Raw genomic sequence first — 111,930 nt, 5'->3', positions numbered from 1 at the left:
GCAGCTCGTGGCGGAGAAGCTCAAGCAAGGGCCGGTGGCGCTGTGATCGCTCCCGGCACTGACTGTCGACACACGAGGAGGTCTGCATGCTGACCCAACTCTCGCTCAGCAATTTCAAGAGCTATCGGGATGCCCGGCTACCCCTGGCGCCGTTGACCTTCCTGATCGGTGCCAACGCTTCTGGCAAGAGCAACATGCTCGAGGCTATGCGACTGCTCAGCTGGCTGGCCAAGGGCAGCCGACTGGAAGACATCGCCAGGGCGATTCAGGGCGGCGATGCCATCGTGCGTGGACAGTCGCGCGACCTGTTCCGCGATACGGCTCAGCCCCTCACGCTGGGCCTACACCTCGCAGGTGCGCCCCACGGTTGGGAAGACTTTGAAGTCAGCATTGGATTGCAGGCGGATCAACTGGTGATCACCGGCGAAAGGGTGACACAGCGGACAGAGAAGGTTCCGCTCTACATCGTCGATTCACAGCCCAATCCGCACACCGACGAGATCAGCGTTGCGTACAACAACTTCAAGCAAGGCCGCAACAAGCCCCATATCCCGTGCTCGAATCGGCAGGCGATCTTTTTCCAGCTCGAAACGCCGGGGCGCTTTGAAGCCAAGCACACCGACTCGCAGCAAATCATTCCCGCAGTGACAAAGGCGCTGCGCGAGGCTCTCCGGCAAATCGTCTTCCTGGACCCCCGCCCCGCCTTGATGCGCGACTACGTCTATGCCAAGGACGACGCCATCAAGGAAGACGGAAGCAACCTCTCGGCGGTTCTCTACAGCGTGGCGCAGACGGGATCAGGCAGGCAACAACTGCTCGGGTTCATCCGTTCGTTGCCCGAGCAGGACATCACAGCCATTCAGTTCATCAAGACCGAGCGACAGGACGTGATGGTCCGCTTGGTCGAGTCCTTCGGCGAGCAAAAGCGCACTGTGGACGCCCCGCTGCTGTCGGACGGCACTCTGCGCGTGCTGGCAGTCGGCGCCACGCTGCTGACTGCCCCCGAAGGGGCTTTGGTCGTAATCGAAGAGATCGACAACGGCGTGCACCCCAGCCGCGCCGAGCTTTTGGTGCAGCAGATCCGCAAGATCGCCACCGGTCGCAAGCTGAGGGTGCTGCTGACCTCGCACAACCCCGCCTTGCTCGACGCACTGCCCGATGAATCACTGGCCGACGTGGTGTGCTGCTACCGCGCCCCGCAGCAAGGCGACAGCCGGCTGGTCAGATTGGGAGACATGGACCGCTACCCCGAGTTGGTGGCGCAAGGCCCGCTGGGCCAGTTGATGACGCGGCGGGTGCTGGACCGGTACGTGAAGGACACCAGCACACCGCAGGAGCGGCAGGCCAAGGCCATGCAGTGGTTGGCGACCTTGCAAGCACCAGCGGACGACCCGGAAGAGCTATGACCGCAGTTTGCCTCCTCGACACGACGATCTTCGTGGAAGTGCTGAACGTGCCCGTCAAGGCCACCCAGCACACAGCCATCGTCGCTGCACTCTCGCAGCGTGTGCAGGCGAGGGAATCGCTGTTCCTGCCGATGGCCACGATTCTTGAGACTGGCAACCACATCGGACAAAACGGCGATGGGACGGAACGTCGGGCCTGTGCCCAGCGCTTCGTACAGATGGTGTCCGAAGCGCTGGACGGCAAGTTGCCTCTGATGCCGGTGAACTTTCTTGAAACGCACGATCTGCGCGCCTGGCTCAGCGAGTTTCCCGACCATGCCGGGCGCGGCAGCGGTCTGGGAGACTTGTCCATCGTCCATGACTGGCAGCGCTTGTGCCATCAGAACCGGGCGCGCCGCGTCTACATCTGGTCACTCGACGAGCATTTGGCCGCTTACGACCGCGAACCCGAACTCTGATCAACCCCCAGCCGTGACATCGACCAACACCCCCCTGCCCAAACCCCTGCGCAGCCAGCTGGAGGCCACCGTCAAGGCCGCCCGCGACGTGGCCGAGAAGGCGGCCGGCGCGGCGCTGGCGCAACTGGCCGTGGCCGACGCCAAGCTGCCCGACTACCTGACGGACGAGACCCTGCGCTCGCTGCGCCGCCGCCTGCGCGCGCACGCCAAGGCACTGGGCGACGAACGCAAGGGCAACGGCCAGCAAGACACGCAGCGCCTGGTGTGGGAAGTGGCTTACGAGCACTGGCACCGCATGCTGTTCGCGCGCTTCCTGGCCGAGAACGGGCTGCTGCTGTGGGAGCCCGGCGCGCCGGTGTCGCTGGAAGACTGCCGCAACATCGTCGACCACCACCCCGAGATGCTGCAGGGGGCGCTGCATGCCAAGACGCACTGGGAGCTTGCGGCCAAGCTGGCCGCCCGCATGCTGCCCCAGGTGTTCAAGCCGCAGAGCCCCGTGTTTGAGCTCGTCTTCGCGCCCGAACACCAGCGCGAGCTGGAACGCCTGCTCGCCGGGCTGCCAACCGAGGTGTTCCTGGCCAGCGACAGCCTGGGCTGGGTTTACCAGTTCTGGCAGGCCAAGCGCAAGGACGAGGTCAACGCCTCGGAGGTGAAGATTGGCGCCGACGAACTGCCCGCCGTCACCCAGCTCTTCACCGAGCCCTACATGGTGGACTTCCTGCTGCACAACTCGCTGGGCGCCTGGTGGGTGACACGCCAGCCGGGCAAGGCCTGCCCCGTGCCGCTGACTTATCTGCGCATGGTGGACGATGGCCTCCCCGCACCCTCGGGGGGCGGGGCCGGGGGTGGGGGCCAAGTTCCCGCCGCAGGCCGCTTCGAAGGCTGGCCCGACCGCTTGAGCGACTTCAAGCTGCTGGACCCCTGCTGCGGCTCGGGCCACTTCCTGGTGGCGGCCTTCCTGCTGCTGGTGCCCATGCGCATGCAGGCCGAGGGACTGAGTGCGATGGACGCGGTGGACGCCGTGATGGCCGACAACCTGCACGGGCTGGAGATCGACGCGCGCTGCGTGGAGATTGCGGTGTTTGCGCTGGCCCTGGCGGCCTGGCGCTTTCCGGACGAGAACGGCGACCCGCTGGGTGTGCGCGCCGACATGCCGGCGCCGCAGATCGCCTGCTGTGGTCTGAAAGTGGCGGCCAAGCCGGGCGACTGGGCGGCACTGGTGCCCGACACCGCTGCCAACGCCGGCCATCTGCGCGAAGGGCTGCGCCGTCTGCACGCAGACTTTGCCCAGGCTCCGCTGCTGGGCAGCCTGCTGGACCCGAGCAAGGCCAGCGAAGACCTGTTTGCGGCCGACTACTCGCTGCTGCGTGGTTTGTTGCAGCAGGCGCTGGCCGCCGAGCATCAGCCCGAGCTTTGGGACGACACCAGCGCCACATGGGACAACGCGCTCACGGCGTTGGGCCTGCTGGATGCCGCCCGGCTGCTGGATGGGCGCTACCACCTCGTGGTGACCAATGTGCCCTACCTGGCGCGTGGTAAGCAGCTCGACACGCTCAAGGACTACTGCGAAGCCCACTACCCCGAGGCCAAGAACGACCTGGCCAACGTCTTCCTGGAGCGTTGTCTGGAACTCAGCCTTGACCAGGGTGCGGGTGTGGTGCAAATCGTGATGCCGCAGAACTGGCTGTTCCTCACCAGCTACAAGAAACAGCGTGAGTCATTGCTGAAGGCGGTGCAGTGGAACCTTTTGGCGCGGCTGGGACCGGGGGCTTTCGAAACCATCAGTGGCGAGGTGGTGCAGGCGGTACTCCTGACACAGACTCGAACTAAGAAGTTGGACGGCGTTCAGCTGCGCGGGGTAGATGCCAGCGCGCCCAGGACGGCCACCGAGAAGTCTGCGCTTCTACTGACGGGCGCAATTGTGAGCGTGAGCCAGGCAGGTCAACTAGCGAATCCAGACGCACGGGTAGCGCTTGAGACGGCGTCAAGTAGCGGATTGCTGGAGGCTTATGCCACTGGTTTGCAAGGCGTTTCGACAAGCGACAACCCAAGATTCCGTTTTTGCTTCTGGGAAATGACTTCGTTCTTAGATGGCTGGCGTTGGTTTCAAGGTGGCGTCGAGTCGTCGCAGCACTTTGGTGGTTCCGAATCTGTCGTGTGGCTCGGGAAGCTTATTGAGCTCTATGAAGAAGCAAGAGACGCAACGTACGGTGAGAACGAGTTTCAAGAAAGACGGGCTGCATCAAATGCTTCGGGTGTCTACCTGAGGGGGCAGGCCGCTTGGTCTCAAAAGGGCGTAGCTGTTCGCCAAATGAGCGAGTTGCCCGTTTGCCTCACCCAAGGGTCGCCTTTCGATACGAACACGGCTGTAGTACTACCGCGCAAAGAGGAACATCTGCCTGCAATCTGGTGCTTCTGTTCCTCGCCCGAGTACAAACAATTGGTTCGTCGAATCGACCAAAAGTTGAATGTCACGAACGCAACGCTGGTCAAGGTCCCCTTCGACCTCGCGCATTGGCAGCAAGTCGCGGCCGAGCGCTACCCCAACGCCCTGCCCAAACCGTACTCCGACGACCCCACCCAATGGCTGTTCCACGGCCACCCACAGCCCGCCACCGACCCGCTGCAAGTCGCCGTCGCCCGCCTGGCCGGCTACCGCTGGCCGGCCGAGACCGACACGGCGATGGAACTCGCCGACGAGGCCCGCAGCTGGATTGCCCGCTGCGAGCAGCTGGCCGAGCACACCGACGACGACGGCATCCTCTGCCTGCCCTCGGTGCGCGGCGAGGCGCCCGCGCACGAGCGCCTGCTCAAGCTGCTGATTGCCGCCTGGGAAACCGTGCAGCCCGGCACTTGGAAGCCCGCCGTGCTCGACAAACTGCTGCTTGAGGCCGACTGCGCCGGCAAGGGCCTGGACGTGTGGCTGCGCGACAAGTTCTTCGAGCAACACGCCAAGCGCTTCCACCACCGCCCCTTCATCTGGCATGTGTGGGACGGCCTGAAGGACGGCTTCGCCGCGCTGGTGAACGTCCACCAGCTCGACCACAAGAAGCTGGAGCGCCTCATCCACACCTACCTGGGCGACTGGATTCGCCAGCAGGAGGTTGGTGTTCGCTCAGGCGTGGACGGTGCCCCCACCCGCCTGGCCGCCGCGCAGGACCTGAAGCGCCGGCTGGAGCTGATTCTGGAAGGCGAGCCGCCCTACGACATCTTCGTGCGCTGGAAGCCGCTGGCCGAGCAGCCCATCGGCTGGAACCCCGACCTCAACGACGGCGTGCGGCTCAACATCCGCCCCTTCATGACCGCCGAAGTCCTGCGCCACAACAAGAAGCCCAAGCTCAACATCACCTGGGACAAGGACCGCGGCAAGGACGTGGAGAGCGCACCCTGGTTCAAGGTCTTCAAGGGCGACCGCATCAATGACCACCATCTGACTTTGGCTGAGAAGTTCGCTGCCCGGAGCCATCAATGACCGAATCCTACCCGTTCGCCAAGTTCTGGCGCTGCGCGCTGCAAGTCAACCCCGCTGGCTATCACGCCACCTACCGGGGCGCTGACCATGGGCTTACCGAAGCGGCCTACAACCAAGCCTTGCTTCAGCAATGCCAGGCCTTCGATATTCGCGTCGTCGGCATGGCCGACCATGGCAGCGTCTCCAGCATCGACGCTGCACGTCGGGTGCTGGCACCGGCCGGCATCGTGGTGTTTCCGGGGTTCGAGATCGCATCGAACGACAAGACGCATTTCGTCTGTCTTTTCGGCGAGGAGACCTCGAGCCAGTCCTTGGAGCGGTATCTGGGAAGGCTACAACTGCTGGACCCCGAGGACGGCGTACGGCCTTCACGCCTGAGCGCAGAGCAACTGATCGACATCGTCGTCGACGAGCTGGAGGGCTTCATCTACGCAGCCCACTGCACCGAGGACAAGGGCCTGCTGAAGCTGCGTCAGAACCATGTGTGGCAGTTGCCGAAGCTGCGCGCCGCCCAAATTCCGAAGGGTATCGAGGATTTGAAGGGCATCGACGACGACTTCTACCGCAAGGTTTTCCTGAACACAAATCAGGCCTACCGGCGAGAACACTCCATGGTCGCCATCAACGCTAAAGACGTGGCCAGGCCTGAGGATTTGGCGCACCCGGGCGCCACGTGCTGGATCAAGATGACCCGACCGACGTTCACCGCGTTCAAGGTCGCATTTCTTGACCCGGAGTCGCGCGTGCGCCTGAACTCCGGGCAACCCGAAGAAAAGCCCAGCGCGATCCACAGCGTCAAGGTCAGCGGTGGCTACCTCGACGGCCTGGAAGCGGTGCTCTCCGGCCACCTGGACACGGTGATCGGCGGGCGCGGAACCGGCAAGTCGACCTTGATCGAGTGCCTGCGGTTCGCTCTGGATGTGCTGCCCAAGGGCACGCAAGCCCGCAAGCAGCACCACGAAATCATCAAGGAGAACCTGGGCAAGGACTTGGGCCGGGTAGAGGTGCAGCTCACCTCGTTCGCGCAGCACGGCAAGCGCTACACGGTCACGCGCAAGGTTGGCGAAGCCCCGATCGTGCGCGATGCAGAAGGCCAGGTCTCCACGTTGCTGCCACGCGATCTACTGCCCGATCTGGACATCTACGGCCAGAACGAGATCTACGAACTGGCCCAGGACGAAGGCAGCCGCCTGCGGCTGCTGGAGAAGTTCCTGCCGCAAGACCAGGACGGCAAGGCTCAATTGGACCAGGTGCAAAAGCGCCTGCGAGACAACGCCGAAAAGCTCACCAAGGCTTTCGACGATGCCGACACGCTGCACGAGCAAGTGAACCGGTTGCCGAAACTGCAAGAACATCTGCAGCGTTACGAAGCGCTGGGCCTCAAGGCCAAGCTCGCGCGCGTTCCGCTACTGGAACGCGAACGCCAGATCGATGTCCGTGCTCAGGAGGAGCTAAAGGCGCTTGAGACCGCGCTGGCTACCTTTGAGGATGCCTTGCCCGACACCACCTTCATCAGCGACAAGGCCCTGGAAGGGCTTCCCCACGCCACGCAACTGGTGGCGATGCGCGAGGTGCTCGAGGGACTCCGCCAGTCCATGGCCGCCTTGATCGCGCAGGGACAAGGGCTGCTCAACCAGGGTGCGACCGACATGCAAGCCGCCCGCCAGGCGTGGCAGGCGGCGCAGGCGGCGGCGCAGGCCGAGATCGATGGCGCTCTGCGCAGCCTGCCCTCAGCGGCGGGGCGCACCGGTCAGCAGATCGGCGTGGAGTACCAGAAGCTGCAACAGGAGATCGAACGCATCCGCCCACTGCAGTCGAGGATGGCGACTTACAAGCAGCTCACCGACAGCTTGGAACAGGAGCGGAGGAATCTTCTGGCCGAACTGTCTGATCGGCGACACGTGCGGCTTCAGGCCCTGCAGTCTGCTGCAAAGACGCTGAATCATCGGCTGCAAGGGCGGTTGCGCGTCGAGATTCAGCCTGAGGGCGACCGTCGCCCGCTCAAAGACTTCCTGTTGAAGTGTGAATTGGAGGGAGTTGGAGAACGGCGCTTGGCATGGATCGACGAGGATAGCCACATGTCGACGATCAAATTGGCGCAAAGCATACGGGAAGGCAAAGCAGGGTTGAGCGTCGATTGGAAGCTAACACCGGTTGTGGCCGAAGCGTTGAGCAAGCTGCCGCGCACGAAGCTGATGGCGCTGGAGTCGCTGGAGCTCAGCCATGGCGTGAAGATCGAGCTGAACGTGAACGCGGATGAAGGAGCGCCCGTCTACCGGTCACTGGAGCGGCTCTCCACGGGTCAACAGTGCACCGCCATCCTGCACCTGCTGCTGTTGGATAACCGCGACCCGCTGGTGATGGACCAGCCCGAAGACAACCTCGACAACGCCTTCATCGCCGAGCGCATCGTGCGTGAGCTTCGACAGGCCAAGACGCGGCGCCAGTTCATCTTTGCTACGCACAACGCCAACATTCCCGTGTTCGGCGATGCCGAGTGGATCGGTGTGTTCTCCGCAACGGATGCCCACGGCAGCCTGGCAGCGGATGCGCAGGGCTCGATCGACGTTGCGGCGATCCGAGACAGTGTCGCCACCATCCTGGAGGGTGGCCGCGCTGCGTTCATGCAGCGCAAGGCGAAGTATGAGTTTTGATAACTGCGCGAAAGCGCACTTGGAGTGTCCATGCTCAAAAGCGACCTGCTGCAACTGATCGCAAACGGCGAGAACTCCGGTGTCGAGTTCAAGCGCGATGACCTGCGCCCCGAGCAGTTGGCCAAGGAGATCGTTGCCCTGGCCAACCTGAAAGGTGGCAAGGTACTTCTGGGCGTGGAGGACGACGGCAGCATCAGCGGCATCCAGCGGAACGATCTGGAGCACTGGGTGATGGACACCGTCTTCGGCCGGTATGTACACCCGATGATCCTGCCGTACTTCGAAGTCGTGACCCTGGACGATGGCAAGCGAGTCGGGGTGGTCACGCTCACCGAAGGCAGCGCGAAGCCTTATGCGGTTCGTCACAACGACCGCGAGGAGGTCTACGTGCGCGTGGGCAGCACATCCCGCCGCGCGACACGAGAGCAGCTCGCGCGGCTGTTCGAGAGCGGCGGGATGCTTCATGCCGAGCTGATGCCGGTGTCAGGCACGGCCTTGGCCGACTTGGATCGCAGCCGCCTGGAGGACTACCTCCTGCGCGTGGTGGGCGATCCCAAAGCACCTGCGGACGATGGCGCTTGGCAACAGCGCCTCATTGGGCTGGGGTTCATGGTGGCGCGTGACGATGGGGAGCCCGTTTGCTCGATCGCCGGGCTGGTGCTATTTGGCCACAGCCCGCGGCAAAAGATGCGATATGCCGGGGTGCGGTGGATGTCGTTCAGCGGCATCGACATGAGCTACCAGGCTCAGGACGACAGCGTGATCGATGGCCCGTTGGTCGCACTGTGGACGGGAGATCACAACCAGCCGCCCATTGCTGACGGACTGATCGAAAGCCTGTCCAGTCGCATGAAGCCCTGCATCGAACAGCACTCAGATACCTTGCAGGAGGGGCTGCGGCGTAAGACTGGTCTGCGCTTTGCTGCTGAAGCCGTGCGCGAGGCCATGGTCAACGCCTTGGTTCACCGCGACTGGACGCGCCCGGTGGAGGTGGAGATCGTCAACTACGCCGACCGGCTGGAAGTCACGAGCCCGGGAGCGCTGCAGAACTCGATGACGATCGAGAAGATGCTGGCTGGGCAACGCTCGGCACGCAACCCGGTCATCATGGAAGTGATGCGCGACTATGGCTACGTCGAGCAGCGCGGTATGGGCGTGCGCCGCAAGATCGTGCCGCTTACGCGCGACTTCACGGGCCAGGATGCCGTTTTTGAGGCTACTGAGGACTTTGTCCGCGTTGTGCTGCCGGCTGCTCTCCAGAACTTTGCAAGATGAAGAACGCCATTTCGGGAACCGGACAATCTAACATGACGGTTTCGGCTGCAGTCGTGGAGGCCCTGGGGCTTGCCGCCGCAGGCAATACGCAAACTTCGGCACCGGCAGCAGCCGTGCTCTGGCCCGACAAAGAGCGCCAGTGGGCGGCGGCCCTTGCGGCCCTGAAGCAGATGCTGCCTGGGCTGCTTGAGCTCGGCGCTTATGACCCCGCAGCGCGAAGCGGCCCGGCCGTCTGGCTCAAGTGCGCGATTGCCGGCGTGTTGTCCGAAGTCCAGTTCAAGGGCGTGCCGGTGGTCTACCTGCCTGGGGTAAGCCGCGCCGAGTTGCGTGCCATCGAGAGCTGCCCGCGGGAGCTGCAGCCGCTGGCCGAGCTGCAGTACCGGGGCGTGTTCTGGAGCCAGTCCAACGGCAAGGACTGGACGGTCAGCGCCTTCCTGTCGTCAAAAAACGGCGGCCTGGGGCTGGACCTGGCGCAGGACCATGCCACACAGGAGGCCTTGGCCCAGGCGCTGTCTGCTGGTGTGTTGCTCGAGCGGCCGCTGGACGAGCTGCAGGGCCGGCAAATCAACGCCGAGTGGCTGCTGAGCCTGCTGGCACCGAACCCGCTGCGGGATGTGCTGCTGTGGATGAACGCGCCCCAGGCCACGCAGAAGGACTGGGCCGGCGTGAGGTGGGACGTGTTCTGCAAGCGCGCCAAGTCGGACTTCGGCTTCGACCCGGTCAGCGACGGGCCCCTGGTGGCTGCCGAGAAGCTGGCTCGGCGTGAGGGCAAGTGGGCGGCTGTGGCTGAGCTGTACCAGGATTCGTACCCGAGCTTTCCCGATGTGCTGACGCTGCTGCGCAACGTGCCTGCGCCGCAGATGGGGCTGTTCCCGGACATGGGGCAGCTTTGCGGCTACCCGCAAGCCAATGAGCAAGGCGAGGCGAGCCTGCGTTACGCGCTGTCTGCCTGTGCGGCCCTGGAGGCCGCCCAGGCTCGCACCGCCATCGGCAGCGCCGAGGAGGAGCACGGCGTGCGCCGGGGGTGGTTGTGGTCGCGCATGGGGCAGTCGCCCTTGGCTCAAGCGCTGGAGCAACTGGCTCGGTTAGCCGAGCTCAGCGCAGCGGCACCCATCGGCGCCACGCCTGCGGAGCTGGCTGCAAGCTACCAGCAGTCCGGCTGGCGTGTGGACGAGGCGGCGACGCTGGCCATGGGTGCCGTGCAGTCCAAGGCAGACACCGACGCCGTGGGTGCGGCAGTGCGCGCCGTTTACCTGCCTTGGCTGGAAGAAGCGGCCAAGCGACTGCAGGACGCGGTGATGAAAGTCGGGGGCATGCCAGCGCTGCATGCGGCTTCGGACGCAGCAGCTGATTCGGGCACCTGCACGGTGTTCGTGGATGGCCTGCGGTACGACGTCGCCCAGCGGCTGCGTGCCAAGCTGGAAGGGTTGGGCACCACGACGTTGGCCGCCCGTTGGACCAGCATGCCGTCGGTAACCGCATCCGGTAAGGCTTGGTGCTCGCCAGTGGCGGGGCTGGTGTCTGGCACGGCGGAAGACGTGGAGTTCGAGCCCCGTGTTGCGGCTGACGGCAAGCCACTCTCCGGCCACAACTTCAGGAAGCTGCTGACCGATAACGGCGTGCAGCCACTGGACCAGCACGAGACCGGTGACCCGAGCGGACGCGCCTGGACGGAGTCGGGCGACTTGGACCACTACGGCCACGCGCACGGCGTTCGTCTTGCGCGAGACGTGGATGCACAGTTGGCTGCGGTGGTCGAACGGGTGCAGGCACTGCGCGCTGCGGGGTGGCGCCGGGTGCGCATCGTTACCGACCACGGCTGGCTGCTGGTTCCCGGTAGCTTGCCGAAGACGGAACTGCCCAAACACCAGGCCGAGACCCGCTGGGGACGCTGCGCCGTCCTCAAGGACACGGCACACGGCACCCCGCTAACCTTCGGCTGGGATTGGTGTAAAGATGTCCAGGTGGCGTATGCGCCAGGCGTGTCATCCTTCATTGCTGGAGCCGACTACGCGCACGGTGGCCTGAGCCTGCAAGAGTGCCTGGTGCCGGTGCTGGAACTGGTGGTGGCTGCGCCTGCGGCAGCGGCACAGGTCACCATCAAGGCGGTGACATGGAAGGGCCTGCGCTGCGTGGTCGAGGTGGACAGCTCGACGGCCGGCCTGACGGTGGACGTGCGAACCAAGCCCGCGCTGGCGACGTCCAGCCTGGTGGCCAGCGTGAAGCCCGTCGAGGGCGGCAAGGCCAGCGTGGCGGTGGCCGACGATGACAACCTGGGCGGAGCGGCCGTGGTCGTCGTCCTGGCGGCCGATGGTCAGGTGCTGCAAAAGCAGGCGACGACGGTGGGAGGAAGCTGAGATGCAGCTCGACGACTTGGACAGGAAGGCAAGCGCTGCCTTCGAAGGCTACGTGGTACGCAAGGACTTGGTGCGGACGTTCAGCCGCCAGTTCCCGGTGCCGACCTACGTGGTCGAGTTCCTGCTGGGCCGCTACTGCGCCACCACCGACGAGGCAGAAATCCAGGAGGGTCTGGATATCGTCCAGCGTCAGTTGGCGTCGCGGACGGTGAAAGCCGGTGAAGAGGAGCTCTTCAAGGCCCGTGCGCGCGAGGCCGGCTCCGTGAAGGTTATCGATATCGTCACGGCGCGCCTGGACTCCAAGACCGACTCCTACATCGCCACCTTGCCCAGCCTGCGCCTGACGGACGTGCGGCTCACGCCCGAAATGGTCAAGGACAACGAGCGAATGCTCACCGGCGGCTTCTACGCCGAGGTAACCCTGGGCTACGACGCGTCCATCGCACAAGAAAAGGGCGGGCGGCCATTCGGTGTCGAGGCGCTGCGGGCCATCCAGCTCTCAAAGCGCGAGACGCTGGACGTTCTGACCAAGGGGCGGGAGCAGTTCTCCAGCGCCGAGTGGCGCGACCTGCTGCTGCGCAGCGTCGGCTTCGAGCCCGAGACCCTGTCGGAGCGCGCCAAGGACGCGCTGCTGCTGCGCATGGTGCCGTTCGTGGAGCGCAACTACAACCTGGTGGAGCTAGGGCCCAGGGGCACGGGTAAGTCGCACCTGTTTCAGCAGGTGTCACCGTACGCCCACCTCATCTCCGGTGGCAAGGCGACCGTGGCGCGCATGTTCGTCAACAACGCCAGCGGCCAGCGCGGTCTGGTCTGCCAGTACGACGTGGTGTGCTTTGACGAGGTGTCTGGCGTGTCCTTCGACCAGAAGGACGGCGTCAACATCATGAAGGGCTACATGGAAAGCGGCGAGTTCTCCCGGGGCAAAGAAAGCATCCGGGCGGACGGATCCATCGTGCTGGTGGGCAACTTCGACGTCGACGTGGAGCATCAGCAGCGCATCGGCCACCTCTTCGGGCCGCTGCCTCCCGAGATGCGCGACGACACCGCTTTCATGGACCGCATCCACTGTTTTTTGCCAGGCTGGGATGTGCCGAAGCTGAACCCCACGCTGTTCACCGCGCATTTCGGCCTGGTGAGCGACTTCCTCTCGGAGTGCTTCACCCAGCTGCGCAATCAGAGCCGGGTCTCGACCCTGCAAGGTCGTGTGCGTTGGGGCGGTGCGCTGTCGGGTCGAGACCTCAACGGCGTCAACAAGACCGTGAGCGGGTTGCTGAAGCTGTTGCATCCCGGCTCGGACGCAGCGGTCGGCGAGGAAGACCTCGAGTGGGCCGTGCGCCTGGCGCTGGAAGTGCGCCGCCGGGTCAAGGAGCAGCAGAAGCGCATCGGCGCCGCCGAGTTCCGCAACACCCACTTCAGCTACACCCTGGGCGCCGAGGGCGTCGAGAAGTTCGTCAGCACGCCGGAGCTGCAGAGCCAGGGCGGCATTGTCGACGAGCCGCTGGAGTGCGGCCAGGTCTGGGTGTTGAGCCCCGGCGGCGATGAAGAGCATCCGGGCCTGTTCCGGCTCGAGGTCAACGAGGGGCCTGGGAGCGGCGTGCGGGTGCTGAACAACCCGGTACCGGCGGCGTTCAAGGAATCCATCCGCTGTGCGGAGCAAAACCTGTACGCCCGGGCCCAGCAATTGGTTGGTGACCGGGACCCGCGCTGCCACGAGTTCTCGGTGCAGTTGCGGGGTTTTGATGCCGCCAAGGCTGGTGCCAAGACCGGCATCGGGGCGCTGATTGCGCTGTCCAGCGCGCTGTTGAAGCAGTCAGTCCGCGGAGGCCTGGTGGTCGTAGGCGAGGTGACGCTGGGCGGCTCCATCGAGCCGATTCACAACGCGGTGACGCTGGCCGAAATCGCCGTGGAGAAGGGCGCCAAAGCGCTGCTGTTGCCTGTGTCCTGCAGGCGCCAGTTGTTCGACCTGTCGGACGAGATGGCGACAAAGCTGGACATCGAGTTCTATCAGGACGGGCGTGATGCGCTGTTGAAGGCGTTGGCGGACTGAAGAAGGCGTAATGACACCTCGGGTGGCTCTTATGCAATCGGCTCAGCCACGTGCACCACAAACCCCCTATTGACGTTTACGTAAACGTCAATTAAAGTGCGCGCATCGACAATCGCCTGTCACAGCCCACCAGAGCCCAGCCGCCCCGTGTCGCCCTGCCCGCACGGCCATGCGGCCACACACCGGAGACCGCCGCCCATGACCGACCTGCACGCCGATTTCAAAGCCCTGGCCGAGTACCGCCCGCGCCACAAGGTGCGTTTCGTCACCGCCGCCAGCCTGTTCGACGGCCACGACGCGGCCATCAACATCATGCGCCGCCTGCTGCAGAGCATGGGGGCCGAGGTCATCCACCTGGGGCACAACCGTTCGGTCGAAGAAGTGGTGACGGCCGCCCTGCAAGAGGACGTGCAGGGCATCGCCATCAGCTCGTATCAGGGCGGGCACGTGGAGTATTTTCAGTACATGGTCGATCTGTTGCGCCAGCGCGGCGGCGCGCACGTGCAGGTGTTTGGCGGCGGCGGCGGCGTGATCGTGCCGGGTGAAATCCGCACCCTGATGGACTACGGCGTGGCGCGCATCTTCAGCCCCGAAGACGGCCAGCGCATGGGCCTGGCCGGCATGATCGGCGAGATGCTGATGCGCTGCGACCTGGACCTGACGCCCTATGCGCCGCAGACGCCGGCAGCGATCGAGGGCCACACCGACGCCGCCTGGCGCGCGCTGGCGCAGCTGATCACGGCGCTGGAAAACGGCGCCGCCCCGGCCGCGCTGGTGCAGCAGTTGCACGCGGGCGCCCAGGGCCGCCGGGTGCCGGTGCTGGGCATCACCGGCACCGGCGGCGCGGGCAAATCGTCGCTCACCGACGAGCTCATCCGCCGCCTGCGCCTGGACCAGGACGACGCGCTGCGCGTGGCCCTGATCAGCATCGACCCCTCGCGGCGCAAGAGCGGCGGCGCGCTGCTGGGCGATCGCATTCGCATGAATGCCATCGGACCGTGGCAAACGGCTCCGGCTGCTGCGCCCGAGCCAGCGCCGGGCCGCCCCAAGCTGGCGAGCGCCCCCTCGGGAGGCAGCGCCGACAAGGTGTTCATGCGCTCGCTCGCCACGCGCGACTTCGGCAGCGAAATCAGCGCCGCCCTGCCCGATGTGCTGGCGGCGTGCAAGGTGGCGGGCTTTGATCTGATCATCGTCGAGACCTCGGGCATCGGGCAGGGCGACGCGGCCATCGTGCCGCACGTGGACGTGCCGCTGTATGTGATGACGCCCGAGTTTGGCGCTTCCAGCCAGCTCGAAAAAATCGACATGCTCGACTTCGCCGAGTTTGTCGCCATCAACAAGTTCGACCGCAAGGGCGCGCTCGACGCGCTGCGCGACGTCTGCAAACAGGTGCAGCGCAACCGCCAAGCCTGGAACCAGAGCCCGGAGCAGATGCCGGTCTTTGGCACCACCGCCAGCCGCTTCAACGACGACGGCGTGAGCGCCCTCTACCAGGCGCTCAAACCGCGGCTGGCAGCGCTGGGCCTGGCACTCGCCACCCAAGACGGCCGCCTGCCCCCGGTGGCGGTGCGCCACAGCTCCAATCAAAGCCCGGTGCTGCCGCCGGCGCGCAACCGCTACCTGGCCGAAATCGCCGCCACGGTGCGCGGCTACAAGCAGCAGGCGCGCGCGCAGGCGCGGCTGGCGCGCGAGATCCAGCAACTGCGCGCCGCCAGCGCCATGCTGCGCGCCGACGGCACCCACCGCCCCAAAGCCGCCGCGGCCGCGCTCGCCCTGGCCGAGCAGCGCGAGCAGCGGCTGGACCCGGCGGCGCGCAAGCTGCTGGCGCAGTGGCCGGCGATGCAGCAGGCCTACGCCGGCGACGAGTATGTGGTGAAAATCCGCGACCGCGAAATCCGCACCGCGCTGGTGCACACCACGCTCTCGGGCAGCAAGATCCGCAAAGTGGCGCTGCCGCGCTACGAGGACGAGGGCGAAATCCTGCAATGGTTGCTGCTCGACAACGTGCCCGGCAGCTTTCCCTACACCGCCGGCGTGTTCGCCTTCAAGCGCGAAAACGAAGACCCGACGCGCATGTTCGCCGGCGAGGGCGACGCCTTTCGCACCAACCGGCGCTTCAAGTTGCTGTCGTCTGGCATGGCGGCCAAACGGCTGTCCACGGCTTTCGATTCGGTCACGCTCTACGGCGCCAACCCCGATCCGCGGCCCGACATCTACGGCAAAGTGGGCAACAGTGGCGTGAGCATCGCCACGCTCGACGACCTGAAAGTGCTCTACGACGGCTTTGAGCTGTGCCACCCCAGCACCAGCGTGTCGATGACCATCAACGGCCCGGCGCCCACCATTCTGGCGATGTTCATGAACACCGCCATCGACCAGCAGCTCGACAGGTTCAAAGCCGACAACGGCCGCGAGCCCACCGACACCGAGGCCGCCAAGATCCGCGCCTGGGTGCTGGCCAACGTGCGCGGCACGGTGCAGGCCGACATCCTCAAAGAGGACCAGGGCCAGAACACCTGCATCTTCAGCACCGAGTTCAGCCTGAAAGTGATGGGCGACATCGCCGCATGGTTCGTGCACCACGACGTGCGCAACTTTTATTCGGTGAGCATCAGCGGCTACCACATCGCCGAGGCCGGCGCCAACCCCATCAGCCAACTGGCGTTCACGCTGAGCAACGGCTTTACCTTCGTCGAGGCCTACCTGGCGCGTGGCATGCACATCGACGACTTTGCGCCCAACCTGTCGTTCTTTTTCAGCAACGGCATGGACCCGGAATACACCGTGCTCGGTCGGGTGGCGCGGCGCATCTGGGCCGTGGCCATGCGCGACAAATACGGCGCCAACGAGCGCAGCCAAAAGCTCAAGTACCACGTGCAGACCAGCGGCCGCAGCCTGCACGCGCAAGAGATCGCCTTCAACGACATCCGCACCACGCTGCAGGCGCTGATCGCCGTCTACGACAACTGCAACAGCCTGCACACCAACGCCTACGACGAGGCCATCACCACGCCGACCGAAGAATCGGTGCGCCGCGCCATGGCGATCCAACTGGTGATCAACCGCGAGTGGGGCCTGGCGAAAAACGAAAACCCGAACCAGGGCGCGTTCATCATCGACGAACTGACCGAACTGGTGGAAGAAGCGGTGCTGGCCGAATTTGAGCGCATCAGCGAGCGCGGCGGCGTGCTGGGCGCGATGGAAACCGGCTACCAGCGCGGGCGCATCCAGGACGAGTCGATGCACTACGAGCAGCTCAAGCACAGCGGCGCGTACCCAATCATCGGCGTCAACACCTTTCGTAACCCGCACGGCGACCCGGTGCCGGCGCAGATCGAGCTGGCGCGCTCATCCGAGGCCGAAAAACAGTCGCAACTGCAGCGCCTGCAGGCCTTTCACGAGCGCCACGCGGCTGCGGCCCCGGCCATGCTCAAGCGCTTGCAGCAGGCCGTGATCGAAGAGCGCAACGTCTTCGAGGTGCTGATGGAGGCCGTGCGCTGCTGCTCGCTGGGGCAGATCACGCAGGCGCTGTTCGAGGTCGGGGGGCAGTACCGGCGCAGCATGTAGCTCAGAGCGGCCAGACCACGCCGTTGTCGTTCAGGATCGCGTCCAGCGGCCAGTCGTGCGGTTCGGGTTCGAGCTCGGGCAAGAACCCGTGCGTATAAGCCAGCCCGACGGTGTAGGGGCGGGGCTGCAGCTGCGCCAGCGTGCGGTCGTAAAAGCCGCCGCCGTAGCCCAACCGGTAGCCGCCCGGCCCGTAGCCCACGCAGGGCACGAACAGCAGCGTGGGCGCGATGCGCTCGGTGCCGCTGGGCTTGGGGATGTCGTAGGCGTCGGGCTCCATCGGGCAGCCCGGATACCAGCGGTGAAAGCTCAGCGTTTTGCTGGCCTTGTCGATCACCGGCAGGCCGAGCTTGCGCTCGCGGCTGGCCCCCAGCGCGTCGGCCTCGCGCCCGGCCTCCTGCCAGCGAAACAGCGCCGGCAGCGGGTCGAACTCGCCCTTGATCGGCCAGTAGGCGCCGATGGCGCTGTCGGGCCGGTCCACCAGCCAGACCCGCAGCACGCGCTGCAGCGCTTCGTTGCGCGCCAGCCGGTCGCCCAGGCGCAGGCGCTGCTCGATCAGGCGCTGGCGCCACTGGGCTTTGCGCGCCATTTGGTCAGGCGGGCGGTTGTTGTTCATAATCGGCCTATGTTCAGATTGTTTGTTGCTCAACCCAAGGCGTCACTGCGTCCGTGCGCACCCACCCAGCCTGGGCGGCGGCTGCGCTGGATGCCCGCACTGCTGGCGTGCATCTTACTGCCTGCCGCAGCGGCCAACCCCAGCGCATCGGCCTTGAACGCGCCAGCCGCAGCCACAGCCCCCGCGCCGCCCCTGAGCCGGGCCGAGCAGGCGCTGCTCGAGATGGAGCAGGCCTTCGAGCGCCGCCACCAGGCGCGCCTGGCCGCCCTGCTGCCGCAAGTGGCCGGGCACCCGCTCGAGCCGCTGGCCCAGTACTGGGCGCTGGCGGCGCGCCTCGAGAGCGCCAGCGCCGACGAAATCCGCGCCTTTCTGCGCCGCTGGAGCGGCACGTTTTACGAAAACCGCCTGCGCGCCGACTGGCTGCTGCTGCTCGGGCGGGCGCGCGATTGGGACACCTTCAACCAGGAGTTTGCCCAGTTCCGCCTCACCGCCGACCGCGAAATCCGCTGCTACGCCTTGGTTGCCCAGCGCGAGCGCCCAGCAGCCGAGCGCGCCGCCGCCCTGCCCGCGCTCTGGCTGGCACAAAACCGCGCCGACGACGGCTGCGCCCACGCCGCGCAGAGCCTGCTGGCCAGTGGCGACCTGCCGGCGGCCGTGGTCTGGCAGCGCGCGCGCCTGGCCACCGAGGGCAATCTGCCCGGCACGGCGGCGCAGGCCGTGGGGCTGATCAACCCGCAGTGGGCGCAGCAAGTGGCGGGCCTCGTCAGCCAGCCGCAGCGCTTCATCGACGCCGCCGCCCGCGCCGAGCGCCTGCCGGCGCCCGAGCTGGCCACGCTGGCTCTGATCCGGCTGGCCATGCAAGACCCCCAAGCCGCCACCGACGCCATGAACCAGGCGCGCTGGCGCCTGCACCTGAGCGCCGAAGCGCAGAGCTGGGTCTGGGCCGTGATCGGGCGCCGCCAAGCCCAGCGCCTGCAGCCCGAGGCCCACGCCGCCTTTGGCCACGCCCAACTCGACCTGTTGCACGACTCGCACCTGATCTGGGCCACGCGCGCCGCCTTGCGTGCCGGCGACTGGAACCGGGTGCACGACGCCATCATGGCCATGGGCAGCGCGCAGCGCGACGAAGCGGTCTGGAGCTACTGGTTGGCGCGCGCACTGACCGAGCGCGCCGCCAGCCTGCCGGCCCGTCAGGCGGCACAGGCACAGCAATGGCGCGAACAGGCGCAACAGATCCAGCGCCGCATCGCCGGCGTGGGCGGTTTTTACGAGCAGTTGGCGCTCGAAGCGCTGGGCCAGCGCATCACCACCCCGCCGGCCCCCGCGCCCCTGACGGCGGCCGAGATCGCCGCTGCGCGCCAGCACCCAGGTCTGCAGCGTGCCCTGCACGCCATTGCCATCGGGCTGCGCAACGACGGCGTGCGCGAGTGGAACTACCACATCATCGTGCACCGCAGCGGTGGCCTGAGCGAGCGCGAGCTGCTGGCCGCCGCCGACTTCGCCTGCAGCCGCCAGGTCTGGGACCGCTGCATCAACACCAGCGAGCGCACCCGCACCGAGATCGACCACCTGCAGCGCTTCCCGATGCCGTTTCGCGACCAGGTGCTGGCCCAGTCGCGCTCCATTGGGCTCGACCCGGCCTACGTCTTTGGCCTGATCCGCCAGGAAAGCCGCTTCGTCATGGACGCGCGCTCGCACGTCGGTGCCTCGGGGCTGATGCAGCTCATGCCCGCCACCGCGCGTCTGGTGGCGCGGCGCATCGGGCTGCAAGATTTCCGGCCCGATCAGGTCAACCAGCTCGACGTCAACATCGCCTTGGGCACCGCCTACCTGCAGTGGCGCCTGGAGCAGCTCGACGGCTCGCGCGTGCTCGCCGCCGCCGCCTACAACGCCGGCATCGGGCGCCCGCAGCAGTGGCGCAACGGCCCGGTGCTCGAAGCCGCAATCTGGATCGAGAACATCCCCTTTGCCGAAACGCGCGACTACGTGCAGCGCGTGCTGGCCAATGCCACCAACTACGCCGCCCTGATCAGCGGCCAGCCACAGAGCTTGCGCGCGCATTTGCAGCCCATCGGACCGCGCGCCAACCCCGCCACAGCCGCCAGCGCCGCCAGCGGCTCGATACCCATCGCCCAGCGGCCCTGATAAACCAAACTCCTCTTTACACACCCCCCACCTTCACTGCACCTGTACCCCATGAAAAATGTCTTGGTTCTGGGCGGCACCGGCTTTGTCGGCCGCCACCTGTGCGAACACCTCAACCGCGCCGGCATCCGCGCCACCGTGCCCACGCGCCGCCTGCACAACGCCCAAGCGGTGCAACTGCTGCCCCTGGTGCAACCGCTGCAGGCCGATGTGCACGATGCGGCCACGCTGGCGCGGCTGCTGCCCGGCCACGACGCCGTGGTCAACCTGATCGCGGTGCTGCACGGCAGCCGGGCGCGCTTCGAGCAGGTGCACGTGGAATTGCCGCGCCGGCTCGCCGCCGCCATGCAAGCCAGCGGCGTGCGCCGCTTGGTGCACGTGAGCGCGCTCGGGGCCAGCGCCAGCGGGCCGTCGGACTATCAGCGCAGCAAAGCCGCTGGCGAGGCCGTGCTGCAAGCCGCCGGGCTCGAGCTCACCATCCTGCGCCCGAGCGTGATCTTCGGCGCCGAAGACCGCTTCCTCAACCTGTTTGCCTCGCTGCAAAAGGTGTTTGCGCTCATGCCGCTGGCCGGATCGCAGGCGCGGCTGCAGCCGGTCTGGGTGGGTGACGTGGCGCAGGCGCTGCTGCACTGCCTGCTGCACCCCGCCACCAGCGGCCAGATCATCGAGTGCGCCGGCCCCGAGACCTTTAGCCTGGCCGACCTGGTGCGACTGGCGGGCCGCCTGTCGGGCCACCCACGGCCCGTGCTGCCCTTGCCGCGCGCGCTGGGCTACGCGCAGGCGCTGCTGATGCAGTTGCTCCCCGGTGAGCCGCTGCTCAGCGCCGACAACCTGCGCTCGCTCGAAGTGGACAATGTGGCCAGCGGCCAACTGCCGGGCCTGCGCGCACTGGGCATCGAACCCCAGGCGCTGGAGCCGCTGGCGGCGCGCTACCTCGATCAAACCGGCCGCGCCGACCCGCTGCTGGCCCTGCGCAAACACGCCGTCCATCGCAACTAACCGGCCACAAGCCACCATCCCCCCAACCACCATGAGCAAGAGCACACCCAAGCCGTCCGCCCAAGCTGCCCCACCCGCGTGCGCCACTCCCCCCCTGGAGCACACCGCGCAGGCACCGGCTGTCGCGGCCGCGCCCGAGCCGATCTCGGCCCACCGCGCCCAGCACCAGCGCGACGTCAGCAACCGGCTGCGCCGCATCGAAGGCCAAGTGCGCGCCTTGGTGCAGATGATCGAAGACGGCCGCCCCTGTGAAGATATCGCCCAGCAGATGGCCGCTGCCCGCAAGGCGCTCGACAAGGCCTTCTACCGCATGATGGCCTGCTCGATGATGGAAGCCGCCGGCAGCCCCGACGCCACCCACGACCTCGAGCGCTCCACCCGCATCCTCGAAAAATACGCCTGAGCCCCTGAGCACGCGAGTGCCGCCCATTTGATGCAGATCTACCTCGTCGGCGGCGCCGTGCGCGACGGCCTGCTCGGCCACTACCACCTGGCCCACCGCCGCCCCGACGGCAGCGTGCACGCCGACCGCGACTGGGTCGTGGTCGGGGCGACGCCTGAGCAGATGCGAGCGCAGGGCTTTGTGCCCGTGGGGCGCGACTTTCCGGTGTTCTTGCACCCGCACACCCACGAGGAATACGCGCTGGCGCGCACCGAGCGCAAGACCGCGCGCGGCTACCATGGCTTCGATTTTTACGCCGACCCCACGGTCACCATCGAACAAGACCTGGGGCGGCGCGACCTGAGCATCAACGCCATGGCGCTGCCGGCAGCGGCGCTCGACGCCGACGGGCGCTTCGACCCGCACAGCCCGGCCTTGATCGACCCCTACGGCGGCCGCGCCGACTTGCAGGCCAAGGTGCTGCGCCACGTCACACACGCCTTTGCCGAAGACCCGGTGCGCCTGTTGCGCATGGCGCGCTTCGCGGCGCGCTGGAGCGACTTTGGCATTGCCCCCGAAACCCTGAGCCTGATGCAGCAGATGGTGGCGCACGGCGAGGCCGACCACCTGGTGCCCGAGCGCGTCTGGCAGGAGCTGGCGCGCGGCTTGCAGGAGCCCCGGCCCTCGCGCATGCTGGCGGTGCTGCGCCAATGCGGCGCGCTGCGCGTGCTGCTGCCCGAAGTCGATGCGCTCTGGGGCGTGCCGCAGCGCGCCGAATACCACCCCGAAATCGACACCGGCACGCACCTCGAAATGGTGCTCGACATGGCGGCGCGGCTCGGCGCCGGGCTGGAGGTTCGCTACGCCTGCCTGTGCCACGACCTGGGCAAAGGCACGACCCCGGCCGCGCTGCTGCCACGCCACCATGGGCACGAACAACGCAGCGCCCGGATGGCGCAGGCCATCGGGCAGCGCTGGCGCGTGCCGCGCGACTGCCGCGAACTGGCCGACGTGGTCGCGCGCGAGCACGGCCACATCCACGCCAGCCTGGGCCTGGGCGCCGCCGCCACGCTGCGCTTGCTGCAGCGCTGCGACGCGCTGCGCCGGCCAGAGCGCTTCGAGCAGGTGCTGCTGGCCTGCGAGGCCGACGCTCGCGGCCGGCTGGGCCACCACGACGCGCCCTACCCGCAAGCGCAGCGGCTGCGACTGGCGCTGCAGGCGGCGCTGGCCGCCGACACCGCCGGCGTGGCCGCGGCCGTGCAGGCGCAGCCCGGAGCCCACCCGCGCACCAGCGGCCTGCAGATCGGGCGCGCCATCGAGGCGCTGCGCGAGGCCGCCATCGCGGCGGCCCTGCCGGCAGGCCGGCCAGCCGATTCCTAGGCTTGATCGGCTCGGGCCAGCGCTCAAAGCCTGTGCGTGCGGTCCCCGGTCAGCAGCCCCGTGGGCAGCCACCCCGCGGGCAGCGTTGCCGGCGCCAGCACCATGACCTTGAACAACTCGCCCATCTCGTGCTCATTCACCAGCCGGGCGGCGGCGGCGCGCTCGGCCAGCGGCCAGCCGTCGGCGCCGTCCAGCAGCCCGGCGTTGAGCAAAAACCGGCCCTGGCTGGTGTAACCCAGCACCTGCAGGCCGGCCTGCTGCGCCGCCACGGCGATGCCGGTGAAGTTGACGTGCGCCGTGAGGTCTTTGCGGCCCACATCGGCCAACGGGTCGGCGTCGGCGCGGTGCGCGCGGTGGCACATCAGGGTGCCGCTGCTGCGCTGCGGGTGGTAGTACTCGGCCTCGGGGAAGCCGTAATCGATGAAAAACGCCACCCCGCGCTGCCAGCGCTCGGCCAAGGTAGCGATGAAGGCCTCGGCCTGCGGGTGGATTTCGCACAGGTAGTCGTGTGTGCCGGCGATTTCCAATGGGGGGCGCAGGTCGGTGGCGCGATCGGCCCAGGCAAACGCCGGGGCCGCCTCTTCCGCTCCCTGATCCACCGCCCCCGCCCGCGCCAGCTCCACCCCACGCTCGTACCAGACGCCGCTGCGGCGCAACAGCAGCTGCACCGGCATGGCGTCGAGCACCTCGTTGCCCAAAATCACCCCCTGCATCTGCGGCGGCAAGGCCTCGGCCCAGAGCACGCGCGGGGCAAAGGCCGCCAGCCGCTGCTGCTGGCGCCAGCGCAGCTCGGCCGACAACTCGACCAGGGTGTAGCGCGCCAGCGCCACCCCGTCAGCCTGCAATTGCTGCAGCACCTGCTGCGCCAGCGCCCCGCTGCCGCCACCAAACTCCCACACCTCCTGCGTGCCGCTGGCCGCCAGCGCCTGCGCGACCTGGCGCGCCAGGGTGCGGCCAAAGGCCGGACAGAGCTCGGGCGCGGTGACGAAATCGCTGCCGCTGGCGGGCATGGCGCCAAACTTCGGGCCAGAGCTGGCGTAGTAACCCCAGCCCGGGCTGTACAGCGCCAGCGCCATGAAACGGTCAAAGGGCAACCAGCCGCCGGCCTCGGCCAGCGCGGCCACGATGCGCTGGTGCAATGGCCAAGCCGCCCGGTTGGGGGCCGGCGCCAACCCGGGGGGCATCGATAAAATGGGCCTTTGTCTGCTGTCCACGGATCGGATTGTCCCCCATGTCGCTCTCCACCCCCACCGCTGGCCAAGCGCGCTGCGTGCTCGTCACCGGCGCTGCCAAACGGCTTGGGCGCAACATCGCGCTCGACCTGGCCGCCGCCGGCTGGAACCTGGCACTGCACTACCGCCAATCGGCGCTCGAGGCCGAACAATGCGCCGCCGACTGCCGCCTGCTGGGCGTGCAGGCCGCTGTTTTTGGCGCCGATCTGGCCGACGAGGCGGCCTGCCGCGCCCTGGTGCCGCAGGTGCTGCAGCGGTTCGGCCGCCTCGACGCCGTGATCAACAACGCCTCCACCTTTGAATACGACAGCGCCGCCAGCTTCAGCTACGCCAGCCTGGAGCAGCACCTGCGCAGCAACACGGCGCCGGCGGTGCTGCTGGCGCAGGCCCTGCACCAGCACCTGAGCTCGCGCACGCCCGCCACCAGCGCCGCGGGTGTGGTGGTCAACCTGCTCGATCAGAAGCTGTGGAACTTGAACCCGGATTTTTTCAGCTACACCCTGTCCAAGGCCGCGCTGCACTGCGCCACCACCATGCTGGCGCTGGCGCTGGCGCCCTTGGTGCGCGTGGTCGGCGTGGCCCCGGGCCTGACACTCACCAGCCACCTGCTCGACGAGGCCAGGTTTGCGCAACTGCACCGCCAGTCGCCACTGGGCCGTTCCTCCAGCCCCGAAGACGTGGCCGCCGCAGTGCGCTTTGCGCTCGACAACCGCTCGGTCACCGGCAGCACCTTGCTGGTCGATGGCGGCCAGCATCTGCAGCGCTTCGAGCGCGACTTTTCGCTCATGTAGAAAGCACGCTCCGCGCACAGCGGGCCAGTCAGCACCCCTCCGCCCCTTGTTCCCAGCCTCTCTGGCGGCGCCCTTCAAGTCGCATTTTCACACCCCCCATGAGCCTACCCCCGCCCGCCAGCGCCCCCACCCACGGCACCCAAGTCCTGACGCTGACCGGCCTGCGCTTTGCCGCCAACCTCGGCATCCTCGATCACGAGCGCAACGCGCCGCAGCCGATCCAGGTCGATGCCGAGCTCAACCAAGGGCCGCAGCCGCTGCAGCCGCACGACGACGACATCAGCCACGTGCTCGATTACCGCAAGGTGCGCCAGATCATCATCGACGAGTGCACGGCCGAACACGTGAACCTGCTCGAGAGCCTGATCGGCAAGCTGGCGCAGCGGCTGCTGCGGCTGCCGGGCGTGGTCGGGGTGCGGGTGCGCATCGCCAAGCTCGAGATCTTCGACGACTGCGAGGTCGCCATCCGCATCGAGAGCGGGCAGTGGTGAAGTGCGGTCAGGCCAACCCCGCCTGGCCCTTGGCCCAAGCCCTGCCGCCGCGCTTGCGTACCCGCCGGCGCGCCAGCGGTGGCGGCATAGAATGCAGCCCGGCCTTGGCGCCGGGCCAACCCGGTTGAGCTGCCCCATGAACCCCGACAAAATCGAACGCGAAAACCACAAGCTCGAAAAACGCCTCTGCCGCCTGGTCGGCCAGGCCATAGGCGACTACCGCATGATCGAGGGCGGGGACCGGGTCATGGTCTGCCTCTCGGGCGGCAAAGACAGCTACACGCTGCTCGACATCTTGCTCAGGCTGCGTCAGCGCGCGCCGATCGGGTTCGAGCTCATCGCCGTCAATCTGGACCAAAAACAGCCCGGCTTCCCGGCCGAGGTGCTGCCGGCTTACCTGACGCAGCTCGGGGTGCCGTTTCACATCGAGACCCAAGACACCTACAGCGTGGTGAAAAAAATCATCCCCGAAGGCAAGACCACCTGCAGCCTGTGCAGCCGCTTGCGCCGCGGCATTCTGTACCGCGTGGCGCGCGAACTGGGCTGCAACAAGATCGCGCTCGGGCACCACCGCGACGACATCCTGCAAACGCTGCTGCTCAACATGTTTTTTGGCGCCAGGCTCAAGGGCATGCCGGCCAAGCTGGTGAGCGACAACGGCGAATTCATGGTGCTGCGGCCGCTGGCCTACGTGGCCGAGCCCGACCTGGTGCGCTGGGCCCAGGTGCGCCAGTTCCCGATCATTCCCTGCAACCTGTGTGGCAGTCAGGACAACCTGCAACGGGTGCAGGTCGGCCAGATGCTGCGCGATTGGGAACGCCAGTACCCCGGGCGGCTTGACAACATGCTCAAGGCGCTGCAAAGCGTGGTGCCCAGCCACCTGATGGACCGCGAGCTGTTCCCGTTCCAGACCTTGCAGACCACGGGCCAGCCCGTTGGCGACGGCGACACCGTTTTTGACGCCCCCGAGCCCCCTGTGGGGCCGGCAACCCACATGCTGCAACCGGTGGCGCGGCCCGCGCACACACCGACTGGCCCAGGGGCCAGCGCCGCAGGAAGCTGCCACCAGCCGACCTGACAGGCCGCTCTCAGGCCACCACGGCTTCGTAGCGCGCCAGCGCGTCGCGCAGCGCCACGTCGAGCTCGCGCGCGGCAAACTTGGCCACGTAGGCGTCGGCCCCAGCGGTGCGCACGTGCTGCTCGTTGGTGTCGCCGGTGAGCGAAGAGTGGATCACCACCGGCAGGCCGCGCATGGCCGGGTCTTTCTTGATGTTGCGCGTGAGCGTGAAGCCATCCATCTCGGGCATTTCGAGGTCGGTCAACACCAGCGCCACGCGCTCGCGCAGCTCCACCCCCTGGGCTTGGCATTCGGCGGCAATGGCCTGCAGCCGGTTCCAGGCTTCTTGGCCGGTCTTGGTCATCTCGTAGGGCAGCTTGAGCGCCTTGAGCTCTTGCTCGATCATGGCGCGCGCCACAAAGGAATCGTCAGCGGCCAGAATGATCGCACCGGGGCGCAGCTTGAGCGCCGGGCCGTTGGAGTTGGCCTTCAGGTCGGCTTGGTCGGCAGGCAAAATGCGCTGCAGTATCGATTCCACATCGAGGATTTGCGCCAGTCGGGTGCTGTTCTGGTCGCCGTCCAGGCGTGCGATGCTGGTGACATAGCCGCGCGCCATGGCTTCGTCGGCCGACAGGATCTGCTGCCAATCCAGGCGCACGATGTCTTCGACCGCCTCGGCCGCAAAAGCCTGCGTGGTGCGCGCGTACTCGGTCACCAGCATGATGTTCAGGCCGCTCTTGGGCACGCAACCCACCACCGCCGGCAGGTCGATCACCGGAATCACCTGGCCGCGCAGGTTCACCACCCCGAGCACGTGCTGCGGCGCGCCGGCCATGGCGGTGACCGCCGGCATGGCGACGATCTCGCGGATCTTGAAGACGTTGATGCCAAACAGCTCGGAGCGCTCGGTGCCGGCGGCGTTGCCGAGGCGAAACAGCAACATCTCGAACTTGTTGGAGCCGGTCAGGCTGGTGCGCTCGTCGATCTCTTTTTGGGCTGCAGTGGGCATAAATGTTCCTCGAAGCGACGGCGCCGTGCCATCCTCGTTACCATTCTAGGGCTTGCCGATGAACCATCGGTTGTTTTTTAGGGGACAAGAGCGTGCATTGCACCCGCATTTTGGCGATCCGACACGGCGAGACCGCCTGGAACCGCGACAACCGCATCCAAGGCCAGCTCGACATCGAGCTCAACATGACCGGTCGCTGGCAGGCCGAACGCACCGCCGAGGCGCTGCGCGGCGAGGCGCTGGGCGCGGTCTACAGCAGCGACCTGTCGCGCGCTGCCGACACCGCCGCAGCCATCGCCCGCGCCCAGGGCCTGAGCACGCAGCTGCACCTGGGCTTGCGCGAGCGCCACTTTGGCGTCTGCCAAGGCAGCCGCTGGAGCGAGCTCGAAACCACGCAGCCCGAACTCACCGCGCTCTGGCGCCGTCGCGTGCCCGACTTTGCCCCGCCGGGCGGCGAATCGCTGCTCATGCTGCGCCAGCGCGTGCTGCTGGCGTTGGAAGAAGTGGCGGCCGCGCACCTGGGGCAGCAGATCGTGATTGTCACCCACGGCGGCGTGCTCGACACCCTGTACCGCCTGGCCACCGGGGTCGATCTGCAGGCACCGCGCACCTGGCAGTTGGGCAACGCCGCCATCAACCGCCTGCTCTGGAGCCCGCAGGGGCTGCGGCTGGTGGGCTGGTCCGACACCCTGCACCTCGACACCGCGCCCAGCGACGAACCGCTGAGCTAAGGGGGCAGAGGGGCCGCCACGCCTGCTGGGGGGATGCGCAGCGGGCCTTTTTACTCGGCGGCAAACAGGTCGTGGGCGGCGCTGGGCGCGGCCAGCCCCAGGTGCCGGTAGGCGGCCTGGGTGGCGATGCGCCCGCGCGGCGTGCGCTGCAGGTAGCCTTGCTGGATCAGGTAGGGTTCGATCACGTCTTCGATCGTGCCCGGCTCCTCGCCGATGCTGGCGGCGATGTTGTCCAGCCCCACCGGGCCGCCGTCGAACTTGTGGATCAGCGCCTCGAGCAGCTTGCGGTCCATCAGGTCAAAACCGAGCGCATCGACGTCGAGCATGGCCAGCGCGCGTTGCGCCGCCTCCTCGGTGATGCGGCCACTGCCCTTGACTTCGGCGTAGTCGCGCACGCGGCGCAGCAACCGGTTGGCGATGCGCGGCGTGCCGCGCGAGCGGCGCGCGATCTCAAAGCCCCCGGCGGCATCCAGCGGCACCTGCAACAAGCTGGCGCTGCGGCGCACGATCAGCTCCAGCTCTTGCGCGCTGTAGAACTCCAGCCGCGCCACGATGCCAAAGCGGTCGCGCAGCGGGTTGGTGAGCATGCCGGCGCGCGTGGTCGCGCCCACCAGCGTGAAGGGCTGCAGATCGAGCTTGATCGAACGCGCCGCCGGCCCTTCGCCGATCATGATGTCGATCTGGTAGTCCTCGAGCGCCGGGTAGAGGATTTCTTCCACCACCGGCGACAGGCGGTGGATTTCGTCGATGAACAGCACATCGTTGGGCTCGAGGTTGGTCAGCAGGGCCGCCAGGTCTTTGGGTTTTTCCAGCACCGGGCCGCTGGTTTGGCGCAAGTTGACCCCAAGTTCGTGCGCGATGATGTGCGACAGCGTGGTTTTGCCCAACCCCGGCGGGCCAAACAGCAGCACGTGGTCGAGCGCCTCGCGCCGTTTCCTGGCCGCACCGATGAAGATCTCCAGCTGCTCGCGCGCCTTGGCCTGCCCCACGTACTCGGCCAGGCCCTTGGGGCGCAGCGCGCGCTCGAGCGCTTCCTCGCGCGGGCTCTCGGGCTGCGCCGACACGGAACGCCGGGGCGCGGCGGGGGCGAAATCGTCGGTCTGGATGCTCATGCCGGGTCTTTCCTAGCGCGCCAGCGCCTTGAGCGCCAGCCGGATGCCCTCGCTCACCCCCACCGCCGGCGGCAGCGCCTTGAGGGCGGCAGCGGCTTCGCGCTCGCTGTAACCCAGCGCCAGCAAGGCCTGTTCGATGTCGGCCTGCTCGGCGTTGGCCGGCGGCGCTGCCGCACCGGCTTGCGCGCTGGACAGACCGAGCTCGGGCCCGAGCTTGCCGCGCAGCTCGAGCAGCAAGCGCTCGGCGGTTTTGCTGCCGATGCCCGGCACCTTGAGCAGCCGGCGCGCTTCCTGCGCCACCACGGCCTGCGCCAGCTCGGTCACGCTCAGGCCCGACAGCAGCGCCAGGGCGGTGCGCGGCCCGACGCCGCTGATCTTGATCAGGTGCCTGAAGGCGCTGCGCTCGGCCGCCGTGGCAAAGCCGTACAGCAGCTGCGCGTCTTCGCGCACCACGTGCTGCGTCAGCAAGGCCACGGGCGCGCCCAGGGCCGGCAGGCCGTAGTAGGTGCTCATCGGCACCTCGACTTCGTAGCCGACGCCGTGGCAGTCGATCACGATCTGCGGTGGCGCTTTTTCCAGCAGGGTGCCGCTCAATTTGCCTATCATTGGGGTATTCCTTTTTTGCGGATTATCGGTTTGATTCTGCGCCACACCTTCACCCCGCCCGACAACCTGCGCATGGCGCACCTGTGCGGCCCGCTCGATGCCCATCTGCGCCAGATCGAGGCCGCGCTCCAGGTCAAGCTGGCGCACCGCTTCGAGCAGTTCCGCATCGAAGGCCCCAAGGCGCGGGCGCAGCAGGCGCTCGAGGTCCTGCAGGCGCTGTACGAGCAGGCGCGCGCGCCCATCCCCGCCGAAAAAGTCCAGCTCATGCTCAGCGGCGACACCGCCCTGGCCGCTGCCGCCGGCACCGACGAGGCCCCGGCGCTGCAGACGCGGCGTGGCGAACTGCGCGGCCGCAGCCCCAACCAGCGCCGCTACCTCACACACATGGCCACGCACGACATCACCTTCGGCATCGGGCCGGCCGGCACCGGCAAGACCTACCTTGCGGTCGCCTGCGCCGTCGATGCGCTCGAGCGCAGCGCGGTGCAGCGCATCGTGCTCACGCGGCCGGCGGTCGAGGCCGGCGAACGGCTCGGGTTTCTGCCCGGCGATCTGGCGCAAAAGGTGGACCCCTATCTGCGCCCGCTCTACGACGCGCTCTACGACCTGATGGGGCTCGAGCAGGTGCACCGGGCCTTTGAGCGCCAGCAAATCGAGATCGCGCCGCTGGCTTTCATGCGCGGGCGCACCCTGAACCACGCTTTCGTCATCCTCGACGAGGCGCAAAACACCACGCCCGAGCAGATGAAGATGTTCCTGACGCGCATCGGCTTTGGCTCCAAGGCCGTGGTCACCGGCGACGTGAGCCAGATCGACCTGCCGCGCACCCAGTTGAGCGGCCTGATCGACGCCGAGCGCATCCTCAAGCGCACCCAGGGCATCGCCTTCAGCCGCTTTTCCAGCGCCGACGTGGTCCGCCACCCGCTGGTGGCGCGCATCGTCGACGCCTACGACCGCGCTGGCTTGGCTCCCGCCAGCGACCACAGCGCCGCAGCCGCCAGCCGGCGCAACCGCCGCCCCGCCCCCACCGCTGCCGATCCCGCCCCATGAAACGGCCTGCGCTCACACTGTCGCTGCAATTCGCGCGCCCCGAGGCGGCCGACGCCCAGGCGGGTCTGAGCCTGGCCGCGCACCGCGCCGCCCTGCCTCGGCACCTGGTGCGGCGCTGGCTGCGCCACGCGCTGGAAGCCCCAGGGGAGATCACGGTGCGCATCGTCGGCACCGAGGAAGCCCGGGCCCTGAACCGCGACTACCGCGGCAAAGACCGCGCCACCAACGTGCTGACCTTCGACTACGCGGCAGAACCGGTGGTGCAGGCCGATCTGGTGCTGTGCGCCCCGGTGCTGGAGCGCGAGGCCGCCGAGCAGGGCAAGACCCTGCAACAGCACTACGCGCACCTGCTGGTGCATGGCTGCTTGCACGCCCAAGGCTGGGACCATGAAGGCAGCCCAGCCGACGCCGAGGCCATGGAAGCGCGCGAAACGCAGATCTTGGCCGGTCTGGGCTTTGCCGACCCCTACCGGGGCGCAACGACCGCTTGAGTCGCCGGGGCGGGTTGCGCTACCGGCGCTGGCCGCACGGCATGCGCTGGCTGCGGCACCGGTGGCGTTGTACGCCCCGGCCAAGCGACTTCGCGCGCCAGCCGCTGCGCACCTATGGGCGCCCGGCTTTGGCCCAGAGCGGTGGCGGCGATGTCGGCCTCGCTCGGGTACAGGCCCAGCAGCAGGTAGTCGAACACCCGGCGCGCGATCGGGGCTGCGGCGACCGAGCCAAAACCCGCGTTCTCCACGATCACCGCCAACGCCACCGTGGGCGCCTCCAGCGGCGCAAAGCCGATGTAGAGCGAGTGGCTGCGCTGGTGTTCTTCGAGCTGCGCGGCATCGTAGCGTGCCCCTTGGGCAATGCGCACCGCTTGGGCGGTACCGGTCTTGCCGCCACTGCGGTAGGGTGCGCCGGCAAATACGCTTGCCGCCGTGCCGCCGGGCAGGTTCACCGCCTCCATGGCCTCGAGCACCGCTTGCAGGTTCTGGCTCTGCCAGCCCATCGGCACGCCTTGGTGCGTGGCCAGCTCGCGCCCCCGGGGCTCACCCACGGCGTAGGCGCGCAGCCCCAGATGCGGCTGCTGGCGCACCCCCCCATTGACCAAGGTGGCGGTGGCATGGGCCAGTTGCAGCATGGTAAAGGCGCTGTAGCCCTGCCCGATGCCCACGGCCACGGTGTCGCCTTGAAACCAGCGCTGCTGCGCCGGGTGGCTGTAGGCGCTGCGCTTCCAGGCTTGGTTGGGCAGCAGGCCGCGCCCCTCGCCCACCAGATCGATGCCGGTGCGCTGGCCAAAGCCTTGGGGGTGCATGAAGTCGTGCAGGGCCTCGATGCCCATCTCGTGCGCCAGCGTGTAGTAGTACACGTTGCTCGACACCGCCATGCCACGGCGCAAGTCCACGTGTCCCAGATGGCGCTCGCCCACGCTGCGAAAACGCTGGTTGCCCAGCAACCAGAAGCCCGGGTCATAGACCGTGGTTTCCGGGCGGCGCAGGCCCAGCTCCAGCCCGGCCAAGGCCATGAAGGGCTTGAAGGTCGAGCCCGGCGGATAGGTGCCGCGCAAAGCCCGGTTGAGCAGCGGGCGCTCGATCGACTCGTTCAGGGCACGCCATTCTTCCACGCCGATGCCATCGACAAAGGCATTGGGGTCAAAACTGGGCATGCTCACGAAAGCCAGCACCTCGCCGTTGCGCACATCGATGGCCACCAACGCACCCCGGCGTGCACCAAACAGTTGCTCCACCAGGTGCTGCAAGCGCGCATCCAGCGTCAGGCGCAGCGTCTGGCCGGTGCGGGCGGGCACGGTCTCGAGCGTGCGCAGCACCTGGCCGTGCGAGTTGATCTCGACCCGGCGAAACCCGGTGGTGCCGTGCAGCAGCGCTTCGTGGCTTTGCTCCACCCCCAGTTTGCCGATGTGGTCGGTGCCACGGTAGTTGGCTTGCTGTTCGGGCGGCCACTCGGCCATGCGCTCGCGGTCGCGCTGGTTGATGCGCCCCACATGTCCGACCACATGAGCCGCCGACGCACCCAGCGGGTAGTAGCGCAACTGGCGCGCCTGGATCGAGACCCCGGGCAGGCGAAACAGTTGCGCCGCCAGCACCGACATTTCCTCGGGCGTCAGCCGGCTGCGCAGCGGCAGCGATGCAAAGCGGTGCGACTCGGCGCGCAGGCGCTGGAAGCGGCGCAACTCGCCGGGCGTGATCGGCACCAACTCGGCCAGCTTCTGCAGAGTCTGCTCCAGATTGCCCGCCAGCGCGGGCGTGATTTCGAGCGTGAACACCGCCAGGCTGTCGGCCAGCAGCACACCGTGGCGGTCCACGATCTGGCCGCGCAGCGGCGGCAGCGGCAGCACGGCGGTGCGGTTGCTCTCGGCGCGGGTCTGCAAATCGGCGTGGCGCTGGATTTGCAGCACGTACATGCGCACGGCCAGCAGCCCCAAGGCCAGCAGCACCACCACGAGCGCGATCTGCGCCCGGCGTCGAAACCGCAACCACTGGTGTTCAACGTCGTGCATGGCGGGCGGGCGCTGGCTGTGGCGCTGGCTCAAAGGGGCCGGTCGGCGTCGGGGTCGTGCGCGCGCCGCTGCGGCGCCAGCAGCAACGCGGTGGCCAGCGGCCACAGGGCGGCCTGCCACACGGGCGCCAGCGCCATGCCGAGATCGGGCCCGCCGTCGCCCGCCAGCGCCCGCACCAGCCACTGCAGCGCGTGCGCCAGCACAAACAGCACCAGCACATGCAAAGCCTGGCGCTTCCAGTCGAACCACAGCAGCCGCCGATGAATCACGACCGCCAGATAACACATCACGCTGTAGGCCAAGGCGTGCTGGCCCAGCAAGGCACCCTGGTGCACGTCGATCAACAAGCCCAGCACAAACCCGGCGCCAACCCCGACGCGCCGGGGCTGGTGCACGACCCAAAACGCCAGCGTCAAGGCCAGCAGGTCGGGGGCCCACGCCGCGCTTCCCAGCAGCGCCACCTGCAGCGCCATTTCGAGCAGCAACGCACCCATCAGGGTACCCCAGACAAACCAAGGGTTGGCGGGCAGCAGCAGGGTCTGCCCAGGGCGCATGATCATGGCCCAGCCCTCCGCGGCGCACTGGCCGCCGCAGCGGCGGGCGTTTCGTTGGCCATCGGGCGACCCACCGGGTCGATCACCAGCACATGCAGGGCGTGCTGGATGCGGGCCAGCGGCCGGGCGTGCACCTGGGCAAATCCGTCGGCACCCGAGGCCGTCACCTGAACGATCTGCGCCACCGGCAAACCGGCCGGATAGACCCCATCGATGCCGCTGGTGGTGAGCACATTGCCCACCATGGCTTGGGTGTTGATGGGCTCGAAGCGCAACTCGATGTGTGCGTCTGCACCCCACTGCGCCGGCAGGCCAAAAGCCAGACTGCGTTGCCCGGTGCGGGTGTTGATGACCGCCATCGCCTGCCGGGGATCCACCAACAGGCGCACTTGCGCCGTGGCCCAATGCACCCGCGTCACCTGCCCCAGCACGCCAAAGCCGTCCATCACGGCCGACCCAGGCTGCACGCCATCCTGCTGCCCGCGGTCGATCACCACCGCCAGCGTGTACGGGTCGGCCAACTGGTACAAGATCTGCGCGCCTCGGGTCGCGGCCGGCAACCGGGCGCGCATGCCCAACAAGTCGCGCAACTCGCGGTTCTCTTGGGCCAGGTGCTCGACGATGGCGGCGCGCTCGGCCTGGCGCATCAGCTCGGCGCGCGCCAGCGCCGCCTCGTCCTGGGCGGCTTGCAAGCTGCCCAGGTATTGGCCCGACCAGCGCGCCGCTTGCAGCGGCTGCAAGGCCAGCCATTGCAGCGGGCTGAGCGCCACAGCCACGGCCTGGCGCACCGGCGCTGCCCACTGCAAACGGGCGTCGAGCACCATCAGCAACACCGCCAGCGCCCCCAGCACCAGCAACTTGGACAAAGCCGGCATGCCCTGCCTGAAGAAGGGCGGCGGGGATGGGTCGATGGTACCCAGCGACATGGCCGGATGGAGCGAAAAATCTACTCGGCGGTGAAAATGCTGCCGCCCAGGCGGTCCATCTGGTCCAGCGCCATGCCACAGCCCAGCACCACGCACAGCAGCGGCTGCTCGGCCACCAGCACCGGCAGTCCGGTTTCTTCGGCCAGCAGGCGGTCGAGGTCGCGCAGCAGGGCGCCGCCGCCGGTGAGCATCATGCCGCGCTCGGCAATGTCGGCCCCGAGCTCGGGCGGCGTTTGCTCCAGCGCCGTCTTGACCGCCTGCACGATCTGGTTGATTGGGTCGGTCAGGGCCTCGAGCACCTCGTTGCTCGAAATCGTGAAGCTGCGCGGCACCCCTTCGGCCAGGTTGCGGCCCTTGACCTCCATCTCCTTGACCTCGGAGCCCGGGAAGGCCGAACCGATGGATTTCTTGATGGTCTCGGCGGTCGGCTCGCCGATCAGCATGCCGTAGTTGCGCCGGATGTAGCTGATGATGGCCTCATCGAACTTGTCGCCGCCCACGCGCACGCTGCCCTTATAGACCATGCCGCCCAGGCTGATGACGCCGACTTCGGTGGTGCCGCCGCCTACGTCCACGACCATCGAGCCGCGCGCGTCAGACACCGGCAGCCCGGCGCCGATGGCTGCAGCCATGGGCTCTTCGATCAGATAGACCTGCGAGGCCCCGGCCCCGAGCGCCGACTCGCGGATGGCACGGCGTTCGACCTGGGTGCTGCCGCAGGGCACGCAGATGATGATGCGCGGGCTGGGCCTGAACAGCGAGCGCGGGTGCACCATCTTGATGAACTGCTTGAGCATCTGCTCGGTGACGGTGAAATCGGCGATGACGCCGTCTTTCATGGGCCGGATGGCCTCGATGTTGCCGGGCACCTTGCCCAGCATCGCCTTGGCATCCTTGCCCACCGCCTGGATGGATTTCTTGCCTTGCGGGCCGCCTTCGTGGCGGATCGAAACCACCGACGGCTCGTCGAGCACGATGCCCTTGCCGCGCACGTAGATCAGGGTGTTGGCGGTACCGAGGTCGATGGCCAAATCGGTGGAGAAATGCTGGCGTATGGATTCAAACATGATGAGGGTTGCCCTGCACCGCCGGACACGGATGCCGACTGGTTCAAGCGCGGGCGCAAACCGGGGATAATACCCGATCGACGCCGCTTCAGGGGGCGCTCACGCTTTCTTACATATTGCCCCATGTCATTGACTTTGCAAGAAATCGAACGTTTGGCGCAGTTGGCGCGGCTGCGCCTCACGCCCGCGCAGGCGCTGGATGCGCAGCAGCGCCTGAACGGTTTTTTGGGCTTGGTCGAGCAGATGCAGGCCGTGGACACCACCGGCGTCGAGCCCTTGGCGCACCCCACCGCCGTGATGCAGCCGGTGCAGCTGCGCCTGCGCCCCGACGTGGCCAGCGAGCCCAACCAGCGCGAAGCCAACCAGGCCAGTGCGCCCGCCGTGGCAGACGGCCTCTACCTCGTGCCACGGGTGATCGAATGAGCGCCACCGCCCTTGATCTGCACCAAATGGGCGTGGCCGAACTCGGCGCCGCCCTGCACGCCCGCCAGACCTCGGCCACCGAAGTGGCGCAGCACCTGCTGGCGCGCGCCCACACCCACAGCGGCCTGGGGGCCTATCTGGCCCTGAACGAAGCGGCCACGCTGGCCCAGGCCGCCGCCGCCGATGCGCGCCTGAGCGCCGGCGAACGCAGCCCCTTGCTGGGGGTGCCGCTGGCGCACAAGGACGTGCTCGTCACGCGCGACTTCCCCACCACCGCCGGCTCCAGAATGCTGCAAGGCTACCGCAGCCCCTTCGACGCCACCGTGGTGCAGCGCCTGGCCGCCGCCGGCGCCGTGACGCTGGGCAAGCTCAACTGCGACGAATTCGCCATGGGCTCGGGCAACGACCAGTCCGCCTTTGGCCCGGCGCACAACCCCTGGGACCGCACGCGCGTACCCGGCGGCTCCTCCGGCGGCTCGGCGGTGGCGGTGGCGGCGCGGCTGGCCCCGGCGGCCACCGGCACCGACACCGGCGGCTCGATCCGGCAGCCCGCCAGCTTCTGCGGCGTCACCGGCATCAAGCCCACCTACGGGCGCTGCTCGCGCTATGGGCTGGTGGCCTACGCCTCCAGCCTGGACCAGGCCGGCCCGATGGCGCGCAGCGCCCACGACTGCGCGCTGCTGCTCAGCGCCATGGCCGGGCCCGATCTGGACCGCGATTCGACCAGCCTCGAGCAGCCACCCGAAGACTACACCCGCTGCCTCGGCCAGCCGTGGCCGGGTGCCAGCGCCAGCCGGCCGCTGCAGGGGCTGCGCATCGGCCTGCCGCGCGAGTTCCTTGGCCCCGGCTGCGCCAGCGACGTGCTGCAAGCCGTGCGCGCGGCCTTGAGCGAGCTCGAGCGGCTCGGCGCCACCTTGCTCGACATCGCCCTGCCGCGCACCGAACTGGCGATCCCGGCCTACTACATCATCGCCCCCGCCGAAGCGAGCTCCAACCTCAGCCGCTACGACGGCGTGCGCTACGGCCACCGCGCCGCGCAGCACAGCGATTTGCTCGACCTGTACCAGCGCTCGCGCAGCGAGGCCTTCGGGCCCGAGGTGCAGCGCCGCATCCTGCTGGGCACCTACGTGCTCAGCCACGGCTACTACGACGCCTACTACCTCAAGGCGCAGCAGATCCGGCGCCTGATCGCGCAAGATTTTCAGGCCGCCTTCGCCCAGTGCGACCTCATCGCCGGCCCGGTGGCCCCCAGCGTGGCCTGGGCCATCGGCGCCAAAACCGCCGACCCGCTCGCCGCCTACCTGGCCGACATCTACACCCTGCCGGCCTCGCTCGCCGGACTGCCCGGCATGAGCCTGCCCGCCGGCTTTGGCGCCGACCGATTGCCCGTGGGCCTGCAACTGATCGGCAACTACCTGAGCGAGGCCCGGCTGCTGCAGGTGGCGCACCAGTTGCAGCTGGTGAGCGACTGGCACACGCGCACGCCGCCCCCCTTCACGCCCTGCCCCGGATCGCATTCATGAGTTCCCCTTTGATCCAAGGCTACGAAGTCGTGATCGGCTTCGAGACCCACGCGCAGCTGGCCACGCGCAGCAAAATCTTCAGCCGCGCGCCCACCGCCTTTGGCGCCGAACCCAACACCCAGGCTTGCGCTGTGGATCTGGCGCTGCCCGGTACGCTGCCGGTGATGAACCGCGAAGCCGTGGCCTGCGCCATCCGGTTCGGGCTGGCGGTGGGGGCGCACATCGCCCCGCGCAGCGTGTTTGCGCGCAAGAATTATTTTTACCCCGATTTGCCCAAGGGCTACCAGATCAGCCAGTACGAAATTCCGGTGGTGCAAGGTGGCAGCGTGGCTTTTGAGCTCGCCGGCGCCACCCACTCGGTGCGGCTGGTGCGCGCGCACCTCGAGGAAGACGCGGGCAAGAGCCTGCACCAAGACTTCCACGGCATGAGCGGCATCGACCTCAACCGCGCCGGCACGCCGCTGCTCGAGATCGTCACCGAACCCGATCTGCGCTCCAGCGCCGAGGCGGTGGCCTACGCCAAGGCCCTGCACCAGCTCGTGACCTGGATCGGCATCTGCGACGGCAACATGCAAGAGGGCTCGTTTCGCTGCGACGCCAACGTCAGCGTGCGCCTGCCCGGGGCGCCGCTGGGCACCCGGCGCGAGATCAAAAACCTCAACAGCTTCAAGTTCATGCAGCAGGCCATCGACTACGAGGTGCGCTGGCAGATCGAGCGGCTGCAAGACGGCTACGCAATCGAACAGGCCACGGTGCTGTTCGACCCCGACAGCGGCCAGACCCGCGCCATGCGCAGCAAGGAGGACGCGGCCGACTACCGCTACTTCCCCTGCCCCGACCTGCCGCCGCTGTGCATCGCAGCGCAGTGGATCGAGCAGCTGCGCACCGAGCTGCCCGAGCTGCCGCGCGCCATGGCCGAGCGCTTCGTGGCCCACTACGGCCTGCCCGAATACGACGCCGCCACGCTCACGCAATCGCCACAGATGGCGGCTTACTTCGAGGCCGTGGTGGCTGGGGCCGGCAAGGCGTTGGCCAAATCGGCCAGCAACTGGATCATGGGTGAGGTCTCGCGCCGCCTCAACGCCGAAGAACGCGCCATTGCTCGAGCGCCGGTGAGCGCGGCGCTGCTGGCGGCCTTGCTCACCCGCATCGGCGACCAAACGGTGAGCAACAACGCTGCCAAGCAGGTGTTCGATGCGCTGTGGAGCCAGCCGCCCGCGGCCGAAGCGGCGGATGCTGCGGCCTGCCTGGCCGAAGTGGACCGTGTGATCGCCGCCAAGGGCCTCGGGCAGATGAGCGACAGCGGCGCGCTGCAAGCCATCGCCGAGCAGGTGCTGGCCGCGAATGCCAGGAACGTGGCCGAATACCGCGCCGGCAAGGAAAAAGCCTTCAACGCCTTAGTGGGCCAAGTGATGAAGGCCAGCCAGGGCAAGGCCGACCCGGCGCGCGTCAACGCGCTGCTCAAGCAGCTGTTGGGCGCCTGATTCAGCGCCGCGCCGTGGGTGCGCGCAAAGCCTAAGCCACCCCATAGCGCGCCCGGTAGGCCTGTACGCGCTCGCGGTGACCGGCCATTTCGGGGCTGTGCTGCCCTTGCAGGTAATCGAGCAGGTCGCTCAGGCGCGCAATCGCGCACACCTGCAGCCCGAGCTGCTCGCGCACGTATTGCACCGCGCTGTGTGGCAGGTCGTGCAGGGCGCCATCGGGGCCGGTTTCGGTGGCGCGCTCTTGCCGATCGAGCGCGATCGCCACCGCATGCGGCGTCGCACCAGCGGCCCGAATCAGGCCGATGGACTCGCGCACCGCCGTGCCCGCGCTCATCACGTCATCGACGATCAGCACGCGGCCGCGCAGCGGCGCACCCACCAGCGTGCCGCCTTCGCCGTGCGCCTTGGCCTCTTTGCGGTTGTAGGCAAAGGCGTGGTTGTGGCCCAGCCGCGCCAGCTCCACCGCCAGCGCCGCCACCAGCGGGATGCCCTTGTAAGCCGGGCCAAACAGCATGTCAAACTCGATGCCCGAGGCCACGATGCGCTGCGCGTAACATTGCGCCAGCCGCCCGAGCCTGGCGCCGTCGTCAAAGCCGCCGGCATTGAAAAAATACGGGCTGATGCGCCCAGCCTTGGTCTGGAACTCGCCCCAACGCAGCACCCCCGATTCGACCGAAAATCGCACGAATTCCTGCGCCAGCTCGTCGTGCACCGGCTCGTTTGGCTGCGCCGCAGCCTGGCCCGACACCTGGCCGCCCTGAGCCCCTTGGCCCACCTCAACCCCACAGCCCACTTTTGCCCCTGTAGTCACCTCTGCCATGGAGAACCATCCTTGTTTCGTTTGACCAGCCTGAACCTGAACGGCATCCGCTCTGCCACCCGCAAGGGCTTGGCCGATTGGGTGCGCGCCGCCGCGCCCGATTGTATTTGCGTGCAAGAGCTGCGCGCCCAAAGCAGCGAACTCGGCCCCGGCCTGGCCGATCTGGCGGGCTTGCGCGGGCACTTTCATTGCGCCGAGAAAAAAGGCTACTCCGGCGTGGGCATCTACAGCCGCCACGAGCCCAGCGCAGTGCGCTGCGGCATCGGCGTGCCCGAATTCGATGCCGAAGGGCGCTGGATCGAGCTGCGCTTTGACACCCCGGCGCGGCGCTTTTCGGTCATCAGCGGCTACTTTCCCAGCGGCTCCAGCGGCCCCGAACGCCAGTTGGCCAAATACCGCTTCCTCGAGGCCATCGCGCCGCACCTGCAGGCGCTGCGCGCCGAGCGCGAGTTCGTGTTGTGCGCCGACGTGAACATCGCGCACCACGAAATCGACCTCAAAAACTGGAAGGGCAACCTGAAAAACTCCGGCTTCCTGCCCGAAGAGCGCGCCTGGATGACGCAACTGCTGGGCAGCGGTGGCCTGATCGACGTTTACCGGCAACTGCACCCCACCGAACAGGAAGCCGCCTACACCTGGTGGAGCAACCGCGGCCAGGCCTGGGCCCACAACGTGGGCTGGCGCATCGACTACCACCTCGCCACCGCGGCGCTGGCGGCGGCGGCGCGCAGCGCGCAGGTGCACAAGGCGCAGCGCTTTTCGGACCACGCGCCACTGACGCTGGACTACGACTGGGTGCTGTGAGCAGGCGTCCCAGGCGGCTGTAGCGGGCTATGGATGGCGTGTCAAACCGCGCCGCCGGGCGCATTGGCGACCCCACTGGCCACATGCCCCGAAGGCACGTGGCGCGCGGCGTGCTCGATGTGGCCGGTCTGGTCGTCGAAAAAGAAGTCGGGCTCGAACTCGCGCAAGAACTCGCCCTTGGGCAGGCCGCCCAGAAACAGCGCCTCATCGACCTCGATGTTCCAGTTCATCAGGGTGCGGATGGCGCGTTCGTGCGCCGGGGCGCTGCGCGCCGTCACCAGCGCGGTGCGGATGCGCATCTGCTCGGTGCCCGCGCTTTGCAGCCGGTGCAGCGCCTCGAGCAGCGGCTTGAACGGCCCGCCCGGCAGCGGCAGGCTGGCCTTGCTCACCTCGTGCTGCTGAAAGGCGTTCAGCCCCTGGGCCTGATAGACGCGCTCGGCCTCGTCGGAAAACAGCACCGCGTCGCCGTCGAAGGCGATACGAACCTCGTTCGGGTGCGCGTCGCTGGCGTGCACCGACTGCGGATAGACCTGCGCCGCCGGCACCCCGGCTTCGAGCGCCGCGCGCACGTCGCTCAAGTGCGCCGATAAAAACAGATTCGCGCGCAGCGGTCGCAGGTAGCGCCACGGTGGCTGGCCGCGCGTGAACACGCCGCGCTCGATCGACAAACCGTAGTGCTGTGCCGAGCGAAACACGCGCATGCCCGAAACCGGGTCATTGCGCGACAAAATCACCACTTCCACCCGCGGCTGCTCGGCGCTGTTGAAACGCATCAGCTTTTGCACCAGCGAAAACGCCACCCCGGCCGCAGCGGGCAACTGCAGCCGCTCGAGCTGCAGCTGCATGTAGGCGCGGTCATCGTTTTGCTCGAAGACCCGGTTTTCGGCTTCAAAATCAAACAACGCACGCGACGAGATGGCGACCACGAGCTGGCCGTCGAGGGTGGTGGGCATGGTGGGTTCATTGTCGCATGCAGCAGGCGCCCTCTGGCCAGCCCAGACTGTCCCACCCGTGGCCGCTCAAGCCTCTCGGGGCCGGACGATAATGTGACCACGCTTCGGGGCCGATGGCACGGCCTGCTGCAGGTGCTGACACGCAGCCGACCCAGAACCTGGCCCTCCAGCGAACGCCGGCCAACCTGACCGCCGCCCGAAAGCCACTTTGACGATGATTCGATGGGTGGGAAAATCAATGGAGGAAATCGATGCAAGCAACCCTTCGATGCACTCCTTGCCCACACCCTACCGCGCCGTGGTGTGCGGGGCCAGCGGGGCCATTGGGCAGGCTTTTGTGGCCGCCTTGCAGCGCGATGTGCGCTGTGCGGCGGTGCATGCGCTGGCGCGCAGCAGCGCCCCGGCGCTGGTGCTGGAAGACGAAGCCAGCATCGAACGTTGCGCGGCTGAGGTGACGGGCGCGGGCCCAGTGCACCTGCTGCTGGTGGCCACGGGCGCGCTGAGCATCGACGGCCGCGGCCCAGAAAAGCGCCTGGCTGCGCTCAGCCCCGAGAGCTTGCGACGCGCCTTTGAGGTCAATGCCATTGGGCCGGCGCTGCTGCTCAAGCACTTTGTGCCCTTGCTGGCCAAGGGTGAGCGTGCGATCGTGGGCCTGCTGTCGGCACGCGTGGGCAGCATCGAAGACAACCACAAGGGCGGCTGGTGGAGCTACCGCGCTTCCAAGGCGGCGCTCAACCAACTGCTGCAAACCAGCGCCATCGAGGCCAGCCGTCTGCGCCCGCAGGCAGTATTTGCGGCGTTGCAGCCGGGCACCGTGCGCTCCAAGCTGTCGATGGATTTTGCCGCGCCCGAGCACAGCATCGAGGCCTCGGACGCGGCTGCGCGCCTGCTGCGCGCCCTCGATGGTCTGCCGGCCTCGAGCCGGGCGCACTTCATCGATCACCGGGGCGCGCCGATTCCGTGGTAGCTGGGGTTGGCACGGGGGCCGCGCTCACAAGCTTTCGATCTGCTCGAGGGTGAGCGCAGCCTGCGCGCGCAGCGCCGACCGCGCCTCGGGCGCCATGCGCTGCAGATTGCGATAGACGAGGCTGAGGCGCGCGTGGTGCAGCACGTAATCGGTTTCTTGGCGCAGCTCGAGCAGCACATAGACCACGCCCGCATCGACGCGGCCAAACCACGCATGGTCGGGGTTGAGTTGATCGCCCAGGATCAGCCGCAGCGTGTGCGCGGGGACGGGAGTGGGGGCGGACTTGGGAGCGCAGACGGGCTGTGGCATGGGGTACTCCAATCTGGGGCGGGCTGGATGCACCAACCGGGGGGACTCGATACCAGCGCAGCCGCTCAAGCCCCGGCACGGCGCTTGAGCCAGCGCATCAGCGTGCCCAGCAGCGGCAGCTTTTCGTACAGCTCTTCGGCGGCGTCCCAGTAATCGCGGTGCAGGCGCACACGGCCGTCTGGGCCCAGCAGCAGGTGGCTGCAGCCGCGAATGGTGTGCAGCGCGCCGGCGCTGGCGGCTTGGCCGCGCGCGGCCAAGCGAAACTCAAAATCCCAGAGCAAAAAAGCCTGCTCGCCCTGCACCACGCAGCTGCCCACGACAAAGCGCGGCTGCTGCAAGCGCGCAAACATGCGGCCAAAGATGGCCTCGATGGCGGGCACGCCCTGCACCTCGTGGAAGGGGTCTTTGAAGCGCGCATCGGGGGCGTAGTGGCGGCCCAGTTGCCCTAGACTGACGGGGCTGAGCTGCTCATAAAAGCGCACCAGTTCGGCGACGGCGTGTTGGTGGGGGTTCATGGTCGGGCAAAGCGCAGGCGCCATCTACAGACCCGTGCCCCGGCGCACCGCGGCAAAGTAGCAGCGGTAGGGCAGCAGGCGCAGCAGCAGCATCAGGCGCGTGAAGCGTTTGGGGAAGTGGATGTGAAAATCGCCCGCTGCCCAGCCGTGCAAGATCGCCGCTGCGGCCTGCTCGGGCTCGATCAGCGCGGGCATTCTGAAATCGTTTTGCGCCGTCAGGCGGGTGGCGACAAAGCCGGGGTTAATCAGGCTCACGCCCAGCCCTTGGGGCTGCAAGTCGAGGTACAGGGTTTCGGCGAGGTTGATCAGGGCCGCCTTGGTCGGGCCGTAGGCCAGGCTCTTGGGCAGGCCACGAAAGCCAGCCACGCTGCTCACCAAGCTGATGTGTCCGGCGCGGCGCGCCAGCAGGGCCGGCAGCAGCGCGTCGAGCAGGTGCCAGACGCCGCTCAGGTTCACCTCTTGGTGGCGCAGCACTTGGGCCAGGTCGAGCTCGTGGGCGCGCATGGGCAGGTAGTGGCCGGCCAGGTAGCACACCAGATCGACGGTGCCGGATTGCAGCAGGCTCTGGGCCGCCTCCTGCACCTGCTTGGGCTGGCACACATCCAACGGCAAGGCCACGCTGCCGGGGTGTTGCGCAACAAATTCTTGCAGCGCCGGGAGCTGGCGCGCCGACAGCACCACGCGCGCGCCGCGCGCATGCAAGGCGCTGGCCAGCGCACGCCCGATGCCGCTGGAGGCCCCCACGAGCCACACGGTGCGGCCGTGCCAGTCGGTGATTTTTGGGTTCATGGGCTGCATGTGTCGGATTGGTGGGTTCAGGCCTGCATCAGCAGGGGGTCGCGGCGCCAAAAAAACCACAGCAGGGCCGCCGCCATCAGCTTGAGCGCGCACGGCAGCAGCGCGTAGGCCCACGACAGGGCTTGCAAACCCTGAGCGCTGCCGTCGCCCGGCTCGTAGCCCCACCAACCCAGCAGCGGCAGCGCCAAGCCGGCGGCCAGCGCCAGGTTGAGCTTGGCGGCAAAGCTCCACCAACCAAAATAGGCCCCTTCGCGGGCGCCGTGGTCGCCTTGGCGTTGGATCAGTCCGGCGAGCAGGGCGTGCGGCAGTGTCAGGTCGGCCCCCAGCGCCACCCCAGACAGGATGCAGATGAGCATAAAGGCCTGCCAATCGCCCGCCCCCAGGGTGGCTGCCCAGCCAAACACCGCCACCGCCATGACCATCGCGCCCAGCCACGTGCGCACCAGCCCCCAGCGCCGCACCAGCCGCACCCACAACGGCAACCCCAGCGCCGCGGCCACAAAGTAGCTGCCCAAAAACAGGGGCTGCATGGCATCGCTGAGCTGCAAGCGGTCCTGGATGAAAAACAGCAGCAGCGTGGCCGGAATGGCGCTGGCGATGCCGTTGAAGATGAACACCGTCATCAGGCGCCTGAAGCCCGGCTGGCGCCACGGCTGCCAGAGCTCGGACGCACCCACGCTGTGGCGCAACCAGCCCAAGGCCGGGCGCGGCGCCAGCGTCCAGGCGCACCAAGCCAGCGCCAGCGCCACGGCAAACACCGCCACCATCACCGGCAGACCGAGCAACGTGGGCAACACCGATGCCGTGACCACCCCGCACAGCCCAGCCCCTTCGCGCCAAGCGACAATGCGCGAGCGCGTGGGCGCATCGCCCCCGAGCCGCGCCCCCCAAGCCTGGTGGCAGATGCTCAACCAGCTAAACGCCAGGTACGACAGCACCAGAGCCACCCAGGCCCACAGCAGCAGGGCCTGCGGTGCGCGCACCGGCGGGAAAAACAGCGCCGTCAGGCCCAGCGACAGCACCAGCGCCGCCACCAGCCCGGTGCCCAGCACCACCCGCGGCGAGCGGGCGTAGAGGCGGTCGCTGGCGCGGCCCAGCCACGGGTCCACCAAGGCGTCGAACAGGCGCGCGCCCAGCAGCAGCGCCCCCAGTGTGGCCAGCGCCACGCCAAACTCGGTGGCGTAGTGATGCGGCAACAGCACGTACAGCGGCAGCGCCACAAAAGCCAGCGGAAAACCCAGCGCGCCGTAGGCCAGCGTACCCGGCCAGCGCAAATCGGGAGGTGCAGAGGCTACGGATGTGGCGGCCGCCTGCGCGTCGGCCGCAAGGGTGGCTTGGCTGAGCGCGGGCGTGGCGGCAGGTGTCACGGCGGTGGCCTGTGTTTAGCCGCGCGCCGGCAAGCCGAGCAAGGCGGCGCGCAGGCCGGGCTCGGATGTGGTCGGAGCCAGCCAGATGCCAAAAAACAGCCGCGCAAACAGCGCGTCGGGCACTTCGCCCAGCACCCGGTTGGGCTGTCGAAACTGGGCCGCTTGCCCCGGTCGGTACACGCCCAGCAGGCGGTCGCCGGCGCGCACATCGGGCAGCACGGCTTGCAAGGCGCGCTGCCAGCGCTCACCCTGATCGGGGGCGATGTGCTGCTGGCGCCGCATCTCCTCGATCGACCGGCTGGCGATCGAGGCGGCGCTGAAGGCGCGCAGATACTCCAACTCGAGCGCCAGCGCGTCGGAAGCATGGTCGGCGGGGTTGAAACGCGGGCCCACCCACAGCCGGGCCCGGTAAACCTCAAAGCCCCACACCCGCAACAGGCCCTGCCCAGACCAGCGCAAGCCTGGCACAGGCGACGGCTCGCCAGTTGGTGGTTCGTTGGATGGCGGGACTTGGGTTTGAGCCAATGCCGCGCGGCTCCAGCTGCTGGCACACACAGCCGCCGCAGTGGGCAGCAGCAGCTGGCGCAACATCACGCGCCGCTGGTTTTGCTCGGGCGTCAGCACCTGGAGCGGGGCCAGCGCATGGTTCGAGGAGCGCGCCTTCATGGAGCGTGCTCCAGCGTGAACTGGATCACGTCGATGTCGCCTTGATCGAAGCCGGCTTCGCAATAGGCGAGATAAAAAGTCCACAAGCGCTCGAAGCGGGCATCGAAACCCTGCGCGCGCACGGCTTCGCGGTGCGCCCAGAAGGCGCGGTGCCAGCGGCGGCAGGTTTCGGCGTAGTCGGGACCAAAAGCCAGCTCATCGACCACGCGCAGCCCAGCCGCCTCCGCCTGGCGTCTGAACTCGGCGGCGCTGGGCAAGCAGCCACCCGGGAACACGTGCTGCTGGATGAAGTCGGTCGAGGACACGTAGGCGCCGAAGCGCTCGTCGCGGATGACGATGCTTTGGATGCAGGCGCGCCCGCCGCGCTTGAGCAGCCGCGCCACGGTGTCAAAGTAAATGGGCCAGTATGCGCGCCCCACGGCCTCGACCATTTCGATCGAGCAGATGGCGTCGAACGGCGCCTCGCCGGCCCCCAGGCGCAGGTCGCGGTAGTCTTGCAGCCGCAGATCGGCCCGTTGCGCCAGCCCTTGGGCCTGCAAGCGCTGCTGTGCGTAGGCCAGTTGCTCGCCCGACAAGGTGATGCCGGTGACATGGGCGCCAAACTCGTGCGCCGCCTGCTGCGCCAGCGCGCCCCAGCCGCAACCGATTTCGAGCACGCGCTGGCCCGGTCGGTCCGGCTGCAAGCCAGCCATTTGCAAGGCGCGGCGCAGCTTGGCGCGCTGGGCGGCTTCCAGGCTGCCGCCAGGTTGGCCCTGGAACCAGGCGCTGGAATAGTTCATGCCGGCATCGAGCCAGAGGAGGTAAAAATCGTTGCCCAGGTCGTAGTGGGCCTGGATGTTTTTGCGGCTGTTGGCGCGCGTGTTGCGGTTGAGCCAATGCCGCACCCGGTGCAGCAAGCGCCCGGCCCAGTGGCCGTGAATCAGGCGCTCGATCACGGCGCGGTTGCGCAGCAGCAGGCGCAGCAAGACGGCCAAATCGGGCGTGTCCCACTGGCCAGCCATGTAGGTCTCGCCAAAACCGATGTCGCCCGACTTGAGCACAGCGGCACACACCCTCCAGTCATGGACCCGAATCTCCACCGTGGGTTCGCACTCTGCGCCCGGGCCGTAGTGTGCACAATGCCCGTCGGGCCAATGCACCGCCAGCTGGCCGTGCTCCAGTTGCTGCAACAGTCGCTGCAAGGTGCGCGCGGCCCAGGGCGGTGGCTTGGCCTGGGATTGGCGCGCAGCCGGAGCCAAATTCGCCGCGTCAGGCCAACCGTCGTGGCGTGCACAAGCGCCCCATGCAGCCGACAACGGGCTCGCAGAGGGGTCTTGAATGGGGGTCGATTGGCTGTTCATGGCAGACGCTCCTGGGGCTGGGGGTGCAACAGAGGATGACGGGGCTTCATTGACTGACAAAGGCTTTGGGCGGCTCGGGCTTGCGCTGCAAACCGGTGCGCTTGAGCCAGAGCTTGAGCGCCTGCCAATGGATGCGCGCCAGCAGCAGCAGCGTGAGCGCCGGGTGTGCCCACAGCGCCTGACGCAGGCAGGCGGCATCGAGCGCCTGCAGGGTGCCGCTGACGCTGGTCTGCAACAAGGGGCCGGCGGCGTCGTCGTGGTCGATGCGCACCACCGTGCGCGGCTGCGCGCCATCCAGGCGGCGCATGAACCTGAAGCGGTACCAGCCCTGCACCTGACAAAAAGGCGAGACGTGAAAGACCTTGCTGGCACGGCACTCCTGCCCCTCGCGCGGCCGATCCAGCAGGTAACAGTGGCGCTCGCCAAAGGTGTTGTTGACCTCGACCAGCACGGCGCGCAGGCTGCCGTCGGCGCGCTCGCAGTACCAAAAGCTCACCGGCTTGAAGGTGTGGCCCCACACCCTGGGGTAGCAGTGCAGCCAGATTTGGCCGTCGGCGTCGTCGATGCCGTGTGCGCGCAGCAGCTCATCCACCCAAGCCAGCGCCCCGCCCTGCTGCGCCGTGCGGCCGTCGCCGTGGTCGCAGTCGTAAAAGCTGATCGGTGCCCAGCGGTTGCGCGCCAAGGCTGGCGCGGCTTGGGCCAAGTCGCGCATGGGCAGCAACAAAAAGCAGGTGGGATAGACAAAGGCGTTGCGCCGCGGGCGCAGACGCGTGTGGCGCACCTGGCCGAAGCCGACGTAGGCTTGCGGCGCCGAATTCACGCTGGCACCTCGTGCAGGGTCGGGCTTGGCTGCAATAGAGCGCGCGGCTGCGCCGAACGGGGCGCGCCCTGCACAAATGCAGCGGCGCGCAGCAGGGCTTGGGCCGCCGCTTGGCCGGATTTGAGCCCGTCTTCGTGAAATCCGTAGCCGGCCCAGGCGCCACAGAACCAGGTGTGCTGCTGCCCTTGCAGGTCGGCCAGGCGGCGCTGGGCAGCGACGGCGGCTTGGTCAAACACCGGGTGCGCATAGTCGATCTGCCGGATGACTTTGGCCGGATCGATGGCGCGCACCGGGTTGAGCGACACCAGCACCGGCTGGGCAAAGGGCAGCGGCTGCAAGCGGTTGATGAGGTAATGCAAGCACACGCGGGCCGCCTCGCTGCCGGCGTCGGCGGCACGCTCGTAATTCCACGCTGCCCAGGCGCTGCGCTGCTGCGGCAGCACCGCCGTGTCGGTGTGCAGCACGGCGCGGTTGTGCTGGTAGCGGATGGCGCTCAGCACGGCTTGCTCGGCGGCGCTGGGCTGATCGAGCAGCGCCAGCGCTTGGTCGGTGTGGGTGGCCACCACCACCCGGTCAAAGCGCTCGACCCCGGCCGGGCTGTGCAACCATGCGCCGTGGTCGTCGCGCTCGATGCGCTGCACCGGGGAGTTGAGGCGCGCATCGGGCAGGCTGGCGACGATTTTTTGCACATACTGGCTTGCGCCACCGCGCACCGTGTACCACTGCGGCCGGTTGCGGATTTGAATCAACCCGTGGTTGTGGCAAAAGCGCACCATGGTCGCCACGGGGAAGCGTAGCATCTGATCGGTCGGGCAGCTCCAGATGCAGCCCAGCATGGGCAGCAGGTACCAGTCGCGAAAGGCGGCGCCAAAGCGGTGCTGCTGCAAAAAATCCTGCAAGGGCTGCTGCATGGCCTCGGCCTGATCGCCGCTTTGCGCCAGCCGCGTGCACAGGGCGTTGAAGCGCAGCAGGTCGCGCAACATGCCCCAAAAGCGCGGCCGCAGCAGGTTGCGGCGCTGCGCGAACACGGTGCTCAAATCGGTGCCGCTCCACTCCAGCCAGCGTGCGCCCAGCGGCACCTGCACCGAAAACGACATGTCCGAAGCCGCCGCCGGCACCCTGAGCTCGGCCAACAGGGCAATGAGCCGCGGGTAGGTGCGCTCGTTATAGACCAAAAACCCGGTATCGACGCCGTGCGTGCAGGAGGCGCCATCGGGGCCGGGCAGGGTCACGTCCACGGTATGGGTGTGGCCGCCAAAGTAGGACCCAGCCTCGAACAGGGTCACGTGGGCATGCGTGCGCAGCGCATGGGCGGCCGCCAGCCCGGCGATGCCCGAGCCGACCACGGCCACGCGCAGCGCAGTGGCAGCAGGTGCGGGCTGATGGCTGTGGGAGTCGGCAGAGGGCATGGCAGATCCTGTATTTGTCTTAGACAAACATAGTATGCGCGAAAAAAGATTGGTCTGCAACCAAGGGCCACAAAAGGCCGGACCAGGCCTGTGACAGCCCCCCTGCTGCGGCCCTCGATCGATCCCAGAGCACAACCATAAACTGCAAACAGCAAAGAGTAATATCGGCATGGATGGGTCAACCAGCGGCCATCCAGGGGACTTTTGTGGCATGATCGCAAGCGATGCTCAAGCGCCTTGCACCCTCTCAGGCTCCGCTCGCTTTGTCTATTGCAGACATGGAGCGTGAAACCGGCTTGGGCAAAGACACGCTGCGCGTCTGGGAGCGCCGCTATGGCTTTCCCACCCCCAGCCGCGACGCCCACGGCGAGCGCCGCTACGATGAAGCCCAGCTGCAGCGCCTGCGCCTGATCAAGCGCCTGCTCGATTCCGGCCAACGACCGCACCAGGTGGTGCCCCTGCCCGAGGCCGAGCTGCAAGCCCGTCTGCAGGAGCGGTTACAGGCGCAGCAGGCCGGCAGCCCCCCCGCATCCAGGCCCGCGCTGGAGCCTGCGTGGTGCCAGCAGTGGCTCAGCGCCCTGCAAGCCAACCAAACCGAGACCCTGCGCCTGCGGCTGCACGAGCAGCTGCTGCGCCACGGGCTGGGGCCGACGATCGAGGATTTCATCGTACCCTTGAGCGTGGCTGTGGGGCAGGCGTGGCTGGACGAACGGATTTCGGTGTTTCAAGAGCACCTGCACAGCGAGGTCGTGCAATCGGTGCTGCGTCAGGCGCTGGTGCAACTGGACCTGCAAGGCCACAGCGGCACCCCGCCCAGGGTGTTGCTCACCACCTTGCCCAACGAACACCACGCCCTGGGGCTGCTGATGGCCGAGTGCTTTCTGGCGCTGCAGCACTGCCAGCGCTTGCCGCTGGGCCCCAACACCCCGGTGCTCGAGGTGCTGGCGGCGGCGCAGCAGCTGCAGATCGACGCCGTGGCTTTGAGCTTTAGCTCGCACCACCCGTCCAACGAGGTGCTGGCCGCCTTGCGCCAGTTGCGCGCGCAGTTGCCCAGCACGGTGGCGCTGTGGGTGGGCGGCAATGCCCCGGTGCTGCGCTCGCCGCGCCTGCCTGCGGGCGTGACCGCCCTGCGCCGTGCCTGCGAGCTCGAGGCGGTGGTGGCGCAGTGGCGCGCGGCGCACAGCGCGCCTCGAGCGCCTTAGCTGTTGGCGGGGGGATGCAGCCGCATCTCGGCCGCACGGGCGTGCGCCTGCAGGCCCTCGCCGTGCGCCAACACGCTGGCGATGCGGCCCAGCGTCTGCGCGCCGGCGGCGCTGACCTCGATCAGGCTGCTGCGCTTCTGAAAATCATAGACCCCGAGCGGGCTGGAAAAACGCGCCGTACCGGCCGTGGGCAACACGTGGTTGGGGCCGGCGCAGTAGTCGCCCAGGCTTTCGCTGGTGTAGGCGCCCATGAAAATGGCGCCGGCGTGCTGCAGCAGCGGCTCCCAGCGCTGCGGCTCGCGGCAGGCCAGCTCGAGGTGCTCGGGCGCGATGCGGTTGCTGATGGCACAGGCTTCTTCGAGGCTGCGGGTCTGGATCAGGGCGCCGCGGCCATTGAGGCTGGCGGCGATGAGGGCGGCGCGCGGCATCTCGGGCAGCAGACGATCGATTGCCTCCTGCACGGCATCGAGATAGGCCGGTTCGGGGCAGAGCAGGATCGACTGCGCCAGCTCGTCGTGCTCGGCCTGGCTGAACAAGTCCATGGCCACCCAGTCGGGTGGCGTGCTGCCGTCGGCCAGCACCAGAATCTCGCTCGGGCCGGCGATCATGTCGATGCCGACCTGGCCAAACACGTGCTTTTTGGCGCTGGCCACGTAGGCGTTGCCGGGGCCGGTGATCTTGTCCACCCTGGGCACGCTCTGGGTGCCGTAGGCCAACGCCGCCACCGCCTGCGCGCCGCCGATGGTGAAGGCGCGCGCGAACCCGGCCACGTGGGCGGCGGCCAACACCAGCGGGTTCCTGGCGCCGTCGGGCGTGGGCACGACCATCACGATTTCGGCCACCCCGGCCACCTGGGCCGGGATGGCGTTCATCAGCACCGAGGACGGGTAGGCGGCGCGCCCGCCGGGCACGTAGATGCCCACGCGCTCCAGCGGCGTCACCTTTTGCCCGAGCAGGCTGCCGTCGGCGTCGCGGTAGCTCCAGCTCTGGCCACAGGCCTGCAACTGGGCCTCGTGGTAGCGGCGCACGCGCGCGGCCGCCTGCAGCAGCGCCTCGCGCTGGGCTGCGGGCAGCTGCTCGAAGGCGGCTTGCAGTTCCGACGGCTGCAGCTGCAGCGCCGCCATGCTCGGGGCGTGCAGGCGGTCGAAGCGGCGCGTGCAGTCGAGCACGGCGGCGTCGCCGCGGGCGCGCACGTCAGCCACGATCTCGAGCACGCGCTGCTCGATGGCGGCGTCGGCTGCGGCGGACCAGTGCAGGCGCTGGGCCAACTGGGCCTCGAAATCGGGCTGCTGCGTGCTCAGGCGCAGCGGGCGCGCCTGCAAAGGGGGGGTGGAGCCTGCAGATGCAGCGGGCGTGGTCATCATGCCAGCCCCCCCGGCGCGCAGATCGGGGCGCTGTCGTGCGCGGTCTCTTGGGCTGTGGCCTGGGCAAAGGCATCGAGCAGCGGCCGCAGCAGCGCGCGCTTGACCTTGAGCGCACCTTGGTTGACCACCAGGCGCGAGGAAATGTCCATGATGCGCTCGACCTCGATCAGCTGGTTGGCCCTGAGCGTGTTGCCGGTCGAGACCAGATCGACGATGGCATCGGCCAGACCGGTCAGGGGCGCCAGCTCCATGCTGCCGTAGAGCTTGATCAGATCGACATGCACGCCCTTGCTGGCAAAGAACTCGCGCGCGATCGCCACGTATTTGGTCGCCACGCGGATGCGCGCGCCCTGGCGCACGGCGCGCACGTAGTCGAAATCGGCGCGCACCGCCACGCTCATGCGGCAGCGCGCGATCTGCAGATCGAGCGGCTGGTACAGCCCGACGTTGGCCGCTCCGCCCCACTCGGCCTCGTGCTCGAGCAGCGTGTCTTTGCCGCACACGCCCAGGTCGGCGCCGCCGTACTGCACGTAGGTGGGGACGTCGGAGGCGCGCACCAGCACCACATGCAGCGCCGGGTCGTTGGTGGGCAGGATCAGCTTGCGCGAGCGCTCGGGGTGCTCCAGCACCTCGATGCCGGCGGCTTGCAGCAGCGGCAGGGTTTCGTCGTAGATGCGGCCTTTGGACAGGGCCAGCGTGATGCGGTCGGCACTCATGCGATCCTCTCGATTTGGGCGCCCAGGGCGCGCAGTTTGAGCTCCATCTGGTCGTAGCCGCGGTCCAGGTGGTAGATGCGATCGACCACGGTTTCACCCTCGGCCACCAGGCCGGCGATGACCAGGCTGGCGGAAGCGCGCAGGTCGGTGGCCATGACGGTGGCGCCCGACAGCTGCGCGCCGCTGCCGCCCAGCCCTTCGATCAGCGCCAGCCGGCCGTCGATGCGGATCTTGGCCCCGAGCCGCTGCAGCTCGTGCACGTGCATGAAGCGGTTCTCGAAAATGGTCTCGCTCACGCTGCTGCTGCCCTGCGCCACGGCGTTGAGGGCCATGAACTGGGCCTGCATATCGGTCGGGAAGCCCGGGTACTCGGTGGTGCGAAAGCTCTGCGCGCGCAGCGCGGCCGCGCCGGGCGACTGCACCTGCAAGCCGTCGGCGCTGGCTTGCACCGACACCCCGGCCTCGCGCAGCTTTTCAATCAGCGCCTCGAGGTGCTCGCCGCGGGCGTGGCGCAGGTGCACCGCACCGCCGCAAGCGGCCACGGCGCACAGAAAGGTGCCGGCCTCGATGCGGTCGGCCACCACGGCGTGCTCGGCCCCGTGCAGGCGCTCCACGCCCTGGATGCGGATGCGGCTGCTGCCGTGGCCCTCGATCTGCGCCCCCATGGCGATCAGCAGCTCGGCCAGGTCGGTGACTTCGGGCTCTTGGGCGGCGTTTTCGAGCACGGTTTCACCCTCGGCCAAGGTGGCGGCCATGAGGAAGTTTTCGGTGCCGGTGACGGTAATCATGTCGGTGGTGATGCGCGCGCCGCGCAGCCGGCTCTGGCCCGGCGCCAGCTGCGCCACCATGTAGCCGTGCTCGATGGCGATCTGCGCCCCCATCGCCTGCAAGCCCTTGATGTGCTGATCGACCGGGCGCGAACCGATGGCGCAGCCGCCCGGCAGCGACACCCGCGCCCGCCCCAGCCGCGCCAGCAGCGGCCCGAGCACCAGCACCGAGGCGCGCATGGTCTTGACCAGCTCGTAGGGCGCCAGCGGCTCCAGCGCCGCGCCGGCCTGCAGCGTCAGGCCGCCGCGCTCGCCGTGGGTCTGCACCTGCACGCCCATGTGTTCCAGCAGGCGGCGCATGGTGGCCACGTCGCGCAGACGCGGCACGTTGCGCAGCGTCACCGGCGCGTCGGTGAGCAAGGTGGCGCAGAGCTCGGGCAGGGCGGCGTTCTTGGCGCCAGAGATCGGCACCTCGCCGTGCAGGCGCTGGCCGCCTTGGATGCGCAGTTTGTCCATGGGTGGAGGGGGGGGTAGGCGGTGGAGGGATTGGGGGCGCTGGGGTGGGGTTGGCCGCGCGCAGTCGCTCAGGCGGTGCTGGCCTGGCGCGCCGACCATTCGGCCGGGGTGTGCGTCTGCATCGAGAGCGCGTGCACCTCGTCGCGCCGGATGCGCTCGCCCATCGCGGCATAGACCATTTGGTGGCGCGCGATCAGGCGCTTGCCCTCGAAGGCGGGCGAAACCACCACCGCGTACCAGTGGCGGCCGTCGCCGTTCACCTCCAGGTGCAGGCAGTCGAGGTGGGCGGCGATGAGGGTTTGCAGTTCTTGCGCGGTCATGTTGTGGTGTGCCTGGAATGGAGTGCCTGGTGTGGAATGGCTGCGGGTGGCGCCTGAAAATGCGGCCAGCGATAGGATAGCCCAATGGGAGCCTGGGCGTCAGTGCCGCAGCTTGTAGCCCGATTTGAGCAGATGCAGCGCCAGCCCGCCGACCAGCACCCAGGCAACCCCGAGCACCGCCAGCGAGAGCCAAGGCGAGACGTCGCCCTGGCCAAAGAAACCGTAGCGAAAACCGTCGATCATGTAGAAAAACGGGTTCAGGTGGCTGACGAACTGCCAAAACGGCGGCAGCGAGTGGATCGAGTAGAACACACCGCTCAGAAACGTGGCCGGCAGAATGAGGAAGTTCTGAAACGCCGCCATCTGGTCGAACTTGTCGGCCCACAGCCCGGCGATCACGCCCAAGGCCCCGAGCAACCCAGCCCCGAGCACGGCAAACACCAGAATCCAGAGCGGATAGACGAGGTAAAAGCCGACAAACCACACCGTCACCAGCCAGACGCACAAGCCCACCGCCAGCCCGCGCACGATCGACGAGCCCACATAGGCCACGAACCAGGCCCAGTGCGACAGCGGCGTGAGCAGCACGAACACCAGGTTGCCCATGACTTTGCTCTGGATCAGGCTCGACGAGCTGTTGGCAAAGGCGTTTTGCAGCACGCTCATCATGATCAGGCCCGGCAGCAAAAAGCTGGTATAGACCACGCCTTCGAACACCTGCACATGGTCTTGCAGCACGTGGCCAAAGATCAGCAGATACAGCAGCGCCGTGACCACCGGCGCGGCCACGGTCTGAAAGCCGACCTTCCAGAAACGCAGCACCTCTTTGTAGAACAGGGTCTGCCAGCCGCTCATGACGCCACCCCCGCACGCATCAGGTCGAGAAACACGTCTTCCAGATCGGGCTGGCTGATTTCGAGGTCGTCGGGCTGCAGGCCGGCCAGGCGCAACTCGGCCAGGGTGCGCTCCAGCGCGGCCGCGTCGGGCACTGGCAACTGCACCATGCGCCCGGTCACGCGCGCCTGCGCTGCCAGCGCGGCTGGCAAGGGCTGGTCGGTCCTGAAGCGCAACACCTTGGCGCTGCTGGCGCGTTTGAGCAGCGTCGAGGTGCGCTCCAGCGCCAGCACCCGCCCGTCTTTGAGCATGGCGATGCGCCCGCACAGCGCCTCGGCTTCCTCGAGGTAGTGGGTGGTGAGCAACACCGTGCAGCCCCGACGGTTGAGCCCAGAGATGAACTGCCACAGCGTTTGGCGCAGCTCCACATCGACGCCGGCGGTGGGCTCGTCGAGCACGATCACCGGCGGGCGGTGCACCAGCGCCTGCGCCACCAGCACGCGCCGCTTCATGCCGCCCGAGAGCTGGCGCATGTTGGTGTCGGCCTTGTCGGCCAGGCCCAGGCCGGCCAACAGCTCGTCGATCCAGCCCTCGTTGCCGCTGATGCCAAAGTAGCCGGACTGAAAGCGCAGCGCCTCGCGCACCGTGAAAAAGGGGTCAAACACCAGCTCTTGCGGCACCACGCCCAGGCGCCGGCGTGCCGTGGCGTAGTCGCTGGCCACGTCGGCACCGAGCACGGCCACACGGCCGCTGCTGGCGCGCGCCAGCCCGGCCAAGATGCTGATGAGGGTGGTTTTGCCGGCGCCGTTGGGCCCCAGCAGGCCAAAAAACTTGCCCGGCTCGATGTCGAAACTGACGCCGTCGAGCGCCTGCAGCTCGGCACCGGCGCTGCGGTAGCGCTTCGAGACCTGCTGAAACGACACAGCGGCAGTGGCAGAGCTAAGGGGCATGAGGTGGCGCGGCTAAACCGGCCATTCTATCGCCTTAGGCGGCCAACAGTTCGCTCACGCCGTAAAGGGCCGCCAGTTCGCGCAGGCGCAGCGGCATGTGCAGCACCTGCAGGCGGCCGCCCCGCGCTTGCAGCAAGCGCGCCACCGCCAGCAGCGCCGCCAGCGCCGACGAATCAAAATGCTGCAAGGCGGCGGCATCGAGCGACCAGTGGGCAGCTCCAGTCTGGGCTGGCGCGGCGGCGGTGGGTGCGGCCACGTCGGATTCCATCAGCGCCAGGCAACGCTGCACGTAGGCATCGGCCTGCTCGTGCGTCAGGCGCTGCGGCAAGTCGGGCAGGCTGCGCGGCGCGGCCAAGGCTGCGCCCTGGGCTGGGCTCATGGGCATGGCATCAAAGACGCAAGGGGCTCAGGTGCGTGCCGCCGCCGCACCGGCGCGGTTGCGTTCGGCCAACGAGGCGATCAGGCCGTCGATGCCGCGGGCGTTGATCTCGGTGGTGAACTGGTTGCGGTAGGTGTCCACCAGCCAGATGCCCATGACGTTGAAGTCAAACACCTTCCAGCCCTGCGGGGTGCGTTCGAGCCGGTAGTCGATCTGGATCGGTTCGCTGCGCCCGCGCAGCTCGGTGCGCACCACCACCTCGGTGTCTTGCGGGGTGAAGCGGCTGGGGCGCAACACCAGCGTCTGGTCGGTCACGTGGCTGAGGGCCCCCGAGTAGGTGCGCACCAGCAGCAGCTTGAACTCGTCTTGCAGCCGGGTGCGCTGCTCGGGTGTGGCCTGGCGCCAGAAGCGCCCCACGGCCGAGGCGGTCATGCGGCGAAAGTTGACGTGCGGCATCAACTTGCCATCCACCAGCGCCATGATGCGGTCGATGTCGCCGCCACGCAACACCGGGTCGGCCTGGATCTGGCGCAGCACCTCGAGGCCCACGCGCATGATCAGCGCATCGGGGGCCTCGAGGGTTTGCGCCGCCACCCGGGCCGGTGCCAGCAGCGCAGCGCCCACCACCCCCAGGGTGCCAAGGGCACCAAGGGCGTAGAGCGCAGCGCGGCGCGAGGCCGCGGGCAAAGCAAGTGGGTGCAGGTCGTGTTTCATGATGGGTATTGTGCAGCGCCCAAGCCGGGCCGGCCGGTTCAAGGGCGCAGATGTTGCATTTGCTTGCATCGCTTACTGTGCCGGCACCGAAGTGGGAGCGGGAACGGCAGCAGGTTCGGACGCCGGTTCCTCTTCATCAGGGAACTCGTCGGGGAACTCGTCGGTGCGGATTTGCGCCGCGCGGCGTTGCAAGAAGGCATTGCGGATGAAGCTGTAGCGGTCGAGCGCAATGCGGTCCACCATGTCGGTGGCGGGCAGCAGGTCGGCGCGGTTGTCGGTCAGGCGCAGCACCGTGAGGGCGTTGCGGTCGGCGCGGGGCTCCACGGTGCCGATCGGGTCGGCGTTTTGGTCCACCACCCGGCCCACGGCGTCGCGCACGGTGGAGGGCCCCAGCAGAGGCAGCACCAGATAGGGGCCTGTGGGCACGCCCCAGCGCCCCAGGGTGTGGCCAAAGTCGAGCGGGGTGCGCTCGACCCCAGCCTCGGTGGCGATGTCGAGCACGCCGCCAAAGCCAAAGAAGGTGTTGATCTTGACGCGGGTGAGGTTTTCCACCGCCTCTTGCGGCCGCGCCTGCAGACTGGCGTTGACGAACGACCAGAAATCGCGCAGGTTGTTGAAAAAATTGTTGACCCCGGTGCGCAGCGGCGAGGGCACGGTGTCGCGGTAGGCGACGGCCACCGGGCGCGCAATGGTGCGGTCCACGGCGTCGTTGAACTGCTGCACCTGGCGGTTGAGCGGCTCCAGCGGGTCTTGGGGGTGGGCGTCGGGGCCGGTGGCGCAGCCGCTCGTGGCCAGCAGCGCCAGCGCGGCGCAACCCATGCCCAACCACCCGGCGCGCGGCGGGGGTTGGGCAGTGCGGTGCGCAATCTGCGTGCCCGGCATATTTTTCACACCCTGTAAACGGTTCATTTTTGCGATCCCTCCATTGATTCCTTATCCATTCCACCCCGTCGCTGCGCGCTCATTGGCGGGCAGCGGCTCCGTCGGCACCGGAATCGGCCGCGCGGTTGAACAAAAACTGCCCGATCAGATTCTCGAGCACGATCGCCGACTGCGTCAGCGTCACCGTGGCCCCGTCGGCCAGGTTTTCGTCCGCCCCGCCGGGCACGATGCCCACGTACTGCTCGCCCAGCAGGCCGCTGGTCAGGATCTGGAACGAGCTGTCGCTAGGAAAAGCGTAGCGCTGTTCCAGCAGCAGGGTGACATCGGCCTGAAAAGTCTGGTCGTTGAAGGTGATTTGCTGCACCCGCCCGACTGGCACCCCGGCGCTGCGCACCGTGGCCCCGGCGCGCAGGCCGCCGATGTTGTCGAAACGTGCCGTCACCTGGTATGTGGGCTGCCAACTGATCTGCAACAGATTGGCCGACTGCAGCGACAGAAACAGCAACGCCAGCGCCCCCAGCAGCACGAACAGACCGACCCACACATCCTTGACCGAGCTTTGCATATGCGTTTCCCCTCACACTCCAAACATCAGCGCCGTCAGGACAAAGTCCAGCCCCAGCACCGCCAGCGAGGCCATGACCACGGTGCGCGTGGTGGCGCGCGCCACCCCTTCAGGCGTGGGCGTGGCCAGATAGCCCTGCAGCAGCGCGATGAACGTCACCGCCACGCCAAACACCAGCCCCTTGACCAGGCTGTTGCCCACGTCGCTCCAGACATCGACCCCGGCCTGCATCTGCCCCCAGTAGGCCGAACCATCGACACCCAGCAGATGCACGCCAACCAACCAGCCCCCCAGGATACCGACGGCGCTGAACACCGTCACCAGCACCGGCAGCACGACGACCCCAGCCCAAAAGCGCGGCGCCAGAATGCGCGCGATCGGGTCCACCGCCATCATCTCCATGGCGCTCAGTTGTTCGCCGGCTTTCATGAGGCCGATTTCGGCCGTGAGCGAGGTGCCGGCGCGGCCCGCAAACAACAGCGCCCCGATCACCGGCCCGAGCTCGCGAATCAGGCTCAAGGCCACCAGCAAGCCCAGCACCTCGGTGGAACCAAACTGGTTCAGGATGTAGTAGCCCTGCAGCGCCAGCACAAAGCCCACGAACAGGCCCGAGACACCGATGATGGCCAGCGAGTAGTTGCCCAAAAAGTGGATCTGGTCGCGCAGCAAGGGGTAGCGGCGCAGCACCGCCGGCAGCAACACGAACAGACGCAGCAGCAAGCGTGCGCCAAACCCCAGGCTGGCGAGCCACTGGCGCACCGCAAAGCCTATGTGCGAGAGCGCTCTTTGCGTCACCGGCGGCCTCCGGCGGCTGGGCGGGCCGGCGGCGCACCCAAGCCGTAATCGTCGGCCACCGAGGCGGCCGGGTAGTGAAAATGCACCGGCCCCTCGGGCTCGGCGTGGATGAACTGGTGCACCAATGGGTCGGTGCTTGCGCGCACCTGCTGCGGGCTGCCCTGCGCGGCCACACGGCCTTGGGCCAGCACCACCACGTGGTCGGCAATGGCCAGGGTTTCGTGCACGTCGTGCGACACCAGAATGCTGGTCAGGCCCATGGCGTCGTTGAGCTGGCGGATCAGGCGCGCGATGGTGCCCAGCGAAATTGGGTCCAGGCCGGCAAAGGGCTCGTCGTAGAGCACCAGCTCGGGGTCGAGCGCGATCGCGCGCGCCAGCGCCACGCGGCGCGCCATGCCGCCCGAGATCTCGGACAGCAGCAGGTCGCGCGCGCCACGCAAGCCCACGGCGTCGAGCTTCATGAGCACGATGTCGCGGATCAGCCCCTCGGACAGGCGCGTCTGCTCGCGCAGCGGGAACGCCACGTTGTCATAGACGTTCAGGTCGGTGAACAAGGCCCCGAACTGGAACAGCATGCCCATGCGCCGACGCACCGCATACAGGCCAGCCAGGTCGAGCGCGCCGACATCCAGGCCGTCAAAGCGCACCTGCCCCGACTGCGCCCGCTGCTGGCCGCCGATCAGGCGCAGCACCGTGGTTTTGCCGCCGCCCGATGCGCCCAGCACCGCCGTGACGCGGCCACGCGGCACCGTCAGCGACAGGCCGTCGAGGATCGGGCGCTGGCCGTAGCCAAAGCGCACCTGCTGCAGCTCGACCAGAGGGGGTGGGGCGGTGGGATTCATATAAGTGGCGTGGAGCGATCATAAGGGAAAGCCCGCGCTCCCAACCCGCCCGGGGCTGCTGAGCCTAGCGCGGCAAGTCCGAGTGCCCCATCAGGAATTCGTCCACCGCCCGCGCCGCTTGCCGGCCCTCGCGGATCGCCCACACCACCAGCGACTGGCCGCGGCGCATGTCGCCGGCGGCAAACACCTTGGGCACGTTGGTGGCGTAGCCGCCGCTGGCCTCGGTGTGGGCGCGGGCGTTGCCGCGCGCGTCTTTTTCCACCCCAAAGGCCTCGAGCACGCTGGCCAGCGGGTGCGTGAAGCCCATGGCCAGCAGCACCAGATCGGCCTTGTGCTGCTGCTCGGTGCCCGGGATTTCGACCAACTTGCCGCCTTGCAGCTCCACTTGCACCGTGGTCAGGCCGCTGAGCTTGCCTTTGCTGCCGGTGAAGGCCTTGGTTGAAATGGCAAAGGCGCGCTCGCAGCCCTCCAGGTGGCTGGAGCTGGTGCGCAGCTTGATTGGCCAGTAGGGCCAGGTCAGGTTGCGGTCTTCTTGCTCGGGCGGCATGGGCAGCAGTTCAAACTGGGTCACGCTGGCGGCGCCGTGGCGGCGGCTGGTGCCGACGCAGTCGGAGCCGGTGTCGCCGCCGCCGATCACGATCACGTGCTTGCCGTCGGCGCGGATCTGCTTTTTCAGTCTGTCGCCGGCGTTGACCTTGTTTTGCTGCGGCAAGAACTCCATCGCAAAATGCACACCGTCGAGCTCGCGCCCCGGCACCGGCAGGTCGCGGCTCTGCTCGCTGCCGCCGCACAGCAGCACGGCGTCGTAGTCGGCCTGCAACTGCGCCGCGGCGATGCTGCGCTTGGCCTCGTTTTGCACCTTGGCCCCGGCGCCTTCGGTGGGCAGCTCACCCACCAGCACCCCGGTCTGGAACTGCACCCCTTCGGCCTGCAACTGCGCCACGCGGCGCTCGATGTGCGATTTTTCGAGCTTGAAGTCGGGGATGCCGTAGCGCAGCAGGCCGCCCACGCGCTCGTTTTTCTCGTACACCGTGACCGCGTGCCCGGCGCGCGCCAGCTGCTGCGCCGCCGCCAGGCCGGCCGGGCCCGAACCCACCACGGCCACCTTTTTGCTCGTGGCGTGTGCCGCCGGCTGCGGCTGCACCCAGCCCTGCTCCCAGGCGCGGTCGATGATCGCGTGCTCGATCGACTTGATGCCCACCGCGTCGTCGTTGATGTAGAGCGTGCAGGCCGACTCGCACGGCGCCGGACAGATGCGGCCGGTGAACTCGGGGAAGTTGTTGGTGCTGTGCAGCACCGCGCTGGCGTTTTGCCAGTCGGCACGATAGACCAGATCGTTGAAATCCGGGATGACGTTGTGGATCGGGCAGCCGTTGTTGCAAAACGGCGTGCCGCAGTCCATGCAGCGCGCGGCCTGGCGCCGGGCCTGCGCGTCGTCGAGCGCGATGACGAACTCGCGGTGGTTTTTCAGGCGCTCGGCGACCGGCTGGCAGCCTTCCTCGAGGCGCTCAAACTCCATGAAACCGGTGATTTTTCCCATGATGCGGTACTCGCTGAACTTGGTTGGTGTCGTGGGGGCAGGCTCAGGCCGTGGCTGCCGGAGCCAAGGCGGCTGGGGCGGCGCTGGCAGCGGCCTGGGCGCGCGCGTGCAGCTCGCCCAAAGCGCGCTGGTACTCGGTCGGCATGACCTTGACGAAGCGGCTGCGGCTGTAGTCCCAGTGGTCCAGAATCTGGCGCGCCTTGGCCGAACCGGTCCAGCGCAGGTGCGCTTCGATCAGGGCGCGCAGTTGCGCCTCGTCGGTCTGGCCACGGTGCCAGATGCCGCGCTGGCCGGCGGCCTCTTGCTCGGCCGCTGGCAGCACTTTCTCGAGCCGCACCATGGTGGTGTTGCAGCGCTGGGCAAACTGGCCGTCTTCGTCGAGCACATAGGCCACGCCGCCGCTCATGCCGGCGGCAAAATTGCGCCCGGTTGCGCCCAACACCACCACGGTGCCGCCGGTCATGTATTCGCAGCCGTGGTCGCCGGTGCCCTCGACCACCGCCGTGGCGCCCGAGAGCCGCACCGCAAAGCGCTCGCCGGCCACGCCGCGCAGGAACGCCTCGCCGCTGGTGGCGCCGTAGAGCACGGTGTTGCCGACGATGATGTTGCGCCCGGCGTCGCCGCGAAACTCGATGCTCGGGCGCACCACTACGCGCCCGCCCGAGAGGCCCTTGCCGGTGTAGTCGTTGGCGTCGCCGATCAGATACAGGGTCACGCCCTTGCACAGGAACGCGCCGAACGACTGCCCGCCCGTGCCCTCGAGCTGGATGCGGATGCTGTCGTCGGGCAGGCCCTCGGGGTGTACGCGCGTGACCGCGCCCGAGAGCATGGCGCCGACGGTGCGGTTGACGTTGCGCGCCGTTTCAATGAACTGCACGCGCTCGCCGCGCTCGATCGCCGGGCGCGATTTTTCGATCAGCCGCACATCCAGCGCCTGCCCCAGGCCGTGGTCTTGGGTGCTGGTGTGCCGGCGCGGCACCGCAGCGGGCAGTGGCGGCTGGTAGAACAGGCGCGAGAAATCCAGCCCCTGCACCTTCCAGTGCTCGAGCCCGCGCCGGGTGTCGAGCAGATCGGCGCGGCCCACCAGATCGTCGAAGCGGCGCACACCGAGCTGGGCCATGATCTGGCGCACCTCTTCGGCGACGAAGAAGAAGTAGTTCACCACGTGCTCGGGCTGGCCCGAGAACTTGGCGCGCAGCGCCGGGTCTTGCGTCGCCACGCCCACCGGGCAGGTGTTGAGGTGGCACTTGCGCATCATGATGCAGCCCTCGACCACCAGCGGTGCGGTGGCAAAGCCGAACTCGTCGGCCCCCAGCAGCGCGCCCACCACCACGTCGCGCCCGGTCTTGATCTGGCCATCGACCTGCACCCGGATGCGGCCGCGCAGGCGGTTGAGCACCAGCGTCTGCTGCGTTTCGGCCAGCCCGATCTCCCACGGGCTGCCGGCGTGCTTGATGCTGGACCAGGGCGAGGCCCCGGTGCCGCCGTCGTGGCCGGCGATCACCACGTGGTCGGCCTTGGCCTTGGCGACCCCGGCGGCAATCGTGCCCACGCCCACTTCCGACACCAGCTTGACCGAAATGTCGGCGCGCGGGTTGACGTTTTTCAGGTCGTGGATGAGCTGCGCCAGGTCTTCGATCGAGTAGATGTCGTGGTGCGGCGGCGGGCTGATCAGGCCCACGCCCGGCACCGAGTGGCGCAAGAAGCCGATGTAGTCCGAGACCTTGGTGCCCGGCAACTGCCCGCCCTCGCCCGGCTTGGCGCCCTGGGCCATCTTGATCTGGATCTGGTCTGCGCTCACCAGGTATTCGGCCGTGACGCCAAAGCGCCCCGAGGCCACCTGCTTGATGCGCGAGCGCAGGCTGTCGCCCGGTTGCAGCGGCAGCTGCGCCACCACCTTGTCGGCACCGATGACCGAAGCCAGCGTCTGGCCACTGCCGATGGCGCTGCCCTTGAGTTCGGCGCGGTAACGCGCCGGGTCTTCGCCGCCCTCACCGGTGTTGCTCTTGCCCCCGATGCGGTTCATGGCCACCGCCAGCGTGGCGTGGGCCTCGGTGCTGATCGAGCCCAGCGACATGGCGCCGGTGGCAAAGCGTTTCACGATCTCGCGCGCCGGCTCCACTTCGTCGATGGCGATGGCGCGCGCCGGATCGACGCGGAACTCGAACAGCCCGCGCAGCGTCAGGTGGCGCCGGGTCTGGTCGTTGATGATCTGGGCGTAGTCTTTGTAGCTGGCAAAGTTGTTGGCGCGGGTGGCGTGCTGCAGCTTGGCGATGGCGTCGGGCGTCCACATGTGCTCTTCGCCGCGCGCGCGCCAGGCGTATTCGCCGCCGGCATCGAGCATGGTCGCCAGCAGCGGGTCGGTGCCAAAGGCGGCGCGGTGGGTGCGGATGGCCTCTTCGGCGATCTCGAACACCCCGATGCCCTCGACCCGGCTGGGTGTGCCGCTGAAGTACTTGTCCACCGTGGCGCTGTTCAGGCCGATGGCCTCGAACAGCTGCGCGCCGCAGTAGCTCATGTAGGTGCTCACGCCCATTTTGGACATGATCTTCGACAGGCCCTTGCCGATCGCCTTGACGTAGTGGTAAATGGCTTTGTCGGCCGACAGATCGCCACTGAGCTCGTGGTGGATGGCCTCCAGCGTCTGCATCGCCAGCCACGGGTGCACGGCCTCGGCACCATAGCCCGCCAGCAGCGCAAAGTGGTGCACCTCGCGCGCCGAACCGGTTTCCACCACCAGCCCGGCGCTGGTGCGCAGCCCCGTGCGCACCAGGTGCTGGTGCACGGCCGACAGCGCCAGCAGGGCCGGAATGGGCACCTGCTGCGCGCTCACGCCGCGGTCGCTCAAGATCAGGATGTTGCTGCCGCCCTTGATCGCGTCCACTGCCTCGGCGCACAGCGAAGCCAGTTTCGCCTCCACCCCCTCCTTGCCCCAGGCCACGGGGTAGCAGATGTCGATCGTGCTGCTCTTGAACTTGCCGCCGGTGCGGCGCTCGATGCCGCGCAGCTTGGCCATGTCGGCCGGGTTCAAGACCGGCTGGCTGACTTCGAGCCGCAGCGGCGGGTTGACCTGGTTGATGTCGAGCAAGTTGGGCTTGGGTCCGATGAAGCTCACCAGCGACATCACGATCGCTTCGCGGATCGGGTCGATCGGCGGGTTCGTGACTTGCGCAAACAGCTGCTTGAAGTAGTGGTAAAGCGGTTTGTTCTTGCTCGACAGCACCGCCAGCGGGCTGTCGTTGCCCATGGAGCCGATGCCCTCTTCGGCGTTGAGCGCCATCGGCGCCATGAGGAACTTGATGTCCTCCTGCGTCATGCCAAACGCCTGCTGCCAGTCGAGCAGCGCGGCGTCGCTGTGGTCGAGCGCGGCGCGGGCCGACTCTTCAACCCGCACCTCGCCGCCCTCGGCGGCACCGGCCACTGGTTGCGTCACGTCGTCGAGGCGCAGACGCAGGTTTTCGATCCACTGCTGGTAGGGCTTGCTGTAGGCCAGGCTGGCCTTGAGTTCCTCGTCGTCGATCAGGCGCCCCTGCTCGAGGTCGATCAGGAACATCTTGCCCGGCTGCAAGCGCCACTTGCGCACGATCTTGCTCTCGGGCACCGGCAGCACGCCGGATTCGGAAGCCATGATGACGAAATCGTCGTCGGTGACGCAGTAGCGCGAGGGCCGCAGGCCGTTGCGGTCCAGCGTGGCGCCGATCTGACGCCCGTCGGTGAAGACGATCGAAGCCGGGCCGTCCCAGGGCTCGAGCATGGCGGCGTGGTACTCGTAGAAGGCGCGGCGGCGCGCGTCCATGTGGGTGTGCTGCTCCCAGGGTTCGGGGATCATCATCATCACCGCCTGCGCCAGCGGGTAGCCGGCCATGGTCAGCAGCTCGAGGCAGTTGTCGAAGGTCGCGGTGTCGGACTGGCCGGCAAAGCTGATCGGGTACAGCTTGGCCAGGTCGGCCCCCAGCACCGGCGAGCTCATCACGCCTTCGCGCGCGCGCATCCAGTTGTAGTTGCCCTTGACGGTGTTGATCTCGCCGTTGTGCGCCACATAGCGGTAGGGGTGCGCCAGCGGCCACTCGGGGAAGGTGTTGGTCGAAAAGCGCTGGTGCACCAGCGCCAGCGCCGAGACGCAGCGCGCGTCTTGCAGGTCGAGGTAGTAGTCGCCGACCTGATTCGCCAGCAGCAGGCCCTTGTAGACCACGGTGCGGCTGCTCATGCTCGGCACGTAGTACTCCTTGCCGTGCTTGAGTCCCAGCGCCTGAATGTGCGCGCTGGCGGTCTTGCGGATCACGTAGAGCTTGCGCTCGAGCGCGTCCTGCACGATCACGTCGGTGCCGCGGCCGATGAACACCTGGCGGATCACGGGCTCGGTCTGGCGCACCGTGGGCGACATCGGCATGGCGGCGTTCACCGGCACGTCGCGCCAGCCCAGCAGCACCTGCCCTTCGGCGCGGATGGCGCGCTCCAGCTCTTGCTCGCACGCCAGGCGGCTGGCGTGTTCCTTGGGCAAAAAGATCATGCCCACGCCGTACTCGCCCGGTGGCGGCAGGGTGCAGCCGCGCGCCGCCATGTCGGCGCGGTACAGCGCGTCGGGCAGTTGCAGCAAGATGCCGGCACCGTCGCCCATGAGCTCGTCGGCGCCCACGGCACCGCGGTGGTCAAGGTTGGCCAGAATCTGCAAGCCCTGCTGCACCACGGCGTGGCTTTTCTGCCCCTTGATGTGGGCCACAAAGCCCACGCCACAGGCGTCGTGCTCGTGCGCGGGGTCGTACAGGCCGTACTGACGCAAGAGGTCGATTTCAAGGCTGGGCGACACGGCAAACTCCTAAGCGGTTGATGACTGCCGGCAAGCATAGGGCAAAGCGTGGGCTTTGACAAGCACAACAAATGGGGTCTGTCCCTAATTTATGCTTTTACGATACGTCTCCGATTAATTTAGGGACAGATTAGGCTTGCGCCAGCGCTGGTTGCACCCGCCGCGGCCGTCCGCGCTGCGCCGGCTGCAGCCGGCGCGGGGTGAGCGGCTGCAACTGCGCCACGAAAGCCGGGCTGCCCAGCACCCAGCCTTTGAGCGCGGCCTGCTCGAGCCGCTGCTGTGCCGCCTCGCTCAACCCCTGCTCCACCAGGGCCACATAAGCGGCCTCGCGCTCAAAGGGGGTGTTGCCCAGTTGCCAATAGGCCGGCGGTGCGCTCAGGGCCGGGTCGTGGCGCAGCCCGGCGTAGTGGGCATGGCTGCTCCAGGGGAATTCGGCCGCCGCACGCACCAGCCCCTGCCGCTGCGCCTGCGTGTCCAGGCTCAGGAGTGCGGGCAGCAACTCGGTTTCGGGCTGCAGCACCGTGCCGCGAAAGCGCCCCGCCCACAGCGTACCCGTGTGGCCGTGGCGCAGGTTGTAGTGGCGCCCATAGCTGCGCCCCAGCGCCTGCATGGTGCGCGACAAGGCCCCGTCGGCCAGCGGCGTGAGCAGCAGCCGCACCTGCTGCGCCAGCAACACGTAGCCGTGCCACTGCAGCGGCTGCGCACGCACGGCCTCGGTCAGCAGCCGCAAGAAAAGCTGCCGATCCGTGGCCTCGTGGAACAGCTCCAGCCCTGGGTGCGCGCGCCAGATCAACAGGTGCGGCCAGCCGCTCAGGCTCAGGCGGGGTTGGCGTGCCATCGGGTGGTGGCCCTCACCTAGTCAATCGAACAGGCTCTGCCCGGTCAGGCGCAGGTGCTCGCGCATGGCGTAGCGGTCGGTCATGCCGGCGATGTGGTCGGCCACGCGCCGGCGCAGGCTGATGGGCAGGGCGCCGGGCGCCGGGGCCGGAAGCTGCTGCGGGTCTTGGTGGTAGATCAGGTAGAGCTCGGTTACCACCTGGCGCGCGCGCTCGGTCTGCGCCATCACCTGCGGGTGGCGGTAGAGCTGCGCCATCAAAAAACGCTTGAGCGCGCCGGTCTGGGCGCGCATGGCGGCCGAAAAGCGCAACAAGGGCGGGCACAGCCGCACCTCGTCCACCGACTGCACGCCGGCCTGGGCGATGGCGGCGCGGCTGGCGTCGATCACGTCATAGACCTGCTCGGTCAGCATGCGTCGGATCGTTTCGTAGAGCAAGCGCTTGCCGTTGAGCGCCGGGTACTGCTGGCGCACGGCGCGCAGATGGCGCTCGAACAGCTCGACGGCACCGAGCTGCTCGAGCGTCAGCAGGCCCGAGCGCACGCCGTCGTCGATGTCGTGCGCGTTGTAGGCGATCTCGTCGGCCAGATTGGCCAGTTGCGCCTCGAGCGAGGGTGCGTGCCCGAGCAAAAAACGCGCCCCCACGCCGCCGGGCTCGAGCTGCTGCAAGCGCTCTGCGTTGGCGCGCGAGCAGTGTTTGAGTATGCCTTCGCGGGTCTCGAAGCACAGGTTCAGGCCGTCGAACTCTGGGTAGCGTTGTTCGAGGGTATCGACCACGCGCAGGCTTTGCAGGTTGTGCTCGAAGCCGCCCACGGGTTCGTGCGGCGTGGGTTGGTCTTCGGGCTCGTCAGGCTCGGGCGGCAGCTGGTGCAGGCAGGCGTTGAGCGCGTCTTGGCCCGCATGGCCAAAAGGGGTGTGGCCGAGGTCGTGCGCCAGCGCCAGCGCCTCCACCAGATCTTCGTGCAGCCCCAGGGCGCGGGCCATGCTGCGCCCCAGCTGCGCCACCTCGAGCGAGTGCGTCAGGCGGGTGCGAAACAGATCGCCCTCGTGGTTCAGAAACACCTGGGTTTTATAGACCAGGCGCCTGAAGGCGCTGCTGTGGATGACGCGGTCGCGGTCGCGCTGGAAGTCGTTGCGCGTGGGCGCCGGCGCTTGCGGGTAGCGCCGGCCCCGGCTGCGCTCGGGGTGGCAGGCGTAGGGTTGGAGCTCAGGCACAGCCGGCCTCGAGCACCTCGGCCACCAGGGCATCGGCCACCGGCTGCAGGTGGGCGGCGCCGGCGTCGTCCACCAGCACGAAGCGGATCTGGCCGGCGTCGGCCTTTTTGTCCACCCGCATCAGCTCGAGGTAGCGCGCGGCGTTGGCGGTCGGGTCGGCATCGAACCGGGGCGCCCGCACCGGCAGGCCGGCGCGCGCGATCAAATCGGCCAGCTGCTGAGCCCGATCGGCCGCGAGCAGCCCCAGGCGCTGCGACAGCCGCGCCGCCAGCACCATGCCGCAGCCCACCGCCTCGCCGTGCAGCCACTGGCCGTAGCCCAGCCCGGCCTCGATGGCGTGGCCAAAGGTGTGGCCAAAGTTGAGGATCGCGCGCAGGCCCGATTCGCGCTCGTCGGCGCCCACCACGGCGGCCTTGATCTCGCAGCTGCGCCGCACCGCGTGCGCCAGCGCGGCGCCCTCCAGCCGCAGCAGGCGCTCCAGGTTCGCGTCCACCCAGGTCAGAAAATCGAGGTCGTGGATCGGGCCGTACTTGATGACTTCGGCCAGCCCGGCGCTGATCTCGCGCGCCGGCAGGGTGCGCAAGGTGTCGAGGTCGCACACCACCCGCAGCGGCTGGTAGAAGGCGCCGATCATGTTTTTGCCCAGCGGGTGGTTGATGGCGGTTTTGCCGCCCACCGACGAATCGACCTGCGCCAGCAGCGTGGTCGGCACCTGCACGAAGGGCACGCCGCGCATGTAGCAGGCGGCCGCAAAACCGGTCAGGTCGCCCACCACGCCGCCGCCCAGGGCAAAGAGCAGCGTCTTGCGGTCGCAAGCCTGTTGCAGCAAGGTGTCGAATACCTGGTTGAGCGCATCCCAGTTTTTGTATTGCTCGCCGTCGGGCAGCTGCACCAGGTGCACGCGGCCAAAGCGCCCCTGCAAACCCTGCTGCAGCCTGGCGGCATAGAGCGGCCCGACCGTGGTGTTGGTGACGATCAGCGCCTGCGTAGCGGCGGGCAGGCCAGCCCACGAGGCGGCGGCGTCCAGCAGTCCGCTGCCGATCAGGATCGGGTAGCTGCGCGCGCCGAGGTCGATCTGCAGGCTGTGCGCAGGCGGGTGGGCCTGGTTGGGCGCGCTGGGGCTGGCAGCTGGCGGGTGCTGGCTGGCGGCGGGCGCAGCCGGGGCGGGTGGCGTGGAGCGGTGGTCGGGGGCGGGCATGGGGCGCATCATAGCGAGCTGGATGGGGGCGAGTTCGGCGCGTTCAGCTCCAGCCTGGCCGCGATCCAGTTGACCAGCGACGACACCGAAGGCCGGCCGGTCTCGACCACGCAATGCGCCGTCTCGCGGTACAGCGGGTCGCGCTGGGCGTGCAGCTCGCGCAGCTTTTGCAGCGGATCGGCCACCTGCAGCAGCGGCCGGCTGCGGTCGTGCTGCACGCGCCTGAACACCTCTTCGGGCGCCGAGCGCAAATAAAACACCTGCCCGCGCTTGCGCAGGCACTGGCGGTTGGCCGGGCGCAGCACGGCACCGCCGCCGGTCGAGAGCACGCACGGCGGCCCCTGGGTGAGCTCGTCGAGCACCGCCTGCTCCACGTCGCGAAAGCGCGCCTCGCCCTCGCGCTCGAAAAACGCGCGGATGCTGCAACCCAGGCGCTGCTCGATGGCCTGGTCCGAATCCACGAAAGGCAACTGCAAGCGCCGCGCCAGCAAACGCCCGACCGTGGATTTACCCGATCCCGGCAGACCGATGAGGATGATCAAGCGCCCTACCTTCTGGGCCCCAGGGCAGACATTTCGGTGAGCACACGGGGTGTGATGAACACCAGCAGCTCGGTGCGCCGGGTCGAGGTCTGGTTGCTGCGAAACAGGTTGCCGAGCACCGGCAGCTCGCCCAAGACCGGCACCCGGGCCTGGTTGTTGGTTTCTTCCTGGGTGTAAATGCCACCGATCACCACCGTGCCGCCGTTTTCCACCAGCACCTGGGTCTGCACGCTCTTGGTCTGGACTGCGGTCTGGCCATTGAAGACGATCGGTGTGTCGTTGTTGACGCGCAGCTGCATGATCACATCCCCATCCGGAGTGATCTGCGGCGTGACCACCAGCTTGAGCGAGGCGTCGATGAATTCGATCGTGGTGTTGCCGTCCTCGTCGCGGCGCAGGAAGGGGATCTTGCGGCCGTCTTCGATCGTGGCCTCGCGCTGGTCGGCCGTGACCACGCGCGGGCTGGCGATGGTCTTGAGGCGCCGGTCCGATTCGCTGGCCTCGATTTCAAGGTTGAGCAAGCGCGTCACGCTCGGGTTGAAGAGCGAAAAGGCAAAGGTGCCCGAGCCGATGGTGGGCGTGGGTATGTTGGTGACGTTGGCATTGCCCGCGCCGGTGGCACCGATGGTACCGAAACCGAGCGTGGTCTGCATCTCGTTGCCGCGGTGCCGCGCCAGCGTCACCGGGTCGGCAATGCGCCCGCCGAAACGCACGCCCAGGTTGCGGCCAAAGCTGTCTTCGGCTTCGACGATGCGGGCTTCGATCAACACCTGACGCATCGGCACGTCCAGAGTCTGGATCAGGGTTTGGATTTCTTCGAGCTTGGACGCGATGTCGGTGACAAACAACTGGTTGGTGCGCGGCTCGGCAAACACCGAGCCCTGGCGGCTGAGGATGCGCACCTGCGCATCGCCCGTGCCCACCGCCGTGGTCAGGTGCGTGGCCACCTCCTGGGCGCGCGCAAAGTTGAGCCTGAAGCTCTGGGTGCGCACCGGCTCCAGACCACGGATGGCCTGTGCGGCTTCGAGCACTTCGCGCTCCTTGGCCAGGATTTCGGTGCGCGGCGCCACCCAGATCACGTTGCCGGTGCGGCGCTGGCCCAGGTTCTTGGCCTGCAACACGATGTCGAGGGCCTGGTCCCACGGCACGTCGCGCAGGCGCATGGTCAGGCTGCCGGTGACGGTGTCGGAAGTGATGATGTTGAAGTTGCTGAAGTCGGCAATCACCTGCAGCAAGGCGCGCACTTCGATGTTCTGAAAGTTGAGCGAGATCTTGTCGCCGGTGAACTGCGGCGCCTGCCCAACGCGGTTCGGGTCCTGGCGCACCTCGCGCACCTCGAGCACGAACCGGTTGTCGGTCTGGAAGGCGCTGTGCTCCCAGTTGCCCGTGGGTTCGACCAGCAGCCGCACCCGGTCGCCCACCTGGGTGGCGGTGACGGTTTGCACCGGGGTGCCAAAGTCGCTCACGTCGAGGCGCCGGCGCAGGCCTTCGGGCAGCGAGCTTTGCTGGAACTCGACCACCAGGTTGCGCCCCTGCTGGCGCACATCGACGCCGACCTGGCTGTTGGCCAACTCGACCAGCACCCGCCCGGCGTTTTGTGCACCGCGGCGAAAGTCGATGTCGGCCAGCGGTTGCGTGCGCACAGCAGGGCCGGCGGGCGCAAAGGCTGCACCCAGCGCGCCCCCCGCCACCGGAACGGCCGCCTGCGCGCCAGGCTGCAGCTGCACCAGCAAGGTGTTGCCCTCGATGCGCAGCTCGTAGCCCACGGGCTGGCTCAGGTTGAGCACGATGCGCGTGCGGTCGCCCGCCTGCACCACGTTGGCCGAACGCAGGTTGCCCTGGTTGAGTTCAAACAGATTTTGGCCGGTGGCGTTGCTGGCCCCGGGAATGTCGAGCGCGATGCGCGCCGGCGCTTGCATGCTGAAGCCCGCCGGCAGTTGGCGCAGCGGTTCGCTGGTCTGGATGCGCACGAGCTCGCCGCCGCCACCTTGTGCCGCAGCGGTAAGCGCCTGGATGGCCAGCTGCGCCTGCGCCCACCCCGCCATCATCAAGGTGCAGGCGATCAAGGCATTGCGGGCGAGCCGCGGCAGGCTGGGGAGAAATGGGGTGTAAGGGGTCGGGTTCATTGGCCGGTGCCTTCTTGCAACTGCAATGTGGTGGTGCGCTCTACCCATTCGCCGACCGGGTCTTGAGCGATTTCGCGCAGGGTGATCTGGGTTTCGCTGATGGCGGTGATGCGACCGAAGTTCTGTCCCATGTGGTTGCCACGGCGCACCTGGTGGATCAAACCCTCTGAGCGCACCAGCGCCACGGTTTCGTTGCCGCGGCGCAACAAACCCACCATGGTGATGGTGTCGAGCGGCACCGCCTCCAGCGGGTCCTTGCGGCGGCGCATCTCGGCCGCCAGCAAACCGGATACGGCGGGCGAGACGGCCTCGGCGCGCAACAGCACCGTGAGCTTGTCGGAACTGAAGGGCGAGACAGCGCCCAGCCCCTGATAGGCTTGCGGTACGTGGGGCTGGGGTGCCGGCACCGGCGCCACACTGGGCTGCGCGGCAGCCCGCTGCTGATCCATCCAGGCTGAGAGGTCGTCGCCGCTGCTGGTGCAGGCAGTGAGCGCAAAGGCCGCTGCCAGCAGCACACCCAAGGGGTAAAACCGGGCCGTTCTCATCGCTGGCCCCCGGCGGCGCGCTGTTGCTGCTGTCGTTCGCGCTGGCGCTGCAGCACCTCTTCGGGGTCGAGGTAGCGAAAGGTCTTGGCGGTGGCGTCCATGGTCAGCACATCGGGCCGATTGGCTGCCGGCACCAGACTCAGGTTGTGGAGGGTGACGATGCGCGACAGGTGCGCGACATCGGAGACGAACATGCCGATGTCATGGTAGCTGCCGCTGACGCGCACCGCGATCGGCAGTTCGGCGTAGTGATCGCGCAACTCGACCTGCCCGGGCCGAAACAGCTCGAACTGCATGCCGCGCCCGATGCCGGCCTGGTTGATGTCGGAGAGCAAGGCGTCCATCTCGGCCCGACTGGGCAGCTGGCGCTCGAGCTGGCTCACGTACAGGCGCACCTGTTCGAGCTGGCCCCGCAGCGCCTCGAGGTTGGCCGCCTGTGCCACCTTGCTCGTGAATTCGGTGCGCAGCTGCGCCTCGCGCTGGCGCTCGGACTCCAGCTGCGTGCTCAGGCCACTGAGCACGGCGTACCACAGGCCCGCCAGCACCGCCAGCGCCACCACCAGCAGCAGCAAGCGGCGCGGCATGGCGGGCCAGCGCGAGGGGTCGTTGGGGTCGAGCCCGCTGAATTGCGACCGCACCCCCTGCTGCCAGCGGGCAAAATCGAACGAGGCGGGTTGGGTTTTTTTGCTCATGATCGGCTCAGGCCCCTATGGTGCGGCGGCGCTCAACTCCGGCCGCCGGCTGGCGCAGTCGGCGCTTGGCCTGCCGGCTGTGGCGGGCTGGTTTGCTGATTCGGGCTGAGGGTCAAGCGCACCGAAAAATTGAACACGCGGCGCTGATCGCGCGGCCCCAGCGCCAGCGTCGCGGCGGTGATTTCGACCAGATGCGGCTGCGTCAGCCATGGGCTGCGGCCGCCAAAATTGCGCAGCAATTCCGACACCCGCTCCTGCGACTGCGCCACCCCGGTCAAGGTGATGGCTGCGGCTTCCTGGCGCAGCGCAGTCAGGTGCACGCCTTCGGGCAGCAGCCGCACCATCTCGTCGAGCAGATGCACGGGCAGGTTGCGCCCGGCTTGCAGACTTTCCACTGCCGCCTGGCGCGATCTGAGGCCGTCGAGCTCTTGCTGCAAGGTGGCCACTTCGCGGATTTGCACGTCCAGCTTTTGGATTTCGGCCTGAATGAACTGGTTGCGCTGCTGTTGCGCGCCGATCTGGATCTGGAAAAAACCATACACCAGCGCCGCCGCCACCAGGCCAGCGCCCACCGCCAGGCCAAGATTGAGGTAGAACTGCTCGCGCTTTTTCTTGCGTGCGAGTTCGCGGTGAGGCAGTAAATTGATGGCGATCATGAGGAGTACCTGCGCATGGCCAGACCGGTGGCCACCAAGAACGCCGTGCCACTGTCCAGGCCCTTGCCCGAGGCCACGGCCGCCGGCAGCGCCATGCCCTCAAAGGGGTTGACCACCTTGCAGGGGAAGGAGGTTTGGTTCATCACCGCGACCTCGAGCCCAGGCACCGCTGCGGCCCCACCCGAGAGCAACACGTAGTCCACCTTGTTGTGTGGGGTGCTGGTAAAAAAGAACTGCAGGGCGCGACCGATGTCTTGGCCGAGCTGATTGAGGTAGGGCGCGAGCACGGCCTCTTGGTAATCGGGTGCCAGGGCAGCGGATTTTTTCTTGCTTTCGGCCTCTTCGGGCGAGATCGAATAATGGCGCGCCACCCACGCCGTCAACTGGCTGCCACCGAAGTTTTGCTCGCGCTCATAGACCATTTCTTCGTTGCGGATGACCTGCATGCTCGAGGTCTGCGCACCCAACTCGAACAGGGCGATGAGCATGTTCTGGCCTCGGTTGGGCAGCGCCTCGATCACCCTTGCCGCAGCCAGCCTGGTGGCAAAGGACTCGACATCGAGCAGCACCGGCACCAAGCCCGCCGCCTCGGCCAAGCCCTGGCGGTCCGAGACCTTCTCTTTGCGCGAAGCCACCAGCAGCACCTCGACAAAATCGGGCAGCTTGGGCGCCGGGCCGATGACGCAGAAATCGAGGCTCACCTCGGCCAGCGGGAACGGAATGTACTGCGCCGCCTCGGACTCGACCTGCAGCTCCAGTTCGTCTTCGCTCAGGCCGGCCGGCAGGTTGATTTTCTTGGTGATCACGGCCGAACCCGGCAGGGCCAAGGCGACGTTGCGGGTCTTGCTGCCCGACTTGAGCACCAGGCGCTTGAGCGCCGCGGCCACGGGGTCGAATTGCTCGATGTTGCCGTCCTTGATCCAGCCGCGCTCCAAGGGCTCGACGGCGCAGTGCAACACCGCCCATTGGCCGGAGCGATCGCGCTGCAACTCAACCAGCCGCAGCGTACTCATGCTGACGTCGATCCCCAGCAAGGGCGCAGGCTCCCGACGAAGCAGCGTTCCGATTGAGACCAAATTTACCCCCAAGAGCAGTTAAGGTTCGACACAAAAAAACGCATGTATCAATCCTAGCATCAAGCAGGCCCTCAAGGCAGCACTGTTTGGGCCGTCGTTGCAAAAAAACCGCTGTTCCTGTGGGGCCCAGCGGCGCCACAATTCTTGCAAGTTTACAAACTTTCACAGACTCCAAGGCAGGCGGCGGCACGATCGGGGGGCTTTTTTTATAATCGGGCCTGCTGCCGCAAAGGAATTCATGTCCGCCACCCCGCCTCGCTCGCCTGCGCCCGACCCGCATCGGGCTTCCTCCACCAGTCTGAAGCCTGTCGGTTTGGCGCGTCGTTTGAAGTCGATTGTCGTGACCGCCCTCGTCGCCATGACGGTGGCCGCGTTCGCGGGTGCGGTGTTGCTGGGCATCGCCGTGACCTTGGCCTACCCCAAGCTGCCCGACGTCACCAGCCTGAGCGACTACCGCCCCAAATTGCCCCTGCGTGTCTATGCCCGCGGTGGCGAGCTGATCGGCGAGTTTGGCGAGGAGCGGCGCAACATGACGCCCTATGCCGAAATCCCGCCGTTGATGATCCAGGCCGTGCTGGCGATCGAGGACGAGCGCTTTTTCGAGCACGGCGGGGTGGATTTTCGCGGCGTGGCGCGGGCGGCGCTGGCCAATGTGTTCGACCCCTTGAGCCAGGGCGCCTCGACCATCACCATGCAGGTGGCGCGCAACATGTTCCTGACCAAGGACCGCACCTTTTTGCGCAAGTTCTACGAGGTGCTGCTCACGTTCAAGCTCGAACGCCTGCTGAGCAAGGAAGAAATTCTGGAAATCTACATGAACCAGATTTTCCTTGGGCACCGCTCCTATGGCTTTGCGGCGGCGGCGCAGACCTACTTTGGCAAGCCGCTGGCCGAACTCACCGTGGCCGAAGCGGCCATGCTGGCGGGCCTGCCCAAAGCCCCGTCGGCCTTCAACCCGATCAGCAACCCGCGCCGCGCCCGCATCCGCCAATTGCACATCATCGACCAGATGCTGGCCAATGGCTTCATCAGCGCCGAGCAGGCGCAGGCGGCGCGGGACGAGCCGCTGCAGCTGCGCCGACTCAACCCCGAGCAGTTCATCCACGCCAACCACGTGGCCGAAATGGTGCGCCAGCAGGTGTTTGCCCAGTACGGTGAAGCCGCTTACGCGCGTGGCTTGCGGGTTTACACCACCATCGACGCCGACCAGCAGCGGGCTGCGGTGCGTGCGGTGCGCCAGGGTGTGATCCAGTTTGAACGCCGCCAGCACTACCGCGGCCCCGAGCATTTCATCGAACTGCCGGCGCCGGCCGCAGCGCGCGAAGCCGCCATCGACGCGGCGTTGACGGCATTCCCCGACTTCAACGGCTTTGTCACCGCCGTGGTGCTCGAAGCCAGTGCGCGCCGGGTGCTGCTCAGCCGCGGCGAGGCTGAACCGATCGAGGTCACGGGCACCGGCCTCGATTCGGTGCGCTCTGGGCTGGCCGCCAACGCGCCGCCGCACCTGCAGCTGCGTCCCGGCGCGGTGGTGCGGCTGGTGCGCGACGCGCAACAACGCTGGGCCATCACCCAGAAACCGGTGGTCGAAGCCGCTTTTGTGGCCACGGATCCGCGCAATGGCGAGATCCGGGCCCTGGTGGGCGGCTTCGACTTCGAGCGCAACCAGTTCAACCGCGTCATCCAGTCGCAACGCCAGCCGGGCTCGGCGCTCAAGCCCTTCATCTATTCGGCTGCGCTCGAGCACGGCGTCATGGCCTCGACCCTGGTCAACGATGCGCCGCTGTTCTTCAGCGCCGCCGCCACTGGCGGCCGGGCCTGGGAGCCGCGCAACTACGACGGCCAGTTCGAGGGCCCGATGACCGTGCGCACGGCCTTGGCGCGCTCGCGCAACATCCCCTCGATCAGCGTGCTCAAGGCGGTGGGGCCGAGCAACGCCCAGCAGTGGCTGACGCGCTTTGGCTTCCAGGCCGAGCGCCACCCACCCTTTCTGGCCATGGCGCTGGGGGCCGGCGCCGTCACGCCGCTGCAGCTGGCCAGCGCCTACGGCGTGTTTGCCAACGGGGGGTTTTACACCCCGCCAGTGCTCATCACCCGCATCACCGACCACGATGGCAAGGTGCTGATGCAGGCGCCGGCGCGCGGGCTCGAACACGCGCAGCGCGTGATCCCGGAGCGCAATGCCTACGTCATGACCCAGTTGTTGGGTGAAATCACGCGCAGCGGCACCGCAGCGCGGGTCCAGTCCACGCTGCGCCGCCCCGACCTGTACGGCAAGACCGGCACCACCAACGACGCCGTCGACGTCTGGTTTGCCGGCTTTCACCCGACGCTGTCGGCGGTGGCCTGGATGGGCCACGACACACCGCGCAACCTCGGGCGCAACGCCACCGGCGGCTCGCTGGCGCTGCCGATCTGGATCGACTTCATGCGCGAGGCGCTGGCCGGGGTGCCGGTGCAACAGCCGAGCGCGCCCGCCGGGCTGATGGTGGCCGGGGGTGAGTGGTACTACGAGGAGTTTGGCCCAGGACTGGGTGTGGCTGCGCTGGGCATGGCCGATGCCGACACCGCGCCAGGGGGCGCAGCCGAAATCGCCCCGCCCATGGCCGCCGAAGACCGGCGCAACATCCTGGACTTGTTTACCCGCCCGAACTGAAGCGCAGCGCCGCCCCGGCTTGGGCGCTGGCCTCTTGCGAGAGGCGCTCGTAAAACTCCCCCGCTCCTTTGGTGTCGAGCCACTGCTGGCCATCGAAGCGGTAGTGGGTGCCGCCGCTGCGCGCTGCCATCCAGACCTCGTGCAGGGGTTTTTGCAGGTTGATGACGATCTGGCTGCCGTTGCGAAACACCAGCGTGACCATGCCACCGACGCGCTGGTTGTCGATGTCCACCTCGGATTCGTCGTTGACGCGGTCGCAGCAGCGCTCGACCGCCCGCAGCAGGGCTTCGGCGTGGTTCAGGTAATCGGTGTCGTTCATTACAATCGCGCCATGCATGATTCAAACGGCATTGTAGGCTCGATGCCTGGTGGGCGCACGGCGGCCTTGCCCACCGCCCTGCGGCTGCTGTGCCTGGCTGCCTGCGTGGGGCTGTTGGCGCTGGCCTTGGCGGGTTGCGGCCAAAAGGGGCCGCTGTATTTGCCCAGCGCAGCCGAATCGGCCCCTCAAACCTAAGCGCACCTGCGCCCCTGCGCGCCAGCCCGCCTGCCACAGCCCAGCTTTTTAGCCAAACCACCCATGTCAGCCCCCTACCCTGCGGCACCGATGGTGCCGGGTTCGCCCTTTTTTCATTACGCCGACGGCCAGTTGTGGGTGGAAGGCTTGGCGCTGGCCGAACTGGCGCGCGAGCACGGCACGCCGCTGTTCGTCTATTCCCAGGCTGCGCTGCTGGCCGCGCTCGGCGCCTACCAGCGCGCCCTGCAAGGGCGCCCAGCGCTCATTTGCTACGCCGTCAAGGCCAACCCCAACCTGGCCCTGCTGCAGACCCTGGTGCAAGCGGGCTGCGGGCTCGACATCGTTTCGGGCGGCGAGCTGCAGCGGGCGCTGCACAGCGGCGTGGCGCCCGAGCGCATCGTGTTCTCGGGCGTGGGCAAGACCGGCGCCGAAATGCGCCAGGCGCTGCAGGCTGGCATCGGTTGCTTCAATGTCGAGAGCCTGCCCGAGATCGAGGCCCTCAACCGCGAGGCCTGCGCACTGGGCCTGCGCGCGCCGCTGAGCCTGCGTGTGAACCCCGACGTGGACGCCCGCACCCACCCCTACATCTCGACCGGCCTCAAAAGCAACAAGTTTGGCATCGCGCACACCGAGGCCCTGGCCGCCTACCGGCGCGCGGCGTCGTTGCCGGGCCTGCGCATCGTCGGCATCGACTGCCACATCGGCTCGCAGATCACCGACAGCGCGCCCTACCTCGACGCGCTCGAGCGCGTGCTCGACCTGGTGGCGGCCGTGCAGGCCGAAGGCATCGCGCTCGAACACCTCGATCTGGGCGGTGGCCTGGGGATCACCTACCTCGACGAGCGCCCACCGGCGGCCGACGCCTTGTTCGCTGCGGTGCTGCAGCGCATGGAGGCGCGCGGCTTTGGCAGCCTGAGGCTGGTGCTCGAGCCGGGGCGCTCGCTGGTGGGCAATGCCGGCGTGTGCCTGACCGAAGCGCTCTACCTCAAGCCCGGGCAGGCCAAAAACTTCCTCGTCATCGATGCCGGCATGAACGACCTGCCACGGCCGGCGCTGTATCAGGCCTACCACGCCATCGTGCCGCTGCAGTTGCGCCCGGCTCAGGCGGCGCAATGCTACGAAGTGGTCGGGCCGGTGTGCGAGAGTGGCGACTGGATAGGCCGCGAGCGCCTGCTGGCCGTGCAGCCCGGCGACTGGCTGGCGGTGTGCTCGGCCGGGGCCTATTGCACCAGCATGGCCAGCAACTACAACAGCCGGGGCCGCGCCGCCGAGGTGTTGGTCAGTGGCGCCAGCGCACGCCTCATACGCCGGCGCGAAACGCTGGCCGACCAGCTTGGGCCCGAGCTCGGGCTCTAGTACCTCAGAGCGCGCCGTAGCTGTGCAGGCCGCTCAGGAAGATGTTCACGCCCCAGAAGGTGAAGTTGGTAACGGCAAAACCGGCGATGGCCCAGTAAGCGGCCACGGTGCCGCGCAGGCCGTTGACCAGGCGCATGTGCAACCAGGCGGCGTAGGTGAGCCAACTGATCAGCGACCAGGTTTCTTTCGGGTCCCAGCTCCAGTAGGCACCCCAGGCTTCGGCGGCCCACAGCGCGCCCAGAATGGTGGCGATGGTGAAGAACAGCAGCCCGATGGCGATGTTCTTGTACATGATGTCGTCGAGCACCTCGAGCGACGGCAGCTTGTGCGCAAAGCGGTCGCGCGCCATGATGATCAAGCCCACGGCCAGGATCGCCACGCCCACGTACACGGCCCAGAAGTCGCTGATGCCCAGCACCGTGGTGTAGCCGACCTCACCCGGGGCCAGGGTGTAGACGCCAAACAGGAAGGGCTCCAGGAAGAACAGCCCCGCCAGCAGCCACACCGGGGTCAGCTTGTACCAACGGATGGTGAAGGTGCTTTGCTTGAGCAGGTAGGCAAAGGCCAGCATGGCGGCGATGGTCCAGGTGCCGTAGCTGACGAAGTTGGTCGGCACGTGCAGCTTCATCCACCAGCTTTGCAGCGCCGGAATGAGCGGCTGGATTTCGTGCGCCTCGCGCGACACCATGTACCAGAGCAGGAAGCCCACCGAGGCCGTCACCACCAGCATGGCAAAAGCGCCGACCTTGCGCGTTTGGTAGCGGTCTTCGTAGTAGAGAATGTAGAGCGTGGTCATCCAGGCAAACATGATGAACACTTCGTACAGGTTGCTGATCGGGATGTAACCCAGGCCGGTGTTGTGCAAATAGGTCTCGTACCAGCGCACGCAGAACGCCACCAGGCCCATGGTGACCGCCACCCAGGCGATCTTGGCACCGATTTCCTCGAAGCCGGTGCCGCTGCCGCGCGACAGCAGCCCGACCCAGTAAAACACCGTGCTGGCCAGCAGCAGCAGGCTCATGTGCAGCACAGCGGTCTGGCTGGCGAGGAAGAACTTGAGCAGGAACACCTCTTCGGCGCGCGCGTACTGGCCTACGCCGTCGACCTGGTAGAGCCAGATCGCGAACAGCGACAAGGCCGCCACCACCACGCTCAGGTAGCTGAATGGGCGCCAGAACCAGGCCAGCGCAATCCAGCTCGGCGCCAGCAGCAGCAGCACGAAAATCTCGTACTGGTCCAGGTAGGGCTGGAACAGGAAGTAGTTGTAGGTCAGGCCGCCCAGCACCAAGGCAGCGAAAAACCAGTCCCAGGCATTCAGGCGGGCAAAGTAGCCCGCGCGCATGGGCTGCGTGCCGTCGCTCTTTTTCAGCTCGATGGTTTGCGTCGCGGTGGTCGTGGCGGTGCTCATGTGCTGGCCTCGGGTTGCTGGTTGAGGAGGTGACGGCGCAGTTGCTCGAACTCGCGGTCGTTGTCGGAAATTTTACGGTTGGACGACATTGCCATGGTGGCTTCCAGCGTATCGGAGTCGGGTTTGGGCGCCAGCCAAACCCAGACCCGGCGCTCGCGCACGTAAAGCATGGCGATCATGCCCAGTGTGAGCAGCAGGCAGCCGAAGTACACGATGTTGCGCCCCGGTGCGCGCGCGACCTGGAACACGCTGGCCTCGACTTGCTCGAAGCTGGTCATCAGGAAGGTGATGGGCGCGGGGTAAAAGAACGAATCGCTCAGCCCCAGCACCGATTGGGTCATGAAGCTGGCGGTCTGCTCGTTGAGCGGAGCTGGGTTCAGGCCCGCACGCTCGCGCGTGATCTGGTAGAGCTCGAGCAGGCTGCCGTTGAGGATGCGCAGCATCAGATCGCCGGCGCGCTCGCGCTCGGGTTCGGGCACGTTGACCTCGAGGAAGGCCGACACCGCCTGCAGCCCAGCCAGCACGGGCATGTCGCGCCGCGGCAGGTGCTCGATTTCGGGGTCTTGGCCGGCAAACAGGTCCAGCGCCCGCTGCGCCGACAGCATCAGGGCCTGCTGCAGCTCGACGCGCTGGCCGGCTGCTGCCGCCGCCACGTAGCGCCGCACCGCCTCGCGCCGCAGCAGCGGGTCGGCCAGCGCGGCGCGCAGGCGCAGGAAGCCGTCCGGGCTGTCGCTGTCGTCGACCGGGATGCGCAGGTAGCGGAAGTCCTCGGCCTCGGTCTCGCGCACACCCAGCACGAACACGCGCCGGCCGTCGAGATCGACCGGCAACATGAAATTGTGGAACTCGCGCGCCTGGCCGGCGGCGTCGCGCAGGCGGTAGGTGAAACTCGGGCCCACGTTCTGGAAGTCGGCCGGTGCCACGGTGCGGTGCGCCGAACCGAGGCGCTGCGTGATCGCGTTCTGCAAGCTGAAGCCGCTGGCGGCGGCGGCCGCTCCGGCGGTCTGGGTGTTGGCCAGGTTCTCGACGTTGTAGAGGTTGAAATCGGTGAACTCGAGCGTGAAGGTCTCGCCACCCCGGTGCAGCGTGGTCGATTGGCCGATGCGGCCCTCGAGCGTGAACGGCGCTGCGCCGTCGCCCATGGGCAGGCCGCGCAGCTGCACCAGCGAGCCACCGTCGTCGTAGCTGGCCTGGAAAATGGTGACGCCGCGGTGGTGCGCCGGGTGGTTGACCTCGACCCGCTTGGGGATGATCTCGCCGGTGTACTTGTCGTGGATCAGGATTTCACTGGCAAACAGGCGCGGCATGCCGGTGTCGTAGTACTCGACGATGAAGTCCTTGAGCTCGATGGAAAACGGCAGCTCTTGCAACAGCACCCCGCCCGGCTGCGGGATGATGGCGGTGCCGGTGTTGGCGCCTTCGGTCACCAGGATGCTGCCACGGAAAGTGGGGTTCCAATCGCTCAGGCGGTGCTGCTCGGGCACGTCCGAGATCAGGCCGCCGCCCTCGAAGATGGATTTGCCCAGAAACAGGGTGTGCAACTGCACCATCAGGCGCCCGTCGAGCAAGGCCCCGGCGCAGATGACCACGATCGCCGAGTGCGTCAGGATGTAGCCCAGCTTGTTCCAGGCCCCGGCCTTGGCTGCCACCATCCAGCCCACGCCGGCGGCGGTCTCGCGCCGCTGCAGCTTCACTTTCCAGCCCGAAGCCAGCAGGGTCTGGCCGATGCGCTGCGCCGCCGCCTCGCCCGCTTCGGCGAGTTCGGCCCGCGCCTTGAAGGGGAAGGCCTTGAGGCTTTGTTCGCGCATGTCCTCTTTGAACTGGCGAATGTCGTTGAGCATCTTGGGCGAGGTGCGCACCACGCACAACAAGGTGCTGGTGACCAGGAACAAGAGCATCAGGGCATACCACCAGGCGCTGAAGATGGTGTAGATGCCCATGATCTCGAACACCCGGTACCAGAACGGGCCGAACTGGTTGATGTAGTTGTTGAGGGGCTCGTTTTGCAGCACCACGGTGCCGCTGACCGACGCGATGCTGATCACCGTCAGCAGCGCGATGGCAAAGCGCATCGACGACAACAACTCGATCAGATCGCGCACCAGCGGCGAGCCACGCTCGATGACGATGCCAGCAGTAGAAACACTCATCAGTTGCAAACCAGTGTAGGGGTTGGGGCTCGGTCGAGCTGGGCGTAGCTTAGTGACGCGCAGGGCGCTGGAGGTTCCCGAGTGGGGCGATTGTCGACACTAAATAAACCAAGACTGATATTCAAACAAAAAACCCCTCTTTCAGGAGGGGCCTGGGTCGGGCTGTGCGCTACGGGCCTGGGGCTCAGCGCAGGCCAGCGATGAAGTCGGACACGGCCTCGATCTCGCGGTCGGTCATGTGGCGGGCGATGCGCGCCATTTCGGGGCTGTTGCCGCGGGCACCGGTGCGGAACTGTTTCATTTGGTCGGCGGTGTAGCGGGCGTGCTGGCCGGCCAGCCGCGGATACAGCGCCGGCATGCCGCGCCCGGCCGGGCCGTGGCAGGCCATGCACGAGGCGATGTTGCGGTCGGCCAAACCGGCGCGCCAGATGCGCTCACCCTCGCGCACCAGCTCCGGGTCGCGGGCGAAGTTGGGGGCCGGGGTCTGGCGCGCCAGCCAGTGCGAGACGTCGCGCTTGTCGTCGTCGGTGAGTGCGGCCGCAAAACCGGTCATGATGGCGTTCTGGCGCTTGCCCGACTTGTAGTCGCGCAACTGTTTGAGCGTGTACTCGTGGAACTGGCCCGCCAGCGAGGGGTTCTCGGCCATGGTCGAGTTGCCAGCCACGCCGTGGCAGGCCATGCACATCTGCATATAAATTTGCTCGCCGCGGGCCATGTTGGGCACGTTATCGGAGCGCGCCGCCTGGGCGTGTGCAAACGAGGCAGTGAACGAGAAAGCAGCCAACGCGGCGGCCCCGATGAGCGTGACGAAAGATTTCATGTCGGATTCGGAAGTCAACGGCAAAAAAGGGGGAAAGTGCCCACGCAGCCACGAGCACAGCAGATTTTCGCGCGATTCTACAATGCCGTATGCTGCCCGCTTCAAACAACCACACCCTTTACTCCAGTGACCCCTCCCTCTGAAGCCGGCAAGGCCGCCATGGCATGGCTGCACACGGCGCGTTTTCTGACCGAAGCACCGCAACTGCAGCACCTGCCCGACGCCACTTTGCCCGAGATCGCCTTCGTCGGCCGCTCCAACGCCGGCAAATCCACCTGCATCAACACCCTGACGCAGCAAAAGCGGCTGGCGTTTGCCTCCAAAACCCCGGGACGCACGCAGAGCATCAACCTGTTTGCCTTGGGCAAGCAGGGCCTGACCGACGCCGTGCTGGCCGACTTGCCCGGCTACGGCTACGCGGCGGTGCCGCAGGCGGCCAAGCGGCGCTGGCAAGAGGTGATGGCCAACTATCTGGTGAGCCGGCCCAACCTGCGCGCCGTGGTGCTGCTGTGCGATGCGCGCCTGGGGTTGACCGAACTGGATGAAGCGCTGCTGCAGGTCATCCGTCGGCGGGTGGAGCAAGGGCTGGCCTTCAGGGTGCTGCTCACCAAAGCCGACAAGCTCAACCGGCAGGAGGCGGCCAAAGCCTTGTCGGTGGCGCGCCTGCAAACCGCCGGCGGCAGCGCGCAGCTGTTTTCGGCCAGCAGCAAGCTCGGGCTGGAAGAAACCGCGATCCAGATTTGGGATTGGGCCCACCCGGAAACCCCCGCTGCGACCGAGGCCACCGCTGCCCCGGTTGCGCCTCCAGCGCCCCAGCCCAGCCCTTCTGCCTAGCCCTTGTAGCGCGCATAGCCCCACAGGTATTGCGCCGGGCAGTGCCCGATCACCGCCTGCATGGCCTGGTTGAGCTGCGCCGCTGCGGCCTGCGGCTCGTGCGCCAGCGGCGCGCCCACCAACTCCAGCCACGGGCGCACGTGCAACACGTAGCCGCGGCCCCAGCGCCGCCGCTCGCCCCAGACCAGCAACACCTGCGTCCCCGGCACCTGCGCCAGCCGCGCCGCCAGCGTCATGGTGTAGGCGTTGCGGCCAAAAAACGGCGCCCAGACCCCCATGCCGGCTGGCGGCACTTGGTCGGGCAGCAGGCCCACGGTCTGCCCCTGCTTGAGCGCCTTGAGCAACTGGCGCACCCCGCTCAGATCGGTGGGCACGCTGCACATGCCTGGGCGCGTGCGCGCCGCCTGCAGCACCGGGTGCAGCGCCGCCACACGCGGTGGCCGGTAGAGCACGGTGATCGGGCGCTCGGCGGCCGCGCCGCTGTCCGCCTGCCCGGCCTGCCCGCCGCTGTGTCCCCCTGGTTGCACCCCAAAACGCTGCGCATAGGCCTGCGCCGTGAGCTCGAAGCAGCCCAGGTGCGGGGTCAGGAACAGCAGCCCTTGGCCCTGGCGCAGCGCGGCTTCGATGTGCTGCGCCCCGTCCCAACGCAGCGGCACCGGGGCCCCAAACCAGATGCGCGGCAGCTCCGCCATCTGCTGCCCGGCCGCGCCGACCGAGGCCCAGCGCACCCGACCGGTCAGCCCGGCCTGGGCCGTGTGGTCGCGCCAGCGCTGGCGGTAGGTGGGACTGAGCAGCCAGATCAGCCAGCCCAGCACCCAGCCCAGCGCGTGCAGCAGCGGCAGCGGCAGCCGCCCCATGAGCCTGAAAAAAAACAGCATCGGGTGTCGATGGAAGCGGTGTCGTTACAATGCGCACATCGCCGAGTTATGGAACAACTTGCGGGCGATTCATAAATCCTGCTAAAGCGTTCGCCATAGCACCTTCAGCGTCGGGCGAATCGCCCAAGCGCAATCCTTGGAGTGTATGCAACAAATGGCGAACGACTTTCTTTTCACCTCCGAATCGGTTTCCGAAGGCCACCCCGACAAGGTCGCCGACCAGATCTCGGACGCGATCCTGGACGCGATCTTCGAGCAAGACCCGCGCTCGCGCGTGGCCGCCGAGACGCTCACCAACACCGGGCTGGTGGTGCTGGCGGGCGAGATCACCACCAACGCCCACGTCGATTACATCCAGACCGCGCGCGACACCATCCGGCGCATCGGCTACGACAACACCGACTACGGCATCGACTACAAGGGCTGCGCCGTCATGGTCTGCTACGACAAGCAGAGCAACGACATCGCCCAGGGCGTGGACCACGCCAGCGACGACTACCTCAACACCGGCGCCGGCGACCAGGGCCTGATGTTCGGCTACGCCTGCGACGAAACGCCCGAACTCATGCCCGCGCCCATTTACTACGCGCACCGCATCGTCGAGCGCCAGGCGCAGCTGCGCAAAGACGGCCGCCTGCCGTTCCTGCGCCCCGACGCCAAGAGCCAGGTGACGATGCGCTACGTCGATGGCCGCCCGCACAGCATCGACACCGTGGTGCTGTCGAGCCAGCACAGCCCAGAGATGAGCGACGGCAAGCACATGCTGCCGGCCTTCATCGAGGCCTGCGTCGAGGAAATCATCAAGCCGGTGCTGCCGCGCGAGTGGCTGCACAACACGCGCTACCTGATCAACCCCACCGGGCGCTTCGTCATCGGCGGCCCGCAGGGCGACTGCGGCCTGACCGGGCGCAAGATCATCGTCGACACCTACGGCGGCGCCTGCCCGCACGGTGGCGGCGCCTTCAGCGGCAAGGACCCGACCAAGGTCGATCGCTCGGCCGCCTACGCCGCACGCTACGTGGCCAAGAACATCGTCGCGGCCGGGCTGGCCAGGCAGTGCCAGATTCAGGTCGCCTACGCCATCGGCGTGGCCCGGCCCATGAACGTGACCATCTACACCGAAGGCACGGGCGTGATCCCGGACGACAAGATCGCCCACATCGTGGGTGAGGTGTTCGACCTGCGGCCGCGCGGCATCATCCAGATGCTGGACTTGCTGCGCCCGATCTACAGCAAAACCGCCGCCTACGGCCACTTTGGCCGCGACGAGCCCGAGTTCTCTTGGGAGCGCACCGACAAGGTGCAGGTGCTGCGCGAGCTGGCGGGGCTCAAGTAACCACCTCCGGCCTTGCACCACTTGGTCAGGGCGACGCAGGCCCTGCGCAGTCAATCAAAACACTCTGCCTGCGCCAAGGGGGCCGCCACTGCGTCCTTGGCCGCCAGCAGCGGCTGCTCGACCCCGGCCTGCTCCAGCGGCCACTCTATGCCCAGTTCCGCGTCGCACCAAAGCAAGCTGCGCTCGTGCGCGGGGCTGTAGTAGGCAGTGGTCTTGTACAGGAACTCGGCGCTTTCGGTGAGCGTGAGGAAGCCGTGCGCAAAGCCGGGCGGCACCCAGAGCTGGCGGCGATTGTCGGCCGACAGCTCGACCCCATCCCAGCGGCCAAAGGTGGGGGAACTGCGGCGCATATCCACCACCACGTCATAGACCGCGCCCTGGCTGACGCGCACCAGCTTGCCCTGCGCCTGCGGTGGCAGCTGGTAGTGCAGGCCGCGCAGCACGCCGCGCGCCGAGCGGCTGTGGTTGTCTTGCACAAACTGCAGTCCGGCCAGGCCGGTGGCGGCGTCGAAGTCGCGCTGGTTGAAGCTCTCGTAAAAGAAGCCGCGTGCGTCGCCAAAGACCTTGGGCGTCAGCACGAGCACGCCGGGCAAGGCGGTGGGGGTGACGGTATAGGGCATGATGGGGGCTTTGGGCGGGCTGGGGTTGGCGCTTGGGCCAGGGCTGGGGCTTGGGGCGCTGGGTTGGGGTCAGGGCCGACGGCCTGCGCCCAGCAGCGCCAGCAGGTACTGGCCGTAACCGTTCTTGCGCAAGGGGGCGGCGAGGCGCTCGAGCTGGGCCGCATCGATCCAGCCGTTGCGCCAGGCGATTTCTTCGGGGCAGGCGACCTTGAGGCCTTGGCGGCGCTCGAGCGTGGCGATGAACTGGCTGGCTTCGAGCAGGCTGTCGTGGGTGCCGGTGTCGAGCCAGGCGTAGCCGCGGCCCATGGTCTGCACGTTGAGCTGGCCTTGTTCGAGGTAGGCTTGGTTGACGGCGGTGATTTCCAGTTCGCCGCGTGCGCTTGGGCGCACGGCTTTGGCGATGTCCACCACCTGCGCGTCGTAAAAATAGAGGCCGGTGACGGCGTAGTGGCTTTTGGGCTGAGCGGGCTTTTCTTCGATGCTGATGGCGCGGCCTTGGGCGTCGAATTCGACCACGCCGTAGCGCTCGGGGTCGTGCACGTGGTAGGCGAACACGGTGGCGCCCTGGGTTTGGGCGCTGGCGGCGCGCACCAGCGGCTGGAAGTCGTGCCCGTGGTAGATGTTGTCGCCCAACACCAGCGCGCTGGGGGCGCCGTCGATGAAGCGCTCGCCGATGAGAAAGGCCTGCGCCAGCCCGTCGGGGCTGGGCTGCACGGCGTAGTGCAGGCGCATGCCCCATTGCGTGCCGTCGCCCAGCAGCTGGGCAAAGCGCGGCGTGTCTTGCGGCGTGCTGATGATCAGCACCTCGCGCAGGTCCGCGAGCATCAGCGTGCTCAGCGGATAGTAAATCATCGGCTTGTCGTAGACCGGCAGCAGCTGTTTGCTGATGGCCAGCGTGGCCGGGTGCAGCCGGGTGCCGGAGCCACCGGCGAGGATCAGGCCTTTGCGGGGGGTCATGGTGCTGGTGGGGTGTGGGTTAGCAGCGGGGTTTTCAGGAAGTTCAGCACAAAAGCGTGCCGATCGGCCTGCACCATGGCGGCGATGTGCGCCATGTCGATGTTCATGTAGTCGTGCACGATGCGGTTGCGCAAACCCACCACGGCGTTCCAGCGCTGCAGCTCGTGCGGCGCGATCAGCCCACGGTGCGCCAGCGCGGCAAAGGCATCGTAGGCCGAAACCGGAACCTCGACCCCCAGCACTTTGAGCTGGTGTTTGGCTTTGCCGATGGCGTTTTCGACCAGCACCTGCAAGGCGTGCAATACGCCGCCCTGCTCCAGGGGCGTCAACGTTCGGCCGGGGGTGGCGTACAAGGCCTTGGCCTGCTCCAGCATGGCGGCGCAATCTTGCGCGATGCGCTCGCATTCGGCCTGATAGAGCTCAAGCTGCATGTTGCCGCCTCCAGTCGAAGTCCTCGATCTCGGCCCAGGTGCGTTGCAGAAAATGCAGCCAGGGCAAACCTTGCGCACCGTACAGCGGCAAGCCGTGCTCGGCCACGGCAGCCCGCATGGCCAGTCGCGCCTGCGCCAGATCGATCAGGTCGATGGCGTCTGGCCCGACCCCCAAGGCCTGCGCCAGGCGCAAGCGCAAGGACTCGGTGGCTTGCACCTGCTGCCAGGGGTCGAGCCCGCGTTGCCAGCGGATGGCCACATCCCAATCGCTGCGGGCGTGGGCGTACCCCTTGGCACGGCTGCCCACCAGGGCGGCAAACTCCAGACCGGGGCAGTGCTGCAACACGGCAGCCAGCGCAGCCTGCCCGGCATGGGCAGGGGGCTTGGCCCCGGCGGCAGCCGTTTCTGCGTGCTTCACGCCAGCACCTCGGCCAACATGCGCTGCACGCCCTGCTGCCACGGCGGCAGGTGCAGGCCAAAGGTGGCTTGCAGCAGGCTGCAGTCGAGGCGCGAGTTGTGCGGGCGCCGCGCCGGGGTGGGAAAGGCGCTGCTGGGCACGGCGGCGATGTGCTGCACACGCCAGGGTGCGTCGGGCTGCAGGCGGCGCGCGTGCTCGATGGCGTAGCGCGCGTAGCCGTGCCAGGTGGTCTGGCCGGCGGCGGCCAAGTGGTAGGTGCCCTGGCCGCTGCCGCTGGCCAGCAGGTGCCGGATGGCGTGCGCGCTCACGTCGGCAATCAGCTCGGCGCTGGTGGGCGCGCCGTACTGGTCGTCGACCACGCTCAGGTGTTCGCGCTCGCGCGCCAGCCGCAGCATGGTTTTGGCGAAGTTGCCGCCGCGCGCGGCATAGACCCAGCTGGTGCGCAAAATCAGGTGCTGGCGCCCGGCGGCCACGATGGCGGCCTCGCCTGCAAGCTTGCTGTGGCCGTAAACGTTGAGCGGCCCGGTGGCGTCGCCCTCCTGCCAGGGGCGCTGGCCGGAGCCGTCGAACACGTAGTCGGTGCTGTAATGCACCAGCCAGGCCCCGAGCTCGTGCGCCAGGTGCGCCAGCAGCGCCGGGGCATCGGCGTTGATGCGCTGCGCCAGCGCGGCCTCGCTCTCGGCCTTGTCCACGGCGGTGTAGGCGGCGGCGTTGACGATCACCTGCGGGCGCAGGCTGCGCACCGTGTACGCCAGGGCCTCGAAGTCGGCCAGGTCGCCGCACCAGGGTGGCGCGTGTGCATCCAGCAGGTTGGGGCTGCGCTGGCGGTCCAGCGCCACCACGCGCCCCAGCGGCGCCAGGCTGCGCTGCAGCTCCCAGCCCACTTGGCCGTTTTTTCCCAGCAGCAAGAGGGTTGGAATCTGTGTCATGCTTGCCCTCCATACTGCAACGCCACCCAGTCGCGGTAGCTGCCGCTTTGCACATGCGCCACCCAGTCGGGGTGTTCCAGGTACCAGCGCACGGTTTTGCGGATGCCGCTCTCGAAGGTCTCGGCTGGTTTCCAGCCCAGCTCGCGCTCGATCTTGCGCGCGTCGATGGCGTAGCGCCGGTCGTGGCCGGGGCGGTCGGCGACGTGGCTGATCTGGCGCGCGTAGGGCTGGCCGTCGGGGCGCGGGCGCAGCTCGTCGAGCAAGGCGCAGACGCTGTGCACGATTTCGAGATTGGTTTTTTCGTTGCCGCCGCCCACGTTATAGACCTCGCCCACGCGCCCGGCTTCGAGCACGCGGCGGATGGCGCTGCAGTGGTCTTGCACGTAGAGCCAGTCGCGCACCTGCAGGCCGTCGCCGTAGATGGGCAGCGGCGCACCGGCCAGCGCCTTGACGATGAGCAGCGGAATCAGCTTTTCGGGGAAGTGGTAGGGGCCGTAGTTGTTGGAGCAGTTGGTGGTGAGCACCGGCAGGCCATAGCTGTGGTGCCAGGCGCGCACCAGGTGGTCGCTGGCGGCCTTGCTGGCGCTGTAGGGGCTGTTGGGCTGGTAGGGGTGCTGCTCGGTAAAGGCGTGCTCCCCAGGCTCGAGGCTGCCATAGACCTCGTCGGTGCTCACGTGCAGGAAGCGAAAGGCGGCTTGCTCGGGCGCGGGCAGCGCAGCCCAGTGGCCGCGCACGGCTTCGAGCAGCTCGTAGGTGCCCTGCACATTGGTCTGGATGAAGGCACCCGGGCCGTGCAGCGAGCGGTCGACGTGGCTTTCGGCGGCAAAGTTGAGCACGGCGCGCGGCTGGTGCGCGGCCAGCAGGCGCTGCACCAGGGGCCGGTCGCCGATGCTGCCGTGCACGAACTGGTGCCGCGCATCGCCTTGCAGGCTGGCCAGGTTTTCGAGGTTGCCGGCATAGGTGAGCAGGTCGAGGTTGACGACCGTCTCGTCGCTCTGGGCCAGCCAGTCGAGCACGAAGTTGCTGCCGATGAATCCGGCACCGCCGGTGACGAGGATAGCCATGTGGGTGTGGTGCGGGCTGCTGCAGTGGGTGATTGATCATAACCGGGGGCTGACTGGCGTCCATCGCTGCCCTGGCTGCAGCCGACACGGCCGCGCGGGGGGGGGGTTCGTAGGCCACTTGCAGTTGACAATAAGCACGAACGATCGTACTATTATCCGCATGAACACCGATCTGAAATCCGCATTCGAAGCCGCCGTGGCGGCCAGCAAAGATCTCACGCAACGGCCCGACAACGCCACCTTGCTCAAGCTCTACGCCCTGTACAAACAAGCCACCGAGGGCGACGTGAACAGCGCCAAGCCGGGTTTTGGCGATCTGGTCGGGCGTGCCAAGTGGGACGCCTGGGCGGCGCTCAAGGGCACCGGCTCCGACGCAGCGATGCAGCGCTACATCGATCTGGTGGGCGGCCTGGAGTAAGCGCAACACGCACGGGTTGGCTGGGGGCCGCGGCCTGGAGCCAGGCGCCGGGGTTTGAGCTGGCGCGCTTGGGCGCGACTCCAGGCTTTGGGCTAACATCGCCTTCGAGCCCACTGCAAGGAGGCAAGCATGAAACTCAACCCCGCCATCGTGGCTCAGGCTGCGCAGCTCAGCGTCCTGCGGCGCGATCTGCACGCACACCCCGAACTGTGTTTTGAGGAGCACCGCACCGCTCAGGTGGTGGCCGAGCGCCTGGGCGCATGGGGCCTGGAGGTGGTGCGCGGCCTGGGCGGCACCGGCGTGGTCGGGCTGCTGCACGGGCGCGATGGCGGCGCCTGTGGCCGCGCCGTGGGCTTGCGCGCCGACCTGGACGCGCTGCCCATGACCGAGCTCAACACCTTTGCCCACGCCAGCCGCTACCCCGGCCGGATGCACGCCTGCGGCCACGATGGCCACACCGCCATGCTGCTGGCCGCCGCCCAGTGCCTGAGCCAGACGCGCGACTTCGACGGCACGGTGGTGTTCATCTTCCAGCCGGCCGAAGAAGGCGGCGGCGGGGCGCGGCGCATGATTGCCGACGGCCTGTTCGAGCGCTTCCCGGTGCAGGCGGTGTTTGGCTTGCACAACTGGCCCGGCATGCCGGTGGGCAGCTTTGCCGTGAGTCCGGGGCCGGTGATGGCCTCGAGCAACGAGTTCAAGATCACCGTGCACGGCAAGGGCTGCCACGCAGCGCTGCCGCACAACGGCATCGACCCGCTGCTGGTGGCGTGCCAGATGGTGCAGGCGTTTCAGACCATCATCAGCCGCAACAAGAAACCGATCGAGGCCGGGGTGCTGAGCGTGACCATGATCGCCGCCGGCGAAGCCACCAACGTGGTGCCGGATCACTGCACGCTGCAGGGCACGGTGCGCACCTTCAGCCTCGAGCTGCTGGACTTGATCGAGCAGCGCATGCGCACGGTGTGCGCACACACGGCAGCGGCTTTTGGGGCCACGGCCACGTTCGAGTTCCAGCGCAACTACCCGCCCACCATCAACAGCGCCGCCGAGGCCGATTTTGCGCGCAGCGTGATGCTTGACCTAGTGGAGCCGCAGCAGGTGCTGGTGCAGGAGCCCACCCTGGGGGCCGAGGATTTTGCCTACATGCTGCAGGCCAAGGCCGGCGCCTACGCCTTCATCGGCAATGGCGACGGCGCGCACCGCGACGCCTACGGCGCCGGGGGGCACGACGCCGGGCCCTGCACCCTGCACAACCCGCGCTACGATTTCAACGACGATCTGATCGCGCTCGGCGGCAGCTACTGGGTGGAGCTGGCCAGGCGCTGGCTGGCGCGGTCGGTCACGCGCTGATGCGCGATCGCCAGCAGGCCATCGAAAATCAAGGTTTCGACCAGCTCGAACGGCACGCACATGCTGGGGGCCATTTTCCAGGCCGCGCCGCCGGTCATGTAGCACACCGGGGTTTGGCCGCAGTGCTGGGCCAGTTGGTCGAACATGCGCTGCACGGCGCCGGCGATGGCGAAGGTGCCGCCGCTGGTGAGGGCGTCGCTGGTGTTGGTGGGAAAGGGTTTGACGACGCCGGTGGGCACGTGCAGGCCGGCGGTGCCCGATTCGAGCGCGCGCAGCATGATGCCGTGCCCGGGCAGGATGCAGCCGCCCAGAAAGCGCCCTTCGGCGTCGAGCGCCTCCACCGTGACGGCGGTGCCGACCATCACCACCACGCAGGGCCGCGCTTGCTGGCGCGCCAGCAGGCGCTGGCGGGCACCGATCATGGCCACCCAGCGGTCGGCCCCCAGGCGCGCCGGGTGGTCGTAGCCGTTGATCACGCCGGCCTCGGCGGCGCTGGGCACCACCCATTCGGGCGCGGCGTCCCAGATTTCGAGCTGGGCCTCGACCCGGCGCTTGATGGCATCGGAGGCCACCACGCTGCCCAGCACCATGCGCGGCGGGCGCAGGTTGATCCAGTCGCCCTCGGTGAGCTTGTCGATGTTTTCGAGGAACTGCACCCCGTGCGCGAGCATGCGCGCACCCACGGCGGGCCGCTCGTACAGCGCCCATTTCAGGCGGGTGTTGCCCACGTCGAGTGCCAGCAAGCTCATGCGCGCCGATGATACGCCAATGCGTGCTCTGAGCCCCGGCTAGGCCGAATTCTGGCTGCGCGCCCAGTGCATTTCGTCGCTGATCAGGCCATCGACACCCAGCGCGCGCAGGCGCTGCACGTCGTCGGCGGAGTTGGCGGTGTAGCACAGCACGCGCCAGCCCTGGGCACGCGCCTGCTGCATCAGCGCCGCGTCGGGCAGCCGGTGCTGGCAGACGATGGCCACGCAGCCCAGGCGCTGCGCCTCCTGCTGCCAGCCGCGCCAGAGCGTTTCGAGCAGCAACGCGCGCGGCAACTCGGGCGCGGCCTGCTGCGCGGCCTGCAAGGCAGCAGGCTGGAACGAGCTGAGCAGCGGCGGCACGCGCTGGCCCTGCCAGAGCGCACGCGCGGCCAGCGCCACGGCGCTGCCGGTGGCGCGTTCCTGCCCAGGCATGGGTTTGATTTCGATGTTCAGCGCCGCGCCGCGCGCCAGGCAAAAAGCCGCCACCTGCGCCAGCGTCGGCAAGCGCTCGCCAGCGCAGGCACTCGAATGCCAGGACCCGGCGTCGAGCTGCACCAACGCGGCCCAGGGCAGCGCGTCGGCCGCGCCCACGCCGTTGCTGGTGCGCTCCAGGGTGTCGTCGTGCAGCAAAAAGGGCACGCCGTCGGCGCTGAGCTTGACGTCGCACTCGAACATGGCAAAGCCGCAATCCCAGCCGTGCTGGAAAGCGGCGAGCGTGTTTTCAGGCCGCTCCTTGCCCGCGCCGCGGTGCGCGATCCAGAACGGATAGGGCCAGGGGCTGGCGGGGGTAGCGGCTGCGGCTATCATGCTGCGCGCCTCAGGCCGCTGGCGGCGTCGAAAGTGTGCGCAAGCTCGGTCTGCGGCTGTACGTACAGCGTTTGCCCCAGGTCCGGGATCTGGCGCTGCGCCGAGACGCGAATGGTGAGGTTTTCTTCGCCTAAGCGAGCGTGGATCAGGCGCTCGGCCCCGAGCAGCTCGATCGAGTCCACCACCGTCTGCCAGCCGCTGTCACCAATCTGCAGGTGCTCTGGGCGCACGCCCAGCACCGTGCCCGCTTGCACGCCCGGGGCGTGGCGCAGCAGGTTCATGGGCGGCGCACCCATGAAGCCAGCCACAAACACGCTCGCCGGGTGTTCGTACACCTCTTGCGGCGTGCCGAACTGCTCCACCCGGCCCGCGTTCATGACCAGCATGCGCTGCGCCAGCGTCATCGCTTCGACCTGGTCGTGCGTGACGAAAAGCGAGGTGATGCCCAGCTCGCGGTGCAGCTTCTGGATTTCGAGCCGGGTTTGCGCGCGCAGCTTGGCGTCGAGGTTCGAGAGCGGCTCGTCGAACAAGAACACCTGCGGCTGGCGCACGATGGCGCGCCCCATGGCCACGCGCTGGCGCTGCCCGCCGGAAAGCTGGCTCGGTTTGCGCCCCAGCAAAGGCGCCAGCTCCAGGATGCGCGCTGCCGCGTCGACGCGCTGGCGGATTTCGTCCTTGGACAGTCCGCGGATGCGCAGCCCGTAGGCCATGTTGTCGAACACGCTCATGTGCGGGTAGAGCGCGTAGTTCTGGAACACCATGGCGATGTCGCGCTCGGCCGGTTGCACCTGGTTCACGACGCGCGCGCCGATGCGGATTTCTCCCTCGGTGATCGACTCCAGCCCGGCGACCATGCGCAGCAGCGTGCTCTTGCCGCAGCCCGATGGGCCGACGATGACGATGAACTCGCCGTCGGCGATGTGCGCCTCGACACCGTGGATGACTTGCAGCGCGCTCGCGCCGATGCCGTAGCTTTTTTTGACTTGATTGAGTGCCAGCGTAGCCATTATGTTTGCATTTTCGGGGGGTTATTTCTCGCTGTCGACCAGCCCTTTGACGAACCACTTCTGCATCAGCAGCACCACCAGCGCCGGCGGCAGCAGCGCCAGGATGGTGGTGGCCATGACCAGATTCCAGTCGGTGGTGGCATCACCCGTGCCGATCAGTTTGGCAATGCCGACCACGATCGTGTCCAGGTTCTGGTCGGTAACGATGAGCAGCGGCCAAAGGTACTGGTTCCAGCCGTAAACGAACATGATCACGAACAGCGCCGCGAGCTGGGTGCGGGTCAGCGGCAGCACCACGTCCCAGAAGAAGCGCAGCGGCCCGGCGCCGTCGATCTTGGCCGCTTCCACCAGCTCGTCGGGCAGGGTGAGGAAGAACTGGCGCAGCAGCAGCGTCGCGGTAGCCGAGGCGATCAGCGGCAGCGTCAGGCCGGCAAAGGTGTTGAGCAGCCCGAGGTCCGTCACCACCTCGTAGGTGGGCAGGATGCGCACCTCTACCGGCAGCATGAGCGTGATGAAGATGATCCAAAAGCAGAACATGCGCCCAGGGAAGCGGAAAAACACCACGGCATAGGCCGAGATGATCGACACCGCGATCTTGCCGACGGCAATCACCAGCGCCATGATCAGGCTGTTGAACAACATCTGCCACACCGGCGGCGATAGGTGCCCGCCCTGCATGCCGTCGATGATGACCTGGCGGTAGTTCTCCCAGCCCTGGTCGCCGGGCAGCAGCGGCATCGGCGCTTGCGCGATTTCCGGGTTGGTGAGCGTGGAGGCGACAAAAGCGATGTAGAGCGGCAGCGCCGTGATGGCGATGCCGATCCAGATCACGGCGTGCGCCAGCGCCTGCCCGGGCAGCGAGTAGGATGGGCTGTGGTTCATGAGTAATGCACCCGGCGCTCGAGGAAGCGGAATTGCAGCGTGGTCAGGCCGATCACCATCAGCATCAACAGCACCGACTGCGCCGCCGAGCCGCCGAGGTCGAGCGCGATCATGCCGTCGGTGTAAACCTTGTACACCAGCGTGGTGGTGTCGGTGGCCGGGCCGCCGGCGGTGACGGCGTGGATGACGCCAAAGGTGTCGAAGAAGGCATACACCAGCCCGACCACCAGCAAAAAGAAGGTGGTGGGCGAGAGCAGCGGAAAGACGATGGTGCGAAAGCGCCGCCACGGCCCGGCACCGTCGATGGCGGCGGCCTCCAGCAGCGAGCGCGGGATCGACTGCAGGCCCGCGAGGAAGAACAAAAAGTTGTAGGCCACCTGCTTCCAGGCCGAAGCCAGGATGACCAGCAGCATGGCATCGTTGCCGTCGAGCGTGGGGTTCCAGTCCACGCCTGCGCCCTTGAGCACGTAGGCTACCACGCCGATGGCGGGGTTGAACATGAACAGCCAGAGCACGCCGGCAATGGCGGGCGCAATGGCGTAGGGGATCATGAGCGCGGTGGTGTAGGCGCTGCGTGCGCGCAGCAGCGCGTCGGCAGCCAGCGCCAGCAGCAGCGCCGGCACCATGGCAAGCAGGGTCACGGCGCTGGAAAATATGAGCGTGCGCCAAAGCGTCTCGTAATAGGCTGGGTCGCTCAGCACCATGACGAAGTTGTCGAAGCCAACGAAGCGCACCGAGAGCCCGAACGGGTCTTGCTCCTGAAACGCCATCAGCAGCGCTTGCAGGCTGGGCCAGATGAAGAAGACCAAGGTCACAACCAACTGCGGCGCCAGCAAGGCGTAAGGCAGCCAGCGGTTGGGGAAGATGACTTTTCTTTGCATGGAAACAAAACCGCCCCGTAAGCGGGGGCGGCCTGAAGGTTTGGGGCACTACGCCGCGTGGCGCAAGCTGCCCGCAGCGCAGGGCGACGGCTGGAGTTTAGTTGACCGAGCGCTCGAAAGCGATCAGTTGTGCGTTGCCGCGGCGCTCGAAGTTGGCCAGCGCCTGAGCGGCGGTCTGGCGGCCTTGCAGGGCGCGCTCGACTTCTTCGTGGTAGATGTCGCGGATTTCGGTCCAGCGGCCAAAGCGGTAGCCTTGCGTGAACTGGCCTTGGCGCGCTTCGATCAGCGACAGAATGGGCACATCACGCCCCGGGTTCTGGGCGAAGAAACCAGCTTGCTGCATGGCGCGGAAGGAGCTGTTGGTCGCGGGCAGGAAGCCGGTGGTACGCGCCCACTCGGTCATCACGCGGTCGGAGCGCAGGAAGTCGAGGAACAGGGCAATGCCGCGCATCTCGGCCGGGGTGCGGTTCGGGGCGTTGAACACCCACAGCGAAGCGCCGCCGATGGTGGTGGCAAAGGGTGCGCCTTGCACGTCGGGCCAGTGCGGCAGTTGCGCCGTGCCGAGCTGGAAGCGGCCATCGCGCTGAATCGCGGCCAGGCCGCCGGAGGACTGCAGCAGCATGGCGCACTGGCCGCTGATGAACTTGGCTGCGGCGTCGTTCGAGCGCCCGCCGTAGGAGAAGGCGCGGGTGGGTTGCAGGTCGACCAAGGTTTGAATCATGCGCTGGTTCAGCGGGTTGTTCACCGTCAGGCGCGTGGCGGCACCGCCGCGGCCATTGTCCAGGGTGCCGATCTGCTGGTTGTGGCGCGCATTGAACTGCTCGAGCATGATCCAGGCCAGCCAGGTGGTGGTGAAGCCACATTCGGCGGCGTTGCGCTCGCGGATCTGCTTGGCGGCGGCGATCATCTCGGGCCAGGTGCGCGGCGGGCGGTTCGGATCCAGCCCGGCGCGGGTGAAGGCGTCGCGGTTGTAGAACAGCACCGCGGTCGAGACGTTGAAAGGCATCGACAACAGCTCGCCGTTGGGCAGGCCGTAGTAGCCGCGCGCCGGGGCGATGAAGTCAGCCGGGTTGAAGGCGATGCCGGCGCGCTGGAACACTTGCGAGACCGGGATGATGGCACCGCGCGACTGGATCATGTCGCCCGAACCGGCGTCGAACATCTGCATGATGTGCGGCGGGTTGCCAGCGCGGAAGGCGGCCATGGCGGCGGCGCGCTGCTCGGGGTACTGGCCACGGAACGAGACCACGACGCGGAACTCGTTCTGGCTGCGGTTGAAGTCTTCGCCAAAGCGGCTCAGCAGCTCGCCGTTGGGGCCTGTCAGGCCCATCCACATCTGGATTTCGGTGCGCGGCTGGGCGGCGGCTGGCGCTTGCGCCTGCGCAACCACGGCGCTGGTGGCGGCGGTAAAAGCCAGCGTGAGCGCCAGCAGGGTTTTCTTCAAGGCCATGAGGATAGGCTCCTGGTTAAAAAGCAAAAAACATGCAGCCAATCCCAACGACTGGCCTGAGGCTGCGCATTGTGCCCCGTCCTTGTGTCAAATCGATGAAATGCAGCGAACCCACACCTCGGGCTGCGCGGCCCTGCCAGTTGGGCTGGGGCAGGCCTGACACGAACTATTCACATCAGCTTCATGAAAATGTAACGCTCGCAGCCAACCATGCAAGGTCATGAACGCCCCTGAAACCAGCACCCTCTTGATCGACGACTTTGCCGCCACCCCGCGCTCGCTGCGCGTGGCGCTGGTGAGCGAGACCTACCCGCCGGAGGTCAACGGCGTGGCCATGACGCTGGAGCGCCAGGTCAACGGCTTGCGCGCGCGCGGGCACGACCTGCAGATCGTGCGCTCACGCCACAGCCGCAGCGAGCAGCAGCCGCAGGCCGAAGACGGGCTCGAACAGGTGCTGATGCGCAGCCTGCCCATACCCACCTACCCGCAGGTGCGTTTTGGCCTGCCGGCCAAGAGCGCGCTGGTGCGGCTGTGGTCGCTGCGCCGGCCCGACCTGGTGCACGTGGCCACCGAGGGGCCGCTGGGTTGGTCGGCGCTGCACGCGGCGCGCAAGCTCAAGTTGCCGGTGTGCACCGACTTTCACACCAACTTTCACGCCTACAGCCGCCACTACGGCGTCGGTTGGCTGCAAAAACCCATCGCCGCCTACCTGCGCAAGTTCCACAACGCCGCCGACTGCACGCTGGTGCCGACCAGCAGCCTGAAGCACGAGCTGGAGGCGCTGGGCTTCGAGCGCCTGCTGGTGGTCGGGCGCGGTGTGGACACGCATCGCTTTCACCCGCGCCAGCGCCGTGCAGAACTGCGCGCCACTTGGGGTGCTGCCGAGGGCGACTGCGTGGCCTTGTTTGTCAGCCGCTTGGCACCCGAAAAAAACCTGCCCCTGCTGGCACAAGCGTTTGCTGCCATGCAGCAGGTGCAGCCCAATGCGAAGCTGGTGGTGGTGGGCGACGGGCCCGAGCGCGCGCATTTGCAGGCCCTGTGCCCGCAGGCCATTTTATGCGGCATGCGCACCGGCGACGACTTGGCGCACCATTACGCCAGCGCCGACGTGTTCGTTTTTCCGAGCCAGACCGAAACCTACGGCAACGTCATCCCCGAGGCTATGGCCAGTGGCCTGGCGGTGCTGGCCTACGAGTACGCTTCGGCTGCGGAGCTGATTCGGCACCAGGACAACGGCCTGCTGGCGCGCTTTGGCGACAGCGCGGGCTTCATCGCCCTGGCGCAGCAACTGGTACGTACACCGGAACAGGTTGCCGCCATGCGCGTGGCTGCGCGCACGCGCACCGAAGCGCTGGATTGGAGCCAGATCGTGCTCCAGACCGAAACCTTGTGGATGAACATGGTGCGCGACCACGCCGCCGGGCAGGACGCGGTGGCGCGCGGCTGGCCGCGCTGGACCCAGCCCAGCGCCTTGCAGCAGTAACGCGGGCCAGTCGGCGCAGCCCGCGCTTGGGCTGGTTTTTGCGCGCTGGCCCTCAGGCGCTTTGCAACGCCGCCGCCGGTGCCAATTGCCCCGCCCCTTGCTTCCAGCGCGCGGCGCGCAGGCGCTGCAGCCCGAGCGCGTTGCGCCGCCCCACACCCAGGTAGGCCAGGCCGTAGCTCTGCAACAGTTCCGGGTCGTAGAGGTTGCGCCCATCGATCACCAGCGGCTGGCGCAGCAGGCGGCGCAATTGCGCCCAGTCCGGGTGCTGGAAGCACTTCCATTCGGTCAGCAGCAGCAGCGCGTCGGCTTGCACCAGCGCGAGCTCGGCGCGCTCGCACAAACGCAGTTGGCCCGGCTCCAGGTCGGCGGCCTCAATGTCTTCGTGCAGGGCGCGCCGCGCCGCCTCGTTGGCCACCGGGTCGTAAGCCCAGACCTCGGCCCCGCGCTCCAGCAGGCCCAGAATCACGCTGCGGCTCGGGGCTTCGCGCATGTCGTCGGTGTTGGGCTTGAAGGCCAGGCCCCAGACCGCGAGCCGACAGCCGCTCAAGTCTGGCCCCAGCAGCGCCAGCGTGGTCTGCACCAGGCGCTGCTTCTGGCGCACGTTGACGGCTTCCACCGCCGGCACCACCTGCAGACCCAGGCCGTGCTGCTGTGCCGTGTGCACCAGGGCGCGCGTGTCTTTCGGAAAGCAACTGCCGCCGTAGCCGGCGCCGGCGTACAGAAAGCTGTGCCCGATGCGCCGATCCGACCCGATGCCCCGGCGCACAGCGTCGATGTCGGCCCCGACTTCGTCGGCCAGCGCCGCCATCTCGTTCATGAACGAAATGCGCGTGGCCAGCATGGCGTTGGCGGCGTATTTGGTCAGCTCGGCGCTGGCGCAGTCCATCCAGAGCGTGCGCTCGTGGTTGCGGTTGAAGGGCTCGTACAGGCGCGCGAGCAGGGTGCGCGCGCGCTCGCCGGGTGCGCCCGCAGGCAGGCCGACGACGATGCGGTCCGGGCGCATGAAGTCCTCGATCGCCGCGCCCTCCTTGAGGAACTCCGGGTTCGAGACCACCGCCAGCTCGATGCCGCGCAAGCCCCGGCGCTGCAAACCGGCCTGAATCACGGCCTGCACCCGCGCCGCCGTGCCCACCGGCACGGTGGACTTGTTCACCACCACCAGCGCCTGCTGCAAGTGCGCGCCGATCTGTTCGGCCACCGCCAGCACGTGCTGCAAGTCGGCCGAGCCGTCTTCGTGCGCGGGCGTGCCCACGGCAATGAACAGCAAGTCGGCCTGCTGCACCCCGTGCGCCATGGACGAAGTGAAGCGCAGGCGCTGCGCCTCGCGGTTGCGCCGCACCCAGTCTTGCAAGCCGGGTTCGTGAATGGGCATACCACCGGCTTGCAGCAACAACAACCGGGTCTGGTCGCGCTCGACCAGCAGCACCTGGTTGCCCAGCTCGGCCAGGCAAGCGGCCGTCACCAAACCGACATAACCGGCTCCTACGACAGTAATTTTCATCGCTCGGACTCCTTGTCGCCAATAGCGTGCATGGTGCCGCGCACACGTGTCAAAGCGGCTTCAAAGCGGTGAAAATTCGATGAAATCGAAACAACCCCCGGTGCGTCATGATTTATTCATGCAACCGCCATGGAGAGGACACACGGAACATGAAGAATGCCAGTCAAAGGAGCCACGACATGACCGACCTTTCCGTGCAGGAGCAATTGCGCCCACCCCTCGCGCCCGTCTGCCCCGCGCCCGCCGCCGGGTGCGCCAGCGCGTCGGCGCACGGTGCCATCAGCGTCGGCTGGGCTCGGCACCAAGACGAAGTGCGCGCCGCGCAGCGCCTGCGCTACCGGGTTTTCGCCGAGGAAATGGGCGCGCGCCTGCCGCAGACCGTGCCGGGGCACGACATCGACCTGTTCGACGACTACTGCGAGCACCTGCTGGTGCGCGACGTCGCCAGCAGCGAGGTGATCGGCACCTACCGCGTGCTCACGCCCACCCAGGCCAAGCGCGTGGGCGGCTTTTACAGCGAAACCGAATTCGACCTGACGCGGCTGCGGCTGCTGCGCGAGCAGATGGTGGAGCTCGGGCGCAGCTGCGTGCACCCCGAGCACCGCCACGGCGGCGTGATTCTGGCGCTGTGGAGCGCACTGGGCGAGTTCATGACGCGCAACCGGCTGCACACCATGATCGGCTGCGCCAGCATCCCCATGACCCCCGAGTCGGGCGGCGGCCACGCGGCGGCCAGCATCTGGCAGCAACTGAGCCTCAAACACCTGGCGTCGGTCGAGTTTCATGTGCGCCCGCGCCTGCCGCTGCCGATCGAGCGCCTCGATTCCACCCTGGTCGTCGAGCCCCCGGCGCTGATCAAAGGCTACCTGCGCCTGGGCACCAAGGTGCTGGGCCCTCCGGCCTGGGACCCGGACTTCAACACCGCCGACCTGCCGATGATGATGCGCCTGGCCGACCTGCCGCCGCGTTACCGCAAACACCTGCTGGGGGCCTGATGCAAAGCGGATTTGTCGGCCCCGAAACCTTGCGCAGGCAGTTGCCTGAGCAGGCAGGCGTGGCTTGGGCCACGAACCAGGCCACCAGCGCCGCCGCCCAGCACGCCGACGAAGACGGCGACGACGCGCTGCACGCCAGCGGCCGGCGCTTGCGCACGGTGTTCATCTCCGACATCCACCTCGGCACGGCGGGCTGCCAGGCCAAGGCGCTGCTGACCTTCCTCAAGGCGCACCCGAGCGAACGGCTGTACCTGGTGGGCGACATCATCGACGGCTGGCAGTTGCGGCGCAAGTGGTACTGGCCGCAAAGCCACAACGACGTGGTGCAAAAAATCCTGCGCCGTGCGCGCAAGGGCTGCAAGGTGATCTTCGTGCCCGGCAACCACGACGAGTTTGCGCGCCACTTCATCGGCCATCAGTTCGGCGGCGTCGAGGTGGTGGAAGACGCCGTGCACCAGACCGCCGACGGCAAAAAGCTGTGGGTGATCCACGGCGACCACTTCGACGGCGTGATCCAGTACGCCAGGTGGCTGGCCTACCTGGCCGACAACCTCTACGATCTGGCGCTGCGCCTGAACACGCGCTTCAACTCGCTGCGCGCACGGCTCGGGATGCCGTACTGGTCGCTGTCGCAGTACCTGAAGTACAGCGTCAAGGGCGCGGTCAAGTACATCCAGCAGTTCGAGCGCGCGGTGGCCGCCGAGGCGCGCAAACGCGGCTTCGATGGCGTGGTCTGCGGCCACATCCACCACGCCGAAATCCGTGACATCGACGGCACCCTGTACTGCAACGACGGCGACTGGGTCGAGAGCCTCACCGCCCTGGTCGAGCACCACGACGGCCAGCTCGAGATCGTGCACTGGCCCCAGCGCACCGGGCAGCGCATGGCTCCCGAAACGCCAACCCAGGCCGTGCCCGACAAGCTCAGCGCATGACTCAGCGTATGAACCAGCGCAGCAGCTGGCGCAGCAGCCAGCCCCCGCCCGCAGGCGCGTAGGGCGGATAGACCAGCTCGCCGCTGCTGAAGCGCCCTTTGGCGTGCACCCCCTTGGCCTTGGAGAAGGTCAGGAAGCCCTCGTGGCCGTGGTACTGGCCCATGCCGGAGGCGCCCACGCCGCCAAAGGGCAGATCGTCCTGAGCCACGTGCACGAGGGTGTCGTTGAGCGCGACGCCGCCGCTGTGCGTGCGCTCCAGCACCTGCTGCTGCAGCCGCCGGTCGTGGCTGAACAGGTACAGCGCCAGCGGGCGCGGGCCGCTGCGTATGCGCTCCAGCGCCTGGTCCAGGCTGGCGTAGCCGATCACCGGCAGCAGCGGGCCAAAGATCTCCTCCTGCATCACGCTGGCCGTTTCGGCTGCCCCAAGCAGCAGGTGCAAGGGCATCTTGCGTGTGCCCTCGAAGGACTCGGCCGCCGGGTTGCACTCGATCACCTGCGCCCCACCGGCGCGCGCCTGCTCCAGCCAGGCCAGCAGGCGCTGGTGCTGGCGCGGGTTGACGATGGCGCTGTAGTCGGGGTTGGTGCGCAAAGTGGGGTAGAGCTGCGCCACCGCCGCCTGCATGGCCTGGGCAAAGGGCTGCTCCTGGCCAGCGGGCAGCAGCACGTAGTCGGGGGCGATGCAGGTTTGGCCGGCGTTGAGCAGCTTGCCAAAGGCGATGCGCCGCGCCGCCACGGCCAGATCGGCGTCGGGGGCGATGACGACGGGCGACTTGCCCCCGAGCTCGAGCGTGACCGGGGTCAGGTTGCGCGCCGCCGCCGCCATCACGATCTTGCCCACCGCCGTGGAGCCGGTGAACAGCAGATGGTCCCAGGGCAGCTGCGCAAAGGCGCTCGAAACCTCGAGCGCGCCCTCGACCACGGCCACCGTGTCTTCCTCGAAAGCCTCGGCCAGCAGGGTGCGCAGGGCCTGGTTGGTGGCCGGGGTGAACTCCGACAGCTTGAGCATGACCCGGTTGCCCGCCGCCAGCGCCCCCACCAGCGGCAGCAGGGCCAGCTGGATCGGGTAGTTCCACGGCACCATCACCCCCACCACACCCAGCGGCTGGTAGTACACGGTGTTGCGCGCCGGCGCAAACAGCACGCTGACGCCGCGGCGCTGCGGCCGCATCCAGCCGCGCAGGTGGCGTGCCGTGTGCGCGATGCCCTGCAGCGTGGTGAGGATTTCGGCCAGCAGGGTTTCGTGGCGCGAGCGCGCCGAAAAATCGCTGTCCACGGCCGCGATCAGCGCCTCCTGGTGGCGCACCAGGGCGCTGCGCAGCGCGTGCAGGCCGGCCAGGCGCTGGTGCAAGGTGGGCATGGGGGCGCGCGCGAAGGCGGCGCGCTGCTGCTCGAACAGGGCCTGCAGATGCGCAACGGGAGACGGATCGGTGTTCATGGAGGGTGGGGCATGCTGCTGAAAAGGGCGCAGGCCCGATTGTCTCTGCAAGTGCAGGGTTTTGGGGCCACCGGGCCACCCGACATCAAGGCGGCAGCAGGCGGATCAGTTGGCCGTTGCGCTCGTCGGTGAGCAGGTAGAGCAGGCCGTCGGGGCCTTGGCGCACGTCGCGGATGCGCTGCCCCAGGTCTTCGAGCAGGCGCTGCTGGGCCACCACGCGCGTGCCGTCGAGCTGCAGGCGCAACAGGTGCTGGCCGCGCAGCGCCCCCACGAACAAATTGCCCTGCCACTGCGGCCCGTAGCGCGGGCTGAGCAAAAAGGCCATGCCCGAGGGCGCGATCGAGGGCGTCCAATGCACCAGCGGCTGCTCCATGCCGGGGTGCTCGGTGATGCCGGCGCCGATGCGCGTGCCGATGTAGTTCACGCCGTGCGTGATCACCGGCCAGCCGTAGTTGCGCCCCGGCAGCACGCGGTTGAGCTCGTCGCCGCCGCGCGGGCCGTGTTCGTGGATCCACAGCATGCCATCCGGCCCCCAAGCCGCCCCCTGCGGGTTGCGGTGCCCCCAGCTCCAGATTTCCGGCAAGGCGCCGGGGCGGCCCAGCAGCGGATTGTCGGGCGGCACCGAGCCGTCCTTGGCCACACGCACCACCTTGCCATGGTGGTTGTCCAGCGTTTGCGCATCGTCCATGCGGCTGAAGCGGTCGCCCAAGGTGAGGAACAGGTGGCCGTCGGGCGCCTCGACGATGCGGCAGCCAAAGTGGTGCCGGCTGCCCACCTTGGGGCTTTGGCGAAACAGCACGCGCAGTTGCTCGATGCGGCGCAGGTCGGCCGACAGGCGCGCGCTGGCCAGGGCGGTGGAGTTGCCGCCGCCCGCCCGGGCTGGCTCGGAGTAGCAAAAATAGATGATGCGGTTGCGCTCGAAGGCGCGGTCGGTGATGAGGTCGAGCAAGCCGCCCTGCCCGCCTTCGTCGATGTCGGGCAGGCCTTGCAGTGGGGGGCTGACGCGGCCGTCGAAGCCGACCACGCGCAAGCGCCCGGCGCGCTCGCTCACCAGCACCTGTTCGGGGCCGATGAAGGCCAACGCCCAGGGGTGCTCCAGGCCCTGCGCCAGCACCTGCGGCTGGGGCTGCGCGGGTGTCGCACTGGTTGCAGCGCTTGGCCAGGAGGTCGCCGCCAACCCCAGCGCCAGCGCCGCCAGGGCGTGGCGCCAGCGCTGCAGGCGCGGCCACAAAGAAGAGCAAGCAAAGGCTGGGTCGGATGGCATAGGGGTGGCCCGGTCGGCGTTACCAAAGCTTGCGCCAAGTCAAAGTGGCGCGCGGAAAGGCTGAGAATAATCGAAGTGTTCGTTTTTTTCAGGGAAAACCCCCATGATCAGCCCCCGCGCCTCCATCAACCTGTTCGACTTTCTCGACACCAGCCACCGCGAGTTGCAGCGCCATCTGGTTTTGTTGCGCGCCACGGTCGAGACCTGCCAGACGCGGTCGCTCGACGCCGCCGGGCGCAAGCAGGCGCGCGCAGTGCTGGATTTCTTCAATGGCGAAGCGCGCCAACACCATCTGGACGAAGAAGCCCACGTCTTTCCGGTGCTGCTGTCCAGCCGCAGCGAAGAACTGGCCGCCACCGCGCGCCGCCTGGTGCAAGACCACGGCTGGCTGGAAGAAAACTGGCTGCACATCGCACCCGCCATTTCTGCCCTGAGCACGGGCAACCAGTGGTTCGACCCCATCGAGCTGCAGCACGCGCTGGAAGTGTTCGAAGCGCTGTACCTCGATCACCTGCTGCTCGAAGAATCGCTGGCCTACCCGGAAGCGCAAAAGCGCCTGCAAGCCTACGACCAAGCGGGCATGGGCCGCGAGATGGCGCAGCGGCGCGCCCAAACGCGCCGCGCCACGGCGTCGGCCTGAAACTGGCCGCCTACAGATCGGCTGGCTGGCGAGAGGGCGGCCTCGGGCCGCATCGTTGCTGCTTCGGCGGCCTTCTTTTTGTGCCCTTGCTGCCCTCGCTCTTGGCACTCGAGGCCGTAGAGTGCTAACATTCGGCCATTGCCAAAGCCGCACGGCTTGACCATCAAAGGAGATGCCCCCATGAGCAGCACCGCCCTTGCCCCGTTCACGCCTTACCAATACGCGCCCTCAGCCCCCGTGGGCTGGACCGGCACGTCGGCGCTGGTGTTGCCGCCGCTGGGCAACCTCGACGCCTACATCAGCGCCGTCAACCGCCTGCCGCTGCTCACCGCCGAGGAAGAGCACGACTACGCGCAGCGCCTGCAGCAGCACAACGACCTGGAAGCCGCCGGGCGGCTGGTGATGTCGCACCTGCGGCTGGTGGTGTCGGTGTCGCGCCAGTACCTGGGCTACGGCCTGCCCCATGCCGACCTGATCCAGGAAGGCAATGTGGGTCTGATGAAGGCCGTCAAGCGCTTCGACCCGCAGCAGGGGGTGCGGTTGGTGAGCTACGCGCTGCACTGGATCAAGGCCGAAATCCACGAATACATCATCAAGAACTGGCGCATGGTGCGCGTGGCCACGACCAAGGCGCAGCGCAAGCTGTTTTTCAACCTGCGCAGCATGAAGCAGGCCTTCAAGGCGCAGGCAGCCGATGCCGACACGCACCGCGAGCAGCTGAGTGAGTTCGAGGTGGACGCGATGGCGCGCGAGCTCAACGTGCGCCGCGCCGACGTGCTCGAGATGCAGACCCGGCTTGCCGGCGGCGATGTGGTGCTCGACCCCAGCCCAGGGGACGACGGCGAGGAGGCCTACGGCCCGATCGCTTACTTGGCCGACAGTGGCCACGAACCGAGCACGGTGCTCGAGGCGCGCGAGCGCGACCACCTGGCCAGCGAGGGCGTGCAGCGGGCGCTGGGGCAGCTCGATGCGCGCGCACGCCGCATCGTGAGCGAGCGCTGGCTCAAGGTGGCCGATGACGGCAGCGGCGGCATGACGCTGCACCAGTTGGCGGCCGAATACGGCGTGAGCGCCGAGCGCATCCGCCAGATCGAGGCCGCCGCGCTGAAAAAAATGCGCCTGCTGCTGGAAGCGGCCTGAGGCGCTGAGAGGCCGAGAGGCCGAGAGGCCGAGAGGCTGGAGGGCTGCGGGGCTGGGCCGCCCCGCCCCGGCCCTACTCCCGGCGCAGCGCCGGGAACAGGATCACGTCGCGGATGCTGGGGCTGTCGGTGAGCAGCATCAGCAGGCGGTCGATGCCGATGCCGCAGCCGCCAGCCGGCGGCATGCCGTACTCGAGTGCGCGCACGAAGTCGGCGTCGTAGTACATGGCTTCGTCGTCGCCGCCGTCTTTGTGGCCTGCCTGCGCGGCAAAGCGCGCCGCCTGGTCTTCGGCGTCGTTGAGCTCGCTGAAGCCATTGGCCACCTCGCGCCCGCTGATGTAGAGCTCGAAGCGCTCGGTGATGCTCGGGTCGGCGTCCGAGGCGCGCGCCAGCGGCGAGATTTCGGTCGGATGGTTGCAGATGAAGGTGGGTTGCCAGAGCTGCGGCTCGATGGTTTCTTCGAAGTACAGGACTTGCAAGCCGGCCAGGCTGCGCTCGGCCAGCCGCTGCTTGACTGGGTCGAGGCCGAGCTGCTGCAACTGGGTTTGCAGCCAGGCGCGGTCGTCGGCCTGAGCGCCGGCGTGGCTGTATTTGGCGATGGCCTCGCGGATGGTGAGCCGCTCGAACGGCGCGCCCAAATCCACATCGCGCCCCTGGTACTGCAGCCGCGTGCCGCCGCAGACGCGCTGCGCCACGTGGCGGATCATCTGCTCGGTAAACACCATCAGGTCGAGGTGGTTCCAGTAGCCCGCGTAGAACTCCATCATGGTGAACTCGGGGTTGTGGCGCACGCTGATGCCTTCGTTGCGGAAGTTGCGGTTGATCTCGAACACGCGCTCGAAACCGCCCACCAGCAGCCGCTTGAGGTAGAGCTCGGGGGCGATGCGCAAGTACATGTCCTGCGCGAGCGCGTTGTGGTGCGTGACGAACGGCCGCGCATTGGCGCCACCCGGTATGGGCTGCAGCATGGGCGTTTCGACCTCGAGAAAGTCGTGCGCCAGCATGAACTCGCGCAGGCTGCTCACGGCCAGGCTGCGCGCCAGAAAGCGGCGCCGCGCCTGGGAGTCGGTGATCAGATCGACGTAGCGCTGACGGTACTTGAGCTCCTGGTCGTGCACGCCGTGAAACTTGTCGGGCAACGGCCGCAGGCTCTTGGTGACCAGACGCAGCCGCTCGACCTGCAGCGTGAGCTCGCCGGTCTTGGTTTTGAACAGGGTGCCCTCGGCGGCCACGATGTCGCCCAGATCCCAATGCTTGAAGGCGGCGTGCTGCTCGGCGCCCACGCTGGCGTCGTTGAGGTAGATCTGGATGCGGCCCTCGGTAGGGCCAAAGGAGCCGTCTTGCAGCGTGGCAAAGCTGGCTTTGCCCATCACGCGCTTGAGCATCATGCGCCCGGCCACGCTGGCGCGCACCTGCAGCGGTTCGAGCATCTCTTTGCTCAGGCCGCCGTATTCGGCGTGCAGGGCCTCGGCGCGCTGCTGCGGCTTGATGTCGTTGGGGAACGCCACCGGCCCACCGGCCGCCTGCGCCAAGCGCAGCGCCTGCAGCTTGGCGCGCCGCTCGGAGATCAGGTGGTTTTCATCGGCGGGCAGGTGCGTGTCGTCGGCCATGGTGCGCGGTCGGGGTGTGGGTGCAAACCCTTGATTTTAACGGGGGAGGCCGGGAGCACGACAACGCAAGCCAGGAGACGGCCCTCAAGCGCGTGCTGCCGGTGTTGCAGGAAACGGCGCGCAGCATGCGGCTGCTGCTTTAGACAGCACAGGCCTGCAGGCTCAGGGCTTGGACGCGGCCGCATTGCGTGCGCGCAGCTCGCGCAGCTTGTCGCCGATGCGAATTTCGAGGCCGCGTGGCACCGGTTCGTACAGGGGCGGCGGCTGCAGGCCGTCGGGAAAGTAGCTTTCGCCGGCGGCGAAGGCGTCGGGTTCGTCGTGCGCGTAGCGGTAGCCCTGGCCGTGCTCGAGCGTGCGCATGAGCGCCGTGGGGGCGTTGCGCAGGCGCAGCGGCACCGGCCGGCTGCCGTCGCGCTGCACCAGGGCGCGCGCGCTTTTGTAGGCGCTGTAGGCGGCGTTGCTCTTGGGGGCCACGGCGAGGTAGAGCGTGGCCTGGGCCAGCGTGAGCTCGCCTTCGGGGCTGCCCAGGCGCTCATAGACTTCGGCGGCGTCGAGCGCGATGCGCAGCGCGCGCGGGTCGGCCAGGCCGATGTCTTCACTGGCCATGCGAATCAGGCGCCGGGCGAGGTAGCGCGGGTCGGCGCCGCCGTCGAGCATGCGCACCAGCCAGTACAGGGCGGCGTCGGGGTCGGAGCCGCGCACGCTTTTGTGCAGGGCGCTGATGCTGTCGTAGAAGGCGTCGCCGCCTTTGTCGAAGCGGCGCAGCTGCTGGCCCAACAGGCCCAGCAGCCAGTCGGCGCCGACGGCCGACAGCCGTTGCGCCGCGGCGGCCACGGCCACGGTTTCGAGGGTGTTG

102 protein-coding genes (2 of these 102 running past the window's edge) are annotated in these 111,930 nt (G+C 67.8%); 37 read left to right on the top strand and 65 right to left on the bottom strand.

Going from position 1 to position 111,930, the window contains the following annotated elements; genetic code table 11:
- The 9 genes from brxC to icmF form a co-directional block, all read left to right on the top strand.
- On the top strand, positions 1-46 hold the final stretch of the coding sequence (brxC, locus tag AAAZ40_RS03600) for a BREX system P-loop protein BrxC (protein ID WP_476661212.1). 3,416 nt of this gene lie to the left of the window's left edge; only the last 46 of its 3,462 coding nucleotides appear in the window; its start codon lies off the left edge, out of view; the stop codon is at positions 44-46.
- 40 nt (positions 47-86) lie between these two features.
- Positions 87-1,406, top strand: a complete 1,320-nt coding sequence (locus AAAZ40_RS03595; RefSeq protein WP_476661211.1) for an AAA family ATPase — start codon at positions 87-89, stop codon at positions 1,404-1,406.
- Positions 1,403-1,864, top strand: a complete 462-nt coding sequence (locus tag AAAZ40_RS03590) for a hypothetical protein (RefSeq protein ID WP_476661210.1) — start codon at positions 1,403-1,405, stop codon at positions 1,862-1,864. The genes AAAZ40_RS03595 and AAAZ40_RS03590 overlap by 4 nt, the downstream gene beginning before the upstream one ends.
- Positions 1,865-1,952: 88 nt before the next feature.
- The gene (locus AAAZ40_RS03585) at positions 1,953-5,336 is read left to right on the top strand and encodes an Eco57I restriction-modification methylase domain-containing protein (protein ID WP_476661209.1); all 3,384 of its coding nucleotides are present in this window, start codon (positions 1,953-1,955) and stop codon (positions 5,334-5,336) included.
- Complete coding sequence (locus AAAZ40_RS03580) at positions 5,333-7,990, top strand: TrlF family AAA-like ATPase (RefSeq protein ID WP_476661208.1); 2,658 nt, start codon at positions 5,333-5,335, stop codon at positions 7,988-7,990. The genes AAAZ40_RS03585 and AAAZ40_RS03580 overlap by 4 nt, the downstream gene beginning before the upstream one ends.
- A gap of 30 nt (positions 7,991-8,020) precedes the next feature.
- Complete coding sequence (locus AAAZ40_RS03575; RefSeq protein WP_476661207.1) at positions 8,021-9,265, top strand: RNA-binding domain-containing protein; 1,245 nt, start codon at positions 8,021-8,023, stop codon at positions 9,263-9,265.
- On the top strand, positions 9,262-11,622 hold the full coding sequence (gene pglZ / locus AAAZ40_RS03570; RefSeq protein ID WP_476661206.1) for a BREX-1 system phosphatase PglZ type B: 2,361 nt from the start codon (positions 9,262-9,264) through the stop codon (positions 11,620-11,622). Before AAAZ40_RS03575 ends, pglZ begins: the two co-directional genes overlap by 4 nt.
- Before the next feature lies 1 nt (position 11,623).
- A complete protein-coding gene (gene brxL, locus AAAZ40_RS03565) occupies positions 11,624-13,669 on the top strand; it encodes a protease Lon-related BREX system protein BrxL (RefSeq protein ID WP_476661205.1) in 2,046 nt (681 codons plus the stop codon).
- A 198-nt stretch (positions 13,670-13,867) separates the two neighbouring features.
- Entirely contained in the window at positions 13,868-17,236 is a 3,369-nt protein-coding gene (gene icmF / locus AAAZ40_RS03560) for a fused isobutyryl-CoA mutase/GTPase IcmF (RefSeq protein ID WP_476661204.1), read from the top strand.
- Position 17,237: 1 nt separating this feature from the next.
- Here the strand turns inward: icmF and AAAZ40_RS03555 are convergent, their stop codons facing one another.
- Positions 17,238-17,849, bottom strand: coding sequence for a 5-formyltetrahydrofolate cyclo-ligase (locus AAAZ40_RS03555; protein WP_476661203.1), 612 nt, complete (start codon positions 17,847-17,849; stop codon positions 17,238-17,240).
- A gap of 90 nt (positions 17,850-17,939) precedes the next feature.
- Between AAAZ40_RS03555 and AAAZ40_RS03550 the strand changes: the two genes are divergently transcribed.
- Genes AAAZ40_RS03550 through AAAZ40_RS03535 form a run of 4 tightly spaced genes read left to right on the top strand, consistent with a single transcriptional unit; the run spans position 17,940 to position 22,755 of the window.
- Entirely contained in the window at positions 17,940-19,994 is a 2,055-nt protein-coding gene (locus AAAZ40_RS03550) for a transglycosylase SLT domain-containing protein (protein ID WP_476661202.1), read from the top strand.
- A gap of 51 nt (positions 19,995-20,045) precedes the next feature.
- Positions 20,046-20,993 carry a complex I NDUFA9 subunit family protein gene (locus AAAZ40_RS03545; protein WP_476661201.1) on the top strand — a complete coding sequence of 316 codons (948 nt, stop codon included), beginning with the start codon at positions 20,046-20,048 and terminating at the stop codon, positions 20,991-20,993.
- 31 nt (positions 20,994-21,024) lie between these two features.
- A complete protein-coding gene (locus AAAZ40_RS03540; RefSeq protein WP_476661200.1) occupies positions 21,025-21,396 on the top strand; it encodes a metal-sensitive transcriptional regulator in 372 nt (123 codons plus the stop codon).
- Between the two features lie 30 nt (positions 21,397-21,426).
- Positions 21,427-22,755 (top strand): multifunctional CCA addition/repair protein, encoded by a 1,329-nt coding sequence (locus AAAZ40_RS03535; protein WP_476661199.1) that lies wholly within the window; start codon positions 21,427-21,429, stop codon positions 22,753-22,755.
- A gap of 23 nt (positions 22,756-22,778) precedes the next feature.
- On the opposite strand, the gene AAAZ40_RS03530 is transcribed toward AAAZ40_RS03535, so the two are convergent.
- The gene (locus AAAZ40_RS03530; protein ID WP_476661198.1) at positions 22,779-23,939 is read right to left on the bottom strand and encodes a class I SAM-dependent methyltransferase; all 1,161 of its coding nucleotides are present in this window, start codon (positions 23,937-23,939) and stop codon (positions 22,779-22,781) included.
- A 47-nt stretch (positions 23,940-23,986) separates the two neighbouring features.
- On the opposite strand from AAAZ40_RS03530, the gene AAAZ40_RS03525 reads away from it, so the two are divergent.
- The 3 genes from AAAZ40_RS03525 (at position 23,987) to ttcA (ending at position 26,347) form a co-directional block, all read left to right on the top strand.
- Positions 23,987-24,778: an SDR family oxidoreductase gene (locus AAAZ40_RS03525; protein WP_476661197.1), complete on the top strand. Its 792-nt coding sequence runs from the start codon at positions 23,987-23,989 to the stop codon at positions 24,776-24,778.
- A 98-nt stretch (positions 24,779-24,876) separates the two neighbouring features.
- Positions 24,877-25,269: a dihydroneopterin aldolase gene (locus AAAZ40_RS03520; RefSeq protein WP_476661196.1), complete on the top strand. Its 393-nt coding sequence runs from the start codon at positions 24,877-24,879 to the stop codon at positions 25,267-25,269.
- A gap of 136 nt (positions 25,270-25,405) precedes the next feature.
- Positions 25,406-26,347 carry a tRNA 2-thiocytidine(32) synthetase TtcA gene (ttcA, locus tag AAAZ40_RS03515; RefSeq protein WP_476661195.1) on the top strand — a complete coding sequence of 314 codons (942 nt, stop codon included), beginning with the start codon at positions 25,406-25,408 and terminating at the stop codon, positions 26,345-26,347.
- Between the two features lie 10 nt (positions 26,348-26,357).
- On the opposite strand, the gene AAAZ40_RS03510 is transcribed toward ttcA, so the two are convergent.
- Positions 26,358-27,335 carry a chemotaxis protein gene (locus AAAZ40_RS03510; protein ID WP_476661194.1) on the bottom strand — a complete coding sequence of 326 codons (978 nt, stop codon included), beginning with the start codon at positions 27,333-27,335 and terminating at the stop codon, positions 26,358-26,360.
- A gap of 92 nt (positions 27,336-27,427) precedes the next feature.
- Here AAAZ40_RS03510 and AAAZ40_RS03505 point away from each other — a divergent pair, with 92 nt between their 5' ends.
- Positions 27,428-28,066 (top strand): histidine phosphatase family protein, encoded by a 639-nt coding sequence (locus AAAZ40_RS03505; RefSeq protein WP_476661193.1) that lies wholly within the window; start codon positions 27,428-27,430, stop codon positions 28,064-28,066.
- A gap of 50 nt (positions 28,067-28,116) precedes the next feature.
- On the opposite strand, the gene ruvB is transcribed toward AAAZ40_RS03505, so the two are convergent.
- Together ruvB and ruvA are read right to left on the bottom strand one after the other, a co-directional pair.
- Positions 28,117-29,178, bottom strand: a complete 1,062-nt coding sequence (ruvB, locus tag AAAZ40_RS03500; protein WP_476661192.1) for a Holliday junction branch migration DNA helicase RuvB — start codon at positions 29,176-29,178, stop codon at positions 28,117-28,119.
- 12 nt (positions 29,179-29,190) lie between these two features.
- On the bottom strand, positions 29,191-29,784 hold the full coding sequence (ruvA, locus tag AAAZ40_RS03495; protein WP_476661191.1) for a Holliday junction branch migration protein RuvA: 594 nt from the start codon (positions 29,782-29,784) through the stop codon (positions 29,191-29,193).
- Between the two features lie 30 nt (positions 29,785-29,814).
- Between ruvA and AAAZ40_RS03490 the strand changes: the two genes are divergently transcribed.
- Complete coding sequence (locus tag AAAZ40_RS03490; protein WP_476661190.1) at positions 29,815-30,834, top strand: PhoH family protein; 1,020 nt, start codon at positions 29,815-29,817, stop codon at positions 30,832-30,834.
- Positions 30,831-31,325: an rRNA maturation RNase YbeY gene (ybeY, locus tag AAAZ40_RS03485; RefSeq protein ID WP_476661189.1), complete on the top strand. Its 495-nt coding sequence runs from the start codon at positions 30,831-30,833 to the stop codon at positions 31,323-31,325. The genes AAAZ40_RS03490 and ybeY overlap by 4 nt, the downstream gene beginning before the upstream one ends.
- Here the strand turns inward: ybeY and mrdA are convergent.
- The 4 genes from mrdA to AAAZ40_RS03465 are packed head-to-tail and all read right to left on the bottom strand — an operon-like array spanning position 31,301 to position 35,884.
- Complete coding sequence (gene mrdA, locus AAAZ40_RS03480; protein ID WP_476661188.1) at positions 31,301-33,337, bottom strand: penicillin-binding protein 2; 2,037 nt, start codon at positions 33,335-33,337, stop codon at positions 31,301-31,303. The genes ybeY and mrdA overlap by 25 nt on opposite strands.
- Before the next feature lie 29 nt (positions 33,338-33,366).
- Positions 33,367-33,897 carry a rod shape-determining protein MreD gene (mreD, locus tag AAAZ40_RS03475; protein ID WP_476661187.1) on the bottom strand — a complete coding sequence of 177 codons (531 nt, stop codon included), beginning with the start codon at positions 33,895-33,897 and terminating at the stop codon, positions 33,367-33,369.
- Entirely contained in the window at positions 33,894-34,817 is a 924-nt protein-coding gene (gene mreC / locus AAAZ40_RS03470; protein WP_476661186.1) for a rod shape-determining protein MreC, read from the bottom strand. The genes mreD and mreC overlap by 4 nt, the downstream gene beginning before the upstream one ends.
- Positions 34,818-34,837: 20 nt before the next feature.
- A complete protein-coding gene (locus AAAZ40_RS03465; protein WP_476661185.1) occupies positions 34,838-35,884 on the bottom strand; it encodes a rod shape-determining protein in 1,047 nt (348 codons plus the stop codon).
- A 123-nt stretch (positions 35,885-36,007) separates the two neighbouring features.
- On the opposite strand from AAAZ40_RS03465, the gene gatC reads away from it, so the two are divergent.
- Genes gatC through gatB form a run of 3 tightly spaced genes read left to right on the top strand, consistent with a single transcriptional unit; the run spans position 36,008 to position 39,314 of the window.
- Positions 36,008-36,307 carry an Asp-tRNA(Asn)/Glu-tRNA(Gln) amidotransferase subunit GatC gene (gene gatC, locus AAAZ40_RS03460; RefSeq protein ID WP_476661184.1) on the top strand — a complete coding sequence of 100 codons (300 nt, stop codon included), beginning with the start codon at positions 36,008-36,010 and terminating at the stop codon, positions 36,305-36,307.
- A complete protein-coding gene (gatA, locus tag AAAZ40_RS03455; RefSeq protein WP_476661183.1) occupies positions 36,304-37,830 on the top strand; it encodes an Asp-tRNA(Asn)/Glu-tRNA(Gln) amidotransferase subunit GatA in 1,527 nt (508 codons plus the stop codon). Before gatC ends, gatA begins: the two co-directional genes overlap by 4 nt.
- A complete protein-coding gene (gene gatB / locus AAAZ40_RS03450; protein WP_476661182.1) occupies positions 37,827-39,314 on the top strand; it encodes an Asp-tRNA(Asn)/Glu-tRNA(Gln) amidotransferase subunit GatB in 1,488 nt (495 codons plus the stop codon). Before gatA ends, gatB begins: the two co-directional genes overlap by 4 nt.
- A 31-nt stretch (positions 39,315-39,345) precedes the next feature.
- On the opposite strand, the gene pyrE is transcribed toward gatB, so the two are convergent.
- Positions 39,346-40,134 (bottom strand): orotate phosphoribosyltransferase, encoded by a 789-nt coding sequence (gene pyrE, locus AAAZ40_RS03445; RefSeq protein WP_476661181.1) that lies wholly within the window; start codon positions 40,132-40,134, stop codon positions 39,346-39,348.
- Positions 40,135-40,146: 12 nt separating this feature from the next.
- On the opposite strand from pyrE, the gene AAAZ40_RS03440 reads away from it, so the two are divergent.
- Entirely contained in the window at positions 40,147-40,938 is a 792-nt protein-coding gene (locus AAAZ40_RS03440; RefSeq protein ID WP_476661180.1) for an exodeoxyribonuclease III, read from the top strand.
- 41 nt (positions 40,939-40,979) lie between these two features.
- Here AAAZ40_RS03440 and AAAZ40_RS03435 read toward each other — a convergent pair whose 3' ends face one another.
- On the bottom strand, positions 40,980-41,891 hold the full coding sequence (locus AAAZ40_RS03435; RefSeq protein ID WP_476661179.1) for a 5'-nucleotidase: 912 nt from the start codon (positions 41,889-41,891) through the stop codon (positions 40,980-40,982).
- A 268-nt stretch (positions 41,892-42,159) separates the two neighbouring features.
- On the opposite strand from AAAZ40_RS03435, the gene AAAZ40_RS03430 reads away from it, so the two are divergent.
- On the top strand, positions 42,160-42,858 hold the full coding sequence (locus tag AAAZ40_RS03430) for an SDR family oxidoreductase (protein WP_476661178.1): 699 nt from the start codon (positions 42,160-42,162) through the stop codon (positions 42,856-42,858).
- A gap of 24 nt (positions 42,859-42,882) precedes the next feature.
- Here AAAZ40_RS03430 and AAAZ40_RS03425 read toward each other — a convergent pair whose 3' ends face one another.
- From AAAZ40_RS03425 to AAAZ40_RS03390, 8 genes are all read right to left on the bottom strand, one after another.
- On the bottom strand, positions 42,883-43,167 hold the full coding sequence (locus AAAZ40_RS03425; protein WP_476661177.1) for a cryptochrome/photolyase family protein: 285 nt from the start codon (positions 43,165-43,167) through the stop codon (positions 42,883-42,885).
- Positions 43,168-43,232: 65 nt separating this feature from the next.
- A complete protein-coding gene (locus tag AAAZ40_RS03420; RefSeq protein ID WP_476661176.1) occupies positions 43,233-43,682 on the bottom strand; it encodes a nuclear transport factor 2 family protein in 450 nt (149 codons plus the stop codon).
- Positions 43,683-43,706: 24 nt separating this feature from the next.
- Positions 43,707-44,471 (bottom strand): SDR family NAD(P)-dependent oxidoreductase, encoded by a 765-nt coding sequence (locus AAAZ40_RS03415; protein WP_476661175.1) that lies wholly within the window; start codon positions 44,469-44,471, stop codon positions 43,707-43,709.
- Between the two features lie 26 nt (positions 44,472-44,497).
- Positions 44,498-45,754 (bottom strand): MFS transporter, encoded by a 1,257-nt coding sequence (locus AAAZ40_RS03410; protein ID WP_476661676.1) that lies wholly within the window; start codon positions 45,752-45,754, stop codon positions 44,498-44,500.
- A gap of 108 nt (positions 45,755-45,862) precedes the next feature.
- Positions 45,863-46,513, bottom strand: a complete 651-nt coding sequence (locus AAAZ40_RS03405) for a chalcone isomerase family protein (protein ID WP_476661174.1) — start codon at positions 46,511-46,513, stop codon at positions 45,863-45,865.
- Positions 46,510-47,694 carry a class I SAM-dependent methyltransferase gene (locus AAAZ40_RS03400; RefSeq protein ID WP_476661173.1) on the bottom strand — a complete coding sequence of 395 codons (1,185 nt, stop codon included), beginning with the start codon at positions 47,692-47,694 and terminating at the stop codon, positions 46,510-46,512. Before AAAZ40_RS03400 ends, AAAZ40_RS03405 begins: the two co-directional genes overlap by 4 nt.
- A gap of 205 nt (positions 47,695-47,899) precedes the next feature.
- Positions 47,900-48,673, bottom strand: coding sequence for a DUF1365 domain-containing protein (locus tag AAAZ40_RS03395; protein ID WP_476661172.1), 774 nt, complete (start codon positions 48,671-48,673; stop codon positions 47,900-47,902).
- Entirely contained in the window at positions 48,670-50,031 is a 1,362-nt protein-coding gene (locus AAAZ40_RS03390; RefSeq protein WP_476661675.1) for an NAD(P)/FAD-dependent oxidoreductase, read from the bottom strand. The genes AAAZ40_RS03395 and AAAZ40_RS03390 overlap by 4 nt, the downstream gene beginning before the upstream one ends.
- Positions 50,032-50,345: 314 nt before the next feature.
- Here AAAZ40_RS03390 and AAAZ40_RS03385 point away from each other — a divergent pair, with 314 nt between their 5' ends.
- Complete coding sequence (locus tag AAAZ40_RS03385) at positions 50,346-51,284, top strand: MerR family transcriptional regulator (RefSeq protein ID WP_476661171.1); 939 nt, start codon at positions 50,346-50,348, stop codon at positions 51,282-51,284.
- On the opposite strand, the gene hisD is transcribed toward AAAZ40_RS03385, so the two are convergent.
- The 23 genes from hisD to AAAZ40_RS03270 form a co-directional block, all read right to left on the bottom strand.
- Positions 51,281-52,648, bottom strand: coding sequence for a histidinol dehydrogenase (hisD, locus tag AAAZ40_RS03380; RefSeq protein ID WP_476661170.1), 1,368 nt, complete (start codon positions 52,646-52,648; stop codon positions 51,281-51,283). The genes AAAZ40_RS03385 and hisD overlap by 4 nt on opposite strands.
- Complete coding sequence (gene hisG / locus AAAZ40_RS03375) at positions 52,645-53,364, bottom strand: ATP phosphoribosyltransferase (RefSeq protein WP_476661169.1); 720 nt, start codon at positions 53,362-53,364, stop codon at positions 52,645-52,647. The genes hisD and hisG overlap by 4 nt, the downstream gene beginning before the upstream one ends.
- Positions 53,361-54,647 (bottom strand): UDP-N-acetylglucosamine 1-carboxyvinyltransferase, encoded by a 1,287-nt coding sequence (gene murA, locus AAAZ40_RS03370; protein WP_476661168.1) that lies wholly within the window; start codon positions 54,645-54,647, stop codon positions 53,361-53,363. Before murA ends, hisG begins: the two co-directional genes overlap by 4 nt.
- A 68-nt stretch (positions 54,648-54,715) precedes the next feature.
- Positions 54,716-54,967, bottom strand: a complete 252-nt coding sequence (locus AAAZ40_RS03365) for a BolA family protein (protein ID WP_476661167.1) — start codon at positions 54,965-54,967, stop codon at positions 54,716-54,718.
- A 99-nt stretch (positions 54,968-55,066) separates the two neighbouring features.
- Positions 55,067-55,822 (bottom strand): ABC transporter permease, encoded by a 756-nt coding sequence (locus AAAZ40_RS03360; protein ID WP_476661166.1) that lies wholly within the window; start codon positions 55,820-55,822, stop codon positions 55,067-55,069.
- Positions 55,819-56,751: an ABC transporter ATP-binding protein gene (locus tag AAAZ40_RS03355; RefSeq protein WP_476661165.1), complete on the bottom strand. Its 933-nt coding sequence runs from the start codon at positions 56,749-56,751 to the stop codon at positions 55,819-55,821. The genes AAAZ40_RS03360 and AAAZ40_RS03355 overlap by 4 nt, the downstream gene beginning before the upstream one ends.
- 34 nt (positions 56,752-56,785) lie before the next feature.
- Complete coding sequence (locus AAAZ40_RS03350; RefSeq protein ID WP_476661164.1) at positions 56,786-57,130, bottom strand: STAS domain-containing protein; 345 nt, start codon at positions 57,128-57,130, stop codon at positions 56,786-56,788.
- A gap of 27 nt (positions 57,131-57,157) precedes the next feature.
- Positions 57,158-57,844 (bottom strand): MlaC/ttg2D family ABC transporter substrate-binding protein, encoded by a 687-nt coding sequence (locus AAAZ40_RS03345; protein WP_476661163.1) that lies wholly within the window; start codon positions 57,842-57,844, stop codon positions 57,158-57,160.
- 72 nt (positions 57,845-57,916) lie between these two features.
- The gene (locus tag AAAZ40_RS03340) at positions 57,917-58,753 is read right to left on the bottom strand and encodes an MlaA family lipoprotein (RefSeq protein WP_476661162.1); all 837 of its coding nucleotides are present in this window, start codon (positions 58,751-58,753) and stop codon (positions 57,917-57,919) included.
- Between the two features lie 52 nt (positions 58,754-58,805).
- Positions 58,806-59,291 carry an outer membrane lipid asymmetry maintenance protein MlaD gene (gene mlaD / locus AAAZ40_RS03335; RefSeq protein ID WP_476661161.1) on the bottom strand — a complete coding sequence of 162 codons (486 nt, stop codon included), beginning with the start codon at positions 59,289-59,291 and terminating at the stop codon, positions 58,806-58,808.
- Positions 59,292-59,303: 12 nt separating this feature from the next.
- Complete coding sequence (gene mlaE, locus AAAZ40_RS03330; RefSeq protein ID WP_476661160.1) at positions 59,304-60,086, bottom strand: lipid asymmetry maintenance ABC transporter permease subunit MlaE; 783 nt, start codon at positions 60,084-60,086, stop codon at positions 59,304-59,306.
- Positions 60,083-60,928 carry an ABC transporter ATP-binding protein gene (locus tag AAAZ40_RS03325; protein WP_476661159.1) on the bottom strand — a complete coding sequence of 282 codons (846 nt, stop codon included), beginning with the start codon at positions 60,926-60,928 and terminating at the stop codon, positions 60,083-60,085. Before AAAZ40_RS03325 ends, mlaE begins: the two co-directional genes overlap by 4 nt.
- A gap of 64 nt (positions 60,929-60,992) precedes the next feature.
- Positions 60,993-62,468, bottom strand: a complete 1,476-nt coding sequence (locus AAAZ40_RS03320) for a glutamate synthase subunit beta (protein ID WP_476661158.1) — start codon at positions 62,466-62,468, stop codon at positions 60,993-60,995.
- A gap of 43 nt (positions 62,469-62,511) precedes the next feature.
- Positions 62,512-67,275 (bottom strand): glutamate synthase-related protein, encoded by a 4,764-nt coding sequence (locus AAAZ40_RS03315; protein WP_476661157.1) that lies wholly within the window; start codon positions 67,273-67,275, stop codon positions 62,512-62,514.
- 130 nt (positions 67,276-67,405) lie between these two features.
- Positions 67,406-68,113, bottom strand: a complete 708-nt coding sequence (locus AAAZ40_RS03310; protein WP_476661156.1) for a transposase — start codon at positions 68,111-68,113, stop codon at positions 67,406-67,408.
- A gap of 21 nt (positions 68,114-68,134) precedes the next feature.
- Positions 68,135-69,358 carry a deoxyguanosinetriphosphate triphosphohydrolase gene (locus AAAZ40_RS03305; RefSeq protein ID WP_476661155.1) on the bottom strand — a complete coding sequence of 408 codons (1,224 nt, stop codon included), beginning with the start codon at positions 69,356-69,358 and terminating at the stop codon, positions 68,135-68,137.
- A complete protein-coding gene (gene aroB / locus AAAZ40_RS03300; protein ID WP_476661154.1) occupies positions 69,318-70,523 on the bottom strand; it encodes a 3-dehydroquinate synthase in 1,206 nt (401 codons plus the stop codon). Before aroB ends, AAAZ40_RS03305 begins: the two co-directional genes overlap by 41 nt.
- An 8-nt stretch (positions 70,524-70,531) precedes the next feature.
- Positions 70,532-71,065 (bottom strand): shikimate kinase, encoded by a 534-nt coding sequence (locus AAAZ40_RS03295; protein ID WP_476661153.1) that lies wholly within the window; start codon positions 71,063-71,065, stop codon positions 70,532-70,534.
- A gap of 5 nt (positions 71,066-71,070) precedes the next feature.
- On the bottom strand, positions 71,071-73,191 hold the full coding sequence (locus AAAZ40_RS03290) for a type IV pilus secretin PilQ (protein ID WP_476661152.1): 2,121 nt from the start codon (positions 73,189-73,191) through the stop codon (positions 71,071-71,073).
- On the bottom strand, positions 73,188-73,736 hold the full coding sequence (locus AAAZ40_RS03285) for a pilus assembly protein PilP (RefSeq protein ID WP_476661151.1): 549 nt from the start codon (positions 73,734-73,736) through the stop codon (positions 73,188-73,190). Before AAAZ40_RS03285 ends, AAAZ40_RS03290 begins: the two co-directional genes overlap by 4 nt.
- Complete coding sequence (locus tag AAAZ40_RS03280) at positions 73,733-74,428, bottom strand: type IV pilus inner membrane component PilO (protein WP_476661150.1); 696 nt, start codon at positions 74,426-74,428, stop codon at positions 73,733-73,735. Before AAAZ40_RS03280 ends, AAAZ40_RS03285 begins: the two co-directional genes overlap by 4 nt.
- A 32-nt stretch (positions 74,429-74,460) precedes the next feature.
- A complete protein-coding gene (locus tag AAAZ40_RS03275) occupies positions 74,461-75,084 on the bottom strand; it encodes a PilN domain-containing protein (RefSeq protein WP_476661149.1) in 624 nt (207 codons plus the stop codon).
- Positions 75,081-76,160 carry a pilus assembly protein PilM gene (locus AAAZ40_RS03270; protein ID WP_476661148.1) on the bottom strand — a complete coding sequence of 360 codons (1,080 nt, stop codon included), beginning with the start codon at positions 76,158-76,160 and terminating at the stop codon, positions 75,081-75,083. Before AAAZ40_RS03270 ends, AAAZ40_RS03275 begins: the two co-directional genes overlap by 4 nt.
- 358 nt (positions 76,161-76,518) lie before the next feature.
- Here AAAZ40_RS03270 and AAAZ40_RS03265 point away from each other — a divergent pair, with 358 nt between their 5' ends.
- The gene (locus tag AAAZ40_RS03265) at positions 76,519-78,813 is read left to right on the top strand and encodes a penicillin-binding protein 1A (protein ID WP_476661674.1); all 2,295 of its coding nucleotides are present in this window, start codon (positions 76,519-76,521) and stop codon (positions 78,811-78,813) included.
- On the opposite strand, the gene cyaY is transcribed toward AAAZ40_RS03265, so the two are convergent.
- Entirely contained in the window at positions 78,797-79,132 is a 336-nt protein-coding gene (gene cyaY, locus AAAZ40_RS03260) for an iron donor protein CyaY (protein ID WP_476661147.1), read from the bottom strand. The genes AAAZ40_RS03265 and cyaY overlap by 17 nt on opposite strands.
- A gap of 12 nt (positions 79,133-79,144) precedes the next feature.
- Between cyaY and lptM the strand changes: the two genes are divergently transcribed.
- Together lptM and lysA are read left to right on the top strand one after the other, a co-directional pair.
- A complete protein-coding gene (gene lptM / locus AAAZ40_RS03255) occupies positions 79,145-79,327 on the top strand; it encodes an LPS translocon maturation chaperone LptM (protein ID WP_476661146.1) in 183 nt (60 codons plus the stop codon).
- Between the two features lie 63 nt (positions 79,328-79,390).
- Complete coding sequence (gene lysA, locus AAAZ40_RS03250) at positions 79,391-80,683, top strand: diaminopimelate decarboxylase (RefSeq protein ID WP_476661145.1); 1,293 nt, start codon at positions 79,391-79,393, stop codon at positions 80,681-80,683.
- A gap of 4 nt (positions 80,684-80,687) precedes the next feature.
- Here lysA and ccsB read toward each other — a convergent pair whose 3' ends face one another.
- The 4 genes from ccsB to AAAZ40_RS03230 all read right to left on the bottom strand — a co-directional run bounded on the left by ccsB (position 80,688) and on the right by AAAZ40_RS03230 (position 85,288).
- On the bottom strand, positions 80,688-82,091 hold the full coding sequence (gene ccsB, locus AAAZ40_RS03245) for a c-type cytochrome biogenesis protein CcsB (protein ID WP_476661144.1): 1,404 nt from the start codon (positions 82,089-82,091) through the stop codon (positions 80,688-80,690).
- Positions 82,088-84,241 carry a cytochrome c biogenesis protein ResB gene (locus AAAZ40_RS03240; RefSeq protein ID WP_476661143.1) on the bottom strand — a complete coding sequence of 718 codons (2,154 nt, stop codon included), beginning with the start codon at positions 84,239-84,241 and terminating at the stop codon, positions 82,088-82,090. Before AAAZ40_RS03240 ends, ccsB begins: the two co-directional genes overlap by 4 nt.
- Before the next feature lie 184 nt (positions 84,242-84,425).
- The gene (locus AAAZ40_RS03235) at positions 84,426-85,061 is read right to left on the bottom strand and encodes a c-type cytochrome (RefSeq protein ID WP_476661142.1); all 636 of its coding nucleotides are present in this window, start codon (positions 85,059-85,061) and stop codon (positions 84,426-84,428) included.
- 101 nt (positions 85,062-85,162) lie between these two features.
- The gene (locus AAAZ40_RS03230; protein ID WP_476661141.1) at positions 85,163-85,288 is read right to left on the bottom strand and encodes a hypothetical protein; all 126 of its coding nucleotides are present in this window, start codon (positions 85,286-85,288) and stop codon (positions 85,163-85,165) included.
- Between AAAZ40_RS03230 and yihA the strand changes: the two genes are divergently transcribed.
- Positions 85,230-85,895: a ribosome biogenesis GTP-binding protein YihA/YsxC gene (gene yihA, locus AAAZ40_RS03225; RefSeq protein ID WP_476661673.1), complete on the top strand. Its 666-nt coding sequence runs from the start codon at positions 85,230-85,232 to the stop codon at positions 85,893-85,895. The genes AAAZ40_RS03230 and yihA overlap by 59 nt on opposite strands.
- Here the strand turns inward: yihA and AAAZ40_RS03220 are convergent.
- On the bottom strand, positions 85,892-86,773 hold the full coding sequence (locus AAAZ40_RS03220) for an LpxL/LpxP family acyltransferase (protein ID WP_476661140.1): 882 nt from the start codon (positions 86,771-86,773) through the stop codon (positions 85,892-85,894). The two genes, yihA and AAAZ40_RS03220, sit on opposite strands and share 4 nt — an antisense overlap.
- Positions 86,774-86,927: 154 nt before the next feature.
- Here AAAZ40_RS03220 and metK point away from each other — a divergent pair, with 154 nt between their 5' ends.
- Positions 86,928-88,109 (top strand): methionine adenosyltransferase, encoded by a 1,182-nt coding sequence (gene metK / locus AAAZ40_RS03215; RefSeq protein WP_476661672.1) that lies wholly within the window; start codon positions 86,928-86,930, stop codon positions 88,107-88,109.
- A 50-nt stretch (positions 88,110-88,159) separates the two neighbouring features.
- Here the strand turns inward: metK and rfbC are convergent, their stop codons facing one another.
- The 6 genes from rfbC to rfbB all read right to left on the bottom strand — a co-directional run bounded on the left by rfbC (position 88,160) and on the right by rfbB (position 92,528).
- Positions 88,160-88,729 (bottom strand): dTDP-4-dehydrorhamnose 3,5-epimerase, encoded by a 570-nt coding sequence (gene rfbC / locus AAAZ40_RS03210; RefSeq protein ID WP_476661139.1) that lies wholly within the window; start codon positions 88,727-88,729, stop codon positions 88,160-88,162.
- A 69-nt stretch (positions 88,730-88,798) separates the two neighbouring features.
- Positions 88,799-89,686: a glucose-1-phosphate thymidylyltransferase RfbA gene (gene rfbA / locus AAAZ40_RS03205; protein WP_476661138.1), complete on the bottom strand. Its 888-nt coding sequence runs from the start codon at positions 89,684-89,686 to the stop codon at positions 88,799-88,801.
- Entirely contained in the window at positions 89,683-90,117 is a 435-nt protein-coding gene (hepT, locus tag AAAZ40_RS03200) for a type VII toxin-antitoxin system HepT family RNase toxin (protein WP_476661137.1), read from the bottom strand. Before hepT ends, rfbA begins: the two co-directional genes overlap by 4 nt.
- Positions 90,107-90,535, bottom strand: coding sequence for a type VII toxin-antitoxin system MntA family adenylyltransferase antitoxin (gene mntA, locus AAAZ40_RS03195; RefSeq protein WP_476661136.1), 429 nt, complete (start codon positions 90,533-90,535; stop codon positions 90,107-90,109). Before mntA ends, hepT begins: the two co-directional genes overlap by 11 nt.
- Positions 90,532-91,464 carry a dTDP-4-dehydrorhamnose reductase gene (gene rfbD / locus AAAZ40_RS03190; protein ID WP_476661135.1) on the bottom strand — a complete coding sequence of 311 codons (933 nt, stop codon included), beginning with the start codon at positions 91,462-91,464 and terminating at the stop codon, positions 90,532-90,534. Before rfbD ends, mntA begins: the two co-directional genes overlap by 4 nt.
- Entirely contained in the window at positions 91,461-92,528 is a 1,068-nt protein-coding gene (gene rfbB / locus AAAZ40_RS03185) for a dTDP-glucose 4,6-dehydratase (RefSeq protein ID WP_476661134.1), read from the bottom strand. The genes rfbD and rfbB overlap by 4 nt, the downstream gene beginning before the upstream one ends.
- Before the next feature lie 160 nt (positions 92,529-92,688).
- Here rfbB and AAAZ40_RS03180 point away from each other — a divergent pair, with 160 nt between their 5' ends.
- Both AAAZ40_RS03180 and AAAZ40_RS03175 read left to right on the top strand, forming a co-directional pair.
- The gene (locus AAAZ40_RS03180) at positions 92,689-92,946 is read left to right on the top strand and encodes an acyl-CoA-binding protein (protein ID WP_476661133.1); all 258 of its coding nucleotides are present in this window, start codon (positions 92,689-92,691) and stop codon (positions 92,944-92,946) included.
- Positions 92,947-93,075: 129 nt separating this feature from the next.
- On the top strand, positions 93,076-94,296 hold the full coding sequence (locus AAAZ40_RS03175; protein ID WP_476661132.1) for a M20 aminoacylase family protein: 1,221 nt from the start codon (positions 93,076-93,078) through the stop codon (positions 94,294-94,296).
- Here the strand turns inward: AAAZ40_RS03175 and AAAZ40_RS03170 are convergent.
- The 6 genes from AAAZ40_RS03170 to AAAZ40_RS03145 form a co-directional block, all read right to left on the bottom strand.
- Positions 94,245-95,045 (bottom strand): type III pantothenate kinase, encoded by an 801-nt coding sequence (locus AAAZ40_RS03170; RefSeq protein WP_476661131.1) that lies wholly within the window; start codon positions 95,043-95,045, stop codon positions 94,245-94,247. The genes AAAZ40_RS03175 and AAAZ40_RS03170 overlap by 52 nt on opposite strands.
- A gap of 39 nt (positions 95,046-95,084) precedes the next feature.
- Positions 95,085-95,852, bottom strand: coding sequence for a glycerophosphodiester phosphodiesterase (ugpQ, locus tag AAAZ40_RS03165; protein ID WP_476661130.1), 768 nt, complete (start codon positions 95,850-95,852; stop codon positions 95,085-95,087).
- Complete coding sequence (gene ugpC, locus AAAZ40_RS03160) at positions 95,849-96,859, bottom strand: sn-glycerol-3-phosphate ABC transporter ATP-binding protein UgpC (protein WP_476661129.1); 1,011 nt, start codon at positions 96,857-96,859, stop codon at positions 95,849-95,851. Before ugpC ends, ugpQ begins: the two co-directional genes overlap by 4 nt.
- 21 nt (positions 96,860-96,880) lie before the next feature.
- On the bottom strand, positions 96,881-97,741 hold the full coding sequence (ugpE, locus tag AAAZ40_RS03155) for a sn-glycerol-3-phosphate ABC transporter permease UgpE (protein WP_476661128.1): 861 nt from the start codon (positions 97,739-97,741) through the stop codon (positions 96,881-96,883).
- A complete protein-coding gene (gene ugpA / locus AAAZ40_RS03150) occupies positions 97,738-98,622 on the bottom strand; it encodes a sn-glycerol-3-phosphate ABC transporter permease UgpA (RefSeq protein WP_476661127.1) in 885 nt (294 codons plus the stop codon). The genes ugpE and ugpA overlap by 4 nt, the downstream gene beginning before the upstream one ends.
- 97 nt (positions 98,623-98,719) lie before the next feature.
- Positions 98,720-100,072 carry an extracellular solute-binding protein gene (locus AAAZ40_RS03145; protein ID WP_476661126.1) on the bottom strand — a complete coding sequence of 451 codons (1,353 nt, stop codon included), beginning with the start codon at positions 100,070-100,072 and terminating at the stop codon, positions 98,720-98,722.
- Positions 100,073-100,292: 220 nt separating this feature from the next.
- On the opposite strand from AAAZ40_RS03145, the gene AAAZ40_RS03140 reads away from it, so the two are divergent.
- Complete coding sequence (locus AAAZ40_RS03140) at positions 100,293-101,555, top strand: glycosyltransferase family 4 protein (protein WP_476661125.1); 1,263 nt, start codon at positions 100,293-100,295, stop codon at positions 101,553-101,555.
- Between the two features lie 52 nt (positions 101,556-101,607).
- On the opposite strand, the gene AAAZ40_RS03135 is transcribed toward AAAZ40_RS03140, so the two are convergent.
- Positions 101,608-103,056 (bottom strand): UDP-glucose dehydrogenase family protein, encoded by a 1,449-nt coding sequence (locus AAAZ40_RS03135; protein WP_476661124.1) that lies wholly within the window; start codon positions 103,054-103,056, stop codon positions 101,608-101,610.
- 179 nt (positions 103,057-103,235) lie between these two features.
- Here AAAZ40_RS03135 and AAAZ40_RS03130 point away from each other — a divergent pair, with 179 nt between their 5' ends.
- Both AAAZ40_RS03130 and AAAZ40_RS03125 read left to right on the top strand, forming a co-directional pair.
- A complete protein-coding gene (locus tag AAAZ40_RS03130) occupies positions 103,236-104,051 on the top strand; it encodes a GNAT family N-acetyltransferase (RefSeq protein ID WP_476661123.1) in 816 nt (271 codons plus the stop codon).
- Positions 104,051-104,986, top strand: a complete 936-nt coding sequence (locus AAAZ40_RS03125; RefSeq protein WP_476661122.1) for a UDP-2,3-diacylglucosamine diphosphatase — start codon at positions 104,051-104,053, stop codon at positions 104,984-104,986. Before AAAZ40_RS03130 ends, AAAZ40_RS03125 begins: the two co-directional genes overlap by 1 nt.
- Before the next feature lies 1 nt (position 104,987).
- Here AAAZ40_RS03125 and AAAZ40_RS03120 read toward each other — a convergent pair whose 3' ends face one another.
- Both AAAZ40_RS03120 and AAAZ40_RS03115 read right to left on the bottom strand, forming a co-directional pair.
- Positions 104,988-106,421 carry a coniferyl aldehyde dehydrogenase gene (locus AAAZ40_RS03120; protein WP_476661121.1) on the bottom strand — a complete coding sequence of 478 codons (1,434 nt, stop codon included), beginning with the start codon at positions 106,419-106,421 and terminating at the stop codon, positions 104,988-104,990.
- Positions 106,422-106,506: 85 nt separating this feature from the next.
- Positions 106,507-107,685, bottom strand: a complete 1,179-nt coding sequence (locus AAAZ40_RS03115; RefSeq protein WP_476661120.1) for a PQQ-dependent sugar dehydrogenase — start codon at positions 107,683-107,685, stop codon at positions 106,507-106,509.
- A 103-nt stretch (positions 107,686-107,788) separates the two neighbouring features.
- On the opposite strand from AAAZ40_RS03115, the gene AAAZ40_RS03110 reads away from it, so the two are divergent.
- Positions 107,789-108,325, top strand: coding sequence for a hemerythrin domain-containing protein (locus AAAZ40_RS03110; protein ID WP_476661119.1), 537 nt, complete (start codon positions 107,789-107,791; stop codon positions 108,323-108,325).
- Between the two features lie 180 nt (positions 108,326-108,505).
- Positions 108,506-109,465 (top strand): RNA polymerase sigma factor RpoH, encoded by a 960-nt coding sequence (gene rpoH, locus AAAZ40_RS03105; RefSeq protein ID WP_476661118.1) that lies wholly within the window; start codon positions 108,506-108,508, stop codon positions 109,463-109,465.
- A 73-nt stretch (positions 109,466-109,538) separates the two neighbouring features.
- Here rpoH and lysS read toward each other — a convergent pair whose 3' ends face one another.
- Positions 109,539-111,074 (bottom strand): lysine--tRNA ligase, encoded by a 1,536-nt coding sequence (gene lysS / locus AAAZ40_RS03100; protein ID WP_476661117.1) that lies wholly within the window; start codon positions 111,072-111,074, stop codon positions 109,539-109,541.
- Between the two features lie 162 nt (positions 111,075-111,236).
- Positions 111,237-111,930 carry the 3' portion of a replication-associated recombination protein A gene (locus AAAZ40_RS03095; RefSeq protein ID WP_476661116.1) on the bottom strand. It continues 599 nt past the right edge of the window, so the window shows 694 of its 1,293 coding nt (coding positions 600-1,293); its start codon lies beyond the right edge, outside the window; its stop codon occupies positions 111,237-111,239.

The organism is Serpentinimonas sp. SMBJO2, assembly GCF_056341105.1.
The sequence above is the reverse complement of the archived record's forward strand: the minus strand, read 5'-3'. Positions and strand labels throughout refer to the sequence as shown.

Excerpts from the sequence above, each read along its gene's own strand:
- pglZ (WP_476661206.1), top strand. The coding sequence starts at position 9,262 with ATGAAGAACGCCATTTCGGGAACCGGACAATCTAACATGACGGTTTCG.
- AAAZ40_RS03340 (WP_476661162.1), bottom strand. The coding sequence starts at position 58,753 with ATGAACCGTTTACAGGGTGTGAAAAATATGCCGGGCACGCAGATTGCG.
- mrdA (WP_476661188.1), bottom strand. The coding sequence starts at position 33,337 with ATGCACGACGTTGAACACCAGTGGTTGCGGTTTCGACGCCGGGCGCAG.
- AAAZ40_RS03290 (WP_476661152.1), bottom strand. The coding sequence starts at position 73,191 with ATGAACCCGACCCCTTACACCCCATTTCTCCCCAGCCTGCCGCGGCTC.
- icmF (WP_476661204.1), top strand. The coding sequence starts at position 13,868 with ATGACCGACCTGCACGCCGATTTCAAAGCCCTGGCCGAGTACCGCCCG.
- AAAZ40_RS03365 (WP_476661167.1), bottom strand. The coding sequence starts at position 54,967 with ATGACCGCGCAAGAACTGCAAACCCTCATCGCCGCCCACCTCGACTGC.
- AAAZ40_RS03320 (WP_476661158.1), bottom strand. The coding sequence starts at position 62,468 with ATGGGAAAAATCACCGGTTTCATGGAGTTTGAGCGCCTCGAGGAAGGC.
- hepT (WP_476661137.1), bottom strand. The coding sequence starts at position 90,117 with ATGCAGCTTGAGCTCTATCAGGCCGAATGCGAGCGCATCGCGCAAGAT.
- AAAZ40_RS03430 (WP_476661178.1), top strand. The coding sequence starts at position 42,160 with ATGCACTCCTTGCCCACACCCTACCGCGCCGTGGTGTGCGGGGCCAGC.
- ugpC (WP_476661129.1), bottom strand. The coding sequence starts at position 96,859 with ATGGCTACGCTGGCACTCAATCAAGTCAAAAAAAGCTACGGCATCGGC.
- AAAZ40_RS03265 (WP_476661674.1), top strand. The coding sequence starts at position 76,519 with ATGACGGTGGCCGCGTTCGCGGGTGCGGTGTTGCTGGGCATCGCCGTG.
- ruvB (WP_476661192.1), bottom strand. The coding sequence starts at position 29,178 with ATGAGCATCCAGACCGACGATTTCGCCCCCGCCGCGCCCCGGCGTTCC.
- AAAZ40_RS03510 (WP_476661194.1), bottom strand. The coding sequence starts at position 27,335 with ATGCCCACTGCAGCCCAAAAAGAGATCGACGAGCGCACCAGCCTGACC.
- hisG (WP_476661169.1), bottom strand. The coding sequence starts at position 53,364 with ATGAGTGCCGACCGCATCACGCTGGCCCTGTCCAAAGGCCGCATCTAC.
- AAAZ40_RS03550 (WP_476661202.1), top strand. The coding sequence starts at position 17,940 with ATGCCCGCACTGCTGGCGTGCATCTTACTGCCTGCCGCAGCGGCCAAC.
- lysA (WP_476661145.1), top strand. The coding sequence starts at position 79,391 with ATGTCAGCCCCCTACCCTGCGGCACCGATGGTGCCGGGTTCGCCCTTT.
- gatC (WP_476661184.1), top strand. The coding sequence starts at position 36,008 with ATGTCATTGACTTTGCAAGAAATCGAACGTTTGGCGCAGTTGGCGCGG.
- AAAZ40_RS03350 (WP_476661164.1), bottom strand. The coding sequence starts at position 57,130 with ATGAGCCCAGCCCAGGGCGCAGCCTTGGCCGCGCCGCGCAGCCTGCCC.
- AAAZ40_RS03420 (WP_476661176.1), bottom strand. The coding sequence starts at position 43,682 with ATGAACCCCCACCAACACGCCGTCGCCGAACTGGTGCGCTTTTATGAG.
- ybeY (WP_476661189.1), top strand. The coding sequence starts at position 30,831 with ATGAAACGGCCTGCGCTCACACTGTCGCTGCAATTCGCGCGCCCCGAG.
- AAAZ40_RS03345 (WP_476661163.1), bottom strand. The coding sequence starts at position 57,844 with ATGAAACACGACCTGCACCCACTTGCTTTGCCCGCGGCCTCGCGCCGC.
- AAAZ40_RS03555 (WP_476661203.1), bottom strand. The coding sequence starts at position 17,849 with ATGAACAACAACCGCCCGCCTGACCAAATGGCGCGCAAAGCCCAGTGG.
- AAAZ40_RS03435 (WP_476661179.1), bottom strand. The coding sequence starts at position 41,891 with ATGCCCACCACCCTCGACGGCCAGCTCGTGGTCGCCATCTCGTCGCGT.
- AAAZ40_RS03535 (WP_476661199.1), top strand. The coding sequence starts at position 21,427 with ATGCAGATCTACCTCGTCGGCGGCGCCGTGCGCGACGGCCTGCTCGGC.
- ugpE (WP_476661128.1), bottom strand. The coding sequence starts at position 97,741 with ATGAACCACAGCCCATCCTACTCGCTGCCCGGGCAGGCGCTGGCGCAC.
- AAAZ40_RS03180 (WP_476661133.1), top strand. The coding sequence starts at position 92,689 with ATGAACACCGATCTGAAATCCGCATTCGAAGCCGCCGTGGCGGCCAGC.
- AAAZ40_RS03325 (WP_476661159.1), bottom strand. The coding sequence starts at position 60,928 with ATGAATCCCACCGCCCCACCCCCTCTGGTCGAGCTGCAGCAGGTGCGC.
- hisD (WP_476661170.1), bottom strand. The coding sequence starts at position 52,648 with ATGATGACCACGCCCGCTGCATCTGCAGGCTCCACCCCCCCTTTGCAG.
- pyrE (WP_476661181.1), bottom strand. The coding sequence starts at position 40,134 with ATGGCAGAGGTGACTACAGGGGCAAAAGTGGGCTGTGGGGTTGAGGTG.
- AAAZ40_RS03355 (WP_476661165.1), bottom strand. The coding sequence starts at position 56,751 with ATGCCCCTTAGCTCTGCCACTGCCGCTGTGTCGTTTCAGCAGGTCTCG.
- AAAZ40_RS03540 (WP_476661200.1), top strand. The coding sequence starts at position 21,025 with ATGAGCAAGAGCACACCCAAGCCGTCCGCCCAAGCTGCCCCACCCGCG.
- AAAZ40_RS03545 (WP_476661201.1), top strand. The coding sequence starts at position 20,046 with ATGAAAAATGTCTTGGTTCTGGGCGGCACCGGCTTTGTCGGCCGCCAC.
- mreC (WP_476661186.1), bottom strand. The coding sequence starts at position 34,817 with ATGTCGCTGGGTACCATCGACCCATCCCCGCCGCCCTTCTTCAGGCAG.
- AAAZ40_RS03275 (WP_476661149.1), bottom strand. The coding sequence starts at position 75,084 with ATGATCGCCATCAATTTACTGCCTCACCGCGAACTCGCACGCAAGAAA.
- AAAZ40_RS03140 (WP_476661125.1), top strand. The coding sequence starts at position 100,293 with ATGAACGCCCCTGAAACCAGCACCCTCTTGATCGACGACTTTGCCGCC.
- AAAZ40_RS03415 (WP_476661175.1), bottom strand. The coding sequence starts at position 44,471 with ATGAACCCAAAAATCACCGACTGGCACGGCCGCACCGTGTGGCTCGTG.
- gatB (WP_476661182.1), top strand. The coding sequence starts at position 37,827 with ATGAGTTCCCCTTTGATCCAAGGCTACGAAGTCGTGATCGGCTTCGAG.
- lysS (WP_476661117.1), bottom strand. The coding sequence starts at position 111,074 with ATGGCCGACGACACGCACCTGCCCGCCGATGAAAACCACCTGATCTCC.
- ttcA (WP_476661195.1), top strand. The coding sequence starts at position 25,406 with ATGAACCCCGACAAAATCGAACGCGAAAACCACAAGCTCGAAAAACGC.
- AAAZ40_RS03175 (WP_476661132.1), top strand. The coding sequence starts at position 93,076 with ATGAAACTCAACCCCGCCATCGTGGCTCAGGCTGCGCAGCTCAGCGTC.
- ccsB (WP_476661144.1), bottom strand. The coding sequence starts at position 82,091 with ATGAGCACCGCCACGACCACCGCGACGCAAACCATCGAGCTGAAAAAG.
- ruvA (WP_476661191.1), bottom strand. The coding sequence starts at position 29,784 with ATGATAGGCAAATTGAGCGGCACCCTGCTGGAAAAAGCGCCACCGCAG.
- AAAZ40_RS03110 (WP_476661119.1), top strand. The coding sequence starts at position 107,789 with ATGATCAGCCCCCGCGCCTCCATCAACCTGTTCGACTTTCTCGACACC.
- AAAZ40_RS03310 (WP_476661156.1), bottom strand. The coding sequence starts at position 68,113 with ATGGCACGCCAACCCCGCCTGAGCCTGAGCGGCTGGCCGCACCTGTTG.
- murA (WP_476661168.1), bottom strand. The coding sequence starts at position 54,647 with ATGGACAAACTGCGCATCCAAGGCGGCCAGCGCCTGCACGGCGAGGTG.
- cyaY (WP_476661147.1), bottom strand. The coding sequence starts at position 79,132 with ATGAACGACACCGATTACCTGAACCACGCCGAAGCCCTGCTGCGGGCG.
- brxL (WP_476661205.1), top strand. The coding sequence starts at position 11,624 with ATGCAGCTCGACGACTTGGACAGGAAGGCAAGCGCTGCCTTCGAAGGC.
- gatA (WP_476661183.1), top strand. The coding sequence starts at position 36,304 with ATGAGCGCCACCGCCCTTGATCTGCACCAAATGGGCGTGGCCGAACTC.
- lptM (WP_476661146.1), top strand. The coding sequence starts at position 79,145 with ATGCATGATTCAAACGGCATTGTAGGCTCGATGCCTGGTGGGCGCACG.
- AAAZ40_RS03135 (WP_476661124.1), bottom strand. The coding sequence starts at position 103,056 with ATGAAAATTACTGTCGTAGGAGCCGGTTATGTCGGTTTGGTGACGGCC.
- AAAZ40_RS03235 (WP_476661142.1), bottom strand. The coding sequence starts at position 85,061 with ATGAAATCTTTCGTCACGCTCATCGGGGCCGCCGCGTTGGCTGCTTTC.
- AAAZ40_RS03145 (WP_476661126.1), bottom strand. The coding sequence starts at position 100,072 with ATGGCCTTGAAGAAAACCCTGCTGGCGCTCACGCTGGCTTTTACCGCC.
- rfbC (WP_476661139.1), bottom strand. The coding sequence starts at position 88,729 with ATGCCCTATACCGTCACCCCCACCGCCTTGCCCGGCGTGCTCGTGCTG.
- ugpQ (WP_476661130.1), bottom strand. The coding sequence starts at position 95,852 with ATGATAGCCGCAGCCGCTACCCCCGCCAGCCCCTGGCCCTATCCGTTC.
- AAAZ40_RS03590 (WP_476661210.1), top strand. The coding sequence starts at position 1,403 with ATGACCGCAGTTTGCCTCCTCGACACGACGATCTTCGTGGAAGTGCTG.
- AAAZ40_RS03520 (WP_476661196.1), top strand. The coding sequence starts at position 24,877 with ATGAGCCTACCCCCGCCCGCCAGCGCCCCCACCCACGGCACCCAAGTC.
- AAAZ40_RS03575 (WP_476661207.1), top strand. The coding sequence starts at position 8,021 with ATGCTCAAAAGCGACCTGCTGCAACTGATCGCAAACGGCGAGAACTCC.
- aroB (WP_476661154.1), bottom strand. The coding sequence starts at position 70,523 with ATGCCCGCCCCCGACCACCGCTCCACGCCACCCGCCCCGGCTGCGCCC.
- AAAZ40_RS03125 (WP_476661122.1), top strand. The coding sequence starts at position 104,051 with ATGCAAAGCGGATTTGTCGGCCCCGAAACCTTGCGCAGGCAGTTGCCT.
- AAAZ40_RS03405 (WP_476661174.1), bottom strand. The coding sequence starts at position 46,513 with ATGAAGGCGCGCTCCTCGAACCATGCGCTGGCCCCGCTCCAGGTGCTG.
- rfbB (WP_476661134.1), bottom strand. The coding sequence starts at position 92,528 with ATGGCTATCCTCGTCACCGGCGGTGCCGGATTCATCGGCAGCAACTTC.
- rfbA (WP_476661138.1), bottom strand. The coding sequence starts at position 89,686 with ATGACCCCCCGCAAAGGCCTGATCCTCGCCGGTGGCTCCGGCACCCGG.
- AAAZ40_RS03305 (WP_476661155.1), bottom strand. The coding sequence starts at position 69,358 with ATGCCCTGGTGGCCGAGGTGCTCGAGGCCGGCTGTGCCTGAGCTCCAA.
- metK (WP_476661672.1), top strand. The coding sequence starts at position 86,928 with ATGGCGAACGACTTTCTTTTCACCTCCGAATCGGTTTCCGAAGGCCAC.
- AAAZ40_RS03220 (WP_476661140.1), bottom strand. The coding sequence starts at position 86,773 with ATGCTGTTTTTTTTCAGGCTCATGGGGCGGCTGCCGCTGCCGCTGCTG.
- AAAZ40_RS03115 (WP_476661120.1), bottom strand. The coding sequence starts at position 107,685 with ATGCCATCCGACCCAGCCTTTGCTTGCTCTTCTTTGTGGCCGCGCCTG.
- AAAZ40_RS03465 (WP_476661185.1), bottom strand. The coding sequence starts at position 35,884 with ATGTTTGAATCCATACGCCAGCATTTCTCCACCGATTTGGCCATCGAC.
- AAAZ40_RS03360 (WP_476661166.1), bottom strand. The coding sequence starts at position 55,822 with ATGAGCGGCTGGCAGACCCTGTTCTACAAAGAGGTGCTGCGTTTCTGG.
- AAAZ40_RS03280 (WP_476661150.1), bottom strand. The coding sequence starts at position 74,428 with ATGAGCAAAAAAACCCAACCCGCCTCGTTCGATTTTGCCCGCTGGCAG.
- AAAZ40_RS03595 (WP_476661211.1), top strand. The coding sequence starts at position 87 with ATGCTGACCCAACTCTCGCTCAGCAATTTCAAGAGCTATCGGGATGCC.
- ugpA (WP_476661127.1), bottom strand. The coding sequence starts at position 98,622 with ATGCAAAGAAAAGTCATCTTCCCCAACCGCTGGCTGCCTTACGCCTTG.
- mreD (WP_476661187.1), bottom strand. The coding sequence starts at position 33,897 with ATGATCATGCGCCCTGGGCAGACCCTGCTGCTGCCCGCCAACCCTTGG.
- AAAZ40_RS03425 (WP_476661177.1), bottom strand. The coding sequence starts at position 43,167 with ATGCCACAGCCCGTCTGCGCTCCCAAGTCCGCCCCCACTCCCGTCCCC.
- AAAZ40_RS03285 (WP_476661151.1), bottom strand. The coding sequence starts at position 73,736 with ATGAGAACGGCCCGGTTTTACCCCTTGGGTGTGCTGCTGGCAGCGGCC.
- AAAZ40_RS03530 (WP_476661198.1), bottom strand. The coding sequence starts at position 23,939 with ATGCCCCCCGGGTTGGCGCCGGCCCCCAACCGGGCGGCTTGGCCATTG.
- AAAZ40_RS03170 (WP_476661131.1), bottom strand. The coding sequence starts at position 95,045 with ATGAGCTTGCTGGCACTCGACGTGGGCAACACCCGCCTGAAATGGGCG.
- AAAZ40_RS03580 (WP_476661208.1), top strand. The coding sequence starts at position 5,333 with ATGACCGAATCCTACCCGTTCGCCAAGTTCTGGCGCTGCGCGCTGCAA.
- AAAZ40_RS03120 (WP_476661121.1), bottom strand. The coding sequence starts at position 106,421 with ATGAACACCGATCCGTCTCCCGTTGCGCATCTGCAGGCCCTGTTCGAG.
- mlaD (WP_476661161.1), bottom strand. The coding sequence starts at position 59,291 with ATGCAAAGCTCGGTCAAGGATGTGTGGGTCGGTCTGTTCGTGCTGCTG.
- rfbD (WP_476661135.1), bottom strand. The coding sequence starts at position 91,464 with ATGACACAGATTCCAACCCTCTTGCTGCTGGGAAAAAACGGCCAAGTG.
- rpoH (WP_476661118.1), top strand. The coding sequence starts at position 108,506 with ATGAGCAGCACCGCCCTTGCCCCGTTCACGCCTTACCAATACGCGCCC.
- AAAZ40_RS03130 (WP_476661123.1), top strand. The coding sequence starts at position 103,236 with ATGACCGACCTTTCCGTGCAGGAGCAATTGCGCCCACCCCTCGCGCCC.
- AAAZ40_RS03240 (WP_476661143.1), bottom strand. The coding sequence starts at position 84,241 with ATGAGTGTTTCTACTGCTGGCATCGTCATCGAGCGTGGCTCGCCGCTG.
- AAAZ40_RS03525 (WP_476661197.1), top strand. The coding sequence starts at position 23,987 with ATGTCGCTCTCCACCCCCACCGCTGGCCAAGCGCGCTGCGTGCTCGTC.